The sequence below is a fragment of the Microbulbifer regidiadema (SeqCode) genome (assembly GCF_052466995.1).
The window spans coordinates 3,313,827-3,429,169 of sequence record NZ_CP174297.1 but is presented as its reverse complement, the minus strand read 5'-3'; the positions used below and the strand labels follow the sequence as shown (position 1 = coordinate 3,429,169).

General features: G+C 55.3%; 107 protein-coding genes and 1 pseudogene (2 of these 108 cut by a window edge). 63 read left to right on the top strand and 45 right to left on the bottom strand.

Annotated elements, in window-relative coordinates; genetic code table 11:
• Positions 1 to 275 carry the 5' portion of a transcriptional regulator HexR gene (hexR, locus tag ACJJIK_RS15030; protein WP_444929085.1) on the bottom strand. 580 nt of this gene lie to the left of the window's left edge, so only the first 275 of its 855 coding nucleotides appear in the window; the start codon lies at positions 273 to 275; the stop codon falls past the left edge of the window.
• A 139-nt stretch (positions 276 to 414) separates the two neighbouring features.
• Here hexR and uvrD point away from each other — a divergent pair, with 139 nt between their 5' ends.
• The 4 genes from uvrD (at position 415) to ACJJIK_RS15010 (ending at position 5,784) form a co-directional block, all read left to right on the top strand.
• Positions 415 to 2,619, top strand: a complete 2,205-nt coding sequence (uvrD, locus tag ACJJIK_RS15025) for a DNA helicase II (protein ID WP_444943210.1) — start codon at positions 415 to 417, stop codon at positions 2,617 to 2,619.
• Between the two features lie 208 nt (positions 2,620 to 2,827).
• On the top strand, positions 2,828 to 3,958 hold the full coding sequence (locus tag ACJJIK_RS15020) for a TRAP transporter substrate-binding protein (protein ID WP_444943209.1): 1,131 nt from the start codon (positions 2,828 to 2,830) through the stop codon (positions 3,956 to 3,958).
• 164 nt (positions 3,959 to 4,122) lie between these two features.
• Entirely contained in the window at positions 4,123 to 4,827 is a 705-nt protein-coding gene (locus ACJJIK_RS15015) for a hypothetical protein (protein ID WP_444943208.1), read from the top strand.
• A gap of 87 nt (positions 4,828 to 4,914) precedes the next feature.
• Positions 4,915 to 5,784: a hypothetical protein gene (locus ACJJIK_RS15010; protein WP_444943207.1), complete on the top strand. Its 870-nt coding sequence runs from the start codon at positions 4,915 to 4,917 to the stop codon at positions 5,782 to 5,784.
• 38 nt (positions 5,785 to 5,822) lie between these two features.
• On the opposite strand, the gene ACJJIK_RS15005 is transcribed toward ACJJIK_RS15010, so the two are convergent.
• From ACJJIK_RS15005 to ACJJIK_RS14985, 5 genes are all read right to left on the bottom strand, one after another.
• Positions 5,823 to 6,212 carry an acyl-CoA thioesterase gene (locus ACJJIK_RS15005; RefSeq protein ID WP_108735392.1) on the bottom strand — a complete coding sequence of 130 codons (390 nt, stop codon included), beginning with the start codon at positions 6,210 to 6,212 and terminating at the stop codon, positions 5,823 to 5,825.
• Positions 6,213 to 6,372: 160 nt separating this feature from the next.
• Positions 6,373 to 9,954, bottom strand: a complete 3,582-nt coding sequence (locus ACJJIK_RS15000) for an ABC transporter permease/M1 family aminopeptidase (RefSeq protein WP_444943206.1) — start codon at positions 9,952 to 9,954, stop codon at positions 6,373 to 6,375.
• A gap of 19 nt (positions 9,955 to 9,973) precedes the next feature.
• On the bottom strand, positions 9,974 to 10,867 hold the full coding sequence (locus ACJJIK_RS14995; RefSeq protein WP_444929079.1) for an ABC transporter ATP-binding protein: 894 nt from the start codon (positions 10,865 to 10,867) through the stop codon (positions 9,974 to 9,976).
• A gap of 291 nt (positions 10,868 to 11,158) precedes the next feature.
• Positions 11,159 to 12,520: a TRAP transporter large permease gene (locus tag ACJJIK_RS14990; RefSeq protein WP_444943205.1), complete on the bottom strand. Its 1,362-nt coding sequence runs from the start codon at positions 12,518 to 12,520 to the stop codon at positions 11,159 to 11,161.
• On the bottom strand, positions 12,517 to 13,089 hold the full coding sequence (locus tag ACJJIK_RS14985; protein WP_444943204.1) for a TRAP transporter small permease subunit: 573 nt from the start codon (positions 13,087 to 13,089) through the stop codon (positions 12,517 to 12,519). The genes ACJJIK_RS14990 and ACJJIK_RS14985 overlap by 4 nt, the downstream gene beginning before the upstream one ends.
• Positions 13,090 to 13,273: 184 nt before the next feature.
• On the opposite strand from ACJJIK_RS14985, the gene ACJJIK_RS14980 reads away from it, so the two are divergent.
• The 8 genes from ACJJIK_RS14980 to ACJJIK_RS14945 all read left to right on the top strand — a co-directional run bounded on the left by ACJJIK_RS14980 (position 13,274) and on the right by ACJJIK_RS14945 (position 21,394).
• A complete protein-coding gene (locus ACJJIK_RS14980) occupies positions 13,274 to 14,326 on the top strand; it encodes a PstS family phosphate ABC transporter substrate-binding protein (protein WP_444929076.1) in 1,053 nt (350 codons plus the stop codon).
• Positions 14,327 to 14,489: 163 nt separating this feature from the next.
• Positions 14,490 to 15,869: a phosphate ABC transporter permease subunit PstC gene (gene pstC, locus ACJJIK_RS14975; RefSeq protein ID WP_444929075.1), complete on the top strand. Its 1,380-nt coding sequence runs from the start codon at positions 14,490 to 14,492 to the stop codon at positions 15,867 to 15,869.
• Complete coding sequence (gene pstA / locus ACJJIK_RS14970; RefSeq protein ID WP_444943203.1) at positions 15,862 to 17,148, top strand: phosphate ABC transporter permease PstA; 1,287 nt, start codon at positions 15,862 to 15,864, stop codon at positions 17,146 to 17,148. The genes pstC and pstA overlap by 8 nt, the downstream gene beginning before the upstream one ends.
• A 102-nt stretch (positions 17,149 to 17,250) precedes the next feature.
• Complete coding sequence (gene pstB, locus ACJJIK_RS14965) at positions 17,251 to 18,060, top strand: phosphate ABC transporter ATP-binding protein PstB (protein WP_444932360.1); 810 nt, start codon at positions 17,251 to 17,253, stop codon at positions 18,058 to 18,060.
• 23 nt (positions 18,061 to 18,083) lie between these two features.
• Positions 18,084 to 18,785: a phosphate signaling complex protein PhoU gene (gene phoU, locus ACJJIK_RS14960; RefSeq protein WP_444929073.1), complete on the top strand. Its 702-nt coding sequence runs from the start codon at positions 18,084 to 18,086 to the stop codon at positions 18,783 to 18,785.
• 85 nt (positions 18,786 to 18,870) lie between these two features.
• Positions 18,871 to 19,185: an antibiotic biosynthesis monooxygenase family protein gene (locus tag ACJJIK_RS14955; protein WP_444943202.1), complete on the top strand. Its 315-nt coding sequence runs from the start codon at positions 18,871 to 18,873 to the stop codon at positions 19,183 to 19,185.
• Between the two features lie 280 nt (positions 19,186 to 19,465).
• On the top strand, positions 19,466 to 20,269 hold the full coding sequence (locus ACJJIK_RS14950) for a putative porin (protein ID WP_444943201.1): 804 nt from the start codon (positions 19,466 to 19,468) through the stop codon (positions 20,267 to 20,269).
• Positions 20,270 to 20,446: 177 nt separating this feature from the next.
• Positions 20,447 to 21,394 carry a putative porin gene (locus ACJJIK_RS14945; RefSeq protein WP_444943200.1) on the top strand — a complete coding sequence of 316 codons (948 nt, stop codon included), beginning with the start codon at positions 20,447 to 20,449 and terminating at the stop codon, positions 21,392 to 21,394.
• A gap of 55 nt (positions 21,395 to 21,449) precedes the next feature.
• On the opposite strand, the gene ACJJIK_RS14940 is transcribed toward ACJJIK_RS14945, so the two are convergent.
• Positions 21,450 to 22,736, bottom strand: coding sequence for a M48 family metalloprotease (locus ACJJIK_RS14940; RefSeq protein ID WP_444943199.1), 1,287 nt, complete (start codon positions 22,734 to 22,736; stop codon positions 21,450 to 21,452).
• Between the two features lie 72 nt (positions 22,737 to 22,808).
• Here ACJJIK_RS14940 and ACJJIK_RS14935 point away from each other — a divergent pair, with 72 nt between their 5' ends.
• The 4 genes from ACJJIK_RS14935 (at position 22,809) to ACJJIK_RS14920 (ending at position 25,116) form a co-directional block, all read left to right on the top strand.
• Positions 22,809 to 23,288, top strand: a complete 480-nt coding sequence (locus ACJJIK_RS14935) for a DUF4265 domain-containing protein (protein WP_444943198.1) — start codon at positions 22,809 to 22,811, stop codon at positions 23,286 to 23,288.
• Between the two features lie 81 nt (positions 23,289 to 23,369).
• A complete protein-coding gene (gene yaaA / locus ACJJIK_RS14930) occupies positions 23,370 to 24,146 on the top strand; it encodes a peroxide stress protein YaaA (RefSeq protein WP_444943197.1) in 777 nt (258 codons plus the stop codon).
• Positions 24,143 to 24,754 (top strand): DUF938 domain-containing protein, encoded by a 612-nt coding sequence (locus tag ACJJIK_RS14925; RefSeq protein WP_444943196.1) that lies wholly within the window; start codon positions 24,143 to 24,145, stop codon positions 24,752 to 24,754. The genes yaaA and ACJJIK_RS14925 overlap by 4 nt, the downstream gene beginning before the upstream one ends.
• Before the next feature lie 2 nt (positions 24,755 to 24,756).
• Positions 24,757 to 25,116, top strand: a complete 360-nt coding sequence (locus ACJJIK_RS14920; protein WP_444943195.1) for a hypothetical protein — start codon at positions 24,757 to 24,759, stop codon at positions 25,114 to 25,116.
• Positions 25,117 to 25,131: 15 nt separating this feature from the next.
• Here ACJJIK_RS14920 and phoR read toward each other — a convergent pair whose 3' ends face one another.
• The 4 genes from phoR to ACJJIK_RS14900 all read right to left on the bottom strand — a co-directional run bounded on the left by phoR (position 25,132) and on the right by ACJJIK_RS14900 (position 28,886).
• Positions 25,132 to 26,451 (bottom strand): phosphate regulon sensor histidine kinase PhoR, encoded by a 1,320-nt coding sequence (phoR, locus tag ACJJIK_RS14915; protein ID WP_444943194.1) that lies wholly within the window; start codon positions 26,449 to 26,451, stop codon positions 25,132 to 25,134.
• A gap of 137 nt (positions 26,452 to 26,588) precedes the next feature.
• Entirely contained in the window at positions 26,589 to 27,293 is a 705-nt protein-coding gene (gene phoB, locus ACJJIK_RS14910; protein ID WP_444929063.1) for a phosphate regulon transcriptional regulator PhoB, read from the bottom strand.
• Between the two features lie 109 nt (positions 27,294 to 27,402).
• Entirely contained in the window at positions 27,403 to 28,284 is an 882-nt protein-coding gene (gene ubiA / locus ACJJIK_RS14905) for a 4-hydroxybenzoate octaprenyltransferase (protein WP_444943193.1), read from the bottom strand.
• A complete protein-coding gene (locus ACJJIK_RS14900; protein ID WP_444929061.1) occupies positions 28,281 to 28,886 on the bottom strand; it encodes a chorismate--pyruvate lyase family protein in 606 nt (201 codons plus the stop codon). Before ACJJIK_RS14900 ends, ubiA begins: the two co-directional genes overlap by 4 nt.
• Positions 28,887 to 29,032: 146 nt before the next feature.
• On the opposite strand from ACJJIK_RS14900, the gene ACJJIK_RS14895 reads away from it, so the two are divergent.
• Positions 29,033 to 30,349 (top strand): dicarboxylate/amino acid:cation symporter, encoded by a 1,317-nt coding sequence (locus tag ACJJIK_RS14895; RefSeq protein ID WP_444932359.1) that lies wholly within the window; start codon positions 29,033 to 29,035, stop codon positions 30,347 to 30,349.
• A gap of 10 nt (positions 30,350 to 30,359) precedes the next feature.
• On the opposite strand, the gene recG is transcribed toward ACJJIK_RS14895, so the two are convergent.
• Positions 30,360 to 32,465 carry an ATP-dependent DNA helicase RecG gene (recG, locus tag ACJJIK_RS14890; protein WP_444943192.1) on the bottom strand — a complete coding sequence of 702 codons (2,106 nt, stop codon included), beginning with the start codon at positions 32,463 to 32,465 and terminating at the stop codon, positions 30,360 to 30,362.
• A complete protein-coding gene (locus ACJJIK_RS14885) occupies positions 32,444 to 33,367 on the bottom strand; it encodes a LysR substrate-binding domain-containing protein (RefSeq protein WP_444929059.1) in 924 nt (307 codons plus the stop codon). Before ACJJIK_RS14885 ends, recG begins: the two co-directional genes overlap by 22 nt.
• Positions 33,368 to 33,556: 189 nt before the next feature.
• Here ACJJIK_RS14885 and ACJJIK_RS14880 point away from each other — a divergent pair, with 189 nt between their 5' ends.
• Positions 33,557 to 33,817 (top strand): GlsB/YeaQ/YmgE family stress response membrane protein, encoded by a 261-nt coding sequence (locus ACJJIK_RS14880; protein WP_444929058.1) that lies wholly within the window; start codon positions 33,557 to 33,559, stop codon positions 33,815 to 33,817.
• Between the two features lie 142 nt (positions 33,818 to 33,959).
• The gene (locus ACJJIK_RS14875) at positions 33,960 to 34,844 is read left to right on the top strand and encodes an NAD-dependent epimerase/dehydratase family protein (protein ID WP_444929057.1); all 885 of its coding nucleotides are present in this window, start codon (positions 33,960 to 33,962) and stop codon (positions 34,842 to 34,844) included.
• 39 nt (positions 34,845 to 34,883) lie between these two features.
• Here ACJJIK_RS14875 and ACJJIK_RS14870 read toward each other — a convergent pair whose 3' ends face one another.
• From ACJJIK_RS14870 to ACJJIK_RS14835, 8 genes are all read right to left on the bottom strand, one after another.
• Positions 34,884 to 35,267, bottom strand: coding sequence for a Rid family detoxifying hydrolase (locus tag ACJJIK_RS14870; protein ID WP_413663831.1), 384 nt, complete (start codon positions 35,265 to 35,267; stop codon positions 34,884 to 34,886).
• Positions 35,268 to 35,422: 155 nt separating this feature from the next.
• Positions 35,423 to 37,540 carry a bifunctional GTP diphosphokinase/guanosine-3',5'-bis pyrophosphate 3'-pyrophosphohydrolase gene (gene spoT, locus ACJJIK_RS14865; RefSeq protein ID WP_444929056.1) on the bottom strand — a complete coding sequence of 706 codons (2,118 nt, stop codon included), beginning with the start codon at positions 37,538 to 37,540 and terminating at the stop codon, positions 35,423 to 35,425.
• Positions 37,541 to 37,592: 52 nt separating this feature from the next.
• On the bottom strand, positions 37,593 to 37,856 hold the full coding sequence (gene rpoZ / locus ACJJIK_RS14860) for a DNA-directed RNA polymerase subunit omega (protein ID WP_444918601.1): 264 nt from the start codon (positions 37,854 to 37,856) through the stop codon (positions 37,593 to 37,595).
• A 98-nt stretch (positions 37,857 to 37,954) separates the two neighbouring features.
• Positions 37,955 to 38,575 carry a guanylate kinase gene (gmk, locus tag ACJJIK_RS14855; RefSeq protein WP_444929055.1) on the bottom strand — a complete coding sequence of 207 codons (621 nt, stop codon included), beginning with the start codon at positions 38,573 to 38,575 and terminating at the stop codon, positions 37,955 to 37,957.
• Between the two features lie 223 nt (positions 38,576 to 38,798).
• Entirely contained in the window at positions 38,799 to 40,043 is a 1,245-nt protein-coding gene (locus ACJJIK_RS14850; RefSeq protein WP_444929054.1) for a sterol desaturase family protein, read from the bottom strand.
• A gap of 299 nt (positions 40,044 to 40,342) precedes the next feature.
• Positions 40,343 to 42,079, bottom strand: a complete 1,737-nt coding sequence (locus ACJJIK_RS14845) for a S8 family peptidase (RefSeq protein WP_444929053.1) — start codon at positions 42,077 to 42,079, stop codon at positions 40,343 to 40,345.
• Between the two features lie 529 nt (positions 42,080 to 42,608).
• Complete coding sequence (locus ACJJIK_RS14840) at positions 42,609 to 43,163, bottom strand: rhomboid family intramembrane serine protease (RefSeq protein ID WP_444929052.1); 555 nt, start codon at positions 43,161 to 43,163, stop codon at positions 42,609 to 42,611.
• 44 nt (positions 43,164 to 43,207) lie between these two features.
• Complete coding sequence (locus tag ACJJIK_RS14835) at positions 43,208 to 44,095, bottom strand: YicC/YloC family endoribonuclease (protein ID WP_444929051.1); 888 nt, start codon at positions 44,093 to 44,095, stop codon at positions 43,208 to 43,210.
• A gap of 109 nt (positions 44,096 to 44,204) precedes the next feature.
• Between ACJJIK_RS14835 and rph the strand changes: the two genes are divergently transcribed.
• Entirely contained in the window at positions 44,205 to 44,924 is a 720-nt protein-coding gene (rph, locus tag ACJJIK_RS14830) for a ribonuclease PH (RefSeq protein ID WP_444929050.1), read from the top strand.
• A 54-nt stretch (positions 44,925 to 44,978) separates the two neighbouring features.
• On the opposite strand, the gene ACJJIK_RS14825 is transcribed toward rph, so the two are convergent.
• A complete protein-coding gene (locus ACJJIK_RS14825) occupies positions 44,979 to 45,746 on the bottom strand; it encodes an exodeoxyribonuclease III (protein ID WP_444929049.1) in 768 nt (255 codons plus the stop codon).
• 114 nt (positions 45,747 to 45,860) lie between these two features.
• On the opposite strand from ACJJIK_RS14825, the gene pyrE reads away from it, so the two are divergent.
• Both pyrE and ACJJIK_RS14815 read left to right on the top strand, forming a co-directional pair.
• A complete protein-coding gene (gene pyrE / locus ACJJIK_RS14820) occupies positions 45,861 to 46,514 on the top strand; it encodes an orotate phosphoribosyltransferase (RefSeq protein ID WP_444929048.1) in 654 nt (217 codons plus the stop codon).
• Positions 46,515 to 46,561: 47 nt separating this feature from the next.
• A complete protein-coding gene (locus tag ACJJIK_RS14815; protein ID WP_444929047.1) occupies positions 46,562 to 47,158 on the top strand; it encodes a hypothetical protein in 597 nt (198 codons plus the stop codon).
• 49 nt (positions 47,159 to 47,207) lie between these two features.
• On the opposite strand, the gene slmA is transcribed toward ACJJIK_RS14815, so the two are convergent.
• The 4 genes from slmA to coaBC form a co-directional block, all read right to left on the bottom strand.
• On the bottom strand, positions 47,208 to 47,816 hold the full coding sequence (gene slmA / locus ACJJIK_RS14810) for a nucleoid occlusion factor SlmA (protein ID WP_108735025.1): 609 nt from the start codon (positions 47,814 to 47,816) through the stop codon (positions 47,208 to 47,210).
• Between the two features lie 111 nt (positions 47,817 to 47,927).
• Positions 47,928 to 48,845, bottom strand: a complete 918-nt coding sequence (gene argB, locus ACJJIK_RS14805; protein ID WP_444929046.1) for an acetylglutamate kinase — start codon at positions 48,843 to 48,845, stop codon at positions 47,928 to 47,930.
• Positions 48,846 to 48,989: 144 nt separating this feature from the next.
• The gene (locus tag ACJJIK_RS14800) at positions 48,990 to 51,365 is read right to left on the bottom strand and encodes a phosphomannomutase/phosphoglucomutase (RefSeq protein WP_444943191.1); all 2,376 of its coding nucleotides are present in this window, start codon (positions 51,363 to 51,365) and stop codon (positions 48,990 to 48,992) included.
• Between the two features lie 65 nt (positions 51,366 to 51,430).
• Entirely contained in the window at positions 51,431 to 52,636 is a 1,206-nt protein-coding gene (gene coaBC, locus ACJJIK_RS14795; protein WP_444943190.1) for a bifunctional phosphopantothenoylcysteine decarboxylase/phosphopantothenate--cysteine ligase CoaBC, read from the bottom strand.
• A 148-nt stretch (positions 52,637 to 52,784) separates the two neighbouring features.
• On the opposite strand from coaBC, the gene radC reads away from it, so the two are divergent.
• From radC to ACJJIK_RS14765, 6 genes are all read left to right on the top strand, one after another.
• Entirely contained in the window at positions 52,785 to 53,459 is a 675-nt protein-coding gene (radC, locus tag ACJJIK_RS14790) for a RadC family protein (protein ID WP_444943189.1), read from the top strand.
• Positions 53,460 to 53,674: 215 nt separating this feature from the next.
• Positions 53,675 to 53,911: a 50S ribosomal protein L28 gene (rpmB, locus tag ACJJIK_RS14785; RefSeq protein WP_020413982.1), complete on the top strand. Its 237-nt coding sequence runs from the start codon at positions 53,675 to 53,677 to the stop codon at positions 53,909 to 53,911.
• 36 nt (positions 53,912 to 53,947) lie between these two features.
• Positions 53,948 to 54,103 (top strand): 50S ribosomal protein L33, encoded by a 156-nt coding sequence (gene rpmG, locus ACJJIK_RS14780; RefSeq protein WP_020413983.1) that lies wholly within the window; start codon positions 53,948 to 53,950, stop codon positions 54,101 to 54,103.
• Positions 54,104 to 54,201: 98 nt separating this feature from the next.
• Positions 54,202 to 55,017: a bifunctional DNA-formamidopyrimidine glycosylase/DNA-(apurinic or apyrimidinic site) lyase gene (gene mutM, locus ACJJIK_RS14775; RefSeq protein WP_444929042.1), complete on the top strand. Its 816-nt coding sequence runs from the start codon at positions 54,202 to 54,204 to the stop codon at positions 55,015 to 55,017.
• A gap of 71 nt (positions 55,018 to 55,088) precedes the next feature.
• Positions 55,089 to 55,241: a DUF5993 family protein gene (locus tag ACJJIK_RS14770; protein ID WP_444932358.1), complete on the top strand. Its 153-nt coding sequence runs from the start codon at positions 55,089 to 55,091 to the stop codon at positions 55,239 to 55,241.
• 19 nt (positions 55,242 to 55,260) lie between these two features.
• Positions 55,261 to 55,782 carry a disulfide bond formation protein B gene (locus tag ACJJIK_RS14765; protein WP_444943188.1) on the top strand — a complete coding sequence of 174 codons (522 nt, stop codon included), beginning with the start codon at positions 55,261 to 55,263 and terminating at the stop codon, positions 55,780 to 55,782.
• 88 nt (positions 55,783 to 55,870) lie between these two features.
• Here ACJJIK_RS14765 and ggt read toward each other — a convergent pair whose 3' ends face one another.
• The 3 genes from ggt to rsmD form a co-directional block, all read right to left on the bottom strand.
• On the bottom strand, positions 55,871 to 57,595 hold the full coding sequence (gene ggt, locus ACJJIK_RS14760; protein ID WP_444943187.1) for a gamma-glutamyltransferase: 1,725 nt from the start codon (positions 57,593 to 57,595) through the stop codon (positions 55,871 to 55,873).
• Positions 57,596 to 57,657: 62 nt separating this feature from the next.
• A complete protein-coding gene (coaD, locus tag ACJJIK_RS14755; RefSeq protein WP_444929039.1) occupies positions 57,658 to 58,134 on the bottom strand; it encodes a pantetheine-phosphate adenylyltransferase in 477 nt (158 codons plus the stop codon).
• A gap of 76 nt (positions 58,135 to 58,210) precedes the next feature.
• Positions 58,211 to 58,810, bottom strand: a complete 600-nt coding sequence (gene rsmD, locus ACJJIK_RS14750) for a 16S rRNA (guanine(966)-N(2))-methyltransferase RsmD (protein ID WP_444943186.1) — start codon at positions 58,808 to 58,810, stop codon at positions 58,211 to 58,213.
• A 265-nt stretch (positions 58,811 to 59,075) separates the two neighbouring features.
• Between rsmD and ftsY the strand changes: the two genes are divergently transcribed.
• The 6 genes from ftsY (at position 59,076) to trmB (ending at position 64,390) form a co-directional block, all read left to right on the top strand.
• Positions 59,076 to 60,236: a signal recognition particle-docking protein FtsY gene (gene ftsY, locus ACJJIK_RS14745; protein WP_444932357.1), complete on the top strand. Its 1,161-nt coding sequence runs from the start codon at positions 59,076 to 59,078 to the stop codon at positions 60,234 to 60,236.
• A 36-nt stretch (positions 60,237 to 60,272) separates the two neighbouring features.
• Positions 60,273 to 60,959: a cell division ATP-binding protein FtsE gene (gene ftsE, locus ACJJIK_RS14740; RefSeq protein WP_444929037.1), complete on the top strand. Its 687-nt coding sequence runs from the start codon at positions 60,273 to 60,275 to the stop codon at positions 60,957 to 60,959.
• A complete protein-coding gene (ftsX, locus tag ACJJIK_RS14735; RefSeq protein WP_444929036.1) occupies positions 60,940 to 61,956 on the top strand; it encodes a permease-like cell division protein FtsX in 1,017 nt (338 codons plus the stop codon). The genes ftsE and ftsX overlap by 20 nt, the downstream gene beginning before the upstream one ends.
• 222 nt (positions 61,957 to 62,178) lie before the next feature.
• A complete protein-coding gene (rpoH, locus tag ACJJIK_RS14730) occupies positions 62,179 to 63,033 on the top strand; it encodes an RNA polymerase sigma factor RpoH (RefSeq protein ID WP_444929035.1) in 855 nt (284 codons plus the stop codon).
• A 108-nt stretch (positions 63,034 to 63,141) separates the two neighbouring features.
• Positions 63,142 to 63,519, top strand: coding sequence for a DUF423 domain-containing protein (locus tag ACJJIK_RS14725; RefSeq protein WP_444943185.1), 378 nt, complete (start codon positions 63,142 to 63,144; stop codon positions 63,517 to 63,519).
• An 85-nt stretch (positions 63,520 to 63,604) separates the two neighbouring features.
• Positions 63,605 to 64,390 carry a tRNA (guanosine(46)-N7)-methyltransferase TrmB gene (gene trmB / locus ACJJIK_RS14720; protein ID WP_444929033.1) on the top strand — a complete coding sequence of 262 codons (786 nt, stop codon included), beginning with the start codon at positions 63,605 to 63,607 and terminating at the stop codon, positions 64,388 to 64,390.
• A gap of 112 nt (positions 64,391 to 64,502) precedes the next feature.
• On the opposite strand, the gene ACJJIK_RS14715 is transcribed toward trmB, so the two are convergent.
• Positions 64,503 to 64,784, bottom strand: a complete 282-nt coding sequence (locus ACJJIK_RS14715; RefSeq protein ID WP_444943184.1) for a hypothetical protein — start codon at positions 64,782 to 64,784, stop codon at positions 64,503 to 64,505.
• Positions 64,785 to 65,957: 1,173 nt separating this feature from the next.
• Here ACJJIK_RS14715 and ACJJIK_RS14710 point away from each other — a divergent pair.
• A complete protein-coding gene (locus ACJJIK_RS14710) occupies positions 65,958 to 66,857 on the top strand; it encodes an outer membrane beta-barrel protein (RefSeq protein ID WP_444929031.1) in 900 nt (299 codons plus the stop codon).
• 71 nt (positions 66,858 to 66,928) lie between these two features.
• Here ACJJIK_RS14710 and ACJJIK_RS14705 read toward each other — a convergent pair whose 3' ends face one another.
• Positions 66,929 to 68,848, bottom strand: coding sequence for an ATP-binding cassette domain-containing protein (locus ACJJIK_RS14705; RefSeq protein WP_444943183.1), 1,920 nt, complete (start codon positions 68,846 to 68,848; stop codon positions 66,929 to 66,931).
• A gap of 109 nt (positions 68,849 to 68,957) precedes the next feature.
• Here ACJJIK_RS14705 and ACJJIK_RS14700 point away from each other — a divergent pair, with 109 nt between their 5' ends.
• Positions 68,958 to 69,458 (top strand): TIGR02444 family protein, encoded by a 501-nt coding sequence (locus ACJJIK_RS14700; RefSeq protein WP_444943182.1) that lies wholly within the window; start codon positions 68,958 to 68,960, stop codon positions 69,456 to 69,458.
• A gap of 133 nt (positions 69,459 to 69,591) precedes the next feature.
• Here the strand turns inward: ACJJIK_RS14700 and ACJJIK_RS14695 are convergent, their stop codons facing one another.
• Positions 69,592 to 70,512, bottom strand: a complete 921-nt coding sequence (locus ACJJIK_RS14695) for a histidine kinase (protein WP_444943181.1) — start codon at positions 70,510 to 70,512, stop codon at positions 69,592 to 69,594.
• A gap of 455 nt (positions 70,513 to 70,967) precedes the next feature.
• Between ACJJIK_RS14695 and ACJJIK_RS14690 the strand changes: the two genes are divergently transcribed.
• On the top strand, positions 70,968 to 71,756 hold the full coding sequence (locus tag ACJJIK_RS14690) for an FKBP-type peptidyl-prolyl cis-trans isomerase (protein WP_444929027.1): 789 nt from the start codon (positions 70,968 to 70,970) through the stop codon (positions 71,754 to 71,756).
• A gap of 110 nt (positions 71,757 to 71,866) precedes the next feature.
• Here ACJJIK_RS14690 and rsd read toward each other — a convergent pair whose 3' ends face one another.
• From rsd to rpmE, 9 genes are all read right to left on the bottom strand, one after another.
• The gene (gene rsd, locus ACJJIK_RS14685; protein ID WP_444929026.1) at positions 71,867 to 72,334 is read right to left on the bottom strand and encodes a sigma D regulator; all 468 of its coding nucleotides are present in this window, start codon (positions 72,332 to 72,334) and stop codon (positions 71,867 to 71,869) included.
• A gap of 167 nt (positions 72,335 to 72,501) precedes the next feature.
• Entirely contained in the window at positions 72,502 to 73,188 is a 687-nt protein-coding gene (locus tag ACJJIK_RS14680; RefSeq protein ID WP_444943180.1) for an LrgB family protein, read from the bottom strand.
• Positions 73,181 to 73,570, bottom strand: coding sequence for a CidA/LrgA family protein (locus ACJJIK_RS14675; protein ID WP_444943179.1), 390 nt, complete (start codon positions 73,568 to 73,570; stop codon positions 73,181 to 73,183). The genes ACJJIK_RS14680 and ACJJIK_RS14675 overlap by 8 nt, the downstream gene beginning before the upstream one ends.
• A gap of 35 nt (positions 73,571 to 73,605) precedes the next feature.
• Positions 73,606 to 74,097 (bottom strand): disulfide bond formation protein B, encoded by a 492-nt coding sequence (locus ACJJIK_RS14670; protein ID WP_444929023.1) that lies wholly within the window; start codon positions 74,095 to 74,097, stop codon positions 73,606 to 73,608.
• A gap of 2 nt (positions 74,098 to 74,099) precedes the next feature.
• The gene (locus tag ACJJIK_RS14665) at positions 74,100 to 74,696 is read right to left on the bottom strand and encodes an acyl carrier protein phosphodiesterase (RefSeq protein ID WP_444943178.1); all 597 of its coding nucleotides are present in this window, start codon (positions 74,694 to 74,696) and stop codon (positions 74,100 to 74,102) included.
• A gap of 43 nt (positions 74,697 to 74,739) precedes the next feature.
• Positions 74,740 to 76,359 carry a glutamate--cysteine ligase gene (gene gshA, locus ACJJIK_RS14660; protein WP_444945070.1) on the bottom strand — a complete coding sequence of 540 codons (1,620 nt, stop codon included), beginning with the start codon at positions 76,357 to 76,359 and terminating at the stop codon, positions 74,740 to 74,742.
• A gap of 49 nt (positions 76,360 to 76,408) precedes the next feature.
• Positions 76,409 to 76,834 carry a hypothetical protein gene (locus tag ACJJIK_RS14655; protein ID WP_444943177.1) on the bottom strand — a complete coding sequence of 142 codons (426 nt, stop codon included), beginning with the start codon at positions 76,832 to 76,834 and terminating at the stop codon, positions 76,409 to 76,411.
• 130 nt (positions 76,835 to 76,964) lie between these two features.
• A complete protein-coding gene (locus ACJJIK_RS14650) occupies positions 76,965 to 78,218 on the bottom strand; it encodes a malic enzyme-like NAD(P)-binding protein (protein WP_444943176.1) in 1,254 nt (417 codons plus the stop codon).
• Positions 78,219 to 78,595: 377 nt separating this feature from the next.
• Complete coding sequence (gene rpmE, locus ACJJIK_RS14645; RefSeq protein ID WP_108734996.1) at positions 78,596 to 78,808, bottom strand: 50S ribosomal protein L31; 213 nt, start codon at positions 78,806 to 78,808, stop codon at positions 78,596 to 78,598.
• 320 nt (positions 78,809 to 79,128) lie between these two features.
• On the opposite strand from rpmE, the gene ACJJIK_RS14640 reads away from it, so the two are divergent.
• The 15 genes from ACJJIK_RS14640 to tatC all read left to right on the top strand — a co-directional run bounded on the left by ACJJIK_RS14640 (position 79,129) and on the right by tatC (position 93,820).
• Positions 79,129 to 81,342 carry a primosomal protein N' gene (locus ACJJIK_RS14640; protein WP_444943175.1) on the top strand — a complete coding sequence of 738 codons (2,214 nt, stop codon included), beginning with the start codon at positions 79,129 to 79,131 and terminating at the stop codon, positions 81,340 to 81,342.
• 81 nt (positions 81,343 to 81,423) lie between these two features.
• The gene (locus ACJJIK_RS14635) at positions 81,424 to 82,002 is read left to right on the top strand and encodes an SPOR domain-containing protein (protein WP_444929018.1); all 579 of its coding nucleotides are present in this window, start codon (positions 81,424 to 81,426) and stop codon (positions 82,000 to 82,002) included.
• Between the two features lie 165 nt (positions 82,003 to 82,167).
• Complete coding sequence (hslV, locus tag ACJJIK_RS14630; protein WP_108734993.1) at positions 82,168 to 82,707, top strand: ATP-dependent protease subunit HslV; 540 nt, start codon at positions 82,168 to 82,170, stop codon at positions 82,705 to 82,707.
• Positions 82,708 to 82,783: 76 nt separating this feature from the next.
• Complete coding sequence (gene hslU / locus ACJJIK_RS14625; protein WP_444943174.1) at positions 82,784 to 84,100, top strand: ATP-dependent protease ATPase subunit HslU; 1,317 nt, start codon at positions 82,784 to 82,786, stop codon at positions 84,098 to 84,100.
• Between the two features lie 4 nt (positions 84,101 to 84,104).
• Entirely contained in the window at positions 84,105 to 84,479 is a 375-nt protein-coding gene (locus ACJJIK_RS14620; RefSeq protein ID WP_444929016.1) for a gamma-butyrobetaine hydroxylase-like domain-containing protein, read from the top strand.
• Between the two features lie 259 nt (positions 84,480 to 84,738).
• Positions 84,739 to 86,274 carry an alkaline phosphatase gene (locus ACJJIK_RS14615; protein WP_444929015.1) on the top strand — a complete coding sequence of 512 codons (1,536 nt, stop codon included), beginning with the start codon at positions 84,739 to 84,741 and terminating at the stop codon, positions 86,272 to 86,274.
• A gap of 16 nt (positions 86,275 to 86,290) precedes the next feature.
• The gene (locus ACJJIK_RS14610; protein ID WP_444943173.1) at positions 86,291 to 87,853 is read left to right on the top strand and encodes an alkaline phosphatase; all 1,563 of its coding nucleotides are present in this window, start codon (positions 86,291 to 86,293) and stop codon (positions 87,851 to 87,853) included.
• A gap of 419 nt (positions 87,854 to 88,272) precedes the next feature.
• Positions 88,273 to 89,022, top strand: coding sequence for a bifunctional demethylmenaquinone methyltransferase/2-methoxy-6-polyprenyl-1,4-benzoquinol methylase UbiE (ubiE, locus tag ACJJIK_RS14605; protein WP_444929013.1), 750 nt, complete (start codon positions 88,273 to 88,275; stop codon positions 89,020 to 89,022).
• Positions 89,023 to 89,077: 55 nt separating this feature from the next.
• Entirely contained in the window at positions 89,078 to 89,707 is a 630-nt protein-coding gene (locus tag ACJJIK_RS14600; protein ID WP_444929012.1) for a ubiquinone biosynthesis accessory factor UbiJ, read from the top strand.
• Between the two features lie 2 nt (positions 89,708 to 89,709).
• Positions 89,710 to 91,320: a ubiquinone biosynthesis regulatory protein kinase UbiB gene (gene ubiB, locus ACJJIK_RS14595; RefSeq protein ID WP_444943172.1), complete on the top strand. Its 1,611-nt coding sequence runs from the start codon at positions 89,710 to 89,712 to the stop codon at positions 91,318 to 91,320.
• Between the two features lie 51 nt (positions 91,321 to 91,371).
• Positions 91,372 to 91,764 carry a phosphoribosyl-AMP cyclohydrolase gene (gene hisI, locus ACJJIK_RS14590; RefSeq protein WP_444932355.1) on the top strand — a complete coding sequence of 131 codons (393 nt, stop codon included), beginning with the start codon at positions 91,372 to 91,374 and terminating at the stop codon, positions 91,762 to 91,764.
• 7 nt (positions 91,765 to 91,771) lie between these two features.
• Positions 91,772 to 92,104, top strand: a complete 333-nt coding sequence (locus ACJJIK_RS14585) for a phosphoribosyl-ATP diphosphatase (protein ID WP_444943171.1) — start codon at positions 91,772 to 91,774, stop codon at positions 92,102 to 92,104.
• Positions 92,105 to 92,193: 89 nt separating this feature from the next.
• On the top strand, positions 92,194 to 92,457 hold the full coding sequence (gene tatA / locus ACJJIK_RS14580; RefSeq protein WP_444929009.1) for a twin-arginine translocase TatA/TatE family subunit: 264 nt from the start codon (positions 92,194 to 92,196) through the stop codon (positions 92,455 to 92,457).
• A gap of 29 nt (positions 92,458 to 92,486) precedes the next feature.
• Positions 92,487 to 93,074, top strand: coding sequence for a Sec-independent protein translocase protein TatB (gene tatB / locus ACJJIK_RS14575; RefSeq protein WP_444929008.1), 588 nt, complete (start codon positions 92,487 to 92,489; stop codon positions 93,072 to 93,074).
• A complete protein-coding gene (gene tatC, locus ACJJIK_RS14570; RefSeq protein ID WP_444943170.1) occupies positions 93,071 to 93,820 on the top strand; it encodes a twin-arginine translocase subunit TatC in 750 nt (249 codons plus the stop codon). Before tatB ends, tatC begins: the two co-directional genes overlap by 4 nt.
• Positions 93,821 to 94,097: 277 nt before the next feature.
• Here the strand turns inward: tatC and ACJJIK_RS14565 are convergent, their stop codons facing one another.
• Positions 94,098 to 94,274 carry a DUF3149 domain-containing protein gene (locus ACJJIK_RS14565; protein ID WP_444943169.1) on the bottom strand — a complete coding sequence of 59 codons (177 nt, stop codon included), beginning with the start codon at positions 94,272 to 94,274 and terminating at the stop codon, positions 94,098 to 94,100.
• A 490-nt stretch (positions 94,275 to 94,764) separates the two neighbouring features.
• Here ACJJIK_RS14565 and ACJJIK_RS14560 point away from each other — a divergent pair, with 490 nt between their 5' ends.
• The 4 genes and pseudogenes from ACJJIK_RS14560 to ACJJIK_RS14545 all read left to right on the top strand — a co-directional run bounded on the left by ACJJIK_RS14560 (position 94,765) and on the right by ACJJIK_RS14545 (position 101,334).
• The gene (locus tag ACJJIK_RS14560; RefSeq protein WP_444943168.1) at positions 94,765 to 95,904 is read left to right on the top strand and encodes an aminopeptidase; all 1,140 of its coding nucleotides are present in this window, start codon (positions 94,765 to 94,767) and stop codon (positions 95,902 to 95,904) included.
• Between the two features lie 209 nt (positions 95,905 to 96,113).
• Complete coding sequence (locus ACJJIK_RS14555) at positions 96,114 to 98,099, top strand: hypothetical protein (RefSeq protein WP_444943167.1); 1,986 nt, start codon at positions 96,114 to 96,116, stop codon at positions 98,097 to 98,099.
• Between the two features lie 127 nt (positions 98,100 to 98,226).
• A pseudogene (locus tag ACJJIK_RS14550) lies at positions 98,227 to 99,029 on the top strand (transposase).
• A 250-nt stretch (positions 99,030 to 99,279) separates the two neighbouring features.
• Positions 99,280 to 101,334 (top strand): hypothetical protein, encoded by a 2,055-nt coding sequence (locus tag ACJJIK_RS14545; protein ID WP_444943166.1) that lies wholly within the window; start codon positions 99,280 to 99,282, stop codon positions 101,332 to 101,334.
• Positions 101,335 to 101,455: 121 nt separating this feature from the next.
• Here the strand turns inward: ACJJIK_RS14545 and gap are convergent, their stop codons facing one another.
• Entirely contained in the window at positions 101,456 to 102,466 is a 1,011-nt protein-coding gene (gene gap / locus ACJJIK_RS14540) for a type I glyceraldehyde-3-phosphate dehydrogenase (protein ID WP_444929002.1), read from the bottom strand.
• An 85-nt stretch (positions 102,467 to 102,551) separates the two neighbouring features.
• Positions 102,552 to 104,552, bottom strand: coding sequence for a transketolase (tkt, locus tag ACJJIK_RS14535; RefSeq protein WP_444929001.1), 2,001 nt, complete (start codon positions 104,550 to 104,552; stop codon positions 102,552 to 102,554).
• A 259-nt stretch (positions 104,553 to 104,811) separates the two neighbouring features.
• Here tkt and ACJJIK_RS14530 point away from each other — a divergent pair, with 259 nt between their 5' ends.
• The 5 genes from ACJJIK_RS14530 to ACJJIK_RS14510 all read left to right on the top strand — a co-directional run bounded on the left by ACJJIK_RS14530 (position 104,812) and on the right by ACJJIK_RS14510 (position 110,258).
• Positions 104,812 to 105,768 (top strand): metalloregulator ArsR/SmtB family transcription factor, encoded by a 957-nt coding sequence (locus ACJJIK_RS14530; protein WP_444929000.1) that lies wholly within the window; start codon positions 104,812 to 104,814, stop codon positions 105,766 to 105,768.
• A gap of 71 nt (positions 105,769 to 105,839) precedes the next feature.
• Complete coding sequence (gene metK / locus ACJJIK_RS14525) at positions 105,840 to 107,060, top strand: methionine adenosyltransferase (RefSeq protein ID WP_444943165.1); 1,221 nt, start codon at positions 105,840 to 105,842, stop codon at positions 107,058 to 107,060.
• A 109-nt stretch (positions 107,061 to 107,169) separates the two neighbouring features.
• Positions 107,170 to 108,546: an adenosylhomocysteinase gene (gene ahcY, locus ACJJIK_RS14520; protein ID WP_444928998.1), complete on the top strand. Its 1,377-nt coding sequence runs from the start codon at positions 107,170 to 107,172 to the stop codon at positions 108,544 to 108,546.
• A gap of 64 nt (positions 108,547 to 108,610) precedes the next feature.
• Entirely contained in the window at positions 108,611 to 109,441 is an 831-nt protein-coding gene (metF, locus tag ACJJIK_RS14515) for a methylenetetrahydrofolate reductase [NAD(P)H] (RefSeq protein ID WP_444928997.1), read from the top strand.
• Between the two features lie 151 nt (positions 109,442 to 109,592).
• Complete coding sequence (locus ACJJIK_RS14510) at positions 109,593 to 110,258, top strand: RluA family pseudouridine synthase (protein WP_444928996.1); 666 nt, start codon at positions 109,593 to 109,595, stop codon at positions 110,256 to 110,258.
• Positions 110,259 to 110,320: 62 nt separating this feature from the next.
• On the opposite strand, the gene ACJJIK_RS14505 is transcribed toward ACJJIK_RS14510, so the two are convergent.
• Complete coding sequence (locus ACJJIK_RS14505; protein WP_444928995.1) at positions 110,321 to 112,675, bottom strand: Tex family protein; 2,355 nt, start codon at positions 112,673 to 112,675, stop codon at positions 110,321 to 110,323.
• 294 nt (positions 112,676 to 112,969) lie between these two features.
• On the opposite strand from ACJJIK_RS14505, the gene ACJJIK_RS14500 reads away from it, so the two are divergent.
• Together ACJJIK_RS14500 and ACJJIK_RS14495 are read left to right on the top strand one after the other, a co-directional pair.
• Positions 112,970 to 114,217 carry an efflux RND transporter periplasmic adaptor subunit gene (locus ACJJIK_RS14500; RefSeq protein ID WP_444928994.1) on the top strand — a complete coding sequence of 416 codons (1,248 nt, stop codon included), beginning with the start codon at positions 112,970 to 112,972 and terminating at the stop codon, positions 114,215 to 114,217.
• Positions 114,217 to 115,343, top strand: partial view of an efflux RND transporter permease subunit gene (locus ACJJIK_RS14495; protein WP_444928993.1) — the 5' end (the start) only. It continues 2,005 nt past the right edge of the window; the window shows 1,127 of its 3,132 coding nt (coding positions 1-1,127); its start codon is at positions 114,217 to 114,219; its stop codon lies beyond the right edge, outside the window. The genes ACJJIK_RS14500 and ACJJIK_RS14495 overlap by 1 nt, the downstream gene beginning before the upstream one ends.

The following is a 115,343-nucleotide window of genomic DNA, read 5'->3' as shown; positions in this document are numbered from 1 at the left end:
TCTGTTTCGGTGACCGCAATCTGCCCGAAGCTGGGGCTGGAAGCCAGCTGCTGCGCCAGGTTCAGCTTGAACTCCTGGAATCCGGAGCAGCCCACGGCGCGGCAAAAACGCACCACGGTAGGTTCGCTCACCTGGGCCTCGGTGGCCAGGTCGACGATGCGCATATGAATAATTTCATCGGGGTTGGCGAGAATATACTCCGCCACCTTGCGCTCTGATTTGCGCATGGATGACAGTTGTTCACTGATTCGTTGCGTTACTTCCGCCGGTTTCACAGGACTTCCTTCTCTATGCCAGTTGGCGCAGTTTAGCCGCTGTGCCCGCCGCTGGCGAGCGACATTACATTGTCAGACGGGGCAAAATCCTGTTTATTTACACAGGTCTCCCACGGTAGCTCTGGTACAATCTTCGCCCATGGACGTATCTCAGATTTTAGACCCCCTCAACGACGCCCAGCGCGAAGCGGTAGCTGCTGCGCCCGGCAATCAATTGATTCTGGCCGGTGCCGGCTCGGGCAAGACCCGGGTGCTGGTGCACCGCATCGCCTGGCTGATGCAGGTGGAGGGCGCCTCGCCCTACTCCATTATGGCGGTGACCTTTACCAACAAGGCGGCCCGCGAGATGCGCGCCCGTATCGAAGAGCTGCTGGGGGTGAATACCTTTGGCATGTGGGTGGGTACCTTCCACGGCCTGGCCCACCGCCTGCTCAAGGCCCACTGGCAAGAGGCCAAGTTGCCGCAGAACTTCCAGATTCTGGATGCCGATGACCAGCTGCGCCTGATCAAGCGGGTACAGGCTGATCTGGGGCTGGACGATAAAAAGTGGCCGCCGCGTGAAACCCAGTGGTGGATCGGCGCGCAGAAAGATGAGGGCCTGCGCCCGCAGTATATCAATGCCGGCGCCGACCCCTGGTTGCAGACCATGGTGCGAATCTACTTCGCCTATGAAGAGGCCTGTCAGCGCGGTGGCTTGGTGGATTTCGGCGAGTTGCTGTTGCGCGCCCACGAACTGTGGCTGAATAACGACGCTATTCTGGCCCACTACCGCCGGCGCTTCCCCCATATCCTGGTGGATGAGTTCCAGGATACCAACACGATCCAATACGCCTGGTTGCGCCTGCTCGCCGGTGAGCAGTGCCATATCACCGCCGTGGGTGATGATGACCAGTCCATTTACGGTTGGCGCGGCGCCAAGATTGAGAATATCCAGCACTTTTCCACTGACTTACGGGAAGTGCAGACGGTGCGCTTGGAGCAGAACTATAGGTCCACTTCCACTATTCTGAACGCCGCCAATGCGGTTATTGCCAATAACAGTGATCGCTTAGGCAAGGAGTTGTGGACCAAGGGGGAAGAGGGCGAGCCCATTGCCGTCTACGCCGCCTACAACGAGCAGGATGAGTCGCGCTTTATCGTCGAGCGTATCAATGACTGGGTGCGCGCCGGCAACCGCCGCGACAGCATCGCCATTCTCTACCGCTCCAACGCCCAGTCCCGGGTGCTTGAAGAGGGGCTTTTGCGCGAGCAGGTACCCTATCGTATCTACGGCGGTCAACGCTTCTACGATCGCCTGGAAATCAAGAATGCCTTGTCCTATCTGCGCCTGATCAGCAACCGCGACGATGACACCGCGTTTGAGCGGGTGGTGAATACCCCCACACGCGGTATCGGCGCGCGCACCGTGGAGATGGTGCGCTCCTATGCCCGGGAGCAGGGCTGCTCCCTGTGGCAGGCGGCCAAGTTGATGTTGCAGCAGCGGGTATTGGCCGCTCGCGCCGGCAATGCCCTGCAGGCCTTCCTGGACCTGATTAACCAGCTGTCAGCGAATGCGGAAGACAAGGAGTTGGATGCGGTTGCCGAGGATGTAATTGAAACCAGTGGCCTGCTGGAATTCCACGGCAAGGAAAAAGGTGAGAAGGGGCAGACGCGGGTGGAGAACTTGCGGGAGCTGGTCACTGCCTGTGGCGCTTTTACCGGTGCGAGCCTGCCCGAAGGCGAAGAGGACGAAGAGGAGATTCCGCTGCTCAACCAGTTCCTCGACAGTGCCGCCCTCGATGCTGGCGACGGTCAGGCGGATGAGTTTGAGGATGCGGTGCAGCTGATGACCCTGCACTCCGCCAAGGGCCTGGAGTTTCCCCTGGTATTTATGGCGGGGGTGGAGGAAAACCTGTTCCCGCACAAGATGTCCGCGCAAGAGCCCGGCCGCATGCAGGAGGAGAGGCGCCTCTGCTACGTGGGTATCACCCGCGCCATGCGCAAGCTGTACATTACCTACGCGGAAAACCGGCGCCTGTTTGGCAGTGAAACCTATAACAGTCCCTCCCGCTTTATCGGCGAAATTCCCCCCAACTTGGTGCATGAAGTGCGCCTGAAGACCGAAATTTCCCGCCCCCTCTATCAGGCGGATTACGGCAAGGTGGGGCAGTTTTCCGACCCGGCGCCAGACTTCGATGATTTGCCCGCGCTGGCTCTGGGTGGGCGAGTGGAGCACGCCAGATTTGGTGAGGGAACGGTTATAGAGTTCGAGGGCACCGGCCCTCGAATGCGGGTACTGGTTAATTTTGACGATGTCGGTGACAAGCGACTGGTACTGTCAATGGCCAACTTGCAGCCGCTTTGAGGCGCAGGCCCTGAGCGAGCTGAAGTGCCACCGGCGTACGCCGGTGGCGAAAAAAAAGCAGCGGTGAGTTATTCCGGCACAGGCGGAATTCAGCCGCAACCTCCAGGTCTGATCAAAAGGGGGCTACACCCTTGAAGACCTAAATCGGCGGCTAAAGTGCTTGCCGATAATTTGTACAACAAAAAACAATAACGATAAATTATTCGCCATGAAAAAACTCAATTGGTACCCGGCCATTATCCTCGGGCTCCTGGCCCTGCTCGCCATCACCTTTGCCGCGCTGGTGACCTCCCGCGCGGCAATGGGGCCCGCGCAGCACTTTTCCGCAGAGGGCGATAAAGAGCTGTTCGAGTGGAAATTAGTCACCACCTGGCCCAAGAACTTCCCGGGTCTCGGCAGTGCGCCGGAGCGTTTTGCCAGTAACGTCGAGGTTATGTCGGCGGGGCGTCTCAAGATCAAGGTGTACGGTGCCGGTGAACTGGTCCCCGCTCTGGGCGTATTTGGCGCTGTATCGGAAGGCGCCGCGCAGATGGGGCACGGCGCCGCCTATTACTGGAAAGGCAAGGTGCCGGCGGCCCAGTTCTTTACCGCAGTGCCTTTCGGTCTGAATGCCCAGGAAATGAATGGCTGGCTGCATCACGGCGGTGGCCTCGAACTCTGGGAGGAAATCTACGCGCCCTTTAATCTGCTTCCATTGGCAGGAGGCTCCACCGGTGTGCAGATGGCGGGTTGGTTTAACAAGCCCATTGAGTCGGTGAAGGATTTACAGGGGCTCAAGATGCGTATTCCCGGCCTGGGCGGTGAGGTTTTGAACCGCGCCGGCGGCACGGCGGTGACCATCCCCGGTGGAGAGCTCTATACCGCGTTGCAGACTGGAGTGATCGATGCCACTGAGTGGGTGGGGCCCTACAACGATCTCGCTTTTGGTTTCCACCAGGTCGCCGAGTACTACTACTATCCCGGCTGGCATGAGCCCGGCTCTATCCTGGAATTTATCGTCAACAAAAAGGCGTTCGAAAAACTGCCCGCCGATTTGCAGGAAATTGTGCGAGTCGCCGCTCGTGAAGCCAACCAGGATATGCTGGATGAATACACGGCGCGCAATAATCGGGCCCTTAAGGAACTGGTGGAGGAGCACGGGGTAAAAGTGCAGCGTTTGCCGGAGGATGTCCTGTTGCACCTAAAGAGGATCAATAGCGAAATCATGCGCGAGACCGCCGAGCAGGATGCGGAGTTTGCCCGTGTCTATAAAGCTTTTAAGGCGTTTGAACGGGATGTGAAGCCCTATCACGAGATCAGTGAAGAGGCTTATTATCAGGCTCGCGAATTAAGTGAATAGTATATTATAAAGTTAAGCTTTTCTTTTTGCTTAAGCTGGAACTATCGTCCTACATGCGGAGACTATTGAGTCTAAACATACTTTTTGTGGATTTTTATTTTTTATTATTTGAACAATAATACTGTGGTTTATTTTCGAATAATCTAAAATAATTGGGGAATCATATGTTTAGGCTTTTTAGTTTTGTTTTTTTAGGGGTGGTTTTTCTTTCAGGTTGTGCGGGTACACCACAATTACCCGTTGAACCTGATCAAACTTTTTGGCAACAGCCAGGAAAACGTGTGGGCTTGGTAGTTTCAAAGGCACCAACACCTGATGTGCATCTTCCTGGAGCGGCTTGCCTACTATGTCTTGCTGCTGCTGAAGTGGCTAATTCCTCTCTTAGCTCTCATACTGAAACACTGTCTGTAGATGATGTAACAGTTATTGCTACTGATATGGATGAATTGCTGCAATCTAAGAATATAGAAGTAGTAAAAGTTTTGCAGGAACTTAACTTGCGAAAATTACCTAAATATAAGTCGGAAGTCCCTAATTCTACCAAACGGGATTTTTCTTCATTTGCAGAGCAGTACAATATTAGCCACCTTTTGGTTGTGGATTTAAAAGCGGTAGGTATGCTTAGGAGCTACTCAGGCTATATACCTACTAGTGAACCAAAAGGATATTTCGAGGCTGTAGGTTATTTAGTTGACCTGTCAAATAACACTTACGAGTGGTATCGTCCTGTACAGGTTCTTAAAGCCGCTATTGATGCGTGGGATGAATCGCCAAGTTTCCCAGCTTTGACTAATGCATATTATCAAGCGATTGCAGAGGGTAAAGAGGTAATTATTTCTTCCCTCGATACGCAAAAAGTCGTCCAGTAGTATTTATTTCTCAGTATGACATGTTGGGGAATTGGTAGTTTTCGACTTTCCCAACAGCATATTAAAGCCATTAGTTTGAGAATAAAAATGAGATATTATGTATTAATTATATTTCTTATATTTCTTGCTGGGTGTTCGGGTAATAAAACTTCCCAGTATGTGGAATACATAGATCAGTCTACCAGTATTCCTAAAAATATTTCGTTGGCTATTAAGGTTGAAAGTTTCGACACGCCACCATTTTATGGTCAGGTTGACTATGACAACCTTGATGTAAATCATGGGCAAATGACCTATATCGGAGCCACGCCTGCGACTTTTGCGGGGTCTATTCTTGCCCACGCTCTGATAGTAGGTGCTGCTGGCGATAGTAAAAAGAAAGCAGAGCAAGAAAAGGCTAATCGAGTCTTAGATCCTTATAAAGAGACTATTGCTACATTTAATGCGTCTGAGCTAATAGAAAATTCTGTAACTCGCTTGCCGAGAGATGCTATCTCTTTTACCGCTTGGAGCACAGAGGGGCTATACCCATGGGTTATTCACTCATATCCAGTATTTTTCTTGTCGCAAGATAAAAGTACACTGATCCTAAAAAATGCAATAACAATTTATAAAGAGGATAATCAGGAGAAACCAGCGTATCAAAACTTGGTTGAGGTAGTCTCTTCGCCCTTATACGGAGGTGAGGGATATATATCAGTAGAGTCAATCAATGATAGAGGAACCGAACTCTTTATTGATTCACTTGCGATCATGAAAGCAGAGCTTTCAGAAAAACATCCAACAGAAAATAAAGAAATGACACTTAGTTTCTATTCTGGTGGAAAGAAAGTCTATGAGCGTGGGACTGTTATTTCACAGAGCTGCGATAGAATGACTTTTAGGACACTGCGCGGCAGAGTTAAGTCGGTGCCAACTATTGAGCGAGGCGTGTCTCGCCCTTGCCTTGACAGTTAGTCTGCGCAGATATGGGGGAGGGCCTCCCCCATATTGCCTTATGGCAGCGGCCTGGTGCGCCCGGCATCGTCGATAGCGACAAAGACAAACTCGCCCTCGGTGACCTTGACCTGCTCACCGGAATCCACCCGCGTCAGCCACACCTCGACCATGGTACGAATTGAGGAGCGCCCTTCTTCAATGGCTTCCGCATAGCAGCTGACTGTCGAGCCAACCGGAACCGGGCGCAGGAAGACCATGCTGCCCACTGCGACTGTGGTAACACGGCCGCGCGCCATGGTTTGCGCGAGAATAGCGCCGGCGAGGTCCATCTGCGACATCAGCCAACCGGCAAAAACATCCCCCTGCGGATTGGTATCGCGGGGCATAGCCAGGGTTTGCAGGGTTAGCGTGCCTGTGGGTTGTGGATCTTCATCGAGAGCTGACAGTGCGGACATCGGGTACTCACAGATTGTTAGAGTTATTGGTTTCCACTACTGGAATGGTGGCGCATTCTAGCACAATTTGGCCAGTAATTAACCAGAATAAATTCCGCCCTGCGGTCTCCTCCGCTGCGGGCAAGCTGCGGAGGAGGCGCCTGTCGTGGTCCTATAGAGTCTCTATACGCTGCAAGTTATCGTCCGGGTTTTTATCGATCATCTTGATATAGGGGTCAAAGCCGGCGATGCTCGGTTTGCCCTTTACCTCAAATTCCAGCACGGTGGTCGCTTCATTGATCTCCTGTTTGGCGAAGTAGAGCACATTGTCTGCACTGGTATTTTTGTCGGGATCTTCTGCGAAAATAGCGACATCTACCCAGTTATTGATGGGAATTTCTTTTTCCTGGCCATCCCCATCGGCTTCGAACTTGTGTGCCTCCAATTCCAGCAAGACGCGATAATTGCCATTTTCCAACAGCTCGGAAGTGGCATTTGCGACCTTGAGGTCAAAGAGGACCACTCGCTCCAGCATATCGGTGATCAGCTCTTGCTGAGAGGCTTCGGCCCGGGCCCGGAGTCTCGCTACTAAGTCCATGCTGGTAGGATAGGGATCGCTGGAGAAGCCCTTTTCTTTTAGTAGGGAAGCCAGGACCTCATTGACGGTGTCTTCACCCATCGCATCCTTAAGGGCGTACATCGCCAGGGAACCCTTGCGGTAGTGGATATAGGATTGGTTCTCGTTGTGGGTTAAGGGCAGCTCTTCGAGCAACTCGGTACCCCGCGCACTCAGGTAGCTATCCAGCTCATACTTGAGGAAGCGGCGCATCTTTTCTGGGCCGTATTCCCGCTCCATCACCATCAGTGCAGAGTACTGCGCCAGGGTTTCTGATAATAGGGTTGCACCCTGCACATTGGCGCCAATCAATTGATGTGCCCACCACTGGTGTGCCACCTCGTGAGCGGTCACATAGAAGACGTAATCAATCTCATCCGGGTCCCGCAGGTCGGCGACAAAGCCGATAGATTCAGAGAAGGGCACGGTGTTGGGGAATGCCTGGGCAAAGGTTTCATAGCCCGGGAACTCGACGATACGCAGCTGGCGATACTGGTAGGGGCTGAATGCCTCGCTGAAGTATTCCAGGGACTTTTTCACCCCTTCGACCATGCGATCCACGTTGTAGTCGTGGGGCTTGTGGTGGTAGACCTCGATCGCGACATCCTGCCAGCGGTCTTTGACCACGGTGTAGTCTGCGGAAAGGTAGGAGAAAAAGTTGTGAATGGGCGCGTCCATCTTGTAATGGAAATAGTGGCGCTGTCCCTCCTGCCAGTCTTTTTGCAGGTAGCCGGGCGCCAGAGCTATTTGCCCCAGGGAAGTACTGACGGTGGTTTCAAAATTGATCCAGTCGGAGTCGCTGCGCAGATAGGACTCCCGGTAGTGGCCTTTGTCCTCCAGTTTGGGCATACGCTGCGGCGGCGGTAGGTCGTGCTTCCTGCGCAGGTGGCGGTCGGTCAGCTCAGCATTGCCGTTGTAACCGATAAACGGCAGCGCTTCATCGTTATTAAAGAAGGTACCGTTTTGCACCAAGGTGGTGGAGGAGCCGGAGTTCATAAAGCCGCGATTGATTCTGCTTAAATCAAACTCCAAGGTGAGAGACTCACCGGGTTGCAGAGGCCGATCCAAGTCAAAGAAATAGTGGCCGAACTGCTCGTCCTTGTCGCGCAATGTGGCCTGATCCAGGGATAACTGGTTCACCCTAAGGCCGCGATCTAGCCCGATAACCACCTCTTCGATCGATTCGTTGCGTTTATTAACCAGGAAGTAACGGCCGCGCACTTCATAGCGGCGCTCATCGGGGAAGATATCTACATCGACTTTGACATCGGTGATATGTGGTGCGGGTTTGTCCTCCAGAGCTTTGTATTTCTTCTCGTAGTCTGCGGCCAGCTGCTCCCGATCTTTGCTGGTTTCGTAGTGATTGAGAATATTGGTATTGTAGAAAATAAAGGCGCCACTGCTGATAAACAGCACTAGGGCGGTGGCGGCAGTTAAGCGGCTGGATAGCCCCAGTTGGCAGCGCAGGGCCTTGATCCGGCTCACCAGTGGAGCCAGAGTACCGCGCTGCCAGAGTCCGTAGCTCAAGATTGCCAGTATCAGGCTGAAGTTGATCCAGTAAAATGCAAACCAAGCCCGCCCCTGCTCAAAGTGACCATAGCCATTCATGTCTGAATAAGGTGCCGCGTTCCAACTGGCGAACTGATAGAGGTTGTGCTCGAATCCGAGACCGTCGAGAACACTGGAGCTAATCAGGTAGCCCACCATCAGTAACATACCGAGGAATTTGTTGCGGGTTATTACCTGGGCAAAGATTGATAGGATTGCCATCAGGTAGAAAGGCATCGCGAACTGGTACCAGACACCGTAAAAGTACAGGCCCGGCTCAAGCGTTGTGTACCCCTTGCTCAGCTGTACAGCGACAGTGGTGAGCATGCAGGCAATCAGGATGCCAGCCAGAACCACCAACATCGCAATAAACTTGCTCGCGACAAAAATCCAACTGGGTGTGGGCACGGCATCCATAATTTCATGGCAGCCGGCCTGGCGCTCCCGCCATACCAATTCAGCTCCGTAGTAGATCAGGATAATCAGCATAATCAGGCTGAAGGCGCCCTGGATCAGACTGACCATAGAGCGGGTTACCGGGTATACCGCAGTGCCAAATATCGCTTCCAAATTTAGGGATGCGCTCAATACATTGAGAATACCCAGTGCCAGGATTACCCAAAAGGCCAGGCTTTTTACCACCGCTGTGACTTCAAAGCCGCAGCGAGCGCGAAATTGCTGCCAAACCGCAGCCGCGCCAAACCTGGGAGTGACTCGCGGTAGGGGCTTGTTATAGCGAGGTGCCTCATCCTCTTCTGCTTCCGCAGTGCGTCGGCGCGACCAGAGCGGTTTGCGCTCGGTAAAGGAAAAACATTTATAGCCCAAGCCTATAAATAATAAGCTGGCCCCCAGCCATATTAAGCGGTTGATAAGATAGTTTCCCTCCAGCGCGATCATGGACGTATTGCGATCGAAAGCGGTCCAGTAGCGAGTTGTTTCCTGGAAGGCCGCGAGACCAAAGGGATCGGCCAGTGCTGCGGCACTGCGATAGGCGGGCTCATCCATCATTCCCTGACTGGTGAAATAGAGCACCAGGAAGGCGATCAAGCCCACGTAAGTGGCCATCATGCTGCGAGTTATGGATGCCAGGCTAAAAAACATGGCGCTGCAAAACAGCATGCTGGGAAGGACAAGTATGAATAAGGTGTGCAGATAGTGGGAGATTTGTGTGGGCCCCAGGCGCTCTGGGTCCAGCCAGGGCATCCAGGAGCCGAGCAGCATACCCAGTGCCGCAGTTGAGAAAGCCAGGAAGGCCACGATAAATGATCCAGTGAAGCGGCCCAATAAATAGTCGCGCTTACTGATCGGGGTACTGAAGACAATACCTTCCATTTTCATATCGCGATCGCGCAGCACCGGGTTGGCTGCGAAGGCGGCAGTAATAAAAATGCTGAAAACGCACATTATTAATAGGGTCAGCATAATCGCGTAGGGGGAGTTGATCAGGGTGTTACCCCCACCGCCGCCGATCTGTATGTTGTCGACGGTCATAGCACCAAAAGTCAGTAGAAAAAATACCAGGCTGGTCACATAAAACAGCGGCTGGCGCAGCTGGTACTGGAGTTCAAACTTGGCAACCGATAAAAACATGTTGATATCCTCCCCCGTCTCAGGCGGCGCTAGCCATACGAGAGGCTTGATTGCTGAACAGGGTGGAGAAGTAGACATCTTCGAGGTCGGGTTGCAGAGCCTCAAAGCCCTCGGCCGGTTGGCTATCTGCCAGTGCGTGTACAACATGGCGCCCAGCTAATAGGCGAGTGGAAATCACATCCAAACTATTGCGGTATTCTTCCAGTGCAGATTTGTCGACGGTACGCCGCCATACACGCCCTGCCAGTTTGGAGGTCAGCTCTTCAGGTTTGCCCTGGGCCACAATTTGGCCTGCGGCGAGGATAGCCATATTGGGGCATAAATCGGCAACATCCTCGACGATATGAGTGGAGAGAATGACCACTACGTTCTCGCCAATTTCACTGAGCAGGTTGTGAAAGCGGTTGCGCTCCTGTGGATCGAGACCGGCGGTGGGTTCGTCGACAATAATCAGGCGTGGATCGCCGATCAGGGCTTGGGCGATACCAAAGCGCTGGCGCATACCGCCGGAGTAACCGCTGAGGCTTTTCTTGCGATCCTTAAATAAATTGGTTTGGTGCAGTAATTCCGCCACCATCTCGCGGCGCTCTTTGCGATTGCCAATGCCTTTTAGTACCGCCATATGATCGAGCATATCCTCGGCATTGATTCTCGGGTAAACCCCAAAATCCTGTGGCAGATACCCCAGGGTACTGCGGATTTTCTGTGGATTGCTGGCCACATCGATGCCATCGAAAGTAATGGTGCCGCTGTCGGCAAATTGCAGCGTGGCGATAGTGCGCATGAGTGAGGACTTACCGGCGCCATTGGGGCCGAGCAACCCAAACATCCCCTTGGGAATCTCCAAGTTGACGTTATTGAGCGCGTGTACACCGTTATCGTAGGTCTTGGAAAGGTTGGCAATCTTTAGCATTTCTTAATTCCCTTTTATTTTTTATGCGTCCTTGAATATCGCCAGCAGTAGTTAATAGCCTTTGATATTTAAGAATAGATATCCACAGAAAATTTTTGCTGGATTGGCGAGAGAGTTAAATGTCGAGCGCCAATGTAACAGGAGGTGGTGGCTTTCCGGGGGGAATCAAGGTGCGTTGATAAATTTAAGGGGTGAAGGGTTTATAGAGTGTCAGTGCTGGTACTGTCGTCTGAGGCTGGCTGCAAGTGGTGGTGATTCAAAATGCTATCGTACCAATTGCAGCCTCAGGAGTTACTGCTGAACCACTCCCGGCAACCAAGTGGCCAGGGCCGGCCAGACTGCCAGCAGGCACAGTAGTAAAAGTTGAATCGCAATAAAAGGCGCGACCCCGCGATAGATGGCCGATGTGGCCACGGAGCTGGGGGCCACCCCGCGCAGGTAAAAGAGGGCAAATCCAAATGGTGGTGTGAGGAAAGAGGTTTGCAAATTGATGGCGATCATAATGCCGAGCCACACTGGATCCACACCCATTGCCAGTAGCACCGGGCCCACAATTGGTACCACTACAAAGGTGATCTCGATAAAGTCGAGGATAAAACCCAATAGAAATATTACCAGCATCACCAGCAGGGTCGCGCCGATAACCCCTCCGGGCAGGCTGTGGAAAAACCCTGTCACCAGCTCTTCGCCATTGTAACCGCGAAAAACCAGAGAAAATAATGAAGCGCCAATTAATATGGCGAAAACCATTGCGGAGACTTGTAGCGTGCTGCGGCCGATTTCCCCGGCGCGCTTAAAACTGAGTGCTCTGCGACTGGCGGCCAGTAAAGCGGCCCCTAAAGCACCGACAGCGGCCGCCTCTGTGGGGGTGGCGGCGCCGACCATAATGGATCCGAGCACAATTAGCATCAAGGCTATCGGGGGCAACAGGCTGCGCAGCAGCTGGGCCCTATCCACTTCGGGGGACTGGCTGGCCCCTATAGGCCTGGGGCGGCGCGCGATAAACAACAGATAGATAATATAGGCGGCCACCAGCAATAAGCCGGGAATAATTGCCCCCACAAACAGGTCCCCCACGCTGACCGGCTTGGGGTTGAAAATGCCCGCAGATAGTTGCGCCTGTTGGTAGGCGTTGGAGAGGGTGTCTCCGAGCAGAACCAAGGCTATAGAGGGGGGGATAATTTGCCCGAGGGTACCGGTGGCACAGATGGTGCCGGTGGCCAACTTGGGGGAGTAGCCATTTTTTAACATGGTGGGCAGTGACATCAGCCCCATGGTGACTACAGTTGCACCGACGATGCCAGTACTGGCGGCGAGCAGCGCGCCCACCACCACCACGGCAATGGCGAGCCCCGAGGGGGCGCCCATAAAGGCCTTGCTCAGATTCACCAACAGGTCTTCGGCAATCTTGGCTCGCTCCAGTATCACCCCCATCAGCACAAATAATGGAACGGCAACCAGGGTGCCGTTTTGCATAATGCCGTAGAGGCGATCGGGGAAAGCGCGCAGCAACTCGGCATCAAACACGCCATACACGATACCCAGGCCGGCTGAAAGCAAGGCGGTACCGGCGAGGGTAAAGGCCACCGGGTAGCCGAACATCAACAGGGCGCAGACAGCCGCAAACATCACTAGGGGGATCAGTTCTATCACGCCTCTGCTCCTTCAGCCTGTTTCCGGACGGCTTTTGACGCTGATATAGGTGGGGGCTGTTGCTGGGGCAGCATCAGCTGCACCAGTGCGCGAATAAACTGGGCCAAGCCCGCCAGGGCCAGGGTGAGCGCAGATAGGGGAATCAGGCTTTTCAGTAAAAAGACCCCCGGCAGGCCGCCGGCGTTTGCACTGCCTTCAAAAACTGACCAGCTATTCAGTACAAAGTGCCAGCTGCCTATAAATAGAAAGACGCACAGTGGTAAGAGAAATATCAGATAGCCAATAGCGTTGATCCAGGCTTTGGCCCGGGCGCCCATTTTGCGGTAGAAGACATCCACCCGCACATGGGCATCGGTCTGCAAGGCATAGGCCAGCCCCAGCATAAAGGCGGCACCGTGCAGATAAATGACGGATTCCTGTAAGGCGATAGAGCCGCTGTTGAAGCCGTGGCGCATGATCACCACACCGCTTTGTAACAGGACCATGGCCCAGGTGAACCAGGACAGCAGCTGCCCTGTGTGACTGGTCAGGCGCTCGATTGCCTGCGCACTGCTCAGCAGAAAACGCATGGGGGCTTCTCTCTTTACATCTTATTGTTATTTGTGTTGCCTGAAGGTTACCCCTTTGCCCGCTCTCATGCCAGCAGGGGCAAAAATGCCACTGTAATTTTTTTGTCATCTTTTATTCATAGAATCGTCACCCGTTGTTTCTAGCATCGCCGCGTGAAATATAAACACTCATCGGAGTTACACAATGAATAAGCAAATTCTGGCGACTTCTTTGGCAGCCTTGACCCTGGCAACCTCACAGGTGGCGATGGCTGCGCGCGACTACATTAGTATTGTCGGTTCCTCTACGGTTTACCCCTTTACCACAACGGTGGCAGAGCGCTTTAGCCGCGCAACTCAGTTCAAGACACCGGTAGTTGAATCTACTGGTACTGGCGGTGGTATGAAGTTGTTCTGCCAGGGCGTTGGTGAAAGCACCGCAGATATCACCGGTGCTTCCCGCCGCATCAAGTCTTCAGAGCTGAAGATGTGTAACAACAACGGCGTCGATGTTGTTGAAGTACAGGTCGGTTACGACGGTATCGTGCTCGCCAATGCCAAGCAGGCTGCGCCGTTCAAGCTGACCCGCAAAGATATCTTCCTGGCACTGGCCAAGGAAGTACCGAATCCGGATGGCTCTGAAACTCTGATCGCCAACCCTTACAAGACCTGGAAAGATGTAAATCCAGCGCTGCCCAACAGCAAAATTGAAGTTCTGGGCCCGCCCCCCACTTCCGGTACCCGCGATGCTTTCGCCGAACTGGCAATGGAAGGCGGCTGTAAGAAGTTTGGCTGGATTGCGGCCATGAAGAAAACTGACAAGAGCGCTTACAAAGCGATCTGTCACAACGTTCGCGAAGACGGCGCTTATGTCGAAGCCGGTGAGAACGACAACCTGATTGTGAACAAGCTGGTTGCCAATCCCAACGCTCTGGGCATCTTTGGTTTTAGCTTCCTCGACCAGAATGCTGACAAGGTACAGGGTTCTCTGATCGAGGGGCAGGCCCCGACTTTCGACTCCATTGCCGACCAGAGCTACCCGGTTTCCCGCCCGCTGTTTATCTACGTTAAGAAGCAGCACGTCGATGTGGTTCCCGGTGTTAAACAGTTCCTGGCTGAATTCACCAATGAGCGCGCCTGGGGCGAAGAAGGTTACCTGGCGGACAAAGGTATGATTCCGCTGCCCGCCGAGAAGCGTAAGCAGATTGCGACCGATGTGCGCAAACTGAATGCGCTGAGTAATCTCGCCGCCAAATAAACAAGTTTCTGGAGTGGTACTGTCAAAGGGAATTGACGGCCAAGCTCGAAAGGGCTTGGCCGTTCTTTATAAGAAGACTCACAAATTGTCGCACCCCCTGCGATGGAACGCGGGGAGAAAGTCTGGATAATGCCAGCGACGATATTTTTAGTACGGTAATTCAATGCAAACCCCCACACTGTTCGCACTTTTGCTGCTTTTGATATTAGTGGCCTACGGCACTGGCTTTCGCCGTGCAGTGAACGCTGCTCGCAGTCTTGGCGGCGTGCGCAATCTGGCCGCTCTGCCCAGCTACTATGGATTGTTCACCGCCCTTTGGTGTGGTTTGCCCGCGCTGTTATTGCTCGGCGCCTGGCTGGTGTTTGACGATGCGATCATCCGCGCGATGGTCATGAATAGTATTGTCGATAAGCCGGAGACTATCTCCGGGCAGAATCTGCTCTATGCGCAGATTCAAAATCTCGCTGGGGGGCTCCTGATCGGTGAAAAATCTGCGCAATTGCAGAGTGCCGCAGATTACCTCAGCCAGTTGCGCAGTTACTCCAATAATTTGCAGGCCTTTCTGAGCTTAGTCTTGGCCAGCGGCCTTACGGCTTTTGCACTGCTGCGCTTTTCTCCCAAGCTGCGCGCTCGCGAAAAAGTGGAAAAAGTACTGCGCACGGTGCTGATCGCCTGTGCCAGCGCCGCGATTTTGACCACTGTCGGTATTTTGCTATCGGTATTGTTTGAATCCCTGCGCTTTTTCCAGTCGGTGCCGGTGAGTGAATTCCTGTTTGGTTTGCACTGGAGCCCCCAGATGGCTCTGCGCGCGGACCAGGTGGGATCGAGCGGTGCCTTTGGTGCTGTGCCCCTGTTTACCGGAACCCTGATGGTGTCCGCGATCGCCATGTTTGTGGCGGTACCGGTGGGATTGATGGCGGCTATTTATCTGGCCGAGTACGCCAGTAAGCGCGTGCGCTCCCTGGCCAAGCCGGTACTCGAAATTCTCGCCGGTGTACCCACCGTGGTATACGGCTTTTTTGCTGCCTTAACCGTTGCGCCCTTTATTCGTGAGTTGGCCACCTCTATGGGCCTACAGGCCTCCAGTGAAAGTGCACTGGCCGCTGGCTTGGTGATGGGCATTATGATTATTCCCTTCGTCTCCTCTCTGTCCGACGACGTGATCAACGCGGTGCCCCAGTCCCTGCGCGATGGCGCCCTGGGCTTGGGTTCCACCCAGTCCGAGACAGTGCGCAAAGTTGTGATTCCTGCGGCACTGCCCGGTATCGTCGGCGGTGTATTGCTGGCGGTTTCCCGCGCAATTGGTGAAACCATGATTGTGGTGATGGCCGCCGGGCTCGCGGCGAACCTCACCGCCAATCCGCTCGAATCGGTCACGACTGTAACGGTGCAGATTGTGACTCTGTTGGTTGGCGACCAGGAATTTGACAGTCCCAAGACCCTCGCCGCTTTTGCTTTGGGCCTGATGTTGTTTATCTCCACTTTGGTGCTGAACTTTATTGCCTTGCACGTAGTGAAAAAATACCGGGAGCAGTATGACTGATCTTACTCAGGCGCAGGTGCGCGAGCGCATAGAAAAAAGCCTCGCCAGCCGTCACCGCAAAGAAAAGCTGTTTCGTGGGCTGGGTATCGGCAGTATTGCCTTTGGTATACTCGCTGTACTGATCCTGTTCACTGACATTATCAGCAAGGGCAGTGGTGCCTTTGTGCAGACGGCAATCCAACTGGAAGTGCACTACGACGAACAGGTTCTGGGCATCGACAAGATCGATGATGAAAGTCTGACCTGGGCAAACTTCACCGGTGTTATTCGCCAGTCCCTGCGCGAACGATTTCCCACGGTGACAGGTCGCAGTGACAAGCGCGAGCTCTACAGCCTGGTGTCCTCCGGAGCACCGTTTACCCTGCGTGATCGCCTGGCGGCGAACCCGGAACTGTTGGGTAAATCAGAGAAAGTCTGGCTGTCAGTCGATGATGATGTGGATACTTTCGTCAAAAGCCTGAAGGACTCCAAACAGGGATTCCGCGGTCGTACCTCGGAGCAGAAGGCCGGCTGGATTGAGCAGCTGCTGGACAGCGGTGAGCTGAAAAAGCGCTTTAACACCATCTTCTTTACCAATGGCGATTCCCGCGAGCCGGAGCAGGCGGGTATCCGCGCAGCCTTGATGGGTTCCCTGTTTACCCTGCTGGTCACTTTGGCACTGTCATTCCCCATCGGGGTGGCGGCGGCGATTTACCTGGAAGAGTATGCGCCCAAGAACCGCTGGACCGACTTGATCGAGGTGAATATCAATAACCTCGCGGCGGTACCCTCTATTGTTTTCGGCCTTTTGGGCCTGGCGATATTTATTAACTTCTTTGAATTGCCGCGCTCGGCACCGCTGGTGGGGGGCTTGGTACTGACACTGATGACCCTGCCCACGATTATTATTTCCAGCCGCGCGGCTTTGAAGGCGGTACCGCCCTCCATTCGCGAGGCGGCACTGGGTATGGGAGCCTCGCGTATGCAGGTGGTTTTCCACCATGTGCTGCCCCTGGCGATGCCGGGAATGTTGACCGGCGCGATTATCGGTATGGCCCAGGCCCTCGGAGAGACGGCGCCTCTATTGATGATCGGTATGGTCGCCTTTATTGTCGACGTACCTGCTGGGGTAACCGACCCGGCCACCGTACTGCCGGTACAGATTTTCCTGTGGGCAGACAGCCCGGAGCGCGCCTTTGTTGAGCGCACCTCCGCAGCCATTATGGTGCTGCTGAGTGTGCTGATTGTGATGAATACCAGCGCGGTATTGCTGCGCAAGAAACTTGAGCGCCGCTGGTAACAGAGCGCGGATTATCAGAAAGCGGGATATTATATGAGTACCATGACCCTGGATGCCGCCAGTCAAGCCGATACGGCGCAATCCGATGTTGCGGGTGGGCAAATGATGAATAATCGGGCTGATGTTAGAGAAACTGTTGGCCAACCGTTCTGTGACACCGCCAAGTTGCGTATGCGCAATGTGAATGTTTTCTATGGCGAGACCCAGGCGATTCACTCCGTTGGCCTCGATATCGGAAAAAATGAAGTGGTTGCCATGATCGGCCCCTCCGGCTGTGGTAAGTCGACATTTTTGCGCTGTCTCAACCGTATGAATGACACCATTGAAGGTTGTCGCGTCGAGGGCGAGTTGAGCCTGGATGGCGACCCTATCTATGGCCCCAAAGTGGATGTGGTTCCCCTGCGCGCCCGTGTCGGCATGGTATTCCAGAAGCCAAACCCCTTTCCCAAGTCTATCTACGAGAATGTGGCCTACGGCCCCAAAATCCACGGCATTGCCAGCCGCCGTGCCGATCTGGATGAGATCGTAGAGAACAGCCTGCGCCGCGCCGGCCTGTGGAACGAAGTTAAAGACCGCTTGGACAAGCCCGGTACCGGGCTGTCCGGTGGTCAGCAGCAGCGCTTGTGTATTGCCCGCGCAATTGCCGTGAGTCCGGAGGTTATCTTGATGGATGAACCCTGTTCTGCCCTGGACCCGATTGCGACGGCGCGTATTGAAGAGCTGATCGATGAGTTGCGCCAGAACTACACTATCGCTATCGTCACTCACTCGATGCAGCAGGCGGCGCGGGTTAGCCAGCGCACGGCCTACTTCCACCTGGGGCACTTGGTGGAAGTTAACGATACTGAAACGGTGTTCACCAACCCCGAGCACGAACTCACTGAAGCCTATATTACCGGCCGCTTCGGCTAAGGTTCCTGCCCGGAGGGAAAACTATGGAAATGCATTTCGATCAACATATCTCACGCCAATTTAATGAAGACCTGGAAAGCTTAAAGACCGAGATGTTGGAGATGGGCGGTATGGTCGCCCGCCAGGTGGCCGATGCGGTCGACGCCCTGGCCAATGCCGACAGTGAGCTGGCCGAGGAAGTGCTGCGTATCGAGGAGATTATCGACAAGAGTGAGATGGCACTGGATGAGCATGCCACGCTGATTATCGCCAAGCGCCAGCCGGCCGCATCGGACCTGCGTATGGTGATGTCTGTGATTCGAATTGCCCGCGATCTGGAGCGCATTGGAGATGAGGCGAGCAAGATTGCCAAGATGGCCATAGCGCTGACGGATGAGGGCACTGCGCCGCGCGGCTATACCGAGATCCGCCATATTGCCAATGCGGTACGCAAAATGCTCAATGATGCGCTGGATGCCTACACCCGTTTCGATGTGCAATCGGCCCTGCAAACCCTGGCCGAGGACCAGCAGGTGGATATGGACTACCGCACGGCGGTCCGCGAGCTGGTGACCTATATGATGGAGGACCCGCGCAGCATCTCCCGGGTGATCAATGTGTTGTGGACCCTGCGCTCGCTGGAGCGTATCGGCGATCACGCCAAGAATATTTGTGAACAGGTTGTTTATTTAGTGGAAGGTGCAGATATCCGGCACGGACACGAAGATAACCTGCGCAAGTCCTAAAGGACTTGTTAGTCGAAAAAGGTCGCCTAGTGCGGCCTTTTTTTTCGCCTGAAATCCGCAGTTTAATCGTCAGAGAATATACGCAATGAAATTTATCTTCGAAGTTCATTTACAGGAAGGGTTTAAGGCTGAGGACTACGCCGATGCCTGGGTGCGCGCTTCCGAAATTATCCAGCGCTCCCCTGGGGCGCTGGGCACTGAGCTTCACCGAAAAGTTGATGACCCCAAGGTATTGATTGCTATTGCCAGCTGGCGCAGTAAAAAAGACCGGGATGCAATGCAGGCGGCGCACAGTGAGAAAATTGATGAAATCATTGCCAGTGTGGCCCCTTTTATAAAAATTAAGCTAATAGGGGAATTTTATGACCCGCAATGGGTCGTAGATAGTATGAGCGATTGATCTTAATCAAATGAACCTGAACGAATGCTGAATAAATTGGTGTTGCTCAAATAAAATAAAACTTTTTATTTTATTGTTTTTTTATACATTTTTTCTGCCGGAGTTATTACAGCCAATTACAGCTGAATTTTTTAAGTGTTTCATCGAAAAAATATATTCGTTTCGCCGCAAATTTGCCCTTAATTGCGCGCCGTGTAATTTGCTGTCGTTGCACAGCAAAAAACTTTTGCTACAATCCGCAGCCCAATTTGGATCGCCACGTTAACGAAGGATTTATCAAATGAGATTCAAGCTTGCTGCTCTTCCCCTGATGCTTGTTGCCGCAACTGCCGGTGCCGAGGAATACAACTCTTTCACTAATGCTACCTACACTAACGCTGAGTCTGGTGACATTGAAAGCGATATACTTGATCTTGATACTACTTATTATTTCGGTGCCAAGGAAACCCTTGGTCCGTTGAAAGAGTTTGAATATATCAATAAGGTCAGCAATGTATTTGCCGGATTATCCTACATCGATGTAGAAGGATATGATGACGAGTTTGTTGGCGTAGGCGGTGAATATTTTGCCTCCAACGGAATTGTTTTGGGTGCAGCTGTATACGATCTTGGCGGTGAGAACCTTGATACCCTGTCTATAGGCTATCTGTTCACTCCTAACTTCCTGGTGACTCTGGACCACGTTGATAATGACAGCGATAATGAGTTCTCCCTGGAGGCTAACTATAACCATCAGCTGAATGCAACGGATTATCTTGGTTTCACTTTTAATGTGGACGAAGAGTTCGATACGCGCTCCCTGTCCTCCAAGTACTTCACTCACCTGGGTGGCGAACAGTACCTGACCGCAGAGCTGGCTTATGTCAACTATGATGAAGGTGATGATTACTGGAAACTGGGAACTGAGTACTTCTTTACCAAGCGTACCTCTGTTGGTTTTAGCTTCGATGAAGTAGAGCAGTATGAACTGGGTATGACTCACTTCTTCAACACCAATGTTGCTGCTAAAGCCGCTTACGTGTCCAATACTGATAATGATATGGACTACGATATCTTCCAGCTTGGCTTAACTGTTCAGTTGTAAGTTGTTATAAAGGGGCTATATCAAATAGCCCTTTCTTTGCCAGGGTGTAGCGATAACACCCTGGCAACTATTCCTAGTCCTTTTTCTACTTTGCGCCACCGTACCAGTTCCCCTCCTACCCTTGTCATTGCCTGATAGTTCTTGATAATACCCGGTTTATTTTCCTGGACTTTAAAAATGAGATTTAAGCTTGCTGCTCTTCCCCTGATACTTCTCGCTGCATCTGCTAATGCCGAGGAGTACCACTCAATAACTACAGTAGGCTATTCCAGTTTGGATTACGATATTGAACTTTTGGGCGCTGAGCTCGATCGTGAAGGCAACCAATGGCTGGCTGAGACCACTTATTACTTTTCCGGCAAGGAGACTTTGGGCCCCTTAAAAGAGTTTGCCTATATTAATAAAGTTAGCAATGTGTCGGCTGCCTTTTTCCACAATGAAATAGAAGACAATAACGCCGATAGCTACGCTGTGGCTGGAGAGTACTTTGCCCAAAATGGCCTTACTCTCGGTATAAGTTTGACGGAAGTTAATGAGCGCAATATCGATGCCGTGTCTCTTGGCTATTTGTTTACCCCGAACTTCTTGCTAGAGCTCTCGCATACTGAGTTTGAGTCTGATGAAAAGACTTACGCTGAGCTTCGCTACAACCATCCGTTGAGCGGTGCCGATTATCTCGGTTTTGACTTTGTCAGCGACAATGATTTCGATACGGCTGTTTTCTCCTCCAAGTATTTTACTAGTCTGGGAGGGGGGCGGTATTTGACCGCTGAACTTTCCTATGCAGATTATGAGGGCGGTAACGATTACTGGCAGATCGGTTCAGACTACTTTTTCACTCAAAGTACTTCGCTCGGTATAAAGCTGGACGAGCGGGACGATATCAAGTTGGCTTTCTCTCACTTCTTTAGTCGTAATATTGCCTTAGAGGCGGCTTATAGCACTATGGCGGCAGATGATAATATTAATATCCGCAGCTTTGGTAGCGACACCTATCGCGCCGGATCGACCTCTACTCTGGATATGATGCCAGACCTTGAAAGTGATTCTGTGATGAGTTATCTGGCTCCCTTGATGGAGCTTGAGGTCGAGAAATTTGAACTTGGTATAACCGTTCAGCTGTAAACCAGTTTTAAAAGGGCTATCTCAGATAGCCCTTTTTAGTTGTAGCTCAGGTATTTTACCCTTTATTAACGATAGCCTTTATCCGAGTTTGCGCCATAGTGCCAATTTCACCTCCCGCCTCAGCGGCAGTTTGATAGTGCTTGTAGGCATTTTGTCGATCCCCCTGTTTCTCGTAAACCTCGCCCAAATAGAAGTGCGCATAGGCACTGTCCAGATAGCGCAGCGATCTGCTTAAGTCGCCTTTCGCAGAGCTGTAGTTTTTTAATTTTATTTGGGTCATTCCCCGTTTTAGCCAGTAGGAGAATAAATTTGGATTTTTTTGAATGGCACGATCGTATGCCTGGCGGGCATTTTTGTAGTGTTTCTGCTGACTGAGTAAATCCCCCTCCAAGGCAAAAAAAGCCGCTTCCTTGGCTTGTTGTTTCTGCGCTTTTCTCACCAGTGTAAGTGCAGCGTCGAATTTTTTATTATTGGCGGCGGCAACCGCATCATCGTAGTTTTGGTAGGCGTCGGTATCGCGCTTTAATTGCGCTATGGCTTTTTGGTAGGCCGCCCGGTTGCTGATCCCGCCTTTGGGCAGAGACTGACTGTGCTTGATATTGGCACTGACCCGGGATTGGGAGGGCGGGTGGCTGGCGAAGAGCGCTTCCAGCCCGCTGCTTTGCTGCCCCTTCGATAGTTCAACAAACTTTCTCTGCAAGCGCACAGCCCCCTGGGGGTCGTATCCAGCAGCGGCCATATACTTCATACCATACTGGTCTGACTCTAACTCGTTGTCGCGACTGTAGCGGGCAATATAGGCCGCGCCCCCCAGTTGAGTCCCGCTGGCAATCAAGTCAGCGTAACCGGAGTTTTGTGTGGCGGCGCCGACAATTGCCAGGCCGGCGCCGAGTAATTGCTGTTGTGACATGGCCGTCGCGGAGTGGCGCGCAGCGGCGTGTACGATCTCGTGACTCAGCACGGCGGCGAGTTCGGCCTCATCGTCGAGTAGAACCAGCAGGCCGCGATTGATGGCAATTTTGCCACCGGGCAGAGCCCAGGCATTGGGTACCGAGTTATTCAGAACTACAAACTCGTAAGGTAGCTGGGGGCGATCGGAGACCCGCGCCAGCTTTTGCCCAACTTGGCTGACGTAGTTTTGCAGGGCGGGATCAATAGTGTATTGGCCGCCCTGCTGCTGTTGATTGGCTGCGTAGTGCTGCTGCCCCAGCTGTACTTCCTGCTGCGCAGATATCAGCGATATCTGTTTTTTACCGGTAACTGGATTGACAGCGCATCCTCCCAGAATGGACGTCGTCAAAAATGCAACACAGGCCGCAAGCGCTTGGGTACGCGAGATCATTGCCTTCCTCCCTGTATAATGTTGGGTCATTAGAATGGTTACTCATTGTACACAGTACGGGAATTGAGGTTTATGACGGCACTTCAGGTCATTGAGTTATTTGCGGGCAACAATCCCGATGGTGAGCCGGTGGTGGAGCGGTTGCAGGTTCGTGTGAGCGAGGATGATAGCTGCCAGCTGGTGCGATCCCCGGTCTTTATTAAGGGTATTGCCAGCGGCGATTACATCAAGGTCGACAAAGACACCCAGCAGTTTGAGCTGGTAAAGCGCTCGGGCAATTTGGCGGTGCGTATTTTTTGTCGCGGCGACAGCACCGAGCTGTCCGATAGATTGACCCCGCGCCTGGAAAAACTCGGGGGTGAGCTGGATCTCGAAGCGGCGCGGGTACTGGTCTACAGCATTCATGTCAGCTGCGGCTTCGATAAGATTGAGGAAATCCTCAACAGTGTCTGCGATGGGGCCAATAGCGTCTGGTATTACGGCAATGTCTACGATCCCAAGGATGGACAGACACCGCTCAATTGGTGGCAGGACGTTCTAAAGCCGGAGTAAGCGCCTGGCGATAAACTTGGGTCAGCCACAATAGCTTGGTACTGTGTGGTTGAGGCGATAGCGAAGTGAGAAAGGCACCCGATGTTAATAGTTATTTCACCGGCGAAAACCCTGGACTATGACAGTGATATTCCCTCACTGGAAACCACCCAGCCGGACTTTTTGCAAGAGTCAGCAGCCCTGATCAAAGAGCTGCGCGAACTGAGCCCGCAGCAGGTTTCCAGCCTGATGAAGATTTCAGACAAGCTGGGAGTCTTGAACTACGATCGTTTCCACGGGTGGAAGCGCCCGTTTACCGATAGCAATGCCCGCCCGGCGCTGCTCGCCTTTAAAGGTGATGTCTATACCGGGTTGGCGGCGGAGACTATGGGGAAGCGGGACTTTGCCTATGCGCAGAAACACTTGCGCATGCTCTCCGGCCTCTACGGTTTGCTGCGCCCACTGGATTTGATGCAGCCCTATCGCCTGGAGATGGGCACTAAATTTGAAAATGCCAAGGGTAAGAATCTCTACGAATTCTGGGGGGATAAGATTACCCAAGCGCTCAATGCGCAGTTGCAGGCTGTGAAGAGCCGCGAGTTGGTCAATCTGGCATCCAATGAATATTTCAAATCGGTCAAAGCCAAGCAGCTCAATGCCCAGGTCATCACTCCGCACTTTAAAGACCTGAAAAATGGCCAGTATAAGATGATCAGCTTCTTCGCCAAGAAAGCCAGAGGCATGATGAGCCGCTGGGCTATTGATCAGAGGGTAAAGAAGGCGGAAGAGCTGAAGGGATTCGATGTGGCCGGTTATGTCTATAACCCGGCTATGTCCACTGAGTGGGATTGGGTGTTCACCCGGGATGAGCCGCAGTGAGTTGTAGCGAATTGCCCGATGCGCCCTCCTGTGGGCGCAATCGCGAGCCGATTCTCCAGCATTTGACCCGCCTGCTGGCGTGCAGCCGCAAAGTGCTCGAGGTGGGCAGTGGCACTGGCCAGCACGCCGTATATTTTGCCCCGCAGCTGCCCCATCTGCAGTGGCAAACCTCGGAGCGGCCACAACAGCTGGCGGCGGTAAAGTCCTGGCTGGCGGAGCGCCCCAGTAGCAATCTGCCACAGCCGCTGGTGCTCGAGGTTGGCGATACTTGGCCCGAGATTTGCGCGGATGCTATTTTCACCGCGAACACCCTGCATATTATGTCTGCCGCATTGGTGCCGCAGTTCTTTGTGCACAGCGCCGATATTTTGCAGCCGGGGGGGCTATTGATCGTATATGGCCCGGTAAAAATTGCCGGCGAGTTTATCGGCCCCAGCAATGCGGATTTTGATCTCCAGTTAAAGGCGCGAGACCCGAATAGGGGAATTCGCGATCTGGAGTGGCTCGATCGGCTGGCGCAGCGCGCGGGGTTCAGTCGAACAGAATTAAATTACCTGCCGGCCAATAACCAGTTAATGGTCTGGCGCAAAAGCGATAATCAGGAGTAACTATGCCCGAGTGGTTGGAAATAACGGTGATCTTGGCCTTTGCCGTTGGAGCGGTATTCTTTTTTGCCAAGTATCGTGAGACTGCGGCGGCGCTACACGAGAGTGAGCGCATGAAAGTCCGCTTGTCGAATGACCTGAATCGCTATCGCGATATGCCCAAGCTGCGCGCGCTGCGAGATGCCCTGATCGGCGATCAGTCCCTGCCTACCGACGACGAGGGCAATGAGCACCTGCTGTTGCGCGATGGTGATTTACAGCTGCACCATTTGGTTCTGCGTCGGGAGAGCAACGCCCTGGGTAAAGAGGGCACCGCCAGTTATATCAAGGACGGCAAAGAGGTCGAATTGCAGGAACTGGGGTAATAGTGAAAGCCGCGTTTAAATCGCGGCTTCTATGCTCAACTTGGGTTGCGGCTTTTGCGCCAGCTTTGCCGCCGGGAAGTGAAGGGTGAAGAGGCTGCCCTGTCCGGGGGTGCTCTCTACACTCATCTCGCCGTTGTGCCGCAGCAGCACATGCTTGACGATAGCGAGCCCGAGACCGGTACCGCCGCTGTCCCGTGAGCGGCCGGGATCGACTCGATAGAAGCGCTCGGTCAGGCGGGGGATATGGATCGGGTCGATACCGATACCGTTGTCCTCCACGGAAAAGTGCCCGCCCCGCTCATCCCGCCACCAGCGCAATTGGATCTCGCCCTCTGCGGGAGTGTATTTCACCGCATTTAAAACCAGGTTGGCGAAAGCGCTGTGTAACTCGCCGGGGTCTCCATTGAGGTAGTCGTCCCCGTCGCACCGGACTTCAATATGATGCCGGCCGCCGCTAAAGCTGCGCGCCTCCTGAGCCACCCGTTCAATCAGTTCCGGCACGGCTACGGCCATATCGCCGCCCTTGCGCTCTGAGGTCTCCAGGCGGGCCAGCAGCAGCAGGTCGTTGACCAGCGTGCCCATACGCGCGGCTTGCTCTTCCATTTGCGCCAGGGGTTTTCGCCAGGGAGGGGGCGCCATATCGCTGCTTTGCAGCGTTTCCAGGTAGCCGGCAATCACCGTGAGGGGAGTGCGCAGCTCATGGGAAACATTGGCAACAAAATCCTGGCGCATCTGTTCGAGATTGTGCAGTCGGGTGATATCCCGAACAATAACCAAGGCTTCATCTTTACCGTAGCGGGTGACTTCCAGCTGTAATATGCGCGCCTCATTGCCGGGGGCGGGCAGGGTGAGGGGCTCCCCGTTGTTGTCGCTGTGCATATAGCTGACAAAGCCGGGATCGCGGACAAAATTGACCAGGGACTGGCCGGAGTCGCTGGCCTGCAAGCCGAGCAGCTCCCCCGCAGCGGGGTTCCACCAGGCCAGGTTGTCGCCGTCCTCCAGGGCCACAATGCCCTCGCGCAGGGCGCTGGTGCTGTCTTGAACCCGGCGCAGCATCGCGTGTAGCTTTTGCTTTTCACGGCGGTGGCGCCGCTGCATACGGTAAAAATCGTCGTAGATTTCGCCCCAAATACCAAAGGTGGTGGGGGCTGGGCCGCGCCGGCCGTTGGCCAGCCAGCGGTTGAAGCGCTGCTGTTGCCACAGCACTGAGACTAGGTAGCTGGCCAGTCCCGCGATCAGGGCGAGAGACCAGCTGCCGGAGGTGACGCCGAGAATCGTGCACCCCAGAGCTATAATTACGAAACGCGAGAACTCGCCAATACTGCGATCCAACATAGAATTGCCGTGTTGCCTGATAGATGGCGGCAGGGGTCAGCCTCTTCCGCCCGCAAATACCTCGTGGAACCAGGCCCGCACCGGTTAAGTGCGGAGGTTTGATTCTGCAGGGATCAGTAGCGATCCAGGGAGGATTGTCACACTTTTTCTGCGGTTTGCACAGAAAACCGATAGCCGGTGCCGCGCACCGTCTGGATATAGCGGTCGTGGCTGTCAATGGCCAGGGCCTTGCGCAGGCGGCGGATATGAACATCCACAGTGCGCTCCTCTACATAGACATTTCCACCCCAGACGTGATCGAGGAGCTGGGTGCGCGTGTAGGCGCGCTCCTGGTGTGAGAGAAAGAAGGTGAGCAGGCGGAATTCCGTCGGCCCCATATCCACCGGCTGCCCCTTGATAGTGACCCGGTGACTCAGTGGGTCCAGTATCAGTGCACCGGCGCTGAGGGGTTCCTCGGGAGTTGCCGGGCCCGCGCGGCGCAGTACCGCCTTTAAGCGCGCCACCAGCTCCCGGGGGGAGAAGGGCTTGGTGATGTAATCGTCGGCTCCGGTCTCTAAGCCTTTGATTTTATTATCTTCTTCACCCTTGGCGGTGAGCATGATGATAGGCAGGGACGCCGTGAGTTCATCGCGCTTGAGGCGCCGTGCCAGCTCTACCCCGGAAACATCCGGCAGCATCCAGTCGAGTAGTACCAAGTCTGGCCTCTCGTCGATGATCAGGGCGTGAGCCTCTTGGGCATTCTCCGCCTCAAGGCAGCGATAATCGGCCATCTCCAGTGCGACTCGCAGCATATCGCGCACTGGGGCCTCGTCATCGACAATCAGGATCGTTTTACTATGCATTTGCCTGCCATACCCGCTCTGTTGTCAGGGTTTCCCTGGTTATTCCGGGGATTAAACGGGATTTTTATGACAAATATATGACGCTTTGCCGCGAGCGCCCACCCGGAGATTAATTCAGCAGAAAATGCAGCGATATGCCGGCAAAAAGCGCAAATCCTACCCAATTATTGTTGATAAAAGCCTGAAAACAGCCCTCGCGTGCCCTCTCCCGAATCAGCCACTGCTGATAAATAAACAAACCGCTAATGGGCAATAGCGCCAGGTAGTAAAAAGCTCCCAGGGAGAACCTGGCTCCCATTAGCAGCAGGGCGATTAAAACCATAACTTGCAGGGCGCCAGTGATGACTCTGTCCATCTCCCCAAACAAAATAGCGGTGGATTTAACCCCGATGCGCAGATCGTCGTCCCGGTCCACCATGCCGTAGAAGGTGTCGTAGCACAGGGTCCAGATCAGGTTGGCGGTGTAGAGCAACCAGGCCTCGGCGGGGACTTCTCTGCTCACTGCGGCGAAAGCCATGGGAATCCCCATGCTGAACGCGGCGCCTAACACCATCTGGGGCAGGTGTGTGTGGCGCTTTGCGAAGGGGTAGCCGAATGCCAGGGCCAGGGCCAAAAATGACAGGAGAACCGTGAGTGTGTTGGTAGTCAGTACCAGCAGAAAGGCGCTGAGACTGAGCCCGGCGAAAAGTACCAGCGCTGACTTTGGTGCCAGGGCGCCGGTGGCCAGGGGGCGCTCGGCAGTGCGCTTTACGTGGGTATCGATTTTGCGGTCGGCGAAGTCATTGACGGCACAGCCAGCCGCCCGCATCAGGATCACGCCGAGTGTAAATACGATAAATAAGTGAAATCCCGGCCACCCTTCAGCGGCCAGCCACAGCGCGCACCAGGTGGGCCACAGCAGCAGCAGTGAACCTATGGGTTTGTCCATCCGCGCCAGTTGCCAGTAGGGCAGTGCGCTGGGCCAGCGTTGGGCGATCTGTTGGCTGATCACAGTGAATCCTCAGTAGTCGTGGATTTGGCCGCCTGTTGCGGCGCGGGGGCCGCAGTCGGCTTAAAGTGGGGGAGAAAAGCTTCCGCCACTAACAGGGGTTTATCCCGCAGCCAGAAAATCGAGCGACGTCCCCAGACTTCAGAGCCCCTGTCCCCGAGTTCGCGATCGGGGCAGTTGGCGGATTTTTGCAGCAGGTTGAGCGTGATCTCCCCCCTGCGAATGCCCGGCTCGCTAAACAGCAGCTCTCCCAGTGGGCGGCTATCCAGGCTGCGCAGGTTGCGAGATTTCCCCTGTAGACTGCGCTCGGGCAAAACACTGCGCGCGTACACCCAGGGTTGTCCGCAGCCGTAGAGCAGCACCTCGCGAATCAGGGCCCGGCTGCCCGGGTGCAGCCCCAGTGCGCGGCCCTCTTCAGGGCGGGGCGGTTGCCAGCCCTGGTAGAGCACGCGCACATAAAAGTCCCCACCGCTCTGCTGCTTGAGAGCGGCGGTGAGCGAGTCGGAATAGGTCAGCCAGGGCAGCAGGGTATCGGGGGGTTGCTGCTGGGTCTCTAGAGGCAAACTCTGCCAATCGCCAGAGGGCACAAATGGTGATTGGTGCAACGCTAACTCCGCAGTCCGAATAAAGGCGCTATTGTATCCCGGCCGGTGGCGGCAGGTCTCTCCCTGTTGGATTTTTGCTCCACGGCGCAGCAATGGATATAGTGTTCACGGCAAAGAAAACAACTATTCATACAGAGAAGCTTGTTATGGGGCTTACGACCAAAATCTTATTAGGGATGATTGCGGGCATTGTCGTGGGGTGCATATTCAATTTTTTGAATATGAGCCAGCTGTTTGGTGCCGGTGTAAACAACGCTATTAATCTCTACCTAACCGAAGGCCTGTTCGACGTAATCGGCCGTATCTTTATCGCATCACTGAAGTTGATGGTGGTCCCTTTAGTGTTGGTATCGCTGATCAGCGGTGCCTGCGCCCTGTCGGAAGGCAGCCGAATTGGACCGCTGGCGGGTAAAACTGTCCTTCTTTATATGGTGACGACGGCCATCGCCATTACCTTGGCACTGTGTATGGCATTGATCTTCCAGCCCGGTGTTGGTGTGAGTGCAGCCGCCGCTGAGGCCGCTTCGAATTTTGTACGGAAGGAATCTCCACCGCTTTCCGAGGTGCTGATCAATATATTCCCCACTAACCCTGTGGCCGCTATGGCTGAGGGAAATATGCTGCAAATTATCGTATTTGCCCTGTTGATGGGCTATGCGATTTCCCGCTGCGGGGAGCCGGGCCAGCGTGTTGCCGCCTTCTTTAATGATCTCAATACCGTTGTATTGCGTATGGTTGGGGTGTTGATGGTATTCGCTCCCTATGGGGTTTTTGCCCTGCTCGCGAAGACTTTCGCCGGTCTCGGGGTCGATGGACTAAGACAGCTGGCTAAGTATTTCTTTGTAGTCCTGGCGGCCTTGTTAGTGCACGCACTAGTTGTTTATTCGGCCTTGCTCAAACTTTTAAGCGGCCTGAATCCGTTGGAATTGCTGAAGAAAATGCGTCCAACCATGATTTTTGCCTTCAGTACGGCCTCTTCCGCAGCCACTATTCCCGTCACCCTGGCAACGGTGGAAAAGCGTCTTGGTGTGGATAACAAAATTGCCGCATTTACCATTCCCTTAGGCGCCACTATCAATATGGATGGCACCGCGATTATGCAGGGGGTGGCGACGGTCTTTATCGCCCAGTTCTTCGGTATTGAGATCGGCCTGACCGGCTTCCTGACGGTAATTCTGACTGCGACCCTGGCTTCTATCGGTACTGCCGGCGTGCCCGGTGTCGGCCTGATTATGCTGGGCATGGTATTGCAGCAGGTGGGTCTGCCGCTCGAGGGTATCGCCATTGTGATCGGTGTCGATCGCCTGTTGGATATGGTGCGTACAGCGGTCAATATCACCGGTGATGCGGTTGTAAGTAGTGTGGTGGCGAGGAGTGAAGGTGCCCTGGACGAGGAGACTTACTACGACGCCAATTACAAGAGTGTCAGTATCAACGACAACAATACGCTGGGCGCCCACTAGAGCGCCCTCCTCAGGCCTCGGCGAAGCGGGGCTTGTTCTGTAACCAGCGTTTGATCAACTGCTGTCGCATTCCCTCCGTCAGTTGCGGGGAGATGGCAATTTTTTGCACTTGTGGCAGCAGTTCAGCATCTCTCTGCAGATCGGCGATCCGGTGCTGTATCTCACCAGTCTGGCGGGTGCCGAGGATTTCACCGGGACCCCGCAGGCGCAGATCCTCCTCCGCAATCGCAAAACCGTCACTGTGCTGGCGCAGCGCCTGCAAGCGGGCGCGGCCATTGTGCGACAGCGGTGTGCCGTACAGCAGCACGCAGTGACTGGCGATAGAGCCGCGTCCCACCCGGCCGCGCAACTGGTGCAACTGGGCCAGGCCCAGGCGTTCGGGGTTTTCGATAATCATCAGGCTGGCATTGGGCACGTCTACGCCCACCTCAATCACCGTGGTTGCCACCAGCAAATCCACTTCGCCAGCTTTGAAGGCGCTCATGACCTGCTCTTTTTGCTCGGGCTTTAAGCGACCGTGCACCAGGGCTACGCGAACGCCTTCGAGCATTTCGGCGAGCTCTTCGGCGGTAGATTCTGCGGCCTGGGCCTGCAGGCTTTCCGACTCCTCGATCAGGGTGCAAACCCAGTAGGCCTGGCGGCCCTCGGCGATGGCGCTTTGCACCCGCTCCATAACCTGGTCGCGCCGATCATTGGCAATGGCGACGGTATTGATAGGCTGGCGCCCCGGCGGCAGCTCATCGATGATCGAACAATCGAGGTCGGCGAAGGCGGACATCGCCAGGGTGCGGGGAATCGGTGTGGCGGTCATGATTAGCTGGTGCGGTTGCAGTCTGCCGGTCGCCCCGCTGGCGGCCCCTTTCTCGCGTAGCTCCAGGCGCTGCTGCACACCAAAGCGGTGTTGTTCGTCGATAATCACCAACACCAGATTGTGGAAAGCCACTTCCTCCTGGAAGAGTGCGTGGGTCCCCACCACTAACTGGGCCTCGCCACTGGCAATCTTGCCCAGCTGTTTACGCCGCTCGGCGGCTTTGAGGCTGCCGGTCAGTTGCGCGACGCCAATGCCGAGGGGATCGAGCCAGTTGCAAAAATTGATGCGGTGCTGCTCTGCCAGAATCTCAGTGGGTGCCATGACTGCTACTTGGGCGCCGGCACCAATGCCCTTCAGGGCCGCCATAGCGGCGACCAGGGTCTTGCCGGCGCCGACATCTCCCTGCAGCAGGCGCATCATCGGTGCCTGCTGCGCTAGGTCCTCGGCGATTTCCTCGCACACCCGCTGCTGTGCACCGGTGAGAGAAAAAGGCAGGCGCGACAAAAAGTCCCGCTCTAAAGATGGGTTAACGGGCAGGGGTGGGGCCGCTACCCTGGCACTATTGCGCCTCAACTCCAGCAGGCTGAGGTGGTGGGCCAGCAGCTCTTCCAGCGCCAGGCGCTGCTGGGCGGGGTGAACGCCTGCCGCCAGTTGATCTAACTGGGTACCGGCGGGGGGCGAGTGCAAATACAGCAGGGCATCCCTGAGCGGATAGCGCAGTGCCTTAGGTAACAGCTCTGCCGGCAATAGCTCGCTAACCGCGCCGTTTTTGAGTAGCGCCAGTGCCTGCTCCACCAATCCGCGCATACGCGCCTGGCTCACGCCCTCGGTCAATGGGTAAACCGGCGTGAGGGTATCTGCGGTCTCCGCGTTGTCGAGACCGACAACTTCCGTTTCCGGGTGGTAGAGCTCCAGGCCGTTGGCGCCGCGACGGGCCTCTCCAAAGCAGCGTATTCGAGTCCCCCGGGCAAAGCGGTTTTTCTGTGCGGCGGAAAAATGGAAAAAGCGCAGGGTCAAGGTGCCACTGCCGTCGTGCAGTCTCACCACCAGGCTGCGGCGGCGGCCGAAGACAATATCTGCGGCGCTGACCTCCCCCTCGATAACCACATCCATGCCGGCGTTGAGGCCGGCAATGGGCACTACCCGGGTGCGATCCTGGTAGCGCAGGGGCAGGTGGAAAACCAGATCCTGCAGGGAGCTGATATGGAGCTTGGCCAATACCTGGGCAAATTTATCCCCCACGCCTTTGAGGGTGGTAATGGGCAGCTCGGCCAGATTGTTGTTTATCCCTCGGTCAGATGACACTGGCTGATCGCCTCTCGCAGTATGTCGATTGCGCGGTGCCGGGGGAAACTCGCCCGCCAGGCCAGCGCAACAGTGCGGCGCGGCCCCGATGCGGTGAAGGGGCGGGTCTCCAGCAGGCCGCTGGCATACTGTGATGCGGTGGCGGCCGAGAGTGGCAATACGGTAATTCCCAATCCTGAAGCCACCATATGGCGGAGAGTCTCCAGTGAGCTGCCATCGGCCGCTGTGCGAATACTGCCACCGCCGGCTTCTTTTTCCATGCTCAACTGTAGGTGCGGACAGGCTTCCAGTACCTGATCGCGGAAGCAGTGGCCCTCTCCCAGCAGAAGCACATTGTCTTCGGTGAGTTGATCCGGGGAGATCGCCTCCTGTTGCGCAAGCGGGTGCCCGGCGGGCATCAGCACGACAAAAGGCTCGTCGTACAGAGGCTGGGTGACAACGTCGGGCTCGGTAAAGGGCAGCGCAATAATGATGGCATCCAGTTCGCCCTTGCGCAGCCGCTGTCGCAGTGTGGCGGTATAGCCCTCCTCAACATAGAGCGGCATCTGTGGTGCCAGGTGCTGTAGCTGGGGAATAAAGTGGGGGAACAGGTAGGGGCCAATAGTAAAGATGGCGCCAACGGATAGGGGGCTGGCCAGCTGGTCTTTGCCGGCGCTGGCAATGTCTTTGATAGCCGCTGACTGCTCCAGCACCAATTGGGCCTGGGCGACAATTCTCTCACCCAGTGGCGTTGCCTGCACCCGGGTTTTTGAGCGCTCAAATAGGGCGACGCCCAGTTCTTTCTCCAGCTTCTTTACCGCAATGGAAAGCGTCGGCTGGCTGACGTAGCAGCGCTCGGCGGCACGGCCAAAATGCTGTTCCTGGGCGAGAGTGACGATATAGCGCAATTCATTCAGGGTCATGGTAAAGGCAATTAGATGGCCATCAGTAATAGTTATTATTCATAAATAATTGCCGCTGGCCAATACTCGCTCTCAATATGTAATCTGAGGCCAAATATTGGGAAATATTACTAATTTTGATGATTCATATGGGATTAAGGCGCAAAATTTTGCTATATCTGTAAGGGGCACACCGAACGGAGACACGTCATGGGGGTTCTATCCTGGGTCATTCTCGGGTTGATCGCCGGCGCTTTGGCCAAGTGGATTATGCCGGGCAGAGATCCCGGTGGCTGGATCGTCACTATGGTGATCGGCATCGTCGGTGCTTTTATCGGAGGCTGGCTCGGCGCTCTAGTTGGGTTTGGTGGCCCAGTGACGGGTTTCGGAATTGGCGACATAATAACGGCAACGGTTGGCGCGATCATTTTTCTTGCCATTTACCGTATGTTTAAAAGGCGTGGTAATTAGCCCGGTGTAGACGCTCCTGGCGACTAAATACAGGCGTCTGATTATGATATTTGCCCGTATGATCACAGCACCTTCACTGGGGCTGAACAGCACTGAATCAAGGGAATAAGGTGGGTGGTACAAGCCGTTCACCGGGAACTTTATGACACAACAAGAAAAGCTTTGGATCCTTGGGTGTGGTGACCTCGGAGCGAGACTGGCGCTGCATATAGACCGCAAGCAGTACGCGGTTTATGGGATGCGGCGCAACCCCCTGGTCGCCCTGGCGAGCAAGCGCCGGGCAGATGTGGTGAACTGGCGCCGGGGGGATGCCACCAAGAAAGAAGACCTTGAGCGCTTGTTGTCGACGGGGGCGGATGTCATCCTCGCGACATTTACCCCCACTGAACACACGCCCACTGGCTACCACCGCGCCTATGTGGAAACCGCCAGGGCAATCGCGGAGGTGGTTCCGCAGCTGCCGACCCCACCGCGCCTGGTTATCTGGGTCTCTTCCACTCGGGTCTACGGTCAGAGTGGAGACGACTTTATCGATGAGCAGACGCCGCCTCTGCCCAGTGGTTTTCAGGGGGACAGTTTGCTCGCGGCTGAGGAGATTATGCGCAGCGCTATTCCCAGCAGCTGCATTGTGCGCTTTGCGGGCATTTATGGCCCCGGTCGTGATCGCCTGCTGTCGCAAGTTCGCGCCGGTCGCTGCGCTCCACCTCAGCCGCCGCAGTACAGCAACCGCATCCATGTGGATGATTGCATCGGCTTCCTACTGCACCTGATCGATCGGCACAGACAGGGGCGCGGTCTGGAGCCACTCTATATTGGTGCCGATAGCCAACCTGTGCCGATGTACGAGTTGCAGCAGTGGCTGGTCAAGGCGATGGGCTATACCAGTGCCCACCTGCGCGAGATAGTGCAGACGAGCGAACGCCGCTCGAAGAAACTCAGCAACCAGCTGATGCTGGCCAGTGGCTACGAGCTGAAGTACCCGGACTACAAGGTGGGCTACAGCGCACTGCTGGAGTCGGAGGGCTGAATAAGCCCTCCGCTACTGCGGGCGCCTCGGCGAGACGTTTCAGGTCACCATAATCGCTTCGGCCTCAAACAAGGCTCCCCGCGGCAACTCCTTAACGACGACGGTTGCCCTGGCGGGGTAGGGCTCTTCGAAAAACTCTGCCATTATCTCATTTACAGCGGCAAAGTTGCTGCTGTCGGTAATGTAGAGATTGAGTTTCACAATATGCTGGAGCGATCCGTCAGAGGCCTCACAGACTGCGCTGAGGTTGCGAAAGACCTGGTGGACTTCATCGCTAAAACCTCCGCCAATCATCTGTTGTGTCTCTGGGTCCAGAGCGATTTGTCCCGACAGGTAAACAGTATTATCCACTTTTACTGCCTGGGAATAGGTACCAGCTGCGGCGGGTGCCCGGTCGGTTTTAATAACGGCTCGATTGGGCATGGGGTACTCCATTACTTATCAATATTGTTGAAAAGGAAGACCTATACGGAACTTCCGAATAATCCCTTACTTATTTGCGGGGCTTTCAGAAGCCAGTTAAATATATCGCGCTTTGCCGCTGAATGGCAGCTCCGCTTGAGGCGCCCCTGAGTTCGTCAGGGGCGGGCGATACGGATGACTGAGGGGAGGTTGCGCAGGCGCTTCATAACCCGGGCCAAATGCACGCGGCCGCTGACTTCCAGGGTCAGGGAGATCACGCTGTTGTGCGCATCTTTCTCATCCACGTTGATCTGTTCAATGCTGGCACCCTCTTCTGTGATACGGGTGGCCAGGCGGGCAATAATACCTCTCTCCGATTCGACCTCTACGCGCACATCGCCGAGGAACTCTCCGGTGACGTCCGGCGACCAGTTCACCAGCATAATATTTTCCGGGTGCTCGCGAAAATCACCGGTATTGCGGCAGGTATCCCGGTGTACCACCACGCCTTTGCCGGAGCTGATATGGCCGATAATGGTATCCCCGGGAATGGGGCGGCAACAGCGGGCGAAGCTGATCATCATGCCCTCTTGGGCATCGATGGTCAGCGGGGAAGAGATATTGCTGGTTTCGCTCTCTTCACTGGTGATCGGCGCGAGCAACTTGGCCGCAGAGAAGGCCACTTTGCTGCCCATGCCAATCTCTTCCAGCAGCTTGTCCAAAGTGGCGCACTTGGCCTCTTTGAGGCCCGCTGCCAGCTGCTCTGGGGTCAGGGCATCTAGGCTGGCGTCGAACTTGCTGAGCGCTTTTTCCAGCAGGCGCCGTCCCAGGGCAATAGAGTCGTGGTGACGCTGGTGCTTGAGGAAGTGGCGGATGGCACTGCGCGCTTTGGCGGTCACCACAAAATTGAGCCAGCTGGGATTCGGCTGGGCAGTTTTGCGGGTGAGAATCTCGACTTTTTGCCCGCTCTCCAGAGACTGGGACAAGGGGGCCAGGCGCTGGTTGATGCGCACGGCCACACAGGAATTGCCGATATCCGTGTGTACGGAGTAGGCGAAATCCACGGCGGTGGCACCGGCGGGGAGGTCGACGATCTGCCCCTTGGGAGTGAAGACATAAACTTCATCTGGGAACAGATCGATTTTTACGTTTTCAATAAACTCCAGCGAGTCGCCGGCGCGCTGTTGCATTTCCAGTAGGCCCTGGACCCAGCGCCGCGCGCGCACCTGGCTGGTGCCGCCGGTGTTGATCACCTCATCGCCGGAAGCCTTGTACAGCCAGTGCGCGGCAATGCCGCTGTTGGCCATCTCATCCATTTCCTTGGTGCGGATCTGAACTTCAATGGGCACCCCGTGCATACCCAGCAGTACCGTGTGCAGTGACTGGTAGCCATTGGACTTGGGGATAGCGACGTAATCTTTAAACTCGGAGATGACCGGTTTGTACAGGCTGTGCATAACGCCGAGCACCCGGTAACAGGTGTCCACACTGTCCACAATAATGCGGAAAGCGTAGACATCCATGATCTCCTTAAAGGATTTTTTCTTGGCGCGCATCTTCTGGTAGATGCTAAATAGGTGCTTCTCCCGGCCAATCACCAGGGAGCTGATGCCCTCCCGTTGCAGGCGCAGTTCTATGGCATTCTGGATTTGTTCCAGCAGCTCTTTGCGGTTGCCGCGCGCGGCGACCAGAGCGGCGCGCAGGCGACTGGCACGCAGCGGGTAGATGGCGAAAAAAGCGCGATCTTCAAATTCGATACGGACATCGTTCATACCCAGGCGATGGGCGATCGGCGCGTAGATCTCCAGGGTCTCGCGGGCGATACGGGCGCGCTTTTGCGGTTTCAGTGCGCCGAGGGTGCGCATGTTGTGCAGGCGGTCGGCCAGTTTGACCAGGATCACGCGGATATCGCGGGCCATGGCCAGCGCCATCTTCTGGAAGTTTTCCGCCTGCTTTTCCGCCGGGCTGTCGGTCTCGAACTGGGTGAGTTTGGAAACGCCATCGACCAGGTCGGCAACCTCTCCACCAAACTGCTCGGCCAGGGCCGCCTTGGGGATACCGGTGTCCTCGATTACATCGTGCAGCATGGCTGCCGCCAGGCTCTCGTGATCCATATGCATACCCGCGAGAATAGTGGCAACGGCCAGCGGGTGGGTGACATAGGGCTCGCCGGAACGGCGCTGCTGACCCTCGTGAGCCTGCTCCGCGTAGAAATAGGCGCGGCGGACTACTTGGATCTGGTCGGGGGGAAGGTATGAAGAGAGGCGGTGGGCCAGACTATCTATGGTGTGCAATGCCGCGCGCGCCTCTCGTAAAACTCACAAAATACTCAGTTAGAAACTCGGATCAGATTTCCTGATCTGACAGGTAGTTGGGGGCCGCCATGGCTGCAGGGGCCTCTTCGCGCTCCGGCTCGTCGAGGATCGCGGCATCCACCAGGCCCTCTTCGATTTCACGCAGGGCGATTACCGTAGGTTTGTCGTTCTCTTCGGGAACCAGCGGGTCCCTGCCGCCTGTAGCGATCTGACGGGCGCGCTTGCTGCCGACGATAACGAGCTCGAAGCGGTTGTCCACATGCTCAAGGCAATCTTCAACGGTAATACGTGCCATAAACTTTCGTTTCCATTTGCTGTGCCCGAAGGCAAATTCTGTACAGGGGACCGGCTATTTTACCGGACCGGGAAATGTATGCAATTCGATCAATTGGTTCAGTGGCGCAACAGTGCCTGAAGCAGCTCGCCGTGGCGCAGTTGTTGCACTGCCAGGCGCTGCCGCTGGGCTACGATAATGGCGCGCAGCTCCACCAGCGCCTGGTCGAAGTTGTCGTTGATCACCAGGTAATCCGCCTCGACATAGTGGGTCATTTCGTCGATAGCCTGATCCATACGGCGGTCAATTACCGCCTGGTCGTCCTGGCCGCGCCCGGTCAGGCGCTCGCGCAGCGCTTCCTGGGAGGGGGGCAAAATAAAGATACCCACCGCATCGGGGCGCAGGCGGCGGACTTGCTCGGCCCCCTGCCAGTCGATTTCCAGGATCACATCGCGGCCGCTGGCCAGGGTTTCCTCGATGTTGGCCTTGGCGGTGCCGTAGTAATTGTCGCCATAGACCTGGGCGTGCTCAAAAAATGCATCGCGCTCCAGCATGGCCAAAAACTCTTCTCGCTCGACAAAGTGGTAGTCGGTACCGTGAGTCTCACCCGGGCGCTTGGCGCGAGTGGTGTGGGAAACCGATACGGTCACTTGATCGTCGCTGTCTACCAGCGCTTTGACCAAGCTGGTTTTTCCTGCACCTGAGGGGGCGGAGACGGTGTAGAGGGTTCCTGTTTGCACAACTAATCCTGTTCGCGAGCAAAGGGCCTAGTATAACCGAAGCTTGTGCCACAAGATGGAATTGTGTCGTGAAGGGACAAGGCTAGCCCCCGGCCGGGTTGGGGGTATCTGTTGGGAGATTCAGGGCACCTTACCCACTGTGCACCTGAGCCCGGCCGGGATAGCCTCGCGGGAGTTTCTCAATCACCACCAGCTCGCTGTGATCGAGGGTTTCCCCCTGTTGCTAACTACTAACGAAGGTGACTCTATCCTCTTTGTGACGGATTGCCAACCACCACCAGATCAAAGCACTTCCAAGCAGATAGCAGATAAAAATCGGCACATAAGTACTATTTAGTAGGGGTATGGCGCCAATTAATGCCAGTAGTCGCAGACTCTCCATATATCTCAAGCTAGGATGACCATCCAGTATTCTTCCGTTGATGGCGAGGCAAATGATCAGTGTTACCACGGTGCCTATCAGTTGCCCGAAGCTCAATACGCTAGTGAACCACAGCAGTGATAGGGTTGCAGCGGTGTAACACAGGTGTTGCGCGAGGGCGTAGTAGCGCAGCCCCGGGCTAATCTCCGGGTCATAGGGCTTAAAGTTTGCGAGATTGGTGGAGGCTACCGGCATGGACTTTTCTACATCGGCGGGTCGGTAACCGGTGGCACGGAACCACAGGGTGAACTTGTCCCACCAGCTTTTGGTGTGCCAGGCATCGATAGCCAGGCGCTTTAAGTGCTGCAAATTGGCCGCTACGGGGTCAAAGGTATTCAGCGCTTTGCGCACACCGTAAATACAGGGCTCTTGCGCCAATTCTGGCTGGTAAGTACCGAATAAACGATCCCAAATAATGAGTATTCCGCCGTAGTTTTTGTTGATATAGCGGGGGTTCTGAGCGTGATGTACCCGGTGGTTGGAGGGGGTAATTACCCACCATTCCAGCCAGCGTATCTTGGGTATTTTTTGCGTGTGAACCCAGAATTGGTAAATCAAATCGATAGCTCCGGCGAGAATAACAATCTCCGCCGGCAAACCAATCAGGAGCAGTGGCAGATAAAAGATCCAGTCCAGCTGTAGCCCGCCGGAAGACTGGCGCAAAGCGGTACTCAGGTTGAAGTCTTCACTCTGGTGGTGGACCAGGTGTTCCGCCCAAAAGATATTCACTTCGTGGCAGATACGGTGCTTCCAGTAGTAGCAGAAGTCGTAGGCGAGCACCGCCAGGGCCAGGTGCCAGCCGTTGTCGATAGACCAATTGAAACCGACCAATTGATAGTAGGGTTGTAGCAGTGCAAATAGCGGGATATAGATAACGAGGAACAGGCTCTTATAGCTCAGGCCAATAATCCGGTTGAGAATCCCCGTGCTGAGGTTGCCGACAGCGTCATTTAGCCGGTAGAGGCCCCAGCCTTTCCAGCGGTCCAGGGCGAGTTCCATGAGTATGGCGATAAGAAAAAATGGAATGCAGAAAGTTAGCAGGTTCACAGAAGCCCCATATTTTTATTATTAAATAGCGTATCTGGTGGACTCTGCCACAGGGCTGCGGGGGCGAAAATGCCGGTGGAGCTTGGATTCTGAAATCAGTCAGTATTCGTGCAAGGCGCCTTGCAGGCACAGAGCTGCGGGCTCGAAAATGCCCGGCGCTAATTGCCGAGTTGGCAGGGGGGTAGCCGCTAGAGCGGTTGTCTCAGTGCGGTGTGGCGCATGCCGCTTTCTCGGGGGATAGTCTATCGACAAAAAGGCCGGCATATGCCGGCCTTTTTGCGCTCTCAGTTGCCCGATATTTACTCGGTAACTTCCGCTTCCAGAGTCACACCGGTGTAGGACTCGTAGGCGTGGATACCGATATACCAAGTACCGGAATCCGGGTTGCTAATGGTGCAGCTCTCGTCGTTGCCCGAGATATAGGGGCGACAGTCGTAGCGGCGCAGGTTGGGGTTGCTGCCGTGGCGCAGGTAGAGGTCTGCATCGCCGGAGCCGCCGGAGATTTCTACGGTCAGGCTGGAGGTGCCCGCCTCAATATCAATCGAGTATCTATCCCAGTTACCCTCGCTGCCGGACAGGTTGGTCGCCGTCCAGCTGCTATCACTGCCGCTATCGCTGTCATCACCGCTGTCATCGCTACTATCGTCACCGCTCGCCATGGCGACAGCCGCTGCCGCATCGACAATACCGGCGCCACAGTTGTTGCACGAGGAGGGGAAGCTGCGCGCGGTGCTGGTGAGGATCGACTCCACTTCATCCGGAGTTACGTCGGGGTCAACCGCATAAATCAGTGCGGCGGCGCCGGCGACATGGGGGGCGGCCATACTGGTGCCCTGGCTGTAGTAGTAGCTATCGCTGCCGGCGTCGGTAGAACCGTTGTTATAGGTGGAGAGGATGCCGTCGGGATCGTTGGCGTAGCTCTGTGCGCCACCCGGTGCGGCAACATCTACCACACTGCCGTAGTTGGAGTAGTAAGAGCGACCACCAGTGCGATCAGTGGCAGCAACGGTGATAACACCCTCACAGCTGGCCGGTGAGTATTGGCCCGCATTGGCACCACTGTTACCAGCGGCGACCACGACGGTGGCGCCGAGGCCGCGCGCAGTGTCGATAGCGCTCTGTGTGGTGGTGTCACAGCTACCGCTGCCGCCGAGGCTCAGGTTCAAGACCTGGGCAGGGTTTTCGTTGGTGGGCAGGCCGCTGACAGAACCACCGGCGCCCCAGATGATGCCGTCGGCAATATCCGAGGTGTAGCCACCGCAGCGTCCGAGTACGCGCACGGGCACGATCTTGGCCTCGTAGGCAACACCGGCAATCCCCATATTGTTGTTGGTAACCCCGGCGATGGTGCCGGCTACATGGGTGCCGTGCCAGCTGCTGTCGCTTTCGGAGGATTCGTCACAGGTACCGGCCTCATACCAATCACCTGGGTCGGTGGGATCGTCATCGCGTTCGTCTCCGTCCACAGAAACGAAAGTGTCAGAAATCATGTCGTAGCCGGGCAGGATATTGTCGATCAGATCGGCGTGGGGCAGGTATCCGGTATCGAGTACTGCGACGACGACGCCATCGCCCTGGGTGACGTCCCAGGCCTCAGGCAGGTTCAAGCCACCGGTGGACTCGTAGTAGTGCCACTGGTTGAGATAGCTGGGGTCGTTGGGCTCGGCCATCGCCTGCATGATCAGATCCGGTTCTGCGTATTCCACATCCGGGTCCTGCTTCAGGCGCTCGATAATCGCGTTGACTTCGCTTCTGTTTTTGCGACCCTCCAGGCGCATTACCTGGGCACCGGTGGCCATACGGCGCAGGTGGCGCATCTTGTGGCCGGCGCGGCGGGAAGCTTTTTCCACGGTTTCTGTGGCCATAGTGGCCGCTTTGCCAACCTTGGCGCTGTCTTTGTATTTTACGATGATGCGGTCAGTCAGCAGTGTGTTGTCGGCCTCTGCTGCGTGGGCAGCGAAGGGGGTTGCACACAGTAGCGACAATGCGCTCGCCAGAGTCGTCTTTTGCAAAAGACTTTTTAATGATGATTTCATTATTGTTATATCTCCGAGATATTTCTATATCCGGCTGCCAGTACTCTGGTCGGCCGGAGACTCCTGAATAACGCCGCTATGCCAAAATAAGTTTGATTTAGCGGATGGACCAAAAACGGGCTTGCTTGAAATTGACAAGCCAATTCAGTCAAAATTAGTACCGATATTTCTAATTGGTACGCATTTATGACGATCTTGAGATTGGTATCCTCAACTAAGACGCATAAAATTGTGTGGCTTTAGGCGCCAAATTGATTAATTTTGAGAAAAAATTTTATTAATGAGGGGCTATCCACAGCTGGGGTGTGTAGGGAGTCACAGGGAGAGAGTGCAAAATTTATACAAATATTTTTAAGTAAAGCTGTTTCCGAGTTGGGAGCGCTTGTAGGCCGAGAAGTAGCCCTGGGGTTTCCCCAGTCCGGCTTGCAAAGTTGTCGCGCAAACGGGAGTGGATACTGGCTTGGGGGTATCCCAGTGTGAGTGGGCACTACTGGGATTTGAGGTTCAATGCGAGTTAATAACAGCGGGGTTAGTGGGACTCGCTATAGCCGGGGCTCTTGGCCCAGAGTTTCGCTGCCAACAGGCCGAAGATAAAACCAAACAGGTGGGACTCCCAGGAAATATACCTGCCCTGGGGCAATACACCGAAGATAAGGCCTCCATAAAATATGGCCACCACAATGGATATGAGTAAACGGCTAAATTTTCTGCTGATAAACCCTGCGAGCAGTAAAAAGCCGAAGTAGCCATAAATGATTGAACTGGCCCCCAGGTGGTTGCCCCTGCCCCCCAAAAGCCAAACCGCCAGTCCGGTGGTGATTGCGATAGCCAGGGTCACCTTCAGGTAGGTATTTACCCCGTATTGCAGCACGAGAAAGCTGAAGATACACAGGGTGAATATGTTCGAAAAGAAGTGCCAGCTGCTGCCGTGAAGTAGTGGTGCGGAAAAAATATGCGGGAGGTGATTGAGTGAGCGGGGAACAATACCAAAATAATTGAGCGAGCGGCCGCTCAATAGATTGATAGTCTCAATCGCAGCCAGCACTAAAAAAATAGCACCGACCCACTTTAGATTTTGTCGCATAGATCTTCCTTACCGGGAAAGCGGTGGCCCCCTTTAAGCGGGGATCACTCGATATTTTGAACCTGCTCGCGCATCTGCTCGATCAACACTTTGAGTTCTACCGCAGCCTGGGTGGTATCGGTCACTACCGACTTGGAGGAGAGCGTGTTGGCTTCGCGGTTAAATTCCTGCATCAGGAAATCCAGCCGCCGGCCGATGGAGCCACCGCCGGCCAGGACTCGGCGGGTTTCAGCGGTGTGCGCACTGAGGCGGTCGAGCTCTTCATCCACGTCCGCTTTCTGGGCCAGCAGGACAATCTCCTGTTCGAGGCGGTCCTTATCCAGCTCTACTTGCAGCTCTTCCAGGCGGCTGCGCAGCTTGTCTCGCTGTGCATCGAGGATTTGTGGAAGCAGCGCGCGAACATTGGCCACTTGCTCTTCAATACCCTTGAGGCGGGCCTCGATAAACTTGGCCAGCTCAGCGCCCTCGCGTTCGCGGTTTGCACGCAGTTGCGCCAGCGCTTCGCGAAAAGCTGCCAATATCGTCGCTGACTGTTGATCGGTATCCGCTTCCGGTTCACTGATAACACCGGGCCACTGGAGGATTTGCAGGGGGTTGAGCGGCTGTAATTCTTCGCCGCTGGCCACTTGCTTGGCCGCTTGAATCAGGGCCTGGGCAAGGGGTTGGTTGATTTCCAGCCCGCTCTCCTCAGCGCTATTGGCTTTTAGGGTCAGGGTCAGTTCAATCTTGCCGCGCGACAGCGTTTTGCGCAGGGTATCGCGCAGCTGTGTTTCCAGAGGGCGAGCGGCTTCGGGCAGGCGGAAATGCGGTTCCAGGTAGCGGTGGTTGACCGAGCGCAGTTCCCAGATAGCCGTACCACTTGCGTAATTGGCCTCGGCGCGTCCAAAGGCTGTCATGCTGCGCACTTTGTTCGGTTCCCTTTGACTGGCCATAGCTGATCCCCTACAGGCGTATTAATCGGCCCGGCATAATAACACAGCGTTTGGATCGCCATACTGGGGTATATAATGCGGGCCTTTCATTCAATATTTGAGGTGGACTATGCAGCGTCCCAGTGGCCGCGCGCCGGCGCAATTGCGCCCGGTAAAAATTACCCGCAACTATACCCGTCATGCGGAGGGGTCTGTGCTGGTGGAGTTTGGCGATACCAAGGTTTTGTGTAATGCCTCGCTGTCCAGTGAAGTCCCACGTTTTTTGCGCGGCCAGGGCAGCGGCTGGATTACGGCGGAATACGGTATGCTGCCGCGCTCCACGGGTTCGCGTATGCCCCGGGAAGCGGCCAAGGGCAAGCAGGGCGGGCGCACTGTGGAAATTCAGCGTTTGATCGGGCGCTCTCTGCGCGCGGCGGTAGATTTGGAAAAACTGGGTGAGAACCAGATCACTATCGACTGCGATGTTATTCAGGCCGATGGCGGCACCCGGACTGCGGCGATTACGGGGGCCTGTGTGGCGCTGGTTGACGCCCTGCGCCATATGCAGCGGGAGAAAATTATTGCCGATGATCCGCTGAAAAATATGGTGGCGGCAGTGTCTGTGGGGATTTATCAAGGGGAGCCGCTACTGGACCTGGACTACCCGGAAGACAGCGCAGCGGATACCGATATGAATCTGGTGATGGCTGAAGATGGCGGCATGATCGAGGTGCAGGGCACTGCTGAGGGTGAGCCATTTACCGAGAAGCAGTTTGCGCAGATGTTGGGGCTGGGCAAGGCGGGTATCGACGAGTTGATCGCGCTGCAAAAGCGGGCACTGGCCGAGTAACGCAATCCGTATCCGGCCCTCTCCGCCGAGGAGTGGGCCGGAAGTGGGGGTGATTCAGACCTCGATCTCGTAGTCCATGATCACCGGCAGGTGGCTGGAGAATTTCACATTCTTGTTGATGGCGCCGTACTCGATACGATTTTTCAGGCCGTGTGAAACGATCTGCATATCGGTGCGCCAGCCGTCGCCCTCTCCGACAGTGCCGCTGGGCCACCAGCTAAATTCGTCGGTATCTTTCACGACGCGGCGAAAGGAGTCGACATAGCCAACATCGTTGAAGAGCTGCTCCAGCCAGCGCTGTTCGTGGCGCATAAAGCCGGGGGAGTCCTGGTGGTCCTGCCAGTTTTGTACGTCGGCGCGGCGGTGAGCCATGCCCCAGTTGCCACAGAAAATAAAGTCGCGGCGCTTGCGGCTGATTTTTAATAAGTGCGCCTGCATATCCTCAAAGAACTGGACTTTTTTCTCTAGCGATGCCTCGTCGGTGGCGACCGGCGCAAGCAGGGAGCCGATACTCAGGCGCTCGAAGTCCGCCTGTAAATAGCGGCCGTACATATCTTCACCATTGGCGAAACCCATTCCGAATATAATGGCTTTGGGCTGGCTGCGGGTGTAGATCGCCACACCGTTTTCATGGGGGGTTCCCGAGTCGAAGAAGTAACTGTAATAACCGTCGGGGTGGAAGATCGGGTGGTCCAGCTCTGGCTCGAGAGAGCGCAGGTCCTGAAGACAGATGATGTCTGCATCCTGCTCCGCCAACCAATCGTAGAGACCGCGTTGAGCGGCCTGATGAACGCCGTCTACCGACAAGCTCACTATTCGCATTATTAGCCCCTTACCAGCGGACTGTGTATCATTAGAAACATTATATGCATGCCTATCCCCGGGAATGCTACGGGGAGGTCTCCCTTCACCTTAGCCAATAGTTAACAATTTTCCATGCAGCAATATCAACGCGATTTTATCCAACTTGCCCTGGATCATCAGGTTTTGTGTTTCGGCGACTTCACCTTGAAGTCGGGCCGTCAAAGCCCTTATTTTTTCAATGCGGGTCGCTTTCACACCGGTGCCGCACTGGCAGCGCTGGGGCAGGCTTATGCCGAGGCGATCATCGCTTCGGGAGTGGAGTTCGATGTCATTTTTGGACCGGCCTACAAAGGTATCCCGCTGGGTGCGGTGACTGCTGTGGCTCTGGCCCAAAAGGGGATCGATAAGCCTTTCTGTTACAACCGAAAAGAAGCCAAGGATCACGGTGAAGGCGGAACCTTAGTGGGTGCGCCGCTTAATGGCAAGGTTTTGATTATCGATGATGTCATTACTGCAGGTACGGCCGTGCGCGAAGTGATGCAAATTATTGAATCTCACGGTGCAGAGGCAGCGGGAGTTGTGATCGGCCTCAACCGCCAGGAAAAGGCTAGCGAAGATTGTGAATTTTCCGCTATTCAACAGGTTGAGAGGCAGTACAATATCCCCGTGGTCGGCATCGTACAGTTAGACGATGTGATCAGCTTTCTCGAGCAGGAGTCGAAGGATAGCGAAACTCTGCAGAAAATTGTGGACTACCGACAGCGCTACGGTGTGGCAGGTCAATAAGTTTTGACCCCACTGGCCGTGGGCTGACTTATTCAGAGAGGAGAGCGATGCGAATCGCCCCTATAGCGCCGCTATTAATCAGTGCCCTTTTATTGCTGTCTGTTCAGGCATTCGGTAACACTGGCCGGGTTATGTATCGATATACCGATCACCAGGGTGTCCCGGTGATCAACGATACGATTCCGCCGGAATTTGTTCCGCAAGGCTACGAGATACTCACGCTTAGCGGCCGTGTAATCGAGGTGGTTGCACCACAGCTCAGCCCCGAAGAGTATCGGATTCAGCGCCAATTGGAGGCCCAGCGCGAAGCGGATCGCAAGCTGCTCAAACGCTATAACAGTATTGCGGATATTGAGAGTGCGCGCTCGCGCAAGCTGGCGATCGTCGAGCAGGATATGGCGATCATGCGCTCAAATATTGGCAGCCTGCGCCGTCAGATTTCTCAAGAGGAGGCCTCTGCGGCACGCACACAGCGGGGCGGTCGTGAGGTGTCCCCGGAATTGTTGCAACGGATTGCAGACTTGCAAAAAGAAATGGAAGTGCTGGAGGAGCGCCTCAGCCGGCGGGCGACTGAGGCGGGCACCATTAGCGATGATTTCGATAAGGCAGTAGCCCGTTATAGCGAGCTTACCTCTAAGACTTAGTCAGTCTCCCTGGCGGGCAGCGGCTAAGCCGTCCACCGGGAGATCACTTCTATCTGGCCGCAGCCACTGTCTCGCGGAAAAAACCAGCCGTTAATACCGGCCACTGTTCCGCCCAATATTCCGTAGGTTTACGCTTAAAACCGCTGCGCACGTACTGCACGATGCGACCCTCTGCACTGGCCAACAGTAGGTTGGCGGCACCGCCGAGGGGCAGGGTCGGGCGCAGGTGCTCGCGCAATTCGGCTTCGCGCAAGATCTGCCGGATTTGGGTTTCCAGGCGATCAAACAGCTGTAGGATGCGCCCGTGCAGCCTTTCCGTCTCACCGGTGAGGGCATCGCCTGTGAGCAGGCGGGTGATGCCGGGGTTGCGCTCACAGAAGGCCAGCAGGAGCTGCAGAATTTTCTGGCAGCGATTGAGCGCCGAGGGCTCTTCCTGCAGGATCATGGCGATACGGCTGAAGATAGTCTCCTCAATGAATTCGATCAGCCCTTCAAACATCTTGGATTTACTGGGGAAGTGACGGTATAGCGCGGCTTCTGAGAAGCCGACTTCCTTGGCCAGTGCTGCTGTTGTAATTCGTGCGCCGGGACTGACTTCCAGCATATGTGCCAGGGCTTCCAGAATTTGTTGACGCCGATTGATTTTTTCGCTGCTCATTGACTGCCTTTGGTCCGCTTGGGGGGCGGAATTTAGTTTTGCTCTTGTCGCCTTATTTTGACGGCGGCGGAATCCTACCGATTCGCCGGGCTGTCTTCAATTGCCAAGGGCCTAGTGGTCCACAGTTTGCGCTTCGTGGTTGGTAATCAAAGTACCTACGCCTCGATCGGTAAATATTTCGAGCAATATGGCGTGGGGCACACGGCCATCAATAATATGAGCAGAATTTACCCCGCCCTGTACGGCCTCCAGGGCACAGGCAATTTTTGGCAGCATGCCACCGTAGATGGTGCCATCTTGAATTAAACTCTCCACTTCATGAGTGCTAAGGCCGGTGAGGACTTCGCCGCTCTTATCCTGTAGCCCCGCGACATTGGTGAGCAACATCAGTTTTTCCGCTTTCAGCTCTTCGGCAATTTTTCCGGCGACGAGATCGGCGTTAATATTGTAAGAGAGGCCGTTGCCGTCGACCCCAATAGGCGCAATCACCGGGATAAAGTCGCTGTGCACCAGCATATTGATCACATCAATATTGACCTTTTCTACCTCGCCAACCTGGCCAATATCAATAATTTCAGAGGCGTGTAAGCCGGCGCTGTCATTTTTGCGGGCCAATTTGCGCGCTTTAATCAGCAGCCCATCCTTGCCGGTCACACCAACGGCGCGACCGCCATTTTTGTTAATCAGGTTGACGATTTGTTTGTTGACGGTGCCCCCTAAGACCATCTCTACAACATCCATAGTTTCGCTATCGGTGACTCTCATCCCATCGACAAAGCGGGACTCAATACTGAGTTTTTCCAGCAATTGGCCGATTTGAGGGCCGCCACCGTGCACCACCACCGGATTCATACCCACCAGCTTCATCAGGATAATGTCCCGGGCGAAACTGTTTTGTAGCTGCTCATCCACCATGGCGTTGCCACCGAACTTGACCACAATGGTTTTGCCCGTAAAGCGCTGAATATAGGGCAGCGCCTCATTGAGAACCTGGGCACTTTTCAGTGCGGCGTTTAGATCTAGGGACATGGGCAATTCCTTACACTGGGGACGAACAAGCGGGCTTGGGGTGCGGGCTTGAGTCGCCAAAGGTTTAAAACAAATGTGGTGGATGGTGCTCTTGGCAATACGGCCGCAGCCTGATGGCGACACCGGCTGTGCCGCCTTTTTATCTTAATCGAGCAGCTGCCAGTCGGGTACTGCAATTGCCGGCGCAATTTTTCTGAGCTGCCCCATCACCTCTGTGTGGATGCGCTCCAGGGCCTGCTCGTTTTCGGCCTCAAAGCGCAGGGTCAGCGCGCTAGTGGTATTGGAGGCGCGTATCAGCCCCCAGCCATCGGGGAACTCTATGCGCAGACCGTCGATAGTATTGATATCGGCGTTGGCAAAATTTCCCTTTTCGCGCAGCTGTTGTACCAGTGAGAATTTTTCCGCCTCCTCTACCGGGAGCAGGATCTCGGGGGTGCTGTGCATTTTCGGCAGGGTGTCGAGGAGCTCATCCAGGCTCTGTTCGCGCAGCGCCATGATTTCCAGCACCCGCGCAGCTGCGTAGATGCCATCGTCGAAGCCAAACCAGCGGTCTTTAATAAATATATGCCCCGACAGTTCGCCACCCAGGATCGCGTTAGTCTCCAGCATCTTGGCTTTCATCGGGGAGTGGCCGGTTTTCCACATAATGGGGCGACCCCCATATTGGCTGATGAGTTGGGATAAACTGCGGCTGCTTTTAACATCGAAGACAATATTTTCCCCGGGATTGCGCGCGAGGATATCCCGTGCCAGCAGCATAACCAGTTGATCGGCCCAGGCGATACGACCGCTGCTTGAAATCAGAGTGATACGGTCGCCGTCGCCATCCAAGGCCACGCCCAGGTCGGCGCCGCTCGCCTGCACCTTCTCGATCAGCGCCTGGAGATTTTCCGGCCTGGAAGGGTCCGGTGCGTGGTTGGGGAAGTTGCCATCCACCTCACAAAAGATAGGCGTTACCGCACAGCCCAGCTGTTCAAACAGGCGGGGTGCCAGGTTGGAGGTGGCGCCATTGCCGGCGTCGACAACCAGGTGTGGCTGACCGGCGAGGGCGATGTTGTTGAACACTTCATCGATATATTTATCGGTGATTTCCTGCTCGCGGTTAACACCTTTACCACTTTTAAACGGCCCCTTCTTCATTAACTGGTAGAGGCCCTGTAGCTTGTCCTCCGCCAGGGCGCGACCTTTCAGTACGATTTTGAAGCCGTTGTAGTCCGCTGGATTATGGCTTGCGGTAACAATGACGCCGCTGCTGGTATTTTTTCCTTTCGCACAGGCGTAATAGAGCAGCGGCGATGGAATCAGGCCGAGGTTGATCGAGTTGCAGCCACTGTCGAGGATACCTTCAAGCAGGCATTGGCTGAGCGCTTCGCTGCTATTGCGCCCATCCCGGCCAACGAGCAGCAGGTGTTCACCGGCATGCTGTCCCAGGGTGCCGAGTGCCCGACCCAGTTGGTAGGCGAAAGGTTCGTTGATTTCCCGTTCGGCGATTCCGCGAATATCGTAAGCGCGGAAAACGTGCTGGGGGTACTCCGCCTTGAGCGACAGATCGGACTTGTCGACTTTGCTTTCCGGCAAGTCTTCAGGGGGATTTTCCTTTGTTTCGCCTTCTGAACCTTCCGAATCAGAGCCTGAAATGCTCGGTGCCGAGGCCAAACTCTGTGGTAGAAAATTAGTGTCGGAAATCTGTGCGGCCCCCTCGTCCGAAGATTGCCGGTGTGGCCTGTTCAGCGCAGTACCGCTAGTTCTTTTGCCCCTCTCCCACGGCGCTCTGGCGTCGCGGGGCTGGAGTTTGAGCAGTACCAGCAGGCTTATCAGTATCCCAATACCGGCGCCGATATAAGCCCAGGAGGTGGGCAGGCTGTGCTGTTCGATAAAGCTGCTGGAGGGGCTGAAGTGCAGGCTTAGATAGCTGCCCGCAAGGCTCTCTACCGCGTTGTGGCCGCTGCCCTGGCCCGCGCGCCAAAGTGTTTGCCGGTGCGCGTCGGGAAACTTCTGCATCAGCTGAATTTGCCCACTGCTACTGCCCAGTTTTTTTAAGGTATTTTCCAGCACGGTAAAGGGCTGGGTAGCCAGTAGCTGCTCATTTTCCCGGTTGATAACACTGTGTAATTGCCAGGCATTCTCCGCACCTGTGCGCAGTATTTCCACCGGCTGCCCCGGTGTTGCGCGGCCGCGTTTTAACAGGTCGACCAGGGCATAATTCAGGGATGGGCTCTGCCCTGAGCCGACGTGAACCTGCTCGGAGGAAAAAGCTTGCAGGGATACCTGCTCGGCCAGTTTGGCCGTTTTAATCAGGGTTGTTGTGGGGAGCCTGCGCGATTCCAGAGCCTGTAGGCGGGCTGAATAGTCTGCGAGGTAGGATTGCACTACCTGGGCGAGTTCAGCCGTTTTTTTCTGGGAGGCCAGTTCAATCTGCGTGTGATTGTGCGGTATCACAAAGTGCTGAACGAATAGGTAGGCACAGCCCAGCCAGGCGACAAGAATTAATAGCGATGGTAAAAGTAACCTTTTTTGCATGGTACTGCCCGGTTTCTTTTTGTTGTTGGAGGCCACAGGTATCCCTATTTTGCGCGTAAAGATTGTTACACAGCCTTAGAGGCGATGAGCTCGATAAGTTGCCGGGCCAGCTCGGTCTTTAGTGCGGGAGCCAATCGGCTCTGGCCATCGGCATCTATCGCGGTGACCGCGTTGTGGTCGCTGTTAAACCCCGAATCCGGCTGACTTACATCATTGGCAATAATCATATCGAGGTTCTTGCGCTGGAGCTTGCTTTGGGCGTGGGCGAGAACCTGTTGGGTTTCAGCGGCAAAGCCCACGGTAAATGGCCGCAGCTCAGTTCGCGCGGCAATAGCGGCAACGATATCGGGGTTTTTGACCAGGGCAATGGCGGCATCATCTTGCCCGTCTTTCTTTTTGATTTTCTGTGTAGCGATTTGCGCGGGGCGGAAATCGGCAACGGCTGCGGCACTGATAAAGATATCGCACTGGTCGGCGGCACTTTGTGCGGCCTCATACATATCCTGGGCGCTGATAATATCGACGCGCTTGACCTTTGGCGGTGTATCCAGAGTGACGGGGCCGGCGATCAAGGTGACTTCGGCACCGGCATTTTGCGCCGCCGCAGCGAGGGCGAAGCCCATTTTGCCGGAGCTGTGATTGCTGAGGAATCTCACTGGATCAATGGCCTCCCGGGTGGGGCCGGCAGTGATGACGACTCTGCGCCCCAGCAGTGCGCGGCTTGTACCAAATAGGGCCTCGCTGTGCTCCGCCAGATTTTCCGCTTCCAACATACGGCCGGGGCCCACGTCGCCACAGGCCTGGCTGCCCGCGCCCGGGCCCCAGAATATAACGCCGCGATTTTTTAGGGTCTGTGCATTGGCGGCGGTGGCCGGGTGCCGCCACATGGCCTGGTTCATGGCCGGGGCCAGGGCCAGGGGGGCTTCACTGGCCAGGCAAAGAGTGGTCAGTAGGTCATCCGCCATACCGGCGGCCAGCTTTGCCATTAGCTGGGCACTGGCTGGCGCAATCAGGATAAGATCGGCCCATTTTGCCAGCTCGATATGGCCCATGGCGGCCTCTGCTGAAGGGTCCAACAAGTCTGTGTGCACCGGGTTGGCAGACAGTGCCTGAAAGGTCAGCGGCTGTATAAACTCCTGTGCCCCCGCACTCATTACCACCCGGACATCGGCACCGCGCTCTTTGAGCCGGCGAACCAGGTCGGCACTCTTATAGGCGGCAATTCCACCGCTGATACCTAAAAGTATGCGTTTGTCGGCCAGAGAGGACATAGATACAGTTTCCGATTGGGTGCGAGCCGGTAAGATTAGCATTTCTGTGTCGCTTCTTATAAGGCGGCGGCAGTGTTTCGCCGATGCAATATGGAAAAGATATTCAGTAGGGGTGCGACGGATAAGTTACTGACCAACTGGGTTGTCTATGAAAATAAAGGATTGGCCCGCAGGCGAGAGGCCTCGGGAAAAACTGTTGCAGCGAGGGGCTGAGTCCCTGTCGGATGCGGAACTTCTGGCCATTTTTCTGCGCGTGGGGCTGCCCGGCCTTTCGGCGGTGGATCTGGCCAGAAGGCTTCTCAACGACTTTGGCGGCTTGCGCCGCCTACTGGAGGCCGGGCGCGAGGACTTTTGCCGCGCCCGGGGGCTCGGCGATGCCAAGTTTGCCCAGTTGCAGGCGGCCCTGGAAATGGCCAAGCGGCACCTGGAGGAAACCCTGGAGCACGGCAGTGCCCTGTGCAGTCCCGCAGCAGTCAGGGATTACCTGGCCATCCAGCTCAGACATCGGCGCAGGGAGGTGTTCTGCTGTCTCTATCTGGACAGTCAACACCGGGTGATCGCATTTGAAGAGCTGTTTGAGGGGACACTGAATGCCGCGAATGTCTATCCGCGCGAGGTGGTACAGCAGGCGCTGCTGAAGGGGGCGGCGGCGGTTATTTTGGCGCACAACCACCCGTCTGGGGTCAGTGAGCCCAGTCAGGCGGATATCTGGATTACCGAGCGCCTGACCCAGGCGCTGGAGTTGGTGGACATCAAGGTTCTGGACCATTTGATCGTCGGCGAGGGCAAGGCGCTATCCTTTGCGGAGCGGGGTCTGATGTAAAGGCGTCGTTCTCGGCGTTGAAATGTTGTACAAAACTTGCTCCCTACGGGCTCTTTTGGTATAAAACGCCGCTCTTTGCGGCCGGGCCAGATTCTGCACAGGTTCCGCCGCCATCCAGGAACCGGATTAGAATCCCGATTTTTATGTTCCCGCACTACCTTTTCCTCTTCAGGATTGGCGCCATGCGGGCACAAGCGTTTTGAAGAGGCCAACAGATGTCCAAGGTATGTCAGGTAACCGGTAAGCGTCCGGTCACCGGAAACAATGTATCCCACGCTAAGAACCGCACCAAGCGTCGCTTTGTGCCGAACCTGCACAGCCACCGCTTCTGGGTTGAATCCGAGAAGCGTTTTGTGAAGCTGCGCGTTTCCGCGAAAGGCATGCGCGTTATCGATAAGAAAGGTATCGACGCTGTTCTGACTGAGCTGCGCGCCCGCGGCGAAAAAGTGTAACGGCTGTAGCCCAGCTAATAGATTGGAGATAGAGCAATGCGTGAGAAGATTCGTCTGAATTCCAGCGCCGGTACTGGTCACTTCTACACCACTACCAAAAACAAGCGCAACATGCCTGAGAAAATGGAGATCAAAAAGTACGATCCCGTTGTACGCAAGCATGTAATGTACAAGGAAGGCAAAATTAAGTAATTGCCGACCGCTAGTGTACAAAAAAGCCCGGTTTTTACCGGGCTTTTTTGTGCGTAGCGGAAATTGAACTGCCGCTTTACACAGGGTTATTGCAGACGATGCCAGAGCTTCCGGAAGTAGAGACCACCCTCAGAGGTCTACAGCCCCACCTGGAGGGGCATAAAATCCGCTCCGCTGAGGTGCGCCAGCATCAGCTGCGCTGGCCCGTGGAGGCAGACTTTGCCCGCCGTATTCGCAATGCCCGCATACTGAAGCTGGAGCGTCGGGCCAAGTACCTGCTGGTGCATACCGACAAAGGCTGTGCTATCTGGCACCTGGGGATGTCCGGCAGTCTGCGTATGGTTGAGGCCGCACTGGCGCCGGAAAAGCACGATCATATCGACTGGCGTCTGGATAGCGGTCTCATATTGCGCTACCGCGACCCGCGCCGCTTTGGCGCCCTGTTGTGGACGGTGGCGGACCCACTGGCCCACGACCTGCTTAGCCATCTGGGCCCCGAGCCCCTCTCGGCAGAGTTTAGCGGTGACTATTTGTTCGAGTCCTCGCGCAAGCGCAAGCAGTCGGTCAAAACCTTTATTATGGATGGCCGCATCGTTGTGGGAGTGGGGAATATTTACGCCAGTGAATCCCTATTTCTGGCGGGCATTCGCCCCGACCGGCAGGCCGGTTCTATATCTAAAGCCCGCTATCAGCGCCTGGCGGAATCCATAAAGCGGGTGCTGAGCCAGGCGATCGCCCAGGGCGGCACTACCTTGCGGGATTTTATCGGCGGCGATGGCAAGCCCGGTTATTTCGCCCAGCAGCTCAACGTCTATGGCCGTGCGGGCGAGCCCTGCCCCACTTGCGGCCGAGCGGTTCGCGATATGGTACTGGGGCAGAGAAACACCTTTTTCTGCTCCAGTTGCCAGCGTTAAACCATACTTTTTGAGTCGCTCCGGGCAATACTGATACTACCCTGTTGTCGATCAGGAGCACTCCCGTGGTCATGATGCTGCCTTTTCTTACGATTGCCCTATCGATCTGGGCTGTTTGGAAGGGGCGCCGCCGCCCTGCGATGGGCTGGTGGCTGTCGACCCTGCTGATCTATATCGCCTGGTGTAGCTATCATATGACGCGGGAACTCCCGCTGTCTTTTTAGGGACTGAACGGTGTTGATGGTGAGAAGGTTGGACAGCCTGGCGCTGTCGGCGGTGACCATAATCCTCTGGAGCGCGCTCACTATAGAGTGGGTATTGCACCAGCAACCCTGTCCCCTCTGCCTTTTGCAGCGAGTTGCTTTTGCCATGGCCGGCGTGGGGTTGATGCTGAACCTGCGCTTCGGGGTTCGAGCCGAGCACTACGGCGTCGTGGTTCTCTCGGCGCTCGCCGGTTTGGGCGCCGCTGTCAGGCAGATACTGCTACATATTTTGCCCGCCGCCGCCGGGTTTGGCAGCCCGCTATTTGGCCTGCACTTGTACACCTGGTCTGCGCTGGCTTTCTTTGCCCTGTTGATCTACTGCGGTATTGCCCTGATGCTCGGCTTAAAGCGGCGAAACTTTAGCCGTAGGGAACTCTCTTTGAGTGAGAAGTGTATTGCCCTGTTATTCTCTGTCGCAGTGTTGATAAATCTGCTTGGGGCTCTGATCGAGTGCGGTTTGGGCCCCTGCACCAGCGGGTCATTTGGCTATCACTGGTTGTAGTCTTGGGGCGGGTGATACAGGCTTGCTGTAGGGAAGAGGGGCTGATTTATAGGGGAGGCCCGGGGGGAGCCCCCCGGGTTGATAGGTGTTAACGCCCCTGGGCGCTGCCCTCGCGGCGGGTGTCGGCGCCCCCATACAATTTGTTATTTTGCAGGGCAATTGCGTGAATACCACTGTTGAGGCTGCGCTCGACAATCTCGTGGCCGCGAGCCTCAAGCTTCTCGATGGTCTCGGGGCTGAAAAAGCCAGGTTCCAACTCAACTTTACTGCCAATAGCACCAATATTTCCCGCAGCAATCGCCTCGGCAATGGGCATATTTAAGCCCAGATGGTAGAGAATTGTGCGCGCGGTGTAGTCGATAATACGAGAACCCCCGGGGGAGCCCACCAGAAGGCGCATACTGCCGTCTTTGTTGAAAACGATGGTAGGGGACATGGAGGAGCGCGGCCGTTTCCCCGCTTCAATGCGGTTGGCGACCCGCTCCCCGCTGCTGTTTTGCGGAGTAAATGAAAAATCGGTGAGCTGATTATTGAGCAGGAAGCCCTTCACCATCAGGCGCGAGCCGAAGCCTGTTTCAATACTGGTGGTCATACTGACACCATTGCCGTAGCGGTCGACAATCACTAAATGGCTGGTGTTGGGCAGCTCCGGCGATTGCGCCATCACCCGCTTTACCCCGAGTTCTACGGGGCTGCCGGGAATTGCCGCCGTGGCGGAATCCGGGTCGATCAACTGTGCGCGACGGGCCAAGTAGTCTTTGGAAACCAGTGGCTTGCTGGGCACGCGGACAAAGTCGGCATCAGCGGAGTAGGTGTTGCGATCGGCAAAGGCCAGCTCCGAAGCCTCAATAAACAAATGGGTGAGCAGGTCGCTGCCGGGCTCCAGGCGTTGCAGAGGGAACTGCTGCAACATGCCCAGGATGCCACCGACGGTGGTGCCGCCGGACGATGGGGCATCGGCACCGCACACGCGATACTCGAGGAACTCTGAACACAGGGGCTGGCGCTCTTTGGCGCGGTAGTCAGCCATATCTGCGAGGCTGAGAAGGCCGGGGTTGGCGCTGTCGTGGCGCACGGCCTTGACGATCGCCCGGGCAATATCACCGTGATAGAAGGCATCGGCGCCGCCCTGGGCAATGGCTTCCAGGGTTTCCGCATAGGCCGGGTTCTTCAAGTTGTGACCCACCGGCAGGGGCTTGCCATCACGGTTGAAGAAATAGCGGGCAATTTCCGGGCGCGCGGCCACTTTTGGCATACGCAGCAACAGCTGGTGGAGGCGCGGCGATATGGGAAAGCCGGATTTGGCCAGCTGGATTGCCGGCTGGAATAGCTGTGCCCAGGGCAGTTTACCATCGCGCTTGTGGGCCATTTCCAGCATGCGCACAACACCGGGAACTCCTACGGAATAGCCGCCGATCACCGCCTCAATAAATGAGCGCGGCTTGTCGTCGCGGATAAAGTAGTTTTCGTCGACCTGGAACGGCGCTGTCTCGCGCCCGTCGTAGTATTTGAGCTTTTCTGCGGTGGCGTCATAGCTGAGCATAAATGCCCCGCCGCCAATGCCGGACGACTGCGGCTCTACCAGTCCCAGCACCATCTGTGCGGCAATGGCCGCGTCCACAGCGCTGCCGCCCCGGGCGAGTATCTGCTCGGCGGCCCGGCTGGCGTGGGGGTTGGCAGTGACTGCCATATAGAAGTTGGCCGTTGAGGATTTGACCGCAGTGCGACCGGTATCGAACTCCGGTTGCGGCTCATCGGCAAAGGCGAAAGGGGGACTCAGAATCAGCGCAAAGGCGAAGAGAAGATGGCGCACGTAACACTCCGCAGATTGTGGATAAATCCGCTGGAGTGTATCAGAAAGAGTCCGATTCCGGCTTAACGAAATTTCTCTTGCAGAGCGCTCTGTACGGCGGTCGGAACAAACTTAGTCACATCGCCGTTGAGGGAGGCAATTTCGCGCACCAGAGAGGAGGAGATATAGGACAAGTGTTCTGCCGGTGTCAGGAACAGGCTTTCCATATTGGGCGCCAACTGGCGGTTCATATTGGCCAGCTGGAACTCGTATTCAAAGTCGGATACCGCGCGCAGGCCGCGCAGTACGCCGTAGGCATCTACTTGGCGCACCAGATCGGCGAGGAGTATATCGAATCCGATAACTTCAACATTGGGCAAGTGACCGAGAACCTGTTGGGATAGATCAACCCGCTCCTCTAGGGTGAACAGGGGGTTCTTGCGCGTGCTGGCAGCCACAGCCACGATAACGTGGTCAAACAGGCGACATGCGCGCTCCACCAAGTCCAAGTGGCCATTGGTGATGGGATCGAAGGTTCCGGGATAGACGACTTTTTTCATACGCCAGAGCTTAAATGCGGGTCGAATGGGATGCGAATGGTAAACAATTTACGGCTAAGGTCAAAACCGAATCTGCTTATTCGTTCCTAATTGGGGGCGTGGAACGGTGAAACAAGCGCATACATACCTGCCCGGCGCGCTTTTCTTTTTGTAGCTCCCAGCCGGGTAGGCCCGCGATTGCCGTGTCTCGCGGCGTTTCCACATAGACTAAAGCGTCTGGGGAGAGGTGCTCGGATAGGGCGCCCAGAGTTGCCTGCCAGAGATTGCCGGCGAAAGGGGGGTCGATAAATACCAGGTCGTATTGGTTCCCACGGTTTTCCAGGAACGCTTCCGCGCTACAGTTGTGGACCCTGGCTCCCCGGGCGTTTAACAGTTTCAATTGCTCTGTCAGGGTTCGGGCGGCACGGCTATTCAGCTCGACAAAATCCACCGAGGCCGCGCCCCGGGACAGGGCTTCCAGGCCCAGGGCCCCGGAACCGGCAAACAGGTCCAGGCAGCGGGCATCGGGCAGGTAAAACTGTAGCCAGTTAAACAGGACCTCCCGCAATCGATCGCCGGTAGGCCTCAATCCCTCCACTGGGGCAAACTGTAATTTGCGCCCGCGCCACTGTCCGCCAATGATGCGTAACTGTGAAAGGTTTTGTGGGCTCTGCTTTTGTGATGAATTTCTGGCCAAGGTAACTCTCTACTGGGGGCTTAGCGGTGCTAAGATTAGCGTCTTTCTGCAAGCGGTACATCCGGACATACGAATGATTTTTGACTTCCTGCGCAAAAAGAAGAAGCGCAAGCCCGAACAAAGTGAGCCCCAGCAATCCCCGGCGGAGGTCACAGCTGCGCCCGAGGAGGAATCATCGGCCGAGCGCCCAGAGCCCTCAGCGGTAGAGGAAAGGTCCTCAGCGGCAGAGGAGAAGCTCTCAGCAGTAGAGGAAAAACCCTCGGCGATAGAGACAAAGCCCTCAGCAGTAGAGGAGGAGTCTTCAGCGGATAAGGGAGAGGCTCAGGCCCCCTCTGCTGAAACCCCGCCCCCTGAGCCCGCAGGGGAAAATGCCAGCTGGGCACCGCACAGCAATGCCGCCGGTGCGGCGCCGGTCGCCGCAGAGCCCGCCCCGGTGCAGCCCCAGCCCGCGCCAAAACCCCGCGCCAAAGAGCAGCCGAAGCCGGAAGCGAAAAAGAAAGAGGGCTTCTTTGCGCGTATTCGCCGCGGTCTCAGTCGCACCAGCAACCAGTTTGTCGAGGGGATGGGCAATCTGTTCCTCGGCGCCAAGGAGATCGATGAAGATCTGCTGGAAGAACTTGAGACTCAGCTGCTGATGGCAGATGTGGGGGTTGAAGCCACCAGTGAGATCGTTGAGCGCCTGACCGAGCGCGTATCCCGGCGGGAGCTGGCCGATGGCGATGCACTTTACAAAGCGTTGCAGCAGGAACTGGCCGACTTGCTCGATAGCGTTGACGCTCCCCTGGAAATCGATATCAGTAAAAAGCCCTACGTCATTCTGGTAGTGGGCGTAAACGGTGTGGGCAAAACCACGACGATCGGCAAGTTGGCCCACCGTTTCCTCGGCGAGGGCAAGTCGGTAATGTTGGCTGCCGGTGATACATTCCGCGCTGCAGCGGTTGAACAGCTACAGGTGTGGGGGCAGCGCCACGATGTCCCGGTTGTCGCACAGCATACCGGCGCCGACAGTGCATCTGTGATTTTTGATGCGGTGCAGTCTGCCCAGGCGCGCGGCGTCGATGTGGTGATTGCCGATACCGCCGGGCGCCTGCATACCAAATCCAACCTGATGGAGGAGCTGTCCAAGGTGCGCCGGGTGATGGGCAAACTGGACCCCAGTGCACCCCACGAGGTGCTGTTGGTACTGGATGCCGGCACGGGCCAAAATGCGATTAACCAGGCCTCTCAATTCCGCGAGGCAGCCGGCGTTACCGGCCTGGTACTGACCAAACTGGATGGCACCGCCAAAGGTGGGGTCATCTTTGCCCTGGCCCGCCGCTTCGGTATCCCGGTGCGCTTTATCGGCGTGGGTGAGCAGGCGGAAGATCTACAGCCGTTCCGCGCCCGCGAGTTTGTCTCCGCCCTGTTTGGCCGCGATAAGGCCTGATCATTCGTCCGGAAAATAACAAGAACCACAGAAGCCGTGATCACTTTCGATAATGTGAACAAGCGTTACGCATCGGGGCAGGACGCCCTGGTGCGAGTTAGCCTGGAAATCCCCCGTGGCGATATGGTGTTCCTTACCGGCCACTCTGGGGCGGGTAAAAGTACCTTATTGCGACTGCTAACCGCGATTGAGCGCCCCACGAAAGGCAGCATCCTCGTGGCCGGCCAGAACCTCAATCGACTGCGCAATAGCCAGGTGCCCTATTACCGCCGCAACCTGGGTATTGTCTTCCAAAATCACCAGCTGCTATTCGATCGCAGCGTTTTTGACAATATTGCCCTGCCCTTGTCTGTTGCTGGTTGCAACAAGCGCGAGGTGGGGCGCCGGGTGCGCGCGGCGCTGGATAAGGTCGGTTTACTGCACAAGGAAAATCACAATCCTATTGTGCTGTCCGGCGGTGAACAGCAGCGGGTGGGGATTGCCCGCGCGGTGGTCAACAAGCCCGCGATACTGGTGGCCGACGAGCCCACCGGCAACCTGGACCCCACACTGTCCCAGGAAATTATGCAGCTGTTCGCCGACTTTAACGCGGTGGGAGTGACCGTGTTGGTGGCGAGCCACGATTTGGAGCTGATTGCACGGATGCGCCGACGGGTATTGACCCTAGAGGCCGGCCAATTGATCTACGATGGAGTCCCGAGCCGTGAAGTACACCCAAGCTAAGGCGCAGCGCCAGGGGAATCCCGCCGCCGACAAGCGCGTGCGCAGTACCGGCGCCGTTGTCGCGCACACCGGGCTGGGGGATCGATGGAATAGCTGGCTGGGGCATCACCGGGAGATGGCGGCCGATTCGGTGAGTCGATTTTTTGCCGCCCCCATGGCCAGTGCGATGACGGCCCTGGTGATTGCCATTGCCCTGGCTCTACCGGCGGCACTGCAATTGGGATTGATAAATTTCCAGCGCGCGGTGGCCGGTTGGGATGGGCAGCCGCAAATCTCTGTGTTCTTGCACCGGGATGCCAGGCAGGCGGCGATCAATGCCCTGGCGGATAAACTGCGCAGTGACCCCGCTATCGCGGAGGTGACTTATGTCTCCCCGGAAGAGGCCCTGGCTGAGTTTGAACAGGCCTCGGGATTGGGAGATGTGCTGGTTGGCCTCAATGCCAACCCGCTGCCCTCTGTATTGCTGCTGCGGCCAAGGGATACGAAGGACGGGGATAAGTTGCAGACCCTGGTGGAAAACCTGAGAGCCCAGGCGCTGACGGATTCTGTGGTTTTGGATCTCGCCTGGGTTCAGCGTCTCGCGCAGATTACCGAGCTGGGGCAGCGCCTCTCCGCCGGTCTGGCCCTGCTGCTGGCGCTGGGGGTGGTACTGGTGGTGATCAATACCATACGACTGCATATCGAGAGCCGTCGGGAGGAGATCCTGGTGGTTAAACTGGTCGGTGCGACGAATGCCTTTGTGCGGCGACCCTTCCTCTATAGTGGTATCTGCTACGGCTTATCCGGTGGTCTGTTGGCGTGGCTGCTGCTGGTTGGGGGTGTGGCTATATTGTCTGGACCGGTCGAGAGCTTGTCGTCGAGTTATGGCAGCAGCTTCGAATTGGCGGGGCCTGGGATACGCTACTTTGTGCAATTAACCCTCGGCGCCGCCCTGCTGGGGCTCTTCGGGGCCTGGTTTGCCGTGGCCCGGCATACCCGCGAGATAGAACCTCATTGACCAGCCGGTCTAAATAAGAGGGGCAAAGTGCTCAGGCCGGGGGAACTGGAGGCGTAAAAAGCCCCTCTAATCCCGCGAAATACAACGGAATACGGCAGCGATTGGCGGGCTTTCTTATCTGCCTGCGCAAGTGCTACACTGAGTCCAGCTTGTCGCCGGATACAGTATTCGCCGACAGCGGTCGATAGGACCGGCCGACTAATAATGACAGGAGAGACCTGAATGGGAACCAGTCTACAGCCAGTGCATACACTGTCTCCGGGTGCCAACCTGGGGGCTTATATCCAGACCGTCAGCGGCTTTGAGGTGCTGACTGCGGAACAGGAAAAGCACCTGGCAGAAGACCTCTATTACCGTGAAAATCTCGATGCTGCACGCCAGCTGGTTATGTCACACCTGCGTTTTGTTGTGCATATCGCCAAATCCTATTCCGGCTACGGGCTCAATGAAGCGGACCTGATCCAGGAAGGCAATGTCGGCCTGATGAAAGCGGTCAAGCGCTTCAATCCCGAGAAAGGGGTGCGCCTGGTATCCTTTGCCGTGCACTGGATCAAGGCCGAAATCCACGAATTTATCCTGCGCAACTGGCGTATTGTTAAAATTGCCACCACTAAGGCGCAGCGCAAACTGTTCTTCAATCTGCGCGGACAGAAGAAGAAACTGGCCTGGCTCACCAATGCCGAGGCCAAGGCTGTCGCCAAAGATCTAAATGTAGATGTCACTCAGGTCCATGAGATGGAGGGCCGCCTGGCGGCGCACGACGCCGCTTTTGATGCGGGTGTCGACGACGATGACGATACCGCCTGGCAGGCGCCGGCCCACTACCTGGAAGACCGCAGTTTTGATCCGGCCGCCCAGCTCGAGCGGGATAACTGGCAGGAAACCAACCTGACCAGCCTGGCCAGTGCCATGGCTCAGCTGGATGATCGCAGCCGCGATATTATTCAGGCCCGCTGGCTCAGCGAGGAGAAATCCACACTGCACGAGCTGGCCGACAAGTACGGCGTTTCCGCCGAGCGTATTCGCCAGCTGGAAAAAAACGCTATGAAAAAAGTGCGTGCTGCTATGGAAGCCTAAATCGGCATACAGGCACACCGGTAAAAAACCGCGCAGCAGCGCGGTTTTTTTTGTCCCGCTTGTTACTGCTATGCGCACCGCAACCGGGGAAAACAATAGGGGAAGGTAATGGCAAAATTCTATCTGCTGCTGTGTGCACTGTTCGGCGCTAGCGGCGTTGCTTTGGGGGCCTTTGGCGCACACGGTCTGCGCGGCAAGGTGGCGGAGAACCTGCTAGAGGCCTATAAAACCGGAGTCCAGTACCAGATGATCCACACCCTGGCGCTGTTCGCTGTGGTACTGCTGGTACAAAGCTGGGGAAATCGTTTATCACTGACCCTGAGCGGCGCTTTTTTTACTTCCGGTATTATCTTTTTCTCCGGCAGCCTCTATGCCCTGGCACTGGGGGGGCCTCGCTGGCTCGGACCGATCACTCCTTTGGGGGGAAGTCTAATGATTGCCGGCTGGATAGCGCTGTTTGTTGCCGCAGTGAATTTCTCCAAATAGTCATTTTGGCTGGGCTTGCACAGGGGCTGCCGGGCCAGACAGGAACACCAAAATACCAACCGTTTCGCATAAGAGGTCGCGAATAATGCAAGACGAATCTGCGGAAGATTTTCCCTACCGCACCGAATTTAAGAAAAAATCTATCCGCAGCTATGTGATTCGCGCCGGGCGAATGACAGAGGGGCAGCGCAAGGCTTTTGATAACTACTGGGGGCAGTACGGGCTCTCCCTTTTCGATGGGCCACTGGAGCGCCAGCAGGTCTTTGGCCGCGAAGCGCCATTGGCGCTGGAGATTGGCTTCGGTATGGGGGATTCCCTGCTGGCCATGGCTGAAGCCGAACCGGACAGGGACTTTATCGGTATTGAAGTACACCCGCCGGGGGTGGGGCGCTTGATTAACAGTGCCGGCAAGGCCGGTATTAACAACCTGCGTGTCTATATGGCCGATGCGATCGATGTTTTAAATGATTGTATTGCCGATAGCAGTTTGGATCGCTTCCAGTTGTATTTCCCCGACCCCTGGCACAAGAAGAAGCACCACAAGCGCCGGATTGTGCAGCCGGAGTTTGTTCGCCTGATTTGCAGCAAGCTAAAAACCGGTGGCCTGATGCATATGGCGACAGACTGGGAAAACTATGCCGAGCATATGCTGGAAGTTTTACAGGGGGAGACGCTGCTAGAAAATACCGCCGCCGATGGCGATTATGTGCCTCGGCCGGAGTGGCGCCCGGAGACCAAATTTGAGCGTCGCGGGCAGAGATTGGGGCACGGTGTTTGGGACCTGGTATACCGCAGGCTGCCAGGTGAAGCACTGCCGCTGGCTACTCCTGAAGTGGATACGCCAACCGCTGAAGAGCGCAAAGGCGAATAATTCGCACTGCCGATTGAGATTTGCCACCGGTGCTAACATGCACCAGTGGCAAACAATAGTTCACCTCTATAGTCCGGCTCTATAGTCCACCGTATCGTTAGAAAAACTCATTCTAATTTTTCTTGGCCGCTTCCCATCGGCGCTTGTCCTCAACCACATTCAGGTTGCGGATGGTGTTATTGTCATAAGACATCCAATCCGACAGTTCAACATTATTCTGGGTGCCGGCAAAATAACGCATACGAAAGCGGCGAATAAACTGGTTGGGAATAGCCATAAAGGCAACTTCACGCCCCTGGGTGACAGTGGAAACCTCTACGCACTGATGATTTCGTTTATCGAGCTCATAGATAAAACCGGTAGTGGCTAAATCACCATCATCGGTTCCGTGCACATAGTAATACCGCGTAGGGCAGTAGGTCTTATTGTGCCAGGCAAAGCGCGCAACAATATTTGCGTCGGTAGTGGTTGAGATGACCTGGCGCTACCCAGGTGCGGATCAAAGCGGCCATTTTGATTCATCCAGGGAAAGAATCCCCCGGCTTGCCACAACTTCTGTGGTGGGTGGGTATCGCCACGGTACAGCAGCGTGGTCACTGAATGTAAGTTAAAACCACTGCGGCTGAATCGGTAATTAAGGAGCCTCTGAACAACTCCGTGATGCCTCTGGCTTACAGAGCGGTTCGCAATCAAGGCGCGGCTTCGCGGGAATGTCTAGACCTTTCAAGAAGTCGCAACGCGGAGTGTGAATCGCTCTGCAAGCCCCGAAGGGCGGGCCTTGAAGGCCACAGCTGCTGCGTTGCAGCTCTTGCAAAGGACTAGGGCCATTCGCGGCGAGCTGCGCCTAACATCTGTAGCCTTCAAGACCCGCAGAGGTATTACGGAGTTGTTCAGAGGCTCCTTAAATAGTGAGAAAGGGACATCCGTATGGGATTCAATATTGGATATTGCCCTTCGCTCAGAGCCGAAAGCCTCACTGGCCTGGCGGTACCAGCAGTAAGCTCCTCCCAATAAAGCTAAAATTGCATCTTTTCGACGTGCAATTCCATCGGTATCAATTAGTTTGGTAGGCGTGGAAGGATCAAATCCTGTAAGCCAGATATAAAGATTTTCTACTAATACTTTGGCGACGCGGGTAATCCTTCCATAATCGTTTGTGTGGATTTGTGCCGCTTGGCTGACCAATTGATCGATTCTGGTTAGGCCATCATCACTGCGCTTGTGATACCACTTACTCTTGCTATTAGAATTATTTTGAAAATCTAGTGCATACTCACGGATGCTTTTGGGACATAGCAAGTCGTTTGTATATTTTGAGGTTGAACCAAGTTCCTCACATAGCTATCAATACTCGGGGACAGCACGGGTTATCTCTCCTGTCTTTATTGCTGTTTTTCGCCACTAGCAGGCTATGCTTCTAGTGGTGTTTTGATCTTCGGATTTTATTTTGAATAAGTGCGGGATTCAGGAATAATCACGAAAACATAATTTAATTATTTTTATTAATAGATGTTGATGTTAATAATAATTTAGGGGGGTGATCAAGAAAGGAATCTCGGTGTTTCTAATGAGAAGGCGTGACGCTCTGCTCTCAACTCTCTATAGCCTGTCATTTATCTTACTCTTTACCGTTGCTGAAGCCCGTGCTGATTTTGTTGGAACTTTAAACCTCTATGTTAATGGCGGTAAGCACTGGTTTGATAGTGACCGTTTAAACGGCACCCCGTTTCGCGGTTTCGAAATGCGGGACTCCTCAGGCGTCGGTGTGGGGTTTGGCTATAACCTGACGAATCACTGGGCGATGGAAGGCGCCGTCGATTATTTTGTAGTGAATATTACTGACACCCCGGAAAAGGTGGATGTGTATAACTACCACCTGGATTTGCTTTATCAATTTGGCGGACAGTTTTGCGGCAATTTTTGTTGGCAGCCCTATGTGGCACTGGGCCTGGGTGAAATACGCATCAATTACGACCGGCGCCACCGCTACACCGGTGGCCCGGAGTACGACACATATCCCTATCCCGGCGATTGCCGTAAGAAATTCTATATTCCCGAGAACCGCCTCAATGGCGCTCCGCACCCGCCGCCCCCCCATCACTGCGATTGGTACGACAGGCAAACCATGGTGAATTTTGGCGGCGGGATTAAATACCATCTGGGGCCCCGCTGGCAGGCCCGAGCGGATATCCGACTTTTTCAGGGGGTTGAAGAGGGCGGGGTGGACGGCTTTGCCAGTTTGGCGGTTGGCTACCAGTGGCTCGAATATCCAGATTTTTGGTATGACCAGGATGCCGATGGAGTTACCGATGCCACTGATCAATGCCCGCAAACACCGGTGGGAATCGATGTGCAATTGAATGGTTGCCCAATGGATATGGACTTCGATGGTGTTCCCAGTTACCTGGATCAATGCCCGAATACACCGATTGGGATTGCGGTGGATGAGTACGGCTGTATTCGCTAGAGGTTAAATAAAGCGCGGGGCAGATAAGTTCCGCTGCCCCGCGCGTATCTGACGGCTAGTACCAGGCAAAATTACTCGCCGCGAATCTCCTCCAGTTTTTCAGAGATCTCCAGCCACTCCATTTCCAGCGCTTCCATCAGTTCCCGCTGTTCCGACTGCTCCCGATTGAGCCGCGCGATCTCCTCCTGTTGACCGCCGCTATACAGGGATTCATCGGCAAGCTGTTCCTGTAGTGCTTCCAGGGCCTGTTCGGCAGCGGACATCTGCCGCTCGATATTTTTGAGCTTGTTGGTCAGAGGTTTTAACTGCTCGCGCAATGCCGCAGCTGCGCGCCTTTGTGCCTTCTTGTCCTCCGGCGTTTTTTCGTCGCCGCTGGCGGCACTGGGCGCTTTCTCCTCGCTGCGTTTCTTGTCGCGGTTAAAACCGAGCAGCCACTGCTTGTAGTCATCCAGGTCGCCGCTGTAGGGCTCGGCGCGGCCATCGGCCACCAGAATAAACTCATCGGCAGTGTTGGCCAGCAGGTGGCGATCGTGGGAAACCAAGATGACGGCACCGGGAAACTCTGCCAGGGCCAGGGTGAGGGCGTGGCGCATTTCCAAATCCAGGTGGTTGGTCGGTTCGTCGAGCAGCAACAGGTTGGGTTTTTGCCAGGCCAACAGCGCCAGGGCCAGGCGGGCCTTTTCACCGCCGGAGAAGCCACCGACCGTTTCAAAAACCCGATCGCCGAGAAAGCCGTAGCCGCCGAGAAAATCCCGCAGTGATTGCTCCGAGGCATCGGGGCTCAGTCTTTGCAAGTGCAGCAATGGCGAGCCATTACTGTCCAGTGCCTCCAGCTGGTGCTGGGCGAAATAGCCGATGGCCAGATGCTCGCCGCATTGGCGCTCACCGCTGAGGGGGGCCAGTGTGCCGGCCAGGGTTTTGATCAGGGAGGATTTGCCGGCTCCGTTGGGGCCGAGCAAGCCGATACGGCGGCCCGGCTGAATGCCCAGCTGGACATTCTTCACGACCACCTTGTCGGCGTAGCCGATATCCGCCTCGCGCAGGTCGATTAGCGGATTGGAGGTTTTATCCGAGGATGGCAGGGTAAAGTGAAACGGCGAGTCCACGTGGGCCGGCGCGATAAGCGCCATTCGGTCCAGGGCTTTCAGGCGGCTCTGCGCCTGTTTGGCCTTGCTCGCCTTGGCGCGAAAGCGCCGCACAAAATCTTCCATATGTGCGCGTTCGGCCTGCTGTTTTTCAAACTGTATTTGCTGCTGGGCCAGGCGCTCGGCGCGGGCGCGTTCGAAGGCGCTGTAGTTGCCGCTGTACAAGACCAGTTTTTGCTGTTCAAAGCTGACAATACCGTCGACCACCGCATCGAGAAAGTCGCGGTCGTGGGAAATAATCAGCAGGGTCCCGGGGAAGCGCTGCAGCCACTGTTCCAGCCACAGGGTGGCATCCAGGTCCAAGTGGTTGGTGGGCTCGTCCAACAGCATAAGATCTGCGGGGCACATCAGGGCGCGGCCCAGGTTGAGGCGAATACGCCAGCCGCCGGAGAAGCTGCGCACAGGCCGCTGCTGTTCTGCATGGGAAAAGCCCAGCCCATCGAGAAGTTGCGCGGCGCGCGCCGGGCCACTGTAGCCATCGATGCTGGCCATGCGCTCGTGCAGCTCTGCCAGTTTGTGGCCGTCGGTATCACCGCAGGCCTCGGCCTGTGCCAGCTGTTTTTGCAGTAGGCGCAGCTCTTGATCGCCGTCCAATACGTAGTCCAGGGCCGATTGCTCGCTGGCCTCGACTTCCTGGGCCATATGGGAGATACGCCAGGTACTGGGCAGATCCACCCGCCCAGCATCGCTCTCCAGTTGACCCAGCAACAGCTTGAACAGCGTTGACTTACCACAGCCGTTAGCGCCGATAATTCCCACTTTGTGGCCGGGGAAAATTCTGCAATCTGCGCTGTCCAGTAAGTCGCGCTCACCTCGGTGCAGGGAAACCCCTTGTAAATTGATCACTGGAAAAACCTCATATGAACAGGCCGATAAATGCTAGGCTATTCGACAGACCCGGGGGCTATAGGGCTTTGGGGTACTATGCCGATCAACAAAGGGTCGGGATTCTAACGTGACAAATACTTCACCTCCATATTCCTCCAAGGAAAACCCCCTCTGGCAGTTCAGCCTGGACTTCTATGGGTTTAGCGGCGTTGAGCAATTCTTACTCGAATGCCAGGATAACAATGGTGCCGATGTTTGCCTGATGCTGTGGGCGAGTTACACCGCCGTTTGCGGTAGGGCAGTGAGTGAAGAGGGTTGGAGAGTCGCTGATCGTGGAGTCGCTCCACGCCGGCGAATTATCAGCAGTGTGCGGGGCCTGCGCCGCTGGCTGGGACGCCTGCGTCCCCATAGCCAGAGCGTCTATGCACTGTGTCAGCGCTATGAGTTAAAGCTGGAGCAGTTGCAGCTGGCCGCGCTGTGGAAAATGGATGCGCAGGACTACTCGGGGGATCGCTCCGCACTGGAGCTTGCCGCGCGGCAATATGGCTTGCCGCAAAAAGACCAGGCGCGCTGGGCGGGCCTGATCGAAAGTTACCTGGCTCATAGCGGGCTGGCCACTAGGGCATAGCCAGCGGTTCTTGAACTCGCAGCGCTTGCCTCGGGTCGCCGGCGGTACAGTGGTGAAAGCGCGGCGTTCAATAGGTGAAATTCGCACAGCAGCGCGGTAGCGGAGGTCGGATACTCCGCTCCACGGCTAGAGATTACTCGCCGCTAGGCTGTTCCGAGGAAAACAGGCTGTTGGCCGGAGTGCTGGGCGTGATTGTTGCGGTAGGGCGCGGTGTTTCCAGCGGCTTTTGTGGCTCGCTCTGAACGGGGGCTGCCGCATCGTCCTTGGGCAACTCGACGGCTTCGGGCGCGCTGGCAACTTCTACCTTCGGCATCTCTGCCTCTGGCTTTACGATTGCGGCTGCGGGCTCGACTTCAGCCGTGGGCTTACTCTCTGCCGGCGCCTTGACTACAGCGGCTTTGGCTGGAGCTTTTTTCGCCGGCGCTTTCTGTTCTGCGGCAGATGCTTTCTTTGCGGCGGTTTTCTTTACCGCTTTGCCCGCTGTAGCGGTTTCGGCTTTTTTACTGCTGGCTTTCTTTTCAGTAGCTTTTTTTGCCGCTGGCTTTTTGCTGGGTTTCTCCGCCGTAGTGCTAGCGGCCTTAGCGCGCGCCTTTGTGCTGCTTGCCTTTGGAGCCGCTACTTTTTTAGCGCTGGCTGCTTTGCGGGCTTTGGGCTTGCCTAGGAGTTTTTCCGCTTTCTCGCCGGCCTTGCGCACAGTGGCGGCCGCTCTCAGCTCGGCTTTGGCCAGGGACTCGGCACCTTTTGCTTCGCGGTGTAAAGCCTTGGCCTGCTGGAGTACTTCGTTCAGTTTCTCTACATTGCCCTTGGCGGTTTCTACCCGTTTTTGTGTTGCAGCTGTCTTTCGTGTCTTGGCTGCAGTTCTAGCGTCCGCCAGTTTGGTTTTAGCCTTAGCTAATTTTTCCTTTGCGGAAGTCAGTGCTTTTCCGGCTTTTAAAACACTCTTGCCGGCATCGGTAACTTTCTTGTTGCGGGCTTTATCCAGCTTGACGGTTAGCTTGGAAATTTGTGCTTCCAGTTCTGCGACTGAATTGACAGCTATTTTTTTGGCGGCCATGAGTAAATGTCCTGACGTTTATTATCGATTGGAACATCCGGACAGTGTACCGATCAGATCGATATGCAATGGACATATTTAAATCGGGGACCTGAACACTGTAAATTGCCCCAAACTGAAAAGCACCTCAAACAGTCCGGAACAACAACCGGCGACGGGTCGATAATAGCGCTGTTTTTAAAAAAAATGTATGCCGCGAGCTGTGAAAAGCGTGTCGGCTTGATATTTTTTCTCGCCGCTATGTGGAACCTTAGAGGGGAATGTGGTGTCCTGCACAGTGTGCGCGTCACCGGTATGCACTTGCAGTCGCCTTGGGTTAGACTTGGGCGGACTGGCGGAAAAGGTGCGCCTGGTGGCTAAGGCCGGAATCAGGATTACTGGAACAGCCGCCGCAGGCGTTGACCCAGGGTCAAGCGCGAATCATTCAACGCAATACGGACAAAGAGACAACACCCATGAATAAATACCCTTTGGCTGCAGCAATAGCCCTTGGCCTGGCGCTGACCGGCTGTAACGAACAGGGATCTAAGCAGGAAAAAGAAGTTTCTCTGGATACCCAGGAAAAGAAGGTTAGCTACATCATTGCCGAAGATATGGCTAAGCGCCTTGAGTCTCAGGATGTAAAGCTAGATCCTCAAGTGGTGTTGATGGCTCTTAAAGATGTTTCCAGTGGCAATGAGTCGCGCTTGTCTGAGGAAGAGAAGCAGCAAACTATCGCCGCTTTCCAGGAGCAAATGCAGAAGAAGCAGCAGGAAATGCTGGCCCAGCAGGAGAAAGAGTTCAAAGAAACTGCTGATAAAAACCTGCAAGAAGGCAAAGCTTTCCTCGAAGAGAACGCCAAGAAAGACGGCGTTGTTACCACTGACTCCGGCCTTCAGTACAAAGTGATTACTGAGGGTTCCGGCAGCAAGCCCAGCGAGAACAGCACCGTTGAAGTGGATTACAAAGGCACCCTGATTAATGGTGAAACCTTTGATAGTTCCTACGATCGTGGCGAGCCGGTTCAATTCCCGGTTAATGGTGTTATCAAAGGTTGGACCGAAGCGTTACAACTGATGAAAGAGGGTTCCAAGTGGGAGCTGTACATCCCCTCTGAGCTCGCTTACGGCCCGGGTGGCGCTGGCGGTAAAATTGGCCCCAATGCGACCCTGATTTTTGAAGTGGAACTGCACAAGGCCAATGTTGGCGGCGAAGCTGGTTCCGAGAAGAAAGAAGAGAAAAAAGAAGCCGCTAAAACCGAGTAATTCAAATTAGCGCTTTGGCTGAAAAAAGGCGCCCTGCGGGCGCCTTTTTTATTTTGCTAAAACCGTTGGCGAAAACCTGTGCTGGCGGTTGCTCCCCAAGCGCTGCCCGTTTAAGCCAGCTGGTTTTTATGTGCGGTGTGCAGAAGTGCAATCATCCGGTCCTCGGAGCTAAAGCGGGTTTCCAGGGCTTCGCCCAGCTGTGATAGGTCCGGATTCAGGCTGGATAAATCGTCGGTTTCCTGATATTTGTCGTTGAAGTCGACAGCGACATCCGTTGTCGCATCAATTTCCCGATAGAGTGTGCGCGCCTGTTGCAGGCCCTGCTTATCGTCAAAGGCCTGGCCTTCCAGTATCAGTTGTTCGTACACTTCAAAGTGTCCCGCAGAGACATAGTCGACTAACAATTGGCAGAGGTGGCGCACACCGTTTTCGGTCTCGGTATCTCCCTCGTTGAAGGCTTTTTTTTCCGATAGGTGGTAGTAACTTACCAGGAGGATTTGTCGGGACTGTAGCCAACGGTCAATGATTTCACTGACGCCACCCCAGCGCTCGCGCGCAGATTTACAATTTTCCAACATCTCCAAATCCTTTAGTTACTGTTGCCGTTATAGCCAGCTTTTTTGTTGATTTCGAAGGTCCTAAGAAGATAGGAGATTCCCCCGCCGACGGCAAGGCGCAGAGCGCGATCTACGCCAGAATACCATGATATCTGCGGCGATCTGTCGCGGGGTAAATGGGGGGTGTTTTATCCACTGATAATCAGCGGTAATACCAGTGCGGTGAGGGCACCACAGGTGCCCATCGCCAATGCGGCACAGGCGCCACACAGCGCACTGATTTCCAGTGCCCGCGCCGTTCCCACCGCGTGGGCATTAATACCCAAAACAATACCAATAATGCGCTCGTCCCGAATCTTGAGGCGGTGCAGCAGCGGCGGGCCGGCAATGGCACCCACGACTCCGGTTAATACCACAATCGCGGCGGTGAGACTGAGTGACGCCTGGATTTTGTCGGCCAGTGCCAGTGCGATGGGGGTGGTAATGGACTTGCCGCTGAGCGCTAGCAATACCGCTTGCCCCGCTCCCAGGAGTAGGGCAATAAGCACCGCAATCAGTGGAGCCAGAATTGCACCGACAACAATCGCCACCAGCAGCGGCCAGCCGGCCCTGCGGATAATCACCAGGTTTTGCTTGAGGGGGACGGCGAGGGCGACAACCGCCGGCCCGAGCAGGCCGTACAACAGTGCACTGGAGCCCTGATAATCCCGGTAGGGGATCTGTAAAATGCTCAAGGTAATCGCGACCAGAATACTGGCGCTGATGATAGGGTGCAGCAGTGCGGTATTACAGCGGCGGTAAAGCGCGACGCCGATGACAAAAGCCATAGAGCTCAAGGGCAATACAAAGGCCGGGCTGGCCAGGAATTCACTCATCGCTGTTGCTTCCCGAGCGCAGCAGTATTGCTTGCAGCAACCAGGCGCAGATCGCCATACTGACCAGCGTGCCGATCACAATAGCGGCGATTAGCGCGAGCCAGTTGGAGAGGGACAGGCCCTGAAAAAAAAATACTCCGACTGCCGCCGGCAGTAGCAGCAGGGGCAGCAGATAGAGCAACTGCGAGCTGACCTGGGACAGGCCTGCGGGCACGCCGCCATTGATCAGCAGGATAACCAGTAAAAAAAGCATCCCCACGACGGATCCCGGCACGGGCAGTGACAGGCTTGCGCTGGCGAGATTGCCCAGCCAGCCACAGGCCATCAGCGTGGCAGCCCCGCCCAGCCAGTGAAGTATTTTGTGTAGCTTATTTTTTGACATGGAGGGAATGGCGGCGCTAGCGCCGCCGCAGGTCGTTAGGCCTTGCGAAAAGCTTGCCAGCCACCGAACAGGATCAGGCCGGCAAAACCGATAGCGGCCCAGCCGGGGATACTCAGGCCCATCATGGTCCACTGTACTTCGGCACAGTTGCCATCGCCGCTCAGCAGCGCCTTGAGCACATCGGCCATGGGGAACACTTCAATCATATAGCTGACGCTTGGACCGCAGGCCGGTACCTGGTCTTCCGGCAGGCTCTGTAACCACAGCTGGCGACCGGCAAAGTAGAGACCACCCATTGCCCACAGGGATACCAGCAGGCCGTAGACACGCCGGCCAATAGTGGCGGGGTTGTGTAGGAATGCGATCAGCGAAACCACGCCCACGCCCAACAGCATTACCCGCTGGGTAATGCACAGTTTGCAGGGCTCCAGGCCCTGCACATACTCGAGATAAAAGGCGGAGCCGAGTAGAAAGGCCACCATTAGGAAGACCAACAGAAAAGTGATGCGCGGGTTGGGTAAGGTCATGGTTATGCGGGTCCTGAATAGTGCTGTCGAAAGCGGTTCGCTTCGAGATTCAAGTCGGTTAATAGTTTATTGAAATTGCTTTCCAGTGTGTTCCGCCCGGCAATAAGCTCGGGCAGCAGTTCCTGTAGCGCTACCGGGCGGCGCAGGCGCTGCCCGACCCGCTCCAGGGTCAGCTCGATTACCCGCTCCTCGCGGTAACTTTGCAGCAGTTTAATTTGCTCGGCGCGCTCAATAAATGCCTTTGCGCGAGGCGGAATATACCGGCTGTCGGAGTGAAAGTCTCTCCAACAGGTCCGGCAGAAATCATCCAGGGGCCCGGGGTGCCACTGCGACCAGTTCTGTGCCAGCAGGTGGTCGAACCAAATATCCAGGGCAATGCCGGCGTAGCGGCGCCACTGGGAATCCAGCTGTGCCAGGGCCTCCCGGTAGGCGGGATGGGCATCGGTGATCGCATCGATGCGGCGGTGCAGGCGGATACCGCGCTCAATATCCGCCGGCCAACTGTCGTCCAGGGGGCCTTTGACAAAGTCTCCCAGCAGCCCGCCCAGGCGCCAGCGCGGATGGGGCCCGGACAGTAGCAGGTGTGCCAGATAGTTCATAAACCTCGCTTGCAGGGCTCTTTGCGCGGCAAGGTCTCAGCCGCTAGTCCTGACAGCAGTTGTATTGGGCGTAGTAGCGACTCAGGAAGGTCTCAAAGGTACCGCTGTCCTGCGCTTCGATTTCTTTCTGCCTGAGCAGTGAAATCTCCGCCTGGTGCTGGAAGTTCTGTAGTGACTCGCTATCCAGGGGGCGCTCGAGGAAGTAGTGGCGGTGCTGTTCGGCTTTATCCATGGCCCACTGGGAAAAGGTAATCTCTTGCTCGCGCATCTCCGCCAGTATCTGCTGTGCCGGCGTGAGGATATCCCCCTTCACCTTGGCTTTCTGTACGCCCACAGCGCTGCGGTACTCCGAGCCGCCCCAGGCGTTATCCAGCAACTCTGCCACCGAGTCGACCTCTTCCAGTAGCTGAGTGGCCCAGTCGCTCAGTTTGCGCTCGACGCCGTTGTCCAGCAGTGTCAGTTCCGGCTCGTGGCCCCGGTAGACGATACGCTGTTGGTTCTCCTGGGTGCTGCGGTAATCGGTATCACTGGTTTTGGGACTGTCGGTGAGCAGGCAGTGCAGCAGGAAGCTATCGATAAAACGCATCTGCTGGGCGTCGATGCCCAGGGGCGCGAAGGGGTTCAGGTCGAGACAGCGCACCTCGACATACTCGACGCCGCGATTGTCCAGGGCGGACAGTGCAGTTTCGCCGCGCTTGGCCGGGTTCTTGGGGCGGATGGGCGAGTAAAACTCGTTCTCTATTTGCAGTATGCCGGTGGACAACTGCTGGTAGTCGCCGCCTTCATTTTTAACCCCCATTTCCTGGTAGGGGCCGTAAGCGCTGCTGATCGCCGAACAGAGCGTGGATAAATAGCTGCGCAGGTCGTTGTAGCAAACCACCAGTGACTGCTGCACGTTGCTGTTGTAGCCCAGATCACCCATACGCAGGGAAGTGGCGTGGGGCACGTGCAGTGTGTGATCGTCGCCGTTAAAGGGTTGCAGCTTGTGCTCGCGCCCCTCAATAAAAGAGGCACACACCGCTGGCGCGGCGCCAAACAGGTAAATCAGCAGCCAGTAATTGCGGCGGAAGTTGCGAATCAGGTCGAAGTAGCGCCGGGTTTTAAAGCTCTTTAAATCCTCGCTGCTGCCTTCGATTTCATGCAGCCACAGCCAGAATTCCTCCGGCAGCGAAAAGTTGTAGTGGATACCGGCAATGGTCTGCATGGCGCGGCCGTAGCGCAGTCCCAGACCCAGGCGGTAAATGGTCTTCATGGTACCGCTGTGGGAGCTGCCGTAGCGGGCGACGGGAATATCTTTATCTTCGCCAATCGCACAGGGCATGCTGTTAACCCACAGGCGCTCATCACCGATTTGATTGTAGGTGTAGCGGTGGATGCGATCCAAGACCTGTAGGGCCTCTTCCGGGGTGGCTACCGGAGGCGTAATAAATTCCAGCAGGGCTTCGGAGAAGTCGGTGGTGATGCTCTCGTGTGTCAGTGCCGAGCCCAGCGCCGTTGTATGCGGGGTTTGCGCAAGGGTGCCATCGGGGGCGACCCGCAGGCTCTCCTTTTCGACCCCGCGAAGGATACCTTTGAGCAGTTGGGCGGGTTTGGCTTGCGACAGTGCGGCCAGGTGGGCAATAGGCACTCGAATCTCCTTGGTACTACCGGAACGCTGTTTCATCGCTGTCATTTGGGGCGACTCTCGCTGCCGGTGCTGAATGGTCAGGCGCTCAGGCGGCGGATTCCGATTTGTTTTCGTCGGGCTGTGCGGGCGTTTCAGCGGGCGCTTGTTCCGGGGCAACCTCCGGCGCTGGCTGTGGCGCTACCTCAGGTGCCGGCTGGGGCTCCAGCTCTGGGTTGGACTGTTCCGGCAGCTCTTCGGGGGTTGAGGGGGCAATTTCAGGATCGCCCTCTTGCGCTGAAAGCGGGGCGAGAGCTTCCTCGGGGATCTGGGGGTGTCCCTTGGGATTGAGTTCGCACGACAGCAGTTCAATGCGCAGATTCACATCGCGAGTATTGGCCTCGAACATCTGGTTGATCGCGACATCTTTGTGCTCGCTGCGAAACAGTTTGTTCGGTTCGCGGCCATCGGTCCATTCGCCGCTTTTGCTCAGGAACTGCTGGTGCTGATTGGTCAGCACGTACACATGACTCATTATGTTGGGCAACTTTGATGCTGTGACAGAAAGGCAGTTTAGCGACGGGGGCTTTGTGGCTCAAGAATTCCGTTAGGGCGAAAGCGGTAAATGCCCGCCCTAACGGGTTAAGTGAGAAAAAATGTGCCCGCTAAAGGGTTTCTAGGGGGTAGTTTTCCGGGTAGGGCAGGCGCGCACAGCCGCTGTCTACGGCGGCGCGGGCTACCGCTGAAGCGACTTCCGGCAGCAGGCGCGGGTCGGTGGGCTTGGGCAGGATATAGTCGGGCCCGAAGCTGAATTCGATACCGCCGTAACCCTGGCGCACTGAATCAGGCACCGGCAGGTGGGCGATTTTGCGGATCGCCTCGATCGCGGCCAGTTTCATTTCTTCATTGATACGCGCCGCACGCACATCCAGGGCGCCCCGGAAAATAAATGGGAAGCAGAGCACGTTGTTAACCTGGTTCGGGTAGTCGGAGCGACCGGTGGCCATAATCAGGTCGTCGCGCACGCTGTGAGCCAGCTCCGGTTTGATCTCCGGGTTGGGGTTGGAGCAGGCGAAGACCACCGGCTTGGGGGCCATGCGCTGCAACTGCTCGGCGGAGAGCAGGTCCGGGCCGGACACTCCGAGGAATACGTCCGCACCGGCAATGGCATCGTCGAGGGTACGCATATCGGTATCCCGCGCCCACTCGCCTTTGTAGGCGTTGATATCCGTTCGGCCCGAGTGGATAACCCCGCGACTGTCGAGCATGGTGATCTGTTCTTTGCGCGCGCCGGCGGCCAGCAGCAGCTTGCAGCAGGCGGTGGCGGCGGCACCTGCGCCCAGGCACACCATGCGCACATCGCTGATTTTCTTGCCCTGGATTTCCAGCGCGTTGAGCATACCGGCAACGGTCACAATAGCGGTGCCGTGCTGGTCGTCGTGAAAAATGGGTACTGGGCAGCGCTCGATCAGGGCCTCTTCGATATGGAAGCATTCGGGCGCTTTAATATCTTCGAGGTTGATACCGCCGAAGGTGTTAGCGATAGAGGCCACGGTCTGAATAAACTGTTCCGGGCTGTTGGCATCCACTTCGATATCTACCGAGTTGATATCGGCAAAGCGCTTAAACAGCAGTGACTTGCCTTCCATTACCGGCTTCGAGGCCAGCGGGCCCAGGTTGCCGAGGCCGAGAATGGCGCTGCCATTGGAAATGACTGCCACCAGATTGCCCTTGCCGGTATAGCGATAGGCCGCTTCCGGGTCCTTGGCGATTTCTCGCACCGGCTCGGCGACGCCGGGGCTGTAAGCCAGGGACAGGTCTTCCTGGGTTTCGGCAGGGGTCGTCAGTTCTACTGAAAGTTTGCCGGGACTGGGGAGCGCGTGGTAATCGAGCGCTGCCTGGCGCAATGAATCCGTCATTTGGGGGCTTTTCTCTCGAATACTGTGGGCAACACCTAAGTGTTATGCCGGTTACTGCGGGGATCAGAGAATAACCGAGAGAAGCTTGACGCTACAAGCGGGAAGGCCCGCAATATATGGTAAAGAATCCTATGTCCGTCGTGTAAATCGACGTTTTTTGGGATGTATTTCCGATTTTTTATGTTTTTTAAAGATGAATATGTCGCTATTGGTGGGAAGCTTAAGCGATTCAAGTCGATTTTACATCGGCCTACAGGGGCCTGCTGCGATTGGGCACTGCGCCTCACAAGTACATACAAAAAAGGCACCGCCGCTGTGGGAGGTGCCTTTTTGGAGTGAGCTGCCGCGAGGCCGCCCACTCGAGCGAAACGCTCGGATTATTTGCCGATACGGCTGCCGAAACGCTTCTTGAAGCGGTCAACACGACCACCAGTGGTAGCCTGCTTCTGCTTGCCAGTGTAGAAGGGGTGGCACTGGGAGCAAACGTCGATTTGCAGGTCTTTACCCAGGGTGGAGCGGGTTTTTACAACATTGCCGCAGGAGCAGGTAGCGGAGATGTCGGTGTAGTTAGGATGGATATCTGCTTTCATGATTGCCTCTTTTCGAAACCGCCACTCGATCTTTTGCCGGGCACGGTATCGTCATTGGTGCAGGAACCGGTATGGTTCCAGGCTGTTTAAAAAGTCGGCGCATACTATCAGAATAGTGTCGCGGTTCAAGCACAATTCAATTGCGCTGGCAGCGGTGCCGCGCCATTCAATAGCGGCGCAGCGGCAGTGAATTTTATCAATTGTCCCGTGACGCTTTAGTCGCCAAATTGACGCCCAAACTCATTTCCTCCGGCCAGGCCCTGCAACTTGCCACATCTGCCATTACACTAGCGCCTTTTGCTTGAGTGAGTGGGGGCCAAGTGCAGGAGTCAGTCCAACAGAGAGTCATTTTAAGGCTGGCCGTGCCCGTGCCCCTGAGGCGCCTATTTGACTATTTGCCGCCGGAGGGGCTTTCGCCGGAGTCACTGCGGCCCGGTCAGCGCCTGTGGGTGCCCTTTGCCGGGCGCAAGCTAGTGGCGGTACTGCTGGAGATCGTATCGGAATCACCGCACAGCAACTTGAAACCCGCACTGGAACTGGTGGACTCGGAGGTTTTGTTTGGCGATGGCAGCCGCAAGCTGCTGGCCTGGATCGCCGACTATTACCAGGCGCCCCTCGGTGAGGTCTACGCCGCAGCGCTACCTGTGGCGCTGCGCAAAGGCAAGCCGGCAGATCACTGGGCGGAGCAGTGGCTCCAGCTCACTACCGAGGGAAAGGGCTTGCCGGAAACCGCACTGGCGCGCGCGCACAAGCAGCAGGCCCTGTTGCAGCTGCTATTGAGTGATGGCAAACAGAGCCGCACTCACCTCAAAACTCTTGGCCACAGCACCCCCGTGATCCGCGCCCTACAGGAGCGCGGCCTGGTGGAGTGGATGCCAGGCCCTACCGTACCGGCGCCACTGCCCGCTGCAGAGAGCACAGCGGCCCCGGAGCTGAATAGCGAGCAGCAACAGGTGCTCGACAGTGTCGATTGCAGCGGTTTTTCTGCCTCACTACTGGAAGGCACCACCGGCAGCGGCAAGACCGAGGTCTACCTGCGCCTGATGCAGCGGGTTCTGGAAAGCGGCCGCCAGGCACTGTTACTGGTGCCGGAGATTGGGCTCACCCCGCAAACGCTGCGGCGTATTGCCGCACGATTTCCCAAGCACAGTATTGCCGCGCTGCACTCCGGCTTGGCCGATGGCGAGCGCGCACAGTCCTGGTTGGCGGCCGCAGGTGGGCAGGCAGACATTGTGATCGGTACCCGCTCGGCCATTATGACCCCCCTGCCCAGACTCGGCGTAGTGATTGTCGATGAAGAGCACGACGCCTCTTTTAAACAGCAGGACGGCGTGCGCTACTCGGCGCGGGATTTGGCTGTGGTATTGGGGCGCAACAATAATGTGCCGGTGGTGTTGGGTTCGGCCACGCCCTCTCTGGAAACCCTGTACAACGCCTTGAATGGGCGCTACCAGCACCTGCGCATGCGCTATCGCGCCGGTGATGCCAAGCCGCCGCAAATTCACGTGGTGCCGACACTGCGGGAGCCCCTGGAAGAGGGGTTCTCGCCCCAGGTACTGCGCCATATCGGCGATACCCTCGCGCGGGGTGAGCAGGCCCTGGTGTTTATCAACCGGCGCGGCTTTGCCCCGGCGCTGACTTGCGATGATTGCGGCTGGCTGGCGGACTGCCCGCACTGCTCGAGCAAGCTGACTATGCACCGGCGCCAGCGCCAGCTGCGCTGCCACCACTGCGATTATCGCCGCCCGCTGGTGGATAGCTGCCCGCAGTGTCACAGCCGTTCGATCTCGGCGCTGGGGGCCGGCACGGAACGCAGTGAGGAATTGCTGGCGCGGCGCTTTGCCGATTACCCGGTGATTCGGGTGGACCGGGATACCACGGCGAGCAAACAGGCGCTGGATAAATTGTTGGCACCGGCGCGGGAGGGCGAGCCCTGCCTGTTGCTGGGTACCCAGATGCTGGCCAAGGGACACCACTTGCCCAAGGTCACTTTGGTAGTGATTCAGGATGCCGATGGCGGCTTGTTCAGTGCCGACTTCCGCGCGCCGGAGCGCACCGGCCAGCTGCTGGAGCAGGTGGCGGGCCGCGCGGGGCGCGGCAGTCTCCGTGGGCGGGTGCTGGTGCAGAGCCGCTTCCCCGAGCACCCGCTGTTACAGCTGCTGTTGGAAAAAGGCTACGGCGCTTTTGCGCGCCAGCTGCTGCGGGATCGCGCGGTTGCGCAGCTGCCCCCGGCCAGTGCCATGGCCCTGGTAAGAGCGGAGTGTGAGGAGCCCGGCTGGGCCGAAGAGTTCCTGCACAATGCGCGGCTCTTTATGCAGTCCCTGGCCCCGCCGTCGCCACAGATTCAATATCTGGGACCTGTGCCGGCACTGCTGGAGCGCAAATCCGGGCGCTTCCGATTTTATATTCAGGTCACCGCGCAAAACCGGGCCCACTTGCAACCGCTGCTGGCGCGGGTGTGCGCCTGGGCGGAGGGCAATAAAAATCGCCGCCTGCGCTGGGCTGTGGATATGGATGCGCAGGAATTGTCGTGAATATGCGCTGAGTTGCGCGCCCGGCACTGAATTGGCGGTACAATTCGCAAGCCGTTAAAACCCACAGGGAAGAAGTTTTCCATGAGCCGTCGCACCAGTAATCGCCGCAGTAAAAAAGCCGCAGGCAAGCCCGCATGGGTTTGGTTTGTCCTGGGGAATTTTGTCGGTGGCTTTGCGGTGGCCGTATTGTTTCTCTATGGCATGGACCGGGACAGCCGGGGGAGCAGTGGCAGCCAGCCAAAAACGGTGCAGCAGCGGGAGGAGGCATCGCCTCAACCGCGCTTTGATTTCTATACCAAGTTAAAGGAAAACGAAGTCCAGGTGCCACCGCCCAAAGTGGCACAGCCGGCGCGCCGCAGTGACGCCAGCAACAATTCCCAGAGCAGTAGCTCATCGCAACCCGATCGCAGCACCCCGGCCCAGGTATATATCCTACAGGCGGCATCGTTTCGCGATGCCTCTGAGGCGGAGCGCCTGCGCGTTGAGCTGACCCTGGCCAACCTGGATGTCCAAGTGGAATCGGCCACCGACAGTCGGGGCACCTGGCACCGGGTACTAGTGGGCCCCTACAGCAATCGCTCGCGGATGGCCAAGGCGCGCCAGACACTGGCGGAGCACCGCCTGATGCCGCTGGTGCTGAAACGTCCGGCAACTCAGTGACCAATAATTCCCTCTGTTAGCGGGCGCTACTTCGCTCGCTAATTGTGACTTCTCTTATTGAAATCGGCGCGCACCGTCCTCACTTATCTAGCCTGAAGATAATTCCCCGGTGCGGGCACTTTGATGCCCGCTGCCAGAGTACACGCGCAATCCGAGAGGTCTCCATTGGAACAGTATCGCGGAACTACCATTTTATCCTGTCGCCGCAACGGCAAAGTTGTGATCGGTGGCGACGGCCAGGTGTCCATGGGCAACACCGTTATGAAAGGCAATGCGCGCAAGGTGCGCCGCCTGTACAAAGATAAGGTGATTGCCGGTTTTGCCGGTGGCACCGCAGACGCTTTTACCCTGTTCGAACGTTTTGAAGCCAAGCTCGAAGCCCACGGCGGCCAGCTGACCCGCGCCGCAGTGGAGCTGGCCAAAGATTGGCGTACCGACCGCGCCCTGCGCCGTTTGGAGGCGCTGCTGGCGGTCGCGGACTCCACTGCCAGCCTGATTGTGACCGGCAATGGCGACGTGATTCAGCCGGAAGACGACCTGATTGCTATCGGCTCCGGTGGCCCCTTCGCCCAGTCGGCGGCCCGCGCGCTGCTGGACAATACCGATATGGACGCCCGCTCTATTGTGGAACAGGGGCTGAAGATTGCCGGTGATATCTGCGTTTACACCAACCAGAATCACACCATCGAAGAACTGGCTTATTGATTGATTGCCGGATACCCCCTCGGGTGGCCGGCTGCCGGGCTGTTTGAGCCCCGCAAGAATTTTTGCAGGAATTTTTATGTCTCAGATGACACCGAGAGAAATTGTCCACGAACTCGACCGCCATATTGTCGGTCAGCAGGAGGCCAAGCGCGCGGTCGCTATTGCGCTGCGCAACCGCTGGCGCCGTATGCAGGTTAGCGAAGACCTGCGCGCCGAGATCACGCCGAAAAATATTCTGATGATCGGCCCCACCGGCGTGGGCAAGACAGAAATTGCCCGCCGCCTGGCGAAGCTGGCGAACGCGCCCTTTATCAAGGTGGAAGCGACTAAATTCACCGAAGTGGGCTATGTCGGTCGGGATGTAGAGTCGATCATACGCGATCTTGTCGAGATGGCAGTGAAGCAGGAGCGCGAGCAGGCCATGGCTGGTGTTGAGCAGCGCGCTATGGACGCGGCAGAGGAGCGCATCCTCGATGCCCTGCTGCCGCCGGCGCGCTCCACCGAGCCCACCGATAAGGATTCCAGCACCCGCCAGCTGTTCCGCAAGAAACTGCGCGAAGGGGATCTCGATGACAAAGAGGTCGAGGTAGACCTGTCCGCTGCGCCCATGGGTGTTGAGATTATGGCCCCTCCCGGTATGGAGGAGATGACCAACCAGCTCCAGGGCATGTTCTCCAATATGTCCCAGGGCAAGACCCGCAAGAGCAAGCTGCCGGTCAAGCAGGCCCTCAAGCAGCTCACCGACGAGGAAGCGGCCAAGCTGGTCAACGACGAAGATGTTAAGACCCGTGCGATCCGCGCTGCTGAGCAGAATGGCATCGTATTTATCGATGAAATCGATAAAGTCGCCAAGCGCCAGGAGAGCGGCGGTGCCGATGTCTCCCGCGAAGGGGTACAGCGCGACCTGCTGCCACTGATTGAAGGCAGCACGGTTAACACCAAGTACGGCATGATCAAAACCGATCACATCCTGTTTATTGCCTCCGGTGCCTTCCACCTGTCCAAGCCCTCGGACCTGATTCCCGAGTTGCAGGGTCGCCTGCCCATTCGCGTGGAATTGAGCTCGCTCAGCTCCGCAGATTTTGAGCGCATTCTCACCGAGCCGTCCGCCTCCCTCACCGAGCAGCAAAAAGCACTGCTGGCTACCGAGGGGCTGGAGCTGCAATTTAGCGAAGACGGTATTCGCCGTATTGCGGAAGTGGCCTTCGAGGTGAATGAGCGCACCGAGAATATCGGCGCGCGCCGTTTGCACACGGTACTGGAGCGCTTGCTGGAGGAAATCTCCTTTGATGCAGGCGATGGCCACACCTCGCTGAACATTGATGCGGCCTACGTGGACAGCCATTTGGGCGAGCTGAGCCAGAACGAAGACCTGTCGCGTTTTATTTTGTAAATTAATGAAACCGCAAAAGATCCGTTTAAATCGTGCAGAGAAAAGCCTGCAGCTGGTATTTGGCGATGCTGAATTTACCCTGCCGGCAGAATATTTACGCGTCTACTCCCCCAGTGCCGAGGTGCGTGGCCACGGTGCCAGCGAGCCGGTGCTGGTCAGTGGCAAAATGCATGTGGGTATCGATACGCTAGAGGCGGCTGGCCGCTATGCACTAAAAATCGATTTCGACGATGGCCACGACACCGGTATTTTTACCTGGGAATACCTGCGCGAATTAGCGGAAAACTACGCCGCTAACTGGGAGGCCTACCTACAGCGTCTGCGCGCTGCCGGCCAAGGCCGCGACCCGGATGAGAGTGTGGTGAAGTTTATCGGCTAGCCGCAGGCCGGCAATTAAACCGCCCCCCAGGGGGCGGTATCCCCCTAGCAAATCTTATTGTTCTTCTCTTTTTTCTGTCACTTGCCGCTTAGATAAGTATTTTTTACTCCACTCGTACCAAGTCTTACGGTTATTAAATAATCTTTTGCTGGTCGCGGGTTTTGAACGCAAAGATATTAACAACGTAACCGGCGCGTCATTCTTTTGTCATATTTTGGAACTCTAATGCTCGCCAAATTAACGAGTTCCGGAGGCCCCCGTGGCAAAAACAATTGCCCGCGCACTGAGCGCCTTTTGTCTGATTCCTCTCGCATCCGCTGTTTCAGCGGCAACCCTGCCCGACTACCAAACCAACAGCGCCTGGTACACGGAAAGTGCTGACAGGTTGGAAGCGCGCGCTTCACTTTCCCGCGAGGCAAACACTGCGAAGAATGTAATTCTGTTTGTCGGTGACGGCATGGGCATTTCCACCTTAACCGCCGCCCGCATCCTCGAGGGCCAGCTGGCCGGTGAGAGCGGTGAGGAAAATGCGCTCTCCTTCGAAGAGTTCCCCTACACCGCGCTGATCAAAACCTACAACACCAATCAGCAGACCCCGGACTCTGCCGGTACCATGACCGCCATGATGACCGGAGTAAAAACCCGCGCCGGTGTAATTAATATCGACGGCGATGCACTGCGAGCCGATTGCGCCAGCAGCGAGGGCAGGGAATTAAATACCTTCCTGGAAATGGTGGAGAGCCGTGGCAAGGCCACCGGTATTGTTTCCACCGCGCGCCTGACCCACGCCACGCCCGCAGCCACTTACTCGCGCAGCCCGGAGCGCAACTGGGAGTATTACGCCGAGGGCGACTGTTCCGATATCGCCTCGCAGATGGTGGAGATGTCTGCCGGCGACGGTATTGATGTCATGCTCGGTGGCGGCCGCCGCAACTTTGTGAGCACCGATAACGACGGCAGGCGTGAAGACGGCCGCGATCTGACCAGTGAATGGCTGGCGCGCTATGACGGCGAGCAAACGGCCGTGTACCTGGAGAGCGGTTCCGAGCTGGCCGGCGTCGATATTGCCTCCACCGATAAATTATTGGGGCTCTTCACCAGCAGCCACATGAGTTACGATGCGGACCGCATCGCTAAAGACAGCGATGAGCCGAGCATTGCCGAGATGACCGATACCGCCATCGAGCTGTTGGAAAAAGACAGCGACGGTTACTTCCTGATGGTAGAGTCCGGGCGTATCGATCACGGTCACCACGCCGGTAATGCCTACAACGCTTTGCACGATGCGATTGCCTTTGCCGATGCGGTACAGGTCGCTCTGGATAAAGTGGATCTGGAGGAAACTTTGATCCTGGTGACCGCTGACCACAGCCATGTGATGACGATCGCCGGCTACCCGACGCGCGGCAACCCGATTCTCGGTAAAGTGGTTGAGAATGACAGCAGTGGCGCCGCAGAAGCGCAAGAGGGCCTCGCCTCAGACGGCAAACCCTACACCACGTTGAGCTATGCCAATGGCCTGGGCTTTGCCGATCTGGGTGAAAATACCGATGCGGATGAGCGCTACGATATCGCCGCCGCTAGCGGGCGCCAGGACCTCTCCGGCGTGGATACCGAAGCGCCGGGCTTCCACCAGGAAGCGCTGGTACACCTGGAGTCGGAGAGCCACGCGGGTGAGGATATCAGCCTGCACGCTATCGGCGCCGGCGCCGAGCGGGTGCAGGGCAGCCTGGAGCAGAGCGCAGTCTTTCACGTGATGACTGCTGCGACCGATCTGTCGCTGACAGAAGAATAACTGGGGGTAATTCACCATGAGATATTTTAACAAGACCGTACTGGCTTTCTCTGTCGCCCTGCTGGCCAGCGCCTGTAGCGATGACAATTCAAACTCTGACGACGTAGTGGACCTGCCCGGAGAAGAACATGTCGGTGTTTCCTCTGCCCAGAGCAGCAGCAGCTGGTTCCAGGAAGCCCAGCAGGCGATCGAAGAGGCGAGCGCGGTAGAAATCAACAACACCCCCGGTGCAGCCAAGAACGTGATTCTGTTTGTCGGCGACGGTATGGGCATCTCCACCGTCACCGCCGCCCGTATTCTGGCCGGTCAGCAGGAGGGCCTCGATGGTGAGGAGTACCAGCTGAGCTTTGAGAAGATGCCGTTTGCCGGCCTGGTCAAAACCTACAATACCAACCAGCAAACCCCGGATTCCGCCGGCACTATGACCGCGCTGGTAACCGGCGTTAAAACCAAGGCCGGTGTCTTGAGCGTTGCCGAAAATGTTGCGCGCGGCGACTGTGCCGCCAGCCTGGACTACCCGCTGACCACCGCTGTTGAATTGGCTGAAGACCTGGGCAAGAGCACCGGTATTATCAGTACGGCGCGTATCACCCACGCCACTCCGGCAGCCACTTATGCCAAGGTGCCCGAGCGCGGCTGGGAAGAGGCAGCGCCGGATGGCTGTACCGATATCGCCGCCCAACTGATTGAGTTTGCTGCCGGTGACGGTATCGATGTGGTGATGGGCGGTGGCCGCCGCAACTTCCTGCCCAGCGATGTTACCGATATCGAGGGTGAAGCGGGGCGCCGTGAAGATGGGCGCAACCTGGTGGATGAGTGGAAGACCCGCTACGAAGACGGCGTCAGCAATATCGCTTACGTTGAAGAGAGCAGTGCTTTTGCCGCAGTGGATGCCTCTGCAACTGACAAGCTGTTCGGTTTGTTTAATTCCTCCCATATGGAATATGAAGCGGATCGCGCGGATGACACTGCCGGTGAGCCCTCCCTGTCAGAAATGACCGCCAAAGGTCTTGAGGTGCTGCAAAAAAATGAGGACGGCTACTTCCTGATGGTGGAGTCCGGTCGTATCGACCACGGCCACCACGCCGGCAATGCGCACCGCGCCCTGACCGATGCGGTGGAGTTTGCCGAAGCGATCCAGTACGCCATGGATAACACCAGTGCAGAAGACACTTTGATTATTGTCACGGCGGACCACAGCCACGTGATGACCATTGCCGGCTACCCCACGCGCGGCAATCCGATTCTCGGCAAAGTGATTGGCAATGACAGCAGTGGCGAAGCGGAAACCGCACACGCCCTGGCCGAAGACGGCCTGCCCTACACCACCCTGAGCTATGCCAATGGCCCGGGCCACAGCGCCGGCGACAGCGGTGTGCGCCTGGACCTGCTCAGCACAGATACTGCGGCACTGGATTACCAGCAGGACGCGCTGATTCCTATGAGCAGTGAATCCCACGCCGGTGAAGATGTGGGTGTTTGGGCGCGCGGACCCGGTGCACACCTGGTGAGTGGTACCAACGAGCAGAACTTTCTGTTCCACGTAATGGCGCGCGCTGGCGGACTACTCGGGCAGTAAGCGCTGCGGCTAGCGGTGTGGATGACGCTGTTTATCCGCACTGCTTTCTCATTTTCTTAATCGCTGTCGGTGCGGATAATTTTTCCCACTGTGGCATATTCGCTGTGCAGTTTATTGCCCCGGCATGATTGCCATTAGCATCGCACCACGCAACACCTCTCTCAATTCCCCTGCTGCTTTACTGCGCTCGCCCTCCTCGCTGCGACACAAATACCCGCTTGTTAGCGCTACTTTTTATGGGCGACGGAGTGGAATTAGCCGGGCAAAGAGGAGTCATTCTGGAATGGGACCCCCGCAGCCGAGGCCCGGATTATGGGGCTAAATATTAGTGGTTTCTGTTCCGGTTGATTTCAAGCGGTGCTCCACTGGCCCCGGCAATGTACAATGGCCTTTTAAAGTTTTCGCTCAGCAGGCATAGCATGAAGGATCGCAAGACCACCCACTTCGGCTACCAGGAAGTGCCGGTGGAAGAAAAGGCCGGTCGTGTGGCAGAAGTGTTCCACTCTGTAGCAGCCCGTTACGATGTCATGAACGACTTGATGTCCGGAGGTGTTCACCGCCTCTGGAAGCGCTTCACCATCGAATTGTCCGGCGCCCGACGGGGCCAAACTATTCTCGATATCGCCGGGGGGACCGGTGATCTCACCGCGCGCTTCTCGCGTATTGTGGGCGCCAGCGGCCAGGTAGTATTGGCGGATATCAACGAGTCGATGTTGCGAGTGGGCCGCGATCGCCTGCTCGACCGGGGTATTGCCGGCAATGTAGTGCCGGTGCAGGCGGACGCCCAGTACCTGCCCTTCCCGGACAACACCTTCGACTGCATCACCATTGCTTTCGGTCTGCGCAATGTCACCGATAAAGACCTGGCACTGCGCTCCATGTTGCGCGTGCTCAAACCCGGTGGCCGTCTATTGGTGCTGGAGTTTTCCAAGCCCCAGTCGAAGTTGCTGGAGAAAGTCTACGATCAGTACTCTTTCCGCCTGTTGCCGTTTATGGGCAAGCTGGTCGCCAATGATGCGGACAGCTATCGCTACCTGGCGGAGAGTATCCGCATGCACCCGGACCAGGAAACCCTCAAGGGGATGATGGCGGATGCCGGTTTTGTCGATTGTGAATTCCACAATATGACCGGCGGAATTGTTGCTTTGCATCGGGGCATCAAGCCCTGAATAACCGCACAAGCCTATTTTTTCTCTGAGCGCAGGCACGAGGCCGTAAACCGCCATGAGCGATCCCACTTTTCGCGCGGGCTTTGATGCCGCGCTGGAAACCACAATTAATACTGCCCTCCAGTACGACCCGGCAACGCGAGACCGCCTCTCCGCACTGGATGGCAAAACCATGGCGCTGGACTTAACCGCGCCTCACTTACAGTTTTGTCTGTGTATCGAGGGCGACCAGGTGCGGGTGCGTCAGCACTGGGAGGGGCAAGTGACCACCCAGCTGAGCGGCTCGGCGCTGTCTTTTATTCGCCTGCTCAAAGACCCGAATGCGACTCCGGCCAAACTGGGGGTATCTGTCAGTGGTTCCAGCGCCCTGCTGGCCGAATTGCAGTGGATTTTGAGCGACCTGGATATCGATTGGGAGGCGTTGCTGGCACAGGTCGTCGGCGATATTCCCGCCCACTCAATTGGCAATGTCCTGCGCGATGCCGCCCGCTGGCTGGGTGGCAACCTGAACCGGGCGCCTGAAGTCGCAGTCGAGACCATCAGTGAGGAGTGGCAGCTGACCCCGCCCCAGGCTCAGTTCGAAGCATTTGTCGAAGATCTGGCGGAGACCTCCCTGGCTACAGAGCGGCTCGAAGCGCGCGTGCGCTTGCTGGAAGAACAGTTTTCCCGCAGGGAGGCCGAGTAGTTTTGCCCGTTCGTCGCAGTCTTACAATCGCGCGGGTTTTTCTGCGCTATCGTCTCGATCAATTATTGCCGGCAGAACAGCGCCCCCTGTGGTTGCGGGGATTGCTGCTGCCGGTGAAGTTGCTGCCGCAGTCCAAGATGCCACGGGGCGAAAGGCTGCGCCGCGCCCTGGAAGAGCTGGGGCCCATTTTTGTTAAGTTCGGTCAGCTACTCTCCACTCGCCCCGACCTGTTGCCGCCAGATATTGTCGAGCAATTGGATTATTTGCAGGACAAGGTGCCGCCCTTTCCCAGTGACCAGTGCACGGCCCTGATCGAAGAGGCCCTTGGCGCCAGGGTGGGTGAGGTCTTCGCCAAGTTTGACCAGCAGCCACTGGCAGCGGCTTCGGTGGCACAGGTACATGCGGCCGAGTTAAAGAGCGGCGAATCGGTGGTGGTCAAAGTGCTGCGCCCGGGCATTGGTGAAGTGATCCAGGAGGATTTGAGACTTCTGGGGGTGATCGCCCGGGGCATCGAGCGCTTTGTGCCCGAGGGGCGCCGCATGCGCCCGGTAGAAGTGGTTGAGGACTACCGGCACACGATTGAAGGTGAATTGGACCTGACCCGCGAAGCGGCCAACGGCACCCAGCTGCGGCGCAACTTTACCAATTCCCCGCTGCTGTATATCCCCGAAGTACACTGGGATTACACCCGTGAAAATGTCCTGGTACTGGAGCGCATCGACGGCATCCCCGTCACCGACCTGACCCAACTGCGCGCCCAGGACACCAATATGCAGCTGCTGGCCGAGCGCGGTGTCGAGATCTTTTTTAAGCAGGTCTTCGAATACAACTTCTTCCACGCGGATATGCATCCGGGCAATATTTTCGTGTCCAGGGCGCACCCGCAGCGCCCGCAATATATTGCGATTGATACCGCGATCGTCGGCAGTCTGACACGGGAAGATCAGTACTATCTGGCGCGCAACCTGCTGGCGATGTTCCGCCGCGATTACCGCATGGTGGCAGAGTTGCATGTGCAAAGCGGCTGGGTTAGGGCGGATACACCGATCAACGCCTTTGAGTCCGCCATTCGCTCGGTCTGCGAGCCTATTTTTGAGAAACCCCTGGGGGAAATTTCCTTCGCCCGGGTACTGATCAGCTTGTTCCAGACCGCGCGCCGATTCGATATGGCGGTGCAGCCACAGCTGGTACTGCTGCAAAAGACCCTGCTGAATATCGAAGGCCTGGGGCGGCAGCTTTATCCGCAGCTGGATCTGTGGAAGACTGCTCATCCATTTCTGGAGCGCTGGATGCGTGAGCGAGTTCACCCCAAAACGATAGTGGGTGAGATAAAACGCTATGGCCCGGAGTGGCTGGAGAAATTCCCGCAGATGCCGCAGCTGGTGTACTCGGCGCTGGAGCAGTCGCGGGAACTGGCGCCCCAGTTAGAGGTAATTGGCGAGCAGCTGGCGGGCTCGCAGCGCCGTGGTCTGCGCCAGTATATTCGGCGAGTGGCTGGAGTTGTGCTGGGAGTGGGAGCCATCGCCGTCAGTAAACCCGAGTGGCTGGCTCAGTTGCCGCCGTCGGGCTGGGTGCTGGGAATCGCCGCGTTGGTGCTACTGCTGTGGCCCTAGGGCGCCTCGGTCTACACTGGAACTTCTAAGGATTGTTAGACATTGACTCAAATTCAAGCAAAGGCCGGCTTTCTCGATAAAGTCAGCTGGAACAGCGATGGTCTGGTTCCCGCGATTGCCCAGGACTTCGAAACTGGCCGGGTGCTGATGATGGCCTGGATGAACCGCGAATCACTGGCCCTCACGGCCAGTGAGGGCTATGCGGTCTACTGGTCCCGCTCCCGTAAGAGCCTGTGGCGCAAAGGGGAAAGCTCTGGCTTCCTGCAAAAGGTGCGCGAATTGCGCCTCGACTGTGACGGCGACACCATCTTATTGCTGGTCGAACAGCAAGGTGGTATCGCCTGCCATACTGGGCGCAGTAGTTGTTTCTACCACCTCCTCCAAGACGATGAGTGGCAGGTGAATCAGCCGGTGCTTCAAGACCCCGAGGCTATCTATAAGTGAGTCAATTATGAACGACGTGCTGCAACAGTTAGATGCGGTTCTGGAGAGTCGCAAAAATAGCAGTGACGCTTCAGAGTCCTATGTGGCCAGCCTACACGGCAAGGGCCTGAACAAAATTTTGGAGAAAGTGGGTGAAGAGGCCACGGAAACCATCCTCGCGGCCAAGGATGCACAGCACAGCGGTGACAATCGCGAGTTAATTGCCGAGACGGCGGACCTGTGGTTCCACTCACTGGTGATGCTCTCCCATCTGGGCGCCGATTCGCAGGATGTGGTGCGCGAGCTGGGACGCCGCTTTGGCTTGTCTGGACTGGAAGAGAAAGCCGCGCGCACTCAGTAAGCATTTGGATTATTTGTGGCACTACCCCTGATGGCGGGAGTGTTCGCTAAGAAACTCAAGCCATCCTATTGAATGTAATGGAGACAATTATGGGATTCGGTGGAATTAGTATCTGGCAACTGTTGATTGTCCTGGTCATCGTTTTACTGCTGTTCGGCACCAAGCGGTTGAAGAATCTCGGCGGCGATCTGGGCGGGGCGATCAAGGGTTTCCGCAAGGCGGTTAAGGATGAAGACAAGGCCAAGGAATCCGAGGAAGACAAAGACGTCGAGCGCCTCAAGCACGATGAGGAAGACAAGCCCGGCCAGGACAGCGCGATCAAAAATAAAGATAAGCAGTCCCAGGACAAGTAATCGGCAACGACTAAGGCGAGAGTCCCTCCGTGTTTGATATCGGCTTTTTGGAACTATTGGTGGTTGCTGCTGTGGCCCTGTTGGTGGTCGGCCCCGAGCGCCTGCCGGATGCTGTGCGCACCACTTCCCGCTGGTGGTCCGGCTTGAAGCGCACCCTGCACAGTGCCCGCGAGGAACTGGAGCGGGAGGTTGGAGCCGATGATATCCGGCGCGAGCTTCACAATGAGCGCATTATGCGTGAGATTGAGGAGAGTCGCCGCGAGATGGAAAAAACCTTTAACGAAGCCAACAGGGAAGTTCACGACGCACTCAAGCCGGCGGAGAAACCGCGAGCGGTAGCGGCTCCAGAGAAAAAACCTGAAGCCAGCCAACCTGAGACGGCGAAGTCTAAAAAGGCGGTGGAGAAACCCGCCCAGCCTCGCACAGAACAGGAGGATTACTTGCCGGAACAGGATGAAGCTGCGGAGGAATTACAGGACCCCGAATACCCGGAGCATTGGCATGACTTTGGGGACCCGGAGTTAAACTCGGATCACCCCGAGCATGTCGATGCCGATAAAACAGACAAACAAGGCGCAAAGAAAACCTCGCAACAGGAAAAAGACAGCCAATCATGAGCGATCAGTCCCAAGATAAGCATCAGCCTTTTATCGACCACCTGATCGAATTGCGTGATCGCCTATTGCGAATCCTTTTGCTAGTACTGGTCGTATTTGCCTGTTTGATGCCGTTTTCCTCGGAAATTTATAATTTTATTGCGCACCCGCTACAGGAGCGTTTAGCCGGTGATGTTGGCATGATCGCTACAGAGGTGACTTCCACATTCCTGACACCGTTTAAAACCACCTTTATTATTTCCTTTTTTATTGCCATTCCCTTTGTGCTTTATCAGGCCTGGGCATTTATTGCCCCGGGCCTGTATAAAAACGAAAAGCGTATAGCCATTCCCCTGCTTATTAGCAGTGTCGCACTTTTTTATATCGGCATTGCATTTGCGTATTTTGTGGTTTTCCCACTGCTGTTTGATTTCTTTGTGGGAACAGCCCCTGAAGATATCAAGGTAATGCCGGATATGCGCAGTTACCTCGACTTAGTGCTAAAGCTTTTCTTTGCTTTTGGTTTTGCTTTTGAAATTCCGATCGCGACAGTCCTGCTGATCTGGACTGGGGTGGTGGATGCCAAGACACTGGCGAGTAAGCGCCCCTATGTGATCGTAGGCTGCTTTTTAATTGGTATGCTGCTCACGCCACCGGATGTGATCTCCCAATCCCTGTTGGCCCTACCTATGTGGCTACTATTTGAGATAGGTATTTTATTTGGGCGTTGGATGAAGTCTTCTCCCAAAGACAAGCCCGCTACCTGAGTGGTGCAGGGCGGTATTGCGCGTATTGCAGTACCGGAGAGCTTGCCACAGCGCCCCGGAGCGAATTTACCGTGCAGGGTGCAATATCAATCAACAGCATCAACTCCCCGCGCCCGCTGCTATCAGAGCGGGCCTGGCAGAAGTTTAATCACAGCGGCTGTTCCCCCAATTCTAGGAGGCAAGCTAGCAGCCGCAGAAAAACCGCTGTTAGTCACCCATTTGAGCGACAAGCACTAAACTAGCTTGCCAGCGGGCGCTGGCAACACTGCGGGAAGCTTTACTGTGTATCGCTCCCGGCAGCCTGTGCGGCGATGCGGTCCTGTTCAGCAACGGCTTTTTCAACATTGTTGCGAATCAGGCGAACGAAAAATACCGCCATCAGGAATATAAAGGCAATCACGCCCAAGCTGAGAAGGCCAGAAAAGCTGGTAAACAGGTCAATTAAAGCATCCATTTTTCTCTCCAAATAGGCCAATGCTTCACCTATACAGTCTATGGAGCTGTAGTGGAAATCTCTTGACCTAAATCAAGCTGGATCGAGTTATCGTGAGAGGGACGGGTCGGTCAACGCAGTATTGAGGCCGCTAGCAGGCAGAGTAAGCTCGCGCCACACAATAAATAGAGGTCGCTATTTTCTCTCCTGCTGGGCAGAAGCAGCAACAGCGCCAAAGGCGGTAAAAATAGCGCGATTAACCCGGATAAGGGCGTGTGGCTAAACCCTATAAATAGCAGTCGCAACCAGGCAATAGCGCCCAAAACCAGCGCAAATACTGTCAAAACAGCTGCCACTGGAGCCATGGAGCAACCCTTTGTGCATACAATAGTTTGACTGATGGGTTTCCCCTGAGAAAATCGTCGGGGCCTCTGAATAATTCCGCAATACCTCTGTGTGCCCTGATGCTAACCGCCCTGAATGTCAGAGGCATTTCCCAATAGGAGAAAGAGTGTATATCAGTATTGTGGCTCTCAGCTTTTTAGCGCGCCTGCGGGTTTGGTTGCTGGCAGGGATATTGTTGACACTTTACGGCTGTGAGACGGCGGGCTATTACCTCCAGGCCGCAAGTGGTCAATTGCGGATACTCTCTGCCCGCCAGCCGATTGAGGAGTTGCTTCAGGGGGGCAATACCAGTGATTCACTGCAAAGGCAGTTACAGCGGGTGCAGCAAATTCGTGCCTATGCAGCACAGGAATTAAAGTTACCGGTGGGGCAGGCTTACAACTCCTATGTGCAGCTTGAGAGCAAATACCCGATATGGAATGTTTTGGCTGCACCAGAATTTTCCCTGAGCCCAAAACGCTGGTGTTATCCCATCGCCGGTTGCGCCAGCTATAGAGGTTACTTCCGCAAGTCAGCGGCCATAGCTAAAGCCAACAGTCTGCGCAAGCGGGGCTACGATGTCTATCTGGGGCCGGTACCCGCCTACAGCACTCTGGGTTGGTTTAATGACCCGGTGCTGTCCAGTTTTGTGAATTGGCCCCCGGAGAGGCTGGCCGGACTTTTATTTCACGAACTGGCACACCGAAGAGTTTATGTGCCAGGGGATACCCGTTTTAATGAGAGTTTTGCGACAGCGGTTTCCGAAATTGCCCTACCGGATTGGCTGCGCACTCAGGGGCTTGCGAATTCAGTTGAGGAAAGCAAGGAACAGGCACTGGCGGTACGGCAATTAATGAGTGCGGCACGCAAAGAGCTACAACCGATTTATCAGTCTAATCGGCCGGATGCGCTGAAGCGCGAGCAAAAACAGCAGGTTTTGACTCGATTGAGACGTTGTTATTGGCGCATGGCGGCGAGGTGGCCTTACCCGGCACGTTATCAGGCTTATATAGAAAAAACTAATAATGCGACTTTGGCATTGGCGGCGGAGTATGAATCTTTAGTCCCGGCTTTTCGCCAGCTTTATAGAGATAGTAGTGGTTGGCCGGATTTTTATAATTCAGCCGAGCGCTTGGGTAAACTCGATAAGGAAAATCGAAAGCAGCATCTATTGAGATTGGCTGATGAATACAGGGGAGAGAATATTAAGTCGGGCAATGCAATTAATTTTGATGTTCAAGCCTGTATGCACAGCGGTAGTTTTTAGGCTTGATATTACTTCCTTATCGTTAATAAAAAATAACCACTCCACAAGTCCGGTTATTTTTATATGTCAGATATTTACCAAAGGTTTGATTTTCTATTTAGTCACTTTTGTCAGTGTGTCTTAATAAGTAATTACTCATAAATAGATATTTTTTATCGGGAAAATTATAATTTCCAAGTTTGTTAAGTAATGTAAAGGCAGTACGCAGAATGTATAGATATGGATTGTCAACCCTTTTAGGGGCTTGCATCGTAAGTTTATTAGCTGGATGCGGTGGGGGAAGTGATGATAGTGGTACACCTGTACCACCAGAGCCGGATAGTATTTCTCTCTCTATCCAAGGGAAGCTAGTAGATGGGCCCACGGAAAATGCCAATATTGAGGTTTTTATTGGCGACGCTCTAGTTTTCACAGACTCAAGTGGTGATGGCAGCTATTTAGCTGAAATCGAATTGGATGACCACGAGTCTGAAGAATTAGTGAAAGTTTTTGCTACCTCTCAAGATGATAACAAAATTAAATTTGCCAGCATACTGGGTCCTGTCAGCTCTTTGCTTGAATACGCTGGAGACGATGGGGTTCTTGATTCATCAGACAATCACTCCGTAAATATTAGCAGCATATCTACGGCTATTGCTGCTATATTCGAAGCGGAAGCTAATAAATCTATTGAGTCTTCAGAGGATTGGCATAGTTCCCTTAAGTTGGTGGATGCAGATAGGGCTTTCTCTGTTGCTACAGCAATAAAGGTTTTTATCGATTATGCGGATAGAGGAATTTCTATTCCCTCTGACGTGGAAGATACCTACCAGTTTGCATCAGATTTTAAATTGTCTTCCGAATATGTTTATTTGTTAGAAGTAACAATGAATGAATTATATCGGGAGGCGCAGGGAGAGTTGGCGCAAACCGATGGCCTTTTAAGTTTGTCGAGTGGTACTCAGACGTCTATAGCGGATATATATGATTTAGGTTGGGGGAAAATAAAATTAAACGAAGATGGAACTGGTGAATATCTAAGTAATGGTTTGGCCGTTGAATTGTCCTGGCAAGAAAACTCTGAAGGGATTGTTCTGGGGGTTGATAGTACTTTTACAGTATCAGATTCAACTTATATTGACGGAAGTTATGTCTATTTTGAAAGAAATAGAGAACTGAAGAAATTATTCTGGGCGTATGATTCAGAATCTCAGGGAATGTTAGTGTTTGAGGTGAGTGATAGTCTTCACTACCCTGGAGGACAGTTGCCTGACAGTGTTGAGAAGGGTTACTGGGCTGTTTCAGCCGTTCGTTCAAAAGGGCTTGTGAATCCCCGGGATGTATTAGTTTTGGGAGAGGTTTATAGCATGCCAACGCCTAATCGTGCTGGAGAGGTGGTTGGTGCTACTGAGGATTACTATCCAGATTTCACTACGAGTACTATGGAGATGAGCTTTTCTGGCGACTTTGATGAAGGCGGAGTGGTCAGCGTGAAAGTCCCCTCTACTTCACTTGACGGCAAAGCACTCGAAACAGACATTACTGCTACATGGATGCTGAATAATTCCAACCGATTGATTGTAAATTTGCCAGATAATTCTCAACTGACTTATTCACTATTGAATGTTGTTGCTGATGGTGTTGTCGAAACTGCTGTTTATGAGAATTCAGATGATGGAAGTTACTCTTTTTTATTTTCTAGTATTTTATTAAAAGGTAATGAAAGCTGGTCTGAGCAGGGTATTGCTGGAATTTATACGTATCAGCCGACTTTTGCTACTCCGTTGCACAGTTATTCTTTTGACTTATCCGTTGATGGTTCTTTAGTTATCGTTAATAGCTTTGATCGTAATAAAAATAATAACATTGAAGAGAACGAATACTATGAGTCACCTGGTCGCTGGCAGGTGGGGGGTAATGGCAGTTTGTTTATAAGAAGGTATGAGTCTGAAGGTGGTGGCTACTGCTTGCCGAGCTCCTGGGAGCCCTCTGATGACGAAGGTTGTGAGGTGTTTCGTGAAAGAGAGTGGGAGTTGCATCAACGTGTAGAATCTAATAATTATTGGTTTCGGCATCATCGAAATATTTTTATGCGGGCTGAAGAATTAGGTTTGCCGGCAGGGATAAATGCTGAGGATTATATTCTTTATCATGGCGTTATATATAACGCACACCTGCAGAAGGTTGATGAGAGACCGGTTGTAATGCCTGAATGATTGTTAAGCTTGGCCACCGTGGTGGGTAGGGGAAAATGGCAGCCTTTTAGGCTGCCATTTTTGTTTGGATATGTAGTGTTAAGAATTCTGTGTCATTTCATTATTATTAGCAAAAAAGAGATGACCCATGACCAAACCCACTTTCGATATGGATGCCGCCGCTAAAGCTTTGCGTGAGGGTAAAGACCTCAGTGGCAAAGATGGAATCCTAACTTCTCTGATCAAGCAACTCACCGAAGTCGCCATGACTGCAGAGCTGGAGGAGCATCTCGCCAGTGAGGACAGTCCCAACCGCAAAAATGGCAGTACCTCAAAAACCATGAAAAGTCCCGCTGGTAATTTTGAGTTACAGACGCTGCGGGACCGTGCCGGCACCTTTGAACCTCAAGTCGTCAAAAAGCACCAGACCCAGCTTACCGACGAGTTAGAGCGCAAGGTCATTGCGCGGTTTGCCTTGGGCAACAGCTACCAGGATATCTGCACACATATTGCCGATATCTACGGCATGTCGATTTCCAACGGCACCGACCGACAAGCTGTTACCGGAACTTAAGGCTTGGCGTGAACGCGACTTGGAAGCTGTCTACCCCATTGTCTGTCTTGATGCTATCCACTATAAAACCAAGGAAAATGGTCGTTATATCAGCAAGGCCATTTACACGATTCTTGGCCTTAATATTGAAGGTAAAAAGGAATTGCTGGGATTCTACTTATCCGGCCAAGAAGGTGCACATCACTGGCTGACTGTCCTGACCGAAATTAATAACCAAGGGGGGCTTCGCCAATGAGAACAGCTTACTGAAACTACTTTACGTCGGTATACTAAAAGCCTCTGAGCGTTGGACACACCTGATTCAAAATTGGAATCTGACACTGTCACAGCTAGCGATCCACTTTCCAGATAGCCTGGAGAAATACATCAGCCTATAAGCTGTTTAGCTGACACAGAGTTTTGAACCCCCTCTTTGGATAAATACCTTTCTATATTAATTTTTGATTGCTTTGCAGTAGCTTTATGGGCTTTAAGTTTGTGGTACTTGATTGTGGTGCGCTGCGAGCATATTTAATCTATTTGTAGATTCTGGATATGGGTTTTTGAATCTATGTTTAGCTTTTGATGCTTGATTTTCTTCTTTGGTCGTTTTTATTGGATTTTTTTGTGGGTTTCTAATATTCTGGTGTGTCTGTCGGACGCAAAGTTTATATTTTCTTCGCCGCTATTTGTTTAATTTACTATGCTCAATCAATTAATATGATTTACCTTAAGATACTCCATAGATTGTTTTTTTTACTTGTTTTTCTATGTATATCCGCCTGTGGTGGAGGCTCATCTAGCAGCAAAGAGGAGTCAAATGATGACAGCCTAAGCCTAACTGTGCGAGGTTACGTTGAGGTGGGTAGCTATACCGGTGTAGAAGTAGTATTCCGAGCGGGAGATGAAGTTTTCAACGCTGATTTGGATACGTATGGCAATTATACCGTAGAATTGGAAATCCCTGAATCAGAGGTTGACTCCTTTGTATATGGGGAGGCCATCTTTCCTGCCGACAGCGGTATAAAACTAGTTAGTGCCCTCGGTTCATTTGATAGTCTATTCGAGATCTCTGGAGATGATGGTATACTAGTTCGCTCGGAATTACTTGGCGTAAATATTACCAGTGTTACTACAGCACTCTCTGCTCTGTTAGAGATTGAAAATAATGGTGGAATCACTTCTGATTCCCAGTATAGCGCAGCATATAAAAAAATAAATTCTAGTACTATGCTTGATATAGCTGCATATATAAACCTTTCGCTTGATAGGCCGCAGGAAGAGGAATTCTTTCTGCCCGACGGAGTTGGTGATATATATGAGTTGGCGACAAATTTTAATTTGGTATCTTTATATATTTTGCAATTAAGGTCTGACTTTGCAGAAGAGTTTGAGATGTCGAAAAGGGCTATTTTCGAAAATAAAAAACTTGTCAATTCTTCTCCGTCGAGTTTCTTGGCTACAGAGGATACTTACTATCTTCCCAATTTAAATTTGCGTTTAACTCTGCGTGCTGATGGTACCGGAGAGCTTGTGGGGATGATGGATCGTGTTGCGATAACTTGGTCACGCACCGATGAAGGTTTGATTCTTGAGGGTGCAGATATAGCTGTCAACTATTTCTATAGTGATTACGTTACGGAAAATCGAACCAGAATAAATAGGATGAACTGGGTTTTTGAAGGAGATACCGTTGATTCTGTGATTCTTGATCTCGTTCACTATGATCACTACCCGAATGGGGAGTATCAGGATGGTTCTTTTGTAGAGCAAGTTTCTATGAGCTCCGCAATACGATCCTCGGCTGAATTACCGGTATCTAGTACTATTGAGTTAGGAAAACTATATAGTATGCCAAACACAGTGGGGATTACTGAGTTTGTCGAGCTTTCCGGAGAATTGCCGCAATGGAGTTTAGTATCAGTGCTAGATATGCGTTTTTATGGCGATTATGAAACGGGTGGAAAGGTTGATATTTTTGTTCCTGAAATATATGCCGATGGAAATTCTATTACAACAGAGTTGTCAGGAACCTGGTCTTTAAGTGGTGAAAACCAGCTTAGGGTTGAGGTTTCAAGCGGACGTTCGTTTACTTATACTTTTTTAGATTCTGAGTTTACTGATTATGATTGGGCATTTGTCGCTTATGAATCTGATGGAAGGGTGAGGGCAGAATTTGATGCGGTTTTTGCTAAAGAAGTAGAGGGATGGGATAAAGAAAAAGTATCAGGTATTTACCAGATAGGTAACTATGGTCAATCTTTGAGGCTGGTGCAAGATTATTACTGGTATGAATTAAATGTCGATGGGTCGGTAAGTGAAGTGTACGCATATGACCTTGATCTTGATGGTGATTTCAGTGAAAGTGAAATTAATGTCACTAAAGGGCTGTGGCAGCTGGATGAAAATGGTGTTGTAGTAATTAGGCATTACTCAATGGATGGTGAATCCTGTATTCCAGATGTGTGGGACCCTGTAGCTGGTTCAAAATGTCGAATTGATTTTCAGCGTGATTTGGATCTTTATAGTATTGATGAAAGTATATTTTATATAAAAAAGACACTCACAAACTTTTCTTATGATTCGAGTGGTGAAGATAGTGATGTATCAAATTTTGAGGGGCAATTATTGAGTCGGGTCTTAATTTATCCTTCAAAAACTGAGAAGGTATCCGTAAGACCACTTGAAGTTCCAGGGCTATAATTTCTTCCAAATATATCCGTATGTAAGTAATGGGGTGGTAGCTGCTTAGGCTACCATCTCTGTTATCAATGCTTTTATATTTAAGATAGTAAAGCTAAGCTATTGTTACTTCAGAGGTTGCCTAGCAGCAGAGTCGCCTGGCCACATCCAGCATTCGGTTGGCAAATCCCCACTCGTTATCAAACCAAATTAAAATCTTGGCTAATTGACTGCCCGCTACGCGGGTTTGGCTTGCATCAATGACGCCGGAGCGGGGATCGTGATTAAAGTCGCAGGATGCCAGCGGCTCCTGGGTAAAACCGAGAACACCGTTAAACTCCGTTGCGGAAGCCGTTTTTAATAGTGTATTTATCTCTTCTCGGTTCACTGTTTTTTGTAGAGAGACGGATAAATCAATAGCGGAAACATTAACCGTGGGCACGCGCAGGGCCTGTGCCTCAAATTTGCCTGCCAGGTTAGGCAGTATCCGCTCAATACCCCGGGCTAAAGCCGTATCAACAGGGATAACCGAGGTTATCGCTGAGCGGGTTTTCCTCAGGTCGGTGTGATGGTAGGCGTCACTTACCGGCTGGTCGTTCATTGCGGAGTGGATGGTAGTAATAACCCCGGCTTCAATGCCGAAGGCTTTATCCAAAGCAGCGATAACCGGTACGCTGCAATTAGTCGTACAGGAGGCGGCAGAAATAATGCGTTCTCTACCGGTTAAAATATTGTCATTCACCCCGTAAACAATGGTGGCGTCCACATCGCGGCTGGCGGGCTGGGAAAACAATACCTTGTTGGCTCCGGCAGTTAAATGTAACTCTGCGTGATGGCGCTGCTTAAAGCTGCCGGTGCACTCCAGTACAATATCCACTTGTTGCCGCTGCCAATCCAGCTCTTCTAAGCGCTCGCAATGAGTAACGGCAATAGAATCCCCATTAACTACCAGAACATCTTTATGCACGGAAACTTCGCCGGCGAAGCGGCCGTGGACAGAATCGTACTTTGTCAGGTGTGCGATGGTATCGCAGTCAGCCAACTCATTGATGGCAACTATTTGTAAACTATCGCGGGCGCCAGACTCATAGAGTGCGCGTAAAACGGAGCGGCCGATGCGGCCGTAGCCATTGATGGCAATTCTAGTGGTCATAGCACAACTGTTAGGCAGGAGAAAAAATTCAGCTAGGGGACCCCGCGCGGCGCTATTGCCACGCGGGGTTGATATCAAAGCGCTATTACTTCAGCAGCTTCTCTACAGCTTCGGCAACGTTGTCCACGGTGAAGCCAAAGTAGCGCATCAAGTCACCGGCAGGCGCAGATTCGCCAAAGGTTTCCATACCGATAATAGCGCCATCGAAACCGACAAACTTATACCAGTAGTCTTTGTGGCTCGCCTCTACCGCTACTCGTGCACGTACAGAAGAAGGCAGTACGGATTCACGATAAGCTTCTTCCTGCTCCATAAACAGCTCGGCACAGGGCATGGAAACAACGCGAACTTTCTTACCAACCAGTTTTTCCTGGGCCGCCATCGCCAGCTCTACCTCGGAGCCTGTGGCAATAATAATGGCCTCAGGAGTGCCCTCACAGTCAGACAGAACGTAGCCACCGCGCTCAATCTGCGCCAGTTGTGCGCTGTCGCGATCTTGAGGAGCCAGGCCCTGGCGGCTAAATACCATGGTGCTGGGGCCATCTTTGCGAGCGATGGCCATCTTCCAGCTCACGGCGGATTCGGTGGCGTCGCAGGGGCGCCAAGTGTGCAGGTTTGGCGTGGCGCGCAAGGCGCTGAGCTGTTCTACCGGCTGGTGAGTTGGACCGTCTTCGCCCAGGCCGATGGAGTCGTGGGTGTAGACAAAGATTACGCGCTGCTTCATCAGTGCGGCCATGCGCACAGCGTTGCGGGCGTATTCCATAAACATCAGGAAGGTAGCGCCGTAGGGCACAAAGCCACCGTGCAGGGCGATACCATTCATAATGGCACTCATGCCAAATTCGCGCACGCCGTAGTAGATATAGTTGCCGGAGGCATCTTCGGCGCTGACGCCCTTGGAGCCGGACCAGATGGTGAGGTTGGAGCCGGCCAGGTCGGCGGAGCCGCCGAGGAATTCGGGCAGCAGCGGACCGTAGGCGTTCAGAGCGTTTTGGCTGGCTTTGCGGGAGGCGATCTTCTCTGCACTTTCCTGGCAGGCTTTGATGTACTCATCCGCTTTGCTAAGGAAGTCCGCAGGCAGTTCACCGCTCATGCGACGCTCAAATTCAGCCGCCAGCTCCGGGAACTCTTCGCGGTAGTCGGCGAGGATATCTTTCCACTCGTCTTCCTGGGCTTCGCCCTTAGCCTTGGCGTCCCAGCCCGCGTAGATAGCTTCGGGGATTTCAAACGGAGCGTGGGCCCAGCCGAGGGTTTCGCGAACCAGGGCGATTTCTTCGTCACCCAGCGGTGCGCCGTGACACTCTTCGCGTCCCTGCTTGTTCGGGGAGCCGAAGCCGATCACGGTTTTACAGCAGATAATAGTGGGCTTATCGGTAACCGAGCGAGCCTCTTCAATCGCAGCTTTGATGGCGGCAGAGTCGTGGCCATCCACATTGGGGATAACATGCCAGCCGTAGGATTCAAAGCGCTTGGGGGTATCGTCGGTAAACCAGCCTTCCACTTCGCCGTCGATGGAGATGCCGTTGTCATCGTAGAAAGCGACTAGCTTGCCCAGGCCCAGGGTGCCGGCCAGGGAGCAGGCTTCGTGGGAGATGCCCTCCATCAGGCAGCCGTCGCCGAGGAATACATAGGTGTGGTGGTCGACCAGCTCGTAACCGGGACGGTTGAACTGAGCGCCCATTACCTTTTCGGCCATGGCCATACCAACGGCATTGGTGATGCCCTGACCCAGCGGGCCGGTAGTGGTCTCTACACCGGGAGCGTAACCGTATTCCGGGTGGCCCGGAGTTTTGGAGTGCAGTTGGCGGAAGTTCTGCAACTCTTCGATTGGCAGGTCATAGCCGGACAAGTGCAGCAGGGAGTAAAGCAGCATGGAGCCGTGACCGTTGGAAAGTACAAAGCGGTCGCGATCGGCCCAGTTGGGGTTGGTCGGGTTGTGCTTTAAGTAGTCATTCCACAGCACCTCGGCGATATCCGCCATACCCATGGGCGCACCTGGGTGGCCACTTTTGGCTTTCTGGACAGCGTCCATAGAGAGGGCACGAATGGCGTTGGCCTTTTCGGTGCGAGAGGGAGTAGAAGACATAAGGAGAGCTCTCTGGTTTCTCAGGTAGGGTGCGGCGCTGCTCTGCCGGCAGATTCCCGCAACAACGAAAATGGTGGCGTATTTTCCCGTAAAGGGCCGCCCCGCGCAAAGCTTTGCTAGGGGAATTGTTGTCGAATACGACAACAATTTTCCAATTCTATGCATTTGGTGGTGCCATTAATATCTATATCAAAAACATTTAATGAAGCTATATCAAAAGATTTTGATATAGCTTTTATCCCCTGCTAGACTTGGCTCCATGTCTGAGAATGAGTCCGCTTCCGAACTGAGCCCAGCCGAGGCAATCCCTCAGCTGGCCTTGACCCTGAAGGCCGCCGGAGATCCCCTGCGCCTCGAGATATTGCGCCTGCTCAGTCAGGATTCTTACAGTGTTTTAGAGCTGTGCCGAATCTTTGATTTGCGCCAGCCGGCTTTGAGCCATCACCTGAAAGTGCTCGCCCAGGCGGGACTGGTAAATAAGCACCGCGAAGGCAATAACCTTTTTTACCGGCGCACGGCAGCCACGCCACTATTGGCACAGCTCTTTAGCAACCTGGATCAGCTGCCGCTGACAGATCGGCGGGTGCAGGCGGTATCCCGCATCTCGGAGGAGCGTGCGGAAGCATCGCGGCGCTTCTTTGCCGATTACGGCAATCGCTTTCGCGAACAGCAGGAATTGATTGCCAGCTATGACGTCTATGGCCCGCAGGTGGCACAGCTGCTCAAGCCCGGTCTGCATGCACTGGAGGTGGGGCCCGGGGAGGGTGAGTTTTTACAGGAGTTGGCGCAGCGGTTTGCCACTGTGACGGCACTCGACCTGTCCTCAGCGATGTTGGCGCGAGCCCAGTCCTTTGCCGATAAGCGGGGCATTAAAAATATTGAGTTCGTGTGCAGCGATACGCGGGCTGCGGCGGCGCACCCGGCCAGCGCCGATACCATCGTGGTGAATATGGTGCTGCATCACACCCCTGATCCGGCGCAGATCTTTCACGATTTGCACGGCGCCCTGAAGAGCGGTGGACAGCTTTTGATTGCAGAGTTGCAAGATCACCGCCAGGACTGGGCCCGTGAGGCCTGTGGGGATTTGTGGCTGGGCTTTGCACCGGAGCAGCTGAGTGACTGGGCCGCGACCGCCGGCCTGCAAGATGGGCGCAGCATTTATCGCGCCCTGCGCAACGGTTTTCAGATCCAGATAAGAGAATTTATCAAGCCCTGACCGGGCTTGTCAGGCACAGCCTGAAGTCAAAAGATATTTAACCGCTGCGGCGGGACAATGGAGACCTCAAAATGAGTGAATACAGACTGTTTACTTCAGAATCCGTATCTGAGGGACACCCGGATAAAATTGCCGATCAGATTTCCGATGCTGTATTGGATGCTCTACTGGCCCGTGACAAGCAGGCGCGGGTTGCCTGTGAAACCCTGGTAAAAACTGGAATCGCCGTTATAGCCGGTGAGATTTCCACCTCTGCCTGGGTCGATCTCGAAGAGCTGGTGCGCAAAGTGATTACCGATATCGGCTATACCTCCTCCGATGTGGGCTACGACGGCGATACCTGCGGTGTTATCAATGTTATCGGCAAGCAGTCTGTGGATATTGCCCAGGGTGTGGACCGCGCCAAGCCAGAAGATCAGGGCGCGGGCGATCAGGGCTTGATGTTTGGTTATGCGACCAACGAAACCCCCACCTTTATGCCAGCGCCGATCTATTACTCCCACCGCTTGGTTGAGCGCCAGGCCGAAGTGCGTAAATCTGGTCTGTTGCCCTGGTTGCGCCCCGATGCAAAAAGCCAGCTGACCTTCCGCTACGACGAACAGGGCCGCCCCTGTGCGATCGATGCGGTGGTGCTCTCCACTCAGCACAACCCGGACGTCAGCCAAAAAGATCTGCGCGATGCGGTGATGGAACTGATTGTGCACAACACCCTGCCGCAGGAGTGGCTGCATAAAGACACCCAATTCCATATCAATCCCACAGGTAATTTTGTGATTGGCGGACCGGTTGGGGACTGCGGTCTCACCGGGCGCAAGATTATCGTCGATACCTACGGTGGTTCCGCTCGCCATGGCGGCGGTGCATTTTCCGGTAAGGACCCCTCCAAGGTCGACCGCTCTGCCGCCTATGCGGGCCGCTATGTGGCCAAGAATATTGTCGCCGCCGGTCTGGCCAGACGCTGTGAGATCCAGGTTTCCTATGCCATCGGCGTGGCCGAACCGACTTCTGTTGCAATTAATACCTTTGGAACCAACTTGGTGCCAGAAGAAAAATTGGTAGAGCTGGTGCGCGAGAACTTTGACCTGCGCCCCTACGCTATCTCCAAATCTCTCGACCTGCTGCACCCGATGTACCAGTTGACCGCAGCTTACGGTCACTTTGGTCGCGATCCGTTTACCCACACTTACAACTGGGTCGACAGCAATGGTCAGGAGCGCAGCGAGACCTTTACCGCATTCCCGTGGGAGAAAACCGATAAAGCGGATGTACTGCGGGCTCAGGCCGGCCTCTAAGTTTCAGAAATAAGTATTCATGCCCGTGCCAAAAGTGCGGGCATACAAAATATGCTGGGTACCACTCGGCAGCTAGATAATTTTTGGACTCAAAAAAACGATGAATCAAATGAGCACTGAATTTAAAGATTACAAAATTGCGGACATTTCCCTGGCTGAGTGGGGCCGCCGTGAAATTGAAATTGCCGAAGGAGAAATGCCGGCACTGATGACTCTGCGGGAAAAATACCGCGCAGAGCAGCCGCTGGCGGGCGCCCGCATCATGGGCTGTATCCATATGACCATCCAGACTGCGGTGCTGATCGAAACCCTGGTTGCTCTGGGTGCTGAAGTGCGCTGGTCCTCCTGTAATATTTTCTCCACCCAGGACCACGCCGCTGCCGCTATTGCCGCGCGCGGAATCCCGGTATTTGCCTGGAAAGGTGAAACTGAGGAAGAGTACGAGTGGTGCCTTGAGCGCACTATTGGTGCTGATGTTGCCGGCTGGCAGCCCAATATTATTCTGGATGACGGTGGCGACCTCACCGAACTGCTACACCGCGAATACCCGCAACTTCTCGATGCCTGCCACGGTGTGAGTGAAGAGACCACCACCGGCGTACACCGCCTGCAGGATATGCTGCGCGAAGGCACCCTGAAGATTCCTGCGATCAACGTCAATGACGCTGTGACCAAGAGCAAGAACGACAACAAATACGGCTGCCGCCACAGCTTGAACGATGCGATCAAGCGCGCCACTGACCACCTGCTCTCCGGTAAGCGAGCGCTGGTAATTGGTTACGGCGACGTAGGTAAAGGTTCCGCAGCATCCCTGCGCCAAGAGGGCATGATCGTGCGGGTTTCCGAAGTGGACCCGATCTGTGCGATGCAGGCTTGTATGGACGGCTTCGAGCTGGTTTCTCCCTATATCGACGGAATTAACACCGGTACCGCTGAGGGTATTAACAAGCAGCTGCTGGCCAATACTGACCTGATCGTTACTACAACTGGCAACGTGAACGTTTGCGATGCCCATATGCTTTCCGCTCTGAAGAGTGGTGCCGTGGTTTGTAATATTGGCCACTTCGATAACGAAATCGACACCGCCTTTATGCGTGAAAACTGGGAGTGGCAGGAAGTTAAGCCGCAGGTACACAAGGTAGTGCGCAACAGCGAAACCAACGATCACCTGTTGCTGCTGTCTGAAGGCCGCCTGGTAAACCTTGGCAACGCCACCGGCCACCCGAGCCGCATTATGGATGGTTCTTTTGCCAACCAGGTTCTCGCCCAGATCCATTTGTTCAAAGAAAAGTTTGCCGATTTGCCTGCAGATCAAAAGGTTTCAGCGCTGTATGTAAAAGTACTGCCCAAGCACCTGGATGAAGAAGTTGCACGCTATATGGTTGAGGGCTTCAGTGGTGTTATTACCCGCATGACTGAGCAGCAAGCTAACTATATCGGTGTTTCAGTTGAAGGTCCGTTCAAACCTGAAAGTTATAAGTATTAATCACCCCTAACGAAAAGGTGCCGGTATCGCCGGCACCTGAATTGTGCGGGGTTGGAGAAATATAATGAAAGACTCCATTCGCATAAGTTTCGAATTTTTCCCTCCTAAAACGCCTGAAGGCCGCGAGAAACTGTATAAAACTCGCGAAGCGTTGCAGGTATTTAACCCTGAATTCTTCTCCGTTACCTATGGTGCCGGTGGTACCACGCGAGAGACAACGTCGAGTATTGTGAGCAATATGCGGCGCGACGGTATTTCCATTGCTCCCCATTTATCCTTTGGTGGTGACAATGAAGAGACAGTACTGGGTTTGCTCAATCAATATAAAGAGGCGGGAGTTAATCGGATAGTCGCGCTGCGCGGTGATATGCCATCGGGCATGGGAGCCGTAGCGCAATTGGTTTATGCGAATGAGTTAGTGGCCTTTATTCGCCGACACACCGGCGATCAATTCCATATTGAAGTTGCGGCGTATCCAGAGATACACCCGGAATCGACTAGCTACGATGACGATATCCGCTACTTGAAAGGTAAGTTTGAGGCCGGCGCCAATAGTGCATTGACCCAGTACTTTTACAATCCCGATTCCTACTTTTACTTTATTGACCAGTGTGAAAAAGCCGGTATTGATGCCCCCATTTACCCCGGCATTATGCCGATAGTCAACTTTAGCAATCTTGTGCGTTTCTCTCGCAATTGCGGTGCGGAGATTCCAAGGTGGTTGATTAAGCGCATGGAAAGTTATCGCGATCCCGAGGATATTCGGAAGCTTGGCTTGGAGGTTGTGACTGATCTCTGCGAGACTTTATTAGAAGGCGGAGCGCCGGGTTTGCATTTTTATACGATGAATCAGGATGCAACCGTTACTAATATTTTGCAGAGCCTCAAGCTTTAACTGAAAGCTCGAAAGCTATTGCTCTCGAATTTTCTGTTTATGAAGCTTTCAGGCAATATTGCATGCTAATTATTTAGGGTTGCTGTCTGGAGATTTAATATTCCTCCTCAGGTAACCTGAAAAATATTTAAATTCCGATAGGTTTGTATAAGTGCGGAATTATAACCCCCCCCTAGAACCGTTTCTTTCTGTATTGTATGAGGATGAAACACTACTGGTTTTAAACAAACCCAGTGGTCTTCTCAGTGTGCCGGGAAGGAGTGATGCTCATAAAGATAGTTTGGCCAGTCGCGCACAATCGCAATATCCTGATGCATTAACTGTCCACCGATTGGATATGGATACTTCGGGGTTGATTGTAATGGCGCGCAGTGCCGAGGTGCACAAGGCGCTGAGTACTCTCTTCCAAAATCGTGCAGTAGATAAAACCTACTATGCGCGGGTATGGGGTGTGCCAGAAAATAGCAGTGGTGAAGTGAATCTCCCCCTTATTTGTGACTGGCCAAATAGACCCCGGCAAAAAGTAGATTTTGATGTGGGGAAACCGTCACTAACCCGCTGGGAAGTAGTTTCTAGTTCGATAAATAGCAGTCTGCTCAAGCTTGAGCCTATAACTGGGCGTTCACACCAGCTTCGGGTGCATATGCAGGCAATAGGGCACCCCATATTGGGAGACCCCTTTTATGCCCATGCCGATGCACTCCAAGGCGCTTCGAGGTTACTGCTACATGCCAGCGAACTTAAATTTGCACACCCTGTAAGCGGAGAAGCGCTGTCTTTCACTAGCGAATTGCCTGAAGAGTTTTTAATTGATTAAGGCGATAAGACCTATTGTTGGGGCGATTTAAAAAGGGCGGTCAAATGACCGCCCTTTTTCGGCTATTTTTTATTCTTCATCGCCGCCATCAAAATATCCCCCATACTGCCACGGCTATTGTCCTGAGCACCTTTCTGGGAGCGGTTGCCCTGCTGCTTGTTGTAGCGCTGGGCCTGGCGGTTTTCGCGCTGGTCGCCCTTCTTAATACCGCCGCTACCCTGCTCACCGGGCTCGTCGGATAGGCGCATGGACAGGCCGATACGCTTGCGGGCAACGTCCACTTCCATCACTTTAACTTTGACGATATCGCCGGCTTTTACCACTTCGTGGGGGTCTTTAACGAACTTTTCGGAAAGCGCAGAGATATGCACCAGGCCATCCTGGTGCACCCCGATATCCACAAAGGCACCGAAGTTGGTGACGTTGGTGACAGTCCCCTCAAGTACCATTGCCGGGCGCAGGTCTTTAATTTCCTCGACGCCCTCTTCAAATTTTGCCGTGCGGAATTCCGGGCGCGGGTCGCGGCCGGGCTTTTCCAGTTCGGCGATAATATCGGTAACGGTGGGGACACCGAATTTTTCGTCGGTATAGTCCGCCGGGTTCAGTCGGCGCAGGAAGGCGGAGTCGCCGATCAGGCTGTTAATCTCGCGGCCATTTTTCTCGGCGATACGCTTAACCACGATATAGGACTCGGGGTGTACGCCGGATTTATCCAGTGGGTTGTCGCCGTTATTAATGCGCAGGAAGCCGGCGGCCTGTTCGAATGCCTTGGGCCCCAAACGGGGAACTTCCATCAGCTGCTTGCGGTTTTTGAACGCACCGTTCTGGTCGCGATAGCTGACAATATTGCTGGCAATAGAGGCGGTCAGGCCGGAAACCCGGGCCAGCAGTGGTGCTGAGGCGGAGTTCAACTCGGCGCCGACACCGTTTACACAGTCTTCGACCACAGCGTCCAGTGAACGGGCCAGCTGGGTTTGGGAGACGTCGTGCTGGTATTGGCCCACACCGATAGACTTGGGTTCGATCTTCACCAGTTCTGCCAGCGGGTCTTGCAGGCGGCGGGCGATGGAGATGGCCCCGCGGATGGTAACGTCCAGATCCGGGAATTCCCGCGCGGCAAATTCAGAGGCGGAGTACACGGAGGCGCCGGCTTCATTGACTACGACTTTTTGGGCCGTCAGCTTGTATTGCTTAATGGTTTCCCCGACAAACTTATCAGTCTCGCGGCTGGCGGTGCCGTTGCCAATGGCGATCAGGCCCACATTGTGCTTATTGCACAGGGCGGCAATTACTGCGGCGGACTCCTGCTGGCGGTTCTGTGGCGGGTTGGGGAAGATGGCGGTGTGGTCGAGTATCTTGCCGGTGGCGTCCACCACGGCGACTTTGACCCCGGTGCGCAGGCCTGGGTCCAGGCCGATGGTGGCTTTTTGCCCCGCCGGGGCTGCCAGCAACAGATCTTTCAGGTTGCGGGAGAAGACCTTGATTGCCTCCTCTTCCGCCTTCTCGCGCAGCTCGCCCATCAGGTCGGTTTCCAGTGCCGTGAGCAGCTTGATTCGCCAGGTCCAGCGCACCACCTCGCCGAGCCACTTGTCTGCGGGGCGCCCTTCATCGGTGATATCCACATGGCGGGCGATCATGGCTTCGCAGGGGTGGCTGGCGCTGGGAGAGCTGCCCTCTTCCTCGGTGAGGCCCACGTTGAGAGCGAGTACACCCTCGTTGCGGCCGCGGAAAATGGCCAGGGCGCGGTGAGAGGGCACTTTGGACCAGTCTTCGGCGTATTCGAAATAGTCGCGGAACTTGGCTCCCTCTTCCTCTTTTCCTTCGAGCAGTTTGGCTTTTACCTGTCCGTCACGCTTGAGGAATTCACGCAGCTTGCCCAGCAGCTCGGCGTCTTCGGCAAAGCGCTCCATCAGAATAAATTTGGCGCCGTCCAGGGCCGCTTTAATATCTTTGACCTGGAGGGAGGCGTCTTCGTTATCGGTGTTGAGGTATTGCTCTGCTTCAACTGCGGGGTCGATGGAGGGGTTGTCGAACAGCGCATCGGCCAGTGGCAATAGGCCCGCTTCGATGGCGATCTGTCCTTTGGTGCGGCGCTTGGGTTTGTAGGGGAGGTAGAGGTCTTCGAGGCGATTCTTGGTGTCGGCGCTGTTAATTTGCTGTGACAGCTCAGGGGTCAGCTTGCCCTGCTCATCGATACTTTTCAGGATGGCAGCGCGGCGCTCTTCCAGTTCGCGCAGATAGCGCAGTCGATCTTCCAGGGTGCGCAGCTGGGTGTCGTCCAGGGCCCCGGTCACCTCTTTCCGGTAGCGTGCGATAAATGGGACTGTGGCTCCTTCATCGAGCAGGGATACTGCGGCGGTAACCTGTTGTGGCCTGACATTGAGTTCTTCGGCGATGCGAGCGTTGATATCCAGCATTTGATGTTTACATCCGTTTTCCGGGAAATTTCGTACCTTTAGGGGCGATGTTGGACCGGTAAGTAGCCTTTTAGTTTGCGTGGTTTTTGGCGGGCAAACGACAGGGCCCTTACAGGGGTAATTTCGGATCGGCATTATGCGTTACCAGGGGCCAGCGAGGAAGGTTTGCGATAAAGCACAAACTCCTGCGGCGACCTGCATCCGGATCGGCTCTTATCCGCGTCGAACTCCAGTAGAATGCGTGCTAATTAAAATTTGACCAGTATCGGTCACAGAATGGGGTAGAGGGTGCCTGTGAAAGTGTCGAGCAAGAACAAGCTTTTATTTGCCGTTTTGGCTATCGGGGCGGCCGCCATTACTGCGGTGGTGGTGTTGAAGCCGAAGCCAGAAGAAAAGCCACCAGAGGCGGTGATACCGCCGGTGGCGGATGTCCTGTACGCGAAGCCTGGGCGCCAGACCCTGTTGGTACCGAGCCAGGGCACTGTGCATGCTCGCCATGAAATTGAGGTGGTGGCCCGTGTCGGTGGTGTGATTGAAGGTGTAGGTGAGGCCTTTGTGCCCGGCGGTTTCTTTGCCGAGGGGGAATCATTGCTGCAGCTCGAGCAAGCCGACTATATCCATAATGTAACACGTGCCGAATCACAGCTGGCCGATGCCAAGTCCGCCCTGGCTCAAGAGCGGGGCCGTGCCAAGCAGGCCAAGCGCGAGTGGCGCAATCTGGGCAGCGAAGCTGCCAACGCCCTGTTCCTGCGCAAGCCACATCTTGAAGCCGCCGAGGCTGCAGTGGCCGCAGCGCGAGCGGATCGCGATCAGGCCAAACTCGATCTGGCGCGCACCGCAGTGAAAACGCCATTTGCTGGGCGTGTCGTGGAGACCTATGTCGATCTGGGCCAGTACATCACCCCGGGCACGCCTCTGGCAAAAATCCACAGCACCGGCATCGCCGAGGTGCGCCTGCCTCTGACCGACCAACAGCTGGCACTGCTCGATCTGCCCCTGGGTAAATCCTTTACGCGTGGCCCCGAGGTACGCCTACGGGCGATGGTAGCTGGGCTTGAGCGCGAGTGGCGTGCCCAGCTGGTGCGTACCGAGGCCAGCATCGACACCAATAGTCGTTTTATTTATGCCGTGGCTCAGGTACAGAACCCTTATGAAGGCGCTGTTCCCCTGATGAATGGCCTGTTTGTGGAGGCCGATATTGCCGGTCGCACTCTGGACGGCATAGTGGTTTTGCCGCGCCAGGCTCTGCACGAGGGCGACCACCTGCTGGTGTTGGATGAAGAGAGCAAGCTGGTGTTCAAAACTGTAGAGCTGTTGCAGAGCATCGACGATCAGGTGTGGTTGCGCGGTGATATCGCCGTTGGTGATCGCGTTGTGGTTTCCAGCCTGGGTTACTCCCGCGAGGGCATGGCGCTTACCGCTAATCCGCTCAATGAAAAGCCCGCCGGTTTGATCGACAGTGTTAAGAGCCATGCCGAAGCCGATTCAAGCACCTCCGGTGAGACCGCAGCCACGAATAGCGCTGCCCACGGAGGCCACTGATGAACGGCATCATTTCCTGGTTCGCACGCAACAGTAAAGCCGCCAACCTGTTGATGATTATGATTATCATCGGTGGCTTCTTCGGAATCAGTGGGATTGATCGCGAGGTATTTCCTGCGATTCAGCCCGGTATTGTCGAGGTAGAAATCTCCTATCCCGGTGCCGGCCCGGCGGAAGTCGAGCAGCAGGTAACCGTGCGTGTGGAGGAGGCTATCTCTGAGGTGAAGGGCATCAAGGAGGTAAACTCCGCCTCTCGCCGCAGCCACTCCTCTATCGAAGTTCAAGCGGTGGATGGCTACGATGAGCTGCGCTTGCTCAACGATATCAAGGTGCAGGTGGATAGTATTAACACCTTCCCCGAGGGTATCGAGCGCCCGGTGATTCGCCTGCAGGAGTGGGATACCCAGCTGATGATGATCGCCATTGGCGGTCCGGTTTCCGAGCGTCAGCTCAAGGAGACCGCGCTGGACCTGCGCGACAAACTCACACTGATTCCCGGTGTGCGCCGTGTGGATATCTGGGGCGAGCGCCCGGATGAGCTGTCCATCGAGGTTTCCGAGCTGGACCTGCGCCGCTACAACCTGAGCTTCAATGACGTAGCCAACGCGGTGCGCCGCTCCTCCCTCGATCTGCCTGCGGGTATGGTGCGTTCGGATCGCGGTGATATCCAGGTGCAGACCCGTGGTCAGGCCTATACCGCCGAAGACTTCGAGCGTATTCCGGTAGTCAGCCGTGCCGATGGCTCTGTACTGCTGCTGCGCGATGTGGCCACGGTGCGCGATGGCTTCGAGGAGTACAACAACGTCATTCTCTTTAACGGCAATCCGGCTATGAACCTGCGTGTGGTTCAGGGGGAGCCGCTGGATGTGGTGGCCACCGCCGAGCGTATCAAGGCGTTTATGGCGGAGGCGCGCACCCAGTTGCCGCCGGGTATGGAATTCGACGTCTGGTTCGACTTCTCCAAAGCTTTTGAAGGCCGCATGAACCTGTTGACCAGCAACGCCTTAAGCGGCTTCGCCATGGTCTTTATCATGTTGATGCTGTTCCTGCGCCCGGCGCTGGCGATGTGGGTAACGGTGGGCATTATTGTGGCCTTCCTCGGTGCTTTCTGGTTGCTGCCGATTAC

Bases quoted from the DNA above. Each gene is read 5' to 3' on its own strand.
- uvrD (WP_444943210.1), top strand. From the start codon at position 415: ATGGACGTATCTCAGATTTTAGACCCCCTCAACGACGCCCAGCGCGAA.
- ACJJIK_RS15020 (WP_444943209.1), top strand. From the start codon at position 2,828: ATGAAAAAACTCAATTGGTACCCGGCCATTATCCTCGGGCTCCTGGCC.
- ACJJIK_RS15015 (WP_444943208.1), top strand. From the start codon at position 4,123: ATGTTTAGGCTTTTTAGTTTTGTTTTTTTAGGGGTGGTTTTTCTTTCA.
- ACJJIK_RS15010 (WP_444943207.1), top strand. From the start codon at position 4,915: ATGAGATATTATGTATTAATTATATTTCTTATATTTCTTGCTGGGTGT.
- ACJJIK_RS15000 (WP_444943206.1), bottom strand. From the start codon at position 9,954: ATGTTTTTATCGGTTGCCAAGTTTGAACTCCAGTACCAGCTGCGCCAG.
- ACJJIK_RS14995 (WP_444929079.1), bottom strand. From the start codon at position 10,867: ATGCTAAAGATTGCCAACCTTTCCAAGACCTACGATAACGGTGTACAC.
- ACJJIK_RS14985 (WP_444943204.1), bottom strand. From the start codon at position 13,089: ATGCGTTTTCTGCTGAGCAGTGCGCAGGCAATCGAGCGCCTGACCAGT.
- ACJJIK_RS14980 (WP_444929076.1), top strand. From the start codon at position 13,274: ATGAATAAGCAAATTCTGGCGACTTCTTTGGCAGCCTTGACCCTGGCA.
- pstC (WP_444929075.1), top strand. From the start codon at position 14,490: ATGCAAACCCCCACACTGTTCGCACTTTTGCTGCTTTTGATATTAGTG.
- pstA (WP_444943203.1), top strand. From the start codon at position 15,862: ATGACTGATCTTACTCAGGCGCAGGTGCGCGAGCGCATAGAAAAAAGC.
- pstB (WP_444932360.1), top strand. From the start codon at position 17,251: ATGATGAATAATCGGGCTGATGTTAGAGAAACTGTTGGCCAACCGTTC.
- phoU (WP_444929073.1), top strand. From the start codon at position 18,084: ATGGAAATGCATTTCGATCAACATATCTCACGCCAATTTAATGAAGAC.
- ACJJIK_RS14955 (WP_444943202.1), top strand. From the start codon at position 18,871: ATGAAATTTATCTTCGAAGTTCATTTACAGGAAGGGTTTAAGGCTGAG.
- ACJJIK_RS14950 (WP_444943201.1), top strand. From the start codon at position 19,466: ATGAGATTCAAGCTTGCTGCTCTTCCCCTGATGCTTGTTGCCGCAACT.
- ACJJIK_RS14945 (WP_444943200.1), top strand. From the start codon at position 20,447: ATGAGATTTAAGCTTGCTGCTCTTCCCCTGATACTTCTCGCTGCATCT.
- ACJJIK_RS14940 (WP_444943199.1), bottom strand. From the start codon at position 22,736: ATGATCTCGCGTACCCAAGCGCTTGCGGCCTGTGTTGCATTTTTGACG.
- ACJJIK_RS14935 (WP_444943198.1), top strand. From the start codon at position 22,809: ATGACGGCACTTCAGGTCATTGAGTTATTTGCGGGCAACAATCCCGAT.
- yaaA (WP_444943197.1), top strand. From the start codon at position 23,370: ATGTTAATAGTTATTTCACCGGCGAAAACCCTGGACTATGACAGTGAT.
- ACJJIK_RS14920 (WP_444943195.1), top strand. From the start codon at position 24,757: ATGCCCGAGTGGTTGGAAATAACGGTGATCTTGGCCTTTGCCGTTGGA.
- phoR (WP_444943194.1), bottom strand. From the start codon at position 26,451: ATGTTGGATCGCAGTATTGGCGAGTTCTCGCGTTTCGTAATTATAGCT.
- phoB (WP_444929063.1), bottom strand. From the start codon at position 27,293: ATGCATAGTAAAACGATCCTGATTGTCGATGACGAGGCCCCAGTGCGC.
- ACJJIK_RS14895 (WP_444932359.1), top strand. From the start codon at position 29,033: ATGGGGCTTACGACCAAAATCTTATTAGGGATGATTGCGGGCATTGTC.
- ACJJIK_RS14885 (WP_444929059.1), bottom strand. From the start codon at position 33,367: ATGACCCTGAATGAATTGCGCTATATCGTCACTCTCGCCCAGGAACAG.
- ACJJIK_RS14880 (WP_444929058.1), top strand. From the start codon at position 33,557: ATGGGGGTTCTATCCTGGGTCATTCTCGGGTTGATCGCCGGCGCTTTG.
- ACJJIK_RS14875 (WP_444929057.1), top strand. From the start codon at position 33,960: ATGACACAACAAGAAAAGCTTTGGATCCTTGGGTGTGGTGACCTCGGA.
- ACJJIK_RS14870 (WP_413663831.1), bottom strand. From the start codon at position 35,267: ATGCCCAATCGAGCCGTTATTAAAACCGACCGGGCACCCGCCGCAGCT.
- rpoZ (WP_444918601.1), bottom strand. From the start codon at position 37,856: ATGGCACGTATTACCGTTGAAGATTGCCTTGAGCATGTGGACAACCGC.
- ACJJIK_RS14845 (WP_444929053.1), bottom strand. From the start codon at position 42,079: ATGAAATCATCATTAAAAAGTCTTTTGCAAAAGACGACTCTGGCGAGC.
- ACJJIK_RS14840 (WP_444929052.1), bottom strand. From the start codon at position 43,163: ATGCGACAAAATCTAAAGTGGGTCGGTGCTATTTTTTTAGTGCTGGCT.
- ACJJIK_RS14835 (WP_444929051.1), bottom strand. From the start codon at position 44,095: ATGGCCAGTCAAAGGGAACCGAACAAAGTGCGCAGCATGACAGCCTTT.
- rph (WP_444929050.1), top strand. From the start codon at position 44,205: ATGCAGCGTCCCAGTGGCCGCGCGCCGGCGCAATTGCGCCCGGTAAAA.
- ACJJIK_RS14825 (WP_444929049.1), bottom strand. From the start codon at position 45,746: ATGCGAATAGTGAGCTTGTCGGTAGACGGCGTTCATCAGGCCGCTCAA.
- pyrE (WP_444929048.1), top strand. From the start codon at position 45,861: ATGCAGCAATATCAACGCGATTTTATCCAACTTGCCCTGGATCATCAG.
- ACJJIK_RS14815 (WP_444929047.1), top strand. From the start codon at position 46,562: ATGCGAATCGCCCCTATAGCGCCGCTATTAATCAGTGCCCTTTTATTG.
- slmA (WP_108735025.1), bottom strand. From the start codon at position 47,816: ATGAGCAGCGAAAAAATCAATCGGCGTCAACAAATTCTGGAAGCCCTG.
- argB (WP_444929046.1), bottom strand. From the start codon at position 48,845: ATGTCCCTAGATCTAAACGCCGCACTGAAAAGTGCCCAGGTTCTCAAT.
- ACJJIK_RS14800 (WP_444943191.1), bottom strand. From the start codon at position 51,365: ATGCAAAAAAGGTTACTTTTACCATCGCTATTAATTCTTGTCGCCTGG.
- coaBC (WP_444943190.1), bottom strand. From the start codon at position 52,636: ATGTCCTCTCTGGCCGACAAACGCATACTTTTAGGTATCAGCGGTGGA.
- radC (WP_444943189.1), top strand. From the start codon at position 52,785: ATGAAAATAAAGGATTGGCCCGCAGGCGAGAGGCCTCGGGAAAAACTG.
- rpmB (WP_020413982.1), top strand. From the start codon at position 53,675: ATGTCCAAGGTATGTCAGGTAACCGGTAAGCGTCCGGTCACCGGAAAC.
- rpmG (WP_020413983.1), top strand. From the start codon at position 53,948: ATGCGTGAGAAGATTCGTCTGAATTCCAGCGCCGGTACTGGTCACTTC.
- mutM (WP_444929042.1), top strand. From the start codon at position 54,202: ATGCCAGAGCTTCCGGAAGTAGAGACCACCCTCAGAGGTCTACAGCCC.
- ACJJIK_RS14770 (WP_444932358.1), top strand. From the start codon at position 55,089: ATGATGCTGCCTTTTCTTACGATTGCCCTATCGATCTGGGCTGTTTGG.
- coaD (WP_444929039.1), bottom strand. From the start codon at position 58,134: ATGAAAAAAGTCGTCTATCCCGGAACCTTCGATCCCATCACCAATGGC.
- rpoH (WP_444929035.1), top strand. From the start codon at position 62,179: ATGGGAACCAGTCTACAGCCAGTGCATACACTGTCTCCGGGTGCCAAC.
- ACJJIK_RS14725 (WP_444943185.1), top strand. From the start codon at position 63,142: ATGGCAAAATTCTATCTGCTGCTGTGTGCACTGTTCGGCGCTAGCGGC.
- trmB (WP_444929033.1), top strand. From the start codon at position 63,605: ATGCAAGACGAATCTGCGGAAGATTTTCCCTACCGCACCGAATTTAAG.
- ACJJIK_RS14710 (WP_444929031.1), top strand. From the start codon at position 65,958: ATGAGAAGGCGTGACGCTCTGCTCTCAACTCTCTATAGCCTGTCATTT.
- ACJJIK_RS14695 (WP_444943181.1), bottom strand. From the start codon at position 70,512: ATGGCCGCCAAAAAAATAGCTGTCAATTCAGTCGCAGAACTGGAAGCA.
- ACJJIK_RS14690 (WP_444929027.1), top strand. From the start codon at position 70,968: ATGAATAAATACCCTTTGGCTGCAGCAATAGCCCTTGGCCTGGCGCTG.
- rsd (WP_444929026.1), bottom strand. From the start codon at position 72,334: ATGTTGGAAAATTGTAAATCTGCGCGCGAGCGCTGGGGTGGCGTCAGT.
- ACJJIK_RS14680 (WP_444943180.1), bottom strand. From the start codon at position 73,188: ATGAGTGAATTCCTGGCCAGCCCGGCCTTTGTATTGCCCTTGAGCTCT.
- ACJJIK_RS14675 (WP_444943179.1), bottom strand. From the start codon at position 73,570: ATGTCAAAAAATAAGCTACACAAAATACTTCACTGGCTGGGCGGGGCT.
- ACJJIK_RS14670 (WP_444929023.1), bottom strand. From the start codon at position 74,097: ATGACCTTACCCAACCCGCGCATCACTTTTCTGTTGGTCTTCCTAATG.
- ACJJIK_RS14665 (WP_444943178.1), bottom strand. From the start codon at position 74,696: ATGAACTATCTGGCACACCTGCTACTGTCCGGGCCCCATCCGCGCTGG.
- gshA (WP_444945070.1), bottom strand. From the start codon at position 76,359: ATGAAACAGCGTTCCGGTAGTACCAAGGAGATTCGAGTGCCTATTGCC.
- ACJJIK_RS14655 (WP_444943177.1), bottom strand. From the start codon at position 76,834: ATGAGTCATGTGTACGTGCTGACCAATCAGCACCAGCAGTTCCTGAGC.
- ACJJIK_RS14650 (WP_444943176.1), bottom strand. From the start codon at position 78,218: ATGACGGATTCATTGCGCCAGGCAGCGCTCGATTACCACGCGCTCCCC.
- rpmE (WP_108734996.1), bottom strand. From the start codon at position 78,808: ATGAAAGCAGATATCCATCCTAACTACACCGACATCTCCGCTACCTGC.
- ACJJIK_RS14635 (WP_444929018.1), top strand. From the start codon at position 81,424: ATGAGCCGTCGCACCAGTAATCGCCGCAGTAAAAAAGCCGCAGGCAAG.
- hslU (WP_444943174.1), top strand. From the start codon at position 82,784: ATGTCTCAGATGACACCGAGAGAAATTGTCCACGAACTCGACCGCCAT.
- ACJJIK_RS14620 (WP_444929016.1), top strand. From the start codon at position 84,105: ATGAAACCGCAAAAGATCCGTTTAAATCGTGCAGAGAAAAGCCTGCAG.
- ACJJIK_RS14610 (WP_444943173.1), top strand. From the start codon at position 86,291: ATGAGATATTTTAACAAGACCGTACTGGCTTTCTCTGTCGCCCTGCTG.
- ubiE (WP_444929013.1), top strand. From the start codon at position 88,273: ATGAAGGATCGCAAGACCACCCACTTCGGCTACCAGGAAGTGCCGGTG.
- ACJJIK_RS14600 (WP_444929012.1), top strand. From the start codon at position 89,078: ATGAGCGATCCCACTTTTCGCGCGGGCTTTGATGCCGCGCTGGAAACC.
- ACJJIK_RS14585 (WP_444943171.1), top strand. From the start codon at position 91,772: ATGAACGACGTGCTGCAACAGTTAGATGCGGTTCTGGAGAGTCGCAAA.
- tatA (WP_444929009.1), top strand. From the start codon at position 92,194: ATGGGATTCGGTGGAATTAGTATCTGGCAACTGTTGATTGTCCTGGTC.
- tatC (WP_444943170.1), top strand. From the start codon at position 93,071: ATGAGCGATCAGTCCCAAGATAAGCATCAGCCTTTTATCGACCACCTG.
- ACJJIK_RS14565 (WP_444943169.1), bottom strand. From the start codon at position 94,274: ATGGATGCTTTAATTGACCTGTTTACCAGCTTTTCTGGCCTTCTCAGC.
- ACJJIK_RS14555 (WP_444943167.1), top strand. From the start codon at position 96,114: ATGTATAGATATGGATTGTCAACCCTTTTAGGGGCTTGCATCGTAAGT.
- gap (WP_444929002.1), bottom strand. From the start codon at position 102,466: ATGACCACTAGAATTGCCATCAATGGCTACGGCCGCATCGGCCGCTCC.
- tkt (WP_444929001.1), bottom strand. From the start codon at position 104,552: ATGTCTTCTACTCCCTCTCGCACCGAAAAGGCCAACGCCATTCGTGCC.
- ACJJIK_RS14530 (WP_444929000.1), top strand. From the start codon at position 104,812: ATGTCTGAGAATGAGTCCGCTTCCGAACTGAGCCCAGCCGAGGCAATC.
- metK (WP_444943165.1), top strand. From the start codon at position 105,840: ATGAGTGAATACAGACTGTTTACTTCAGAATCCGTATCTGAGGGACAC.
- ahcY (WP_444928998.1), top strand. From the start codon at position 107,170: ATGAGCACTGAATTTAAAGATTACAAAATTGCGGACATTTCCCTGGCT.
- metF (WP_444928997.1), top strand. From the start codon at position 108,611: ATGAAAGACTCCATTCGCATAAGTTTCGAATTTTTCCCTCCTAAAACG.
- ACJJIK_RS14505 (WP_444928995.1), bottom strand. From the start codon at position 112,675: ATGCTGGATATCAACGCTCGCATCGCCGAAGAACTCAATGTCAGGCCA.